Annotated in this window: 103 protein-coding genes (2 of these 103 cut by a window edge); 50 read left to right on the top strand and 53 right to left on the bottom strand. The window is 61.9% G+C overall.

Features of this window, described 5'->3' with window-relative positions:
• Together AC0JZ4_RS14800 and coaD are read right to left on the bottom strand one after the other, a co-directional pair.
• Positions 1–533, bottom strand: the 5' portion of a protein-coding gene (locus AC0JZ4_RS14800; RefSeq protein WP_471887120.1) for a peptidylprolyl isomerase. The gene continues 34 nt to the left of window position 1, outside the view; only the first 533 of its 567 coding nucleotides appear in the window; its start codon is at positions 531–533; the stop codon falls past the left edge of the window.
• A 45-nt stretch (positions 534–578) separates the two neighbouring features.
• Positions 579–1073, bottom strand: a complete 495-nt coding sequence (gene coaD / locus AC0JZ4_RS14805) for a pantetheine-phosphate adenylyltransferase (RefSeq protein WP_471887121.1) — start codon at positions 1071–1073, stop codon at positions 579–581.
• Positions 1074–1463: 390 nt separating this feature from the next.
• On the opposite strand from coaD, the gene AC0JZ4_RS14810 reads away from it, so the two are divergent.
• Positions 1464–1643, top strand: a complete 180-nt coding sequence (locus AC0JZ4_RS14810; protein WP_471887122.1) for a hypothetical protein — start codon at positions 1464–1466, stop codon at positions 1641–1643.
• Between the two features lie 303 nt (positions 1644–1946).
• Here the strand turns inward: AC0JZ4_RS14810 and gyrA are convergent, their stop codons facing one another.
• Entirely contained in the window at positions 1947–4766 is a 2820-nt protein-coding gene (gene gyrA / locus AC0JZ4_RS14815; RefSeq protein WP_471887123.1) for a DNA gyrase subunit A, read from the bottom strand.
• Positions 4767–5120: 354 nt separating this feature from the next.
• On the opposite strand from gyrA, the gene AC0JZ4_RS14820 reads away from it, so the two are divergent.
• Together AC0JZ4_RS14820 and AC0JZ4_RS14825 are read left to right on the top strand one after the other, a co-directional pair.
• Positions 5121–5750: a MarC family protein gene (locus AC0JZ4_RS14820; protein WP_471887124.1), complete on the top strand. Its 630-nt coding sequence runs from the start codon at positions 5121–5123 to the stop codon at positions 5748–5750.
• Between the two features lie 51 nt (positions 5751–5801).
• Positions 5802–6947, top strand: coding sequence for an HPP family protein (locus AC0JZ4_RS14825; protein ID WP_471887125.1), 1146 nt, complete (start codon positions 5802–5804; stop codon positions 6945–6947).
• A gap of 69 nt (positions 6948–7016) precedes the next feature.
• Here AC0JZ4_RS14825 and AC0JZ4_RS14830 read toward each other — a convergent pair whose 3' ends face one another.
• On the bottom strand, positions 7017–7586 hold the full coding sequence (locus AC0JZ4_RS14830; protein ID WP_471887126.1) for a single-stranded DNA-binding protein: 570 nt from the start codon (positions 7584–7586) through the stop codon (positions 7017–7019).
• A gap of 275 nt (positions 7587–7861) precedes the next feature.
• Between AC0JZ4_RS14830 and uvrA the strand changes: the two genes are divergently transcribed.
• Entirely contained in the window at positions 7862–10783 is a 2922-nt protein-coding gene (gene uvrA, locus AC0JZ4_RS14835; protein WP_471887127.1) for an excinuclease ABC subunit UvrA, read from the top strand.
• 30 nt (positions 10784–10813) lie between these two features.
• Positions 10814–11629: a DUF72 domain-containing protein gene (locus AC0JZ4_RS14840; RefSeq protein WP_471887128.1), complete on the top strand. Its 816-nt coding sequence runs from the start codon at positions 10814–10816 to the stop codon at positions 11627–11629.
• 96 nt (positions 11630–11725) lie between these two features.
• On the opposite strand, the gene AC0JZ4_RS14845 is transcribed toward AC0JZ4_RS14840, so the two are convergent.
• Positions 11726–13231, bottom strand: coding sequence for an NAD(P)H-hydrate dehydratase (locus AC0JZ4_RS14845; RefSeq protein ID WP_471887129.1), 1506 nt, complete (start codon positions 13229–13231; stop codon positions 11726–11728).
• A gap of 347 nt (positions 13232–13578) precedes the next feature.
• Between AC0JZ4_RS14845 and AC0JZ4_RS14850 the strand changes: the two genes are divergently transcribed.
• The 4 genes from AC0JZ4_RS14850 (at position 13579) to hspQ (ending at position 16828) form a co-directional block, all read left to right on the top strand.
• Complete coding sequence (locus tag AC0JZ4_RS14850; protein ID WP_007753933.1) at positions 13579–13917, top strand: P-II family nitrogen regulator; 339 nt, start codon at positions 13579–13581, stop codon at positions 13915–13917.
• 49 nt (positions 13918–13966) lie between these two features.
• On the top strand, positions 13967–15376 hold the full coding sequence (gene glnA / locus AC0JZ4_RS14855; protein ID WP_471887130.1) for a type I glutamate--ammonia ligase: 1410 nt from the start codon (positions 13967–13969) through the stop codon (positions 15374–15376).
• Between the two features lie 120 nt (positions 15377–15496).
• Entirely contained in the window at positions 15497–16450 is a 954-nt protein-coding gene (locus AC0JZ4_RS14860) for a DMT family transporter (protein WP_471887131.1), read from the top strand.
• A gap of 48 nt (positions 16451–16498) precedes the next feature.
• The gene (gene hspQ, locus AC0JZ4_RS14865; protein ID WP_471887132.1) at positions 16499–16828 is read left to right on the top strand and encodes a heat shock protein HspQ; all 330 of its coding nucleotides are present in this window, start codon (positions 16499–16501) and stop codon (positions 16826–16828) included.
• A 55-nt stretch (positions 16829–16883) separates the two neighbouring features.
• Here hspQ and AC0JZ4_RS14870 read toward each other — a convergent pair whose 3' ends face one another.
• The 5 genes from AC0JZ4_RS14870 to cckA all read right to left on the bottom strand — a co-directional run bounded on the left by AC0JZ4_RS14870 (position 16884) and on the right by cckA (position 25449).
• Positions 16884–17708 carry an inositol monophosphatase family protein gene (locus tag AC0JZ4_RS14870; RefSeq protein WP_471887133.1) on the bottom strand — a complete coding sequence of 275 codons (825 nt, stop codon included), beginning with the start codon at positions 17706–17708 and terminating at the stop codon, positions 16884–16886.
• Positions 17709–17733: 25 nt separating this feature from the next.
• Positions 17734–18600, bottom strand: a complete 867-nt coding sequence (gene ttcA, locus AC0JZ4_RS14875) for a tRNA 2-thiocytidine(32) synthetase TtcA (protein ID WP_471887134.1) — start codon at positions 18598–18600, stop codon at positions 17734–17736.
• A gap of 53 nt (positions 18601–18653) precedes the next feature.
• The gene (alaS, locus tag AC0JZ4_RS14880; protein WP_471887135.1) at positions 18654–21308 is read right to left on the bottom strand and encodes an alanine--tRNA ligase; all 2655 of its coding nucleotides are present in this window, start codon (positions 21306–21308) and stop codon (positions 18654–18656) included.
• Positions 21309–21514: 206 nt separating this feature from the next.
• Positions 21515–22600, bottom strand: coding sequence for a recombinase RecA (gene recA / locus AC0JZ4_RS14885; RefSeq protein ID WP_471887136.1), 1086 nt, complete (start codon positions 22598–22600; stop codon positions 21515–21517).
• Positions 22601–22836: 236 nt separating this feature from the next.
• The gene (gene cckA / locus AC0JZ4_RS14890; protein WP_471887896.1) at positions 22837–25449 is read right to left on the bottom strand and encodes a cell cycle histidine kinase CckA; all 2613 of its coding nucleotides are present in this window, start codon (positions 25447–25449) and stop codon (positions 22837–22839) included.
• Positions 25450–25705: 256 nt separating this feature from the next.
• Here cckA and AC0JZ4_RS14895 point away from each other — a divergent pair, with 256 nt between their 5' ends.
• Positions 25706–26812: a flagellar biosynthetic protein FliO gene (locus tag AC0JZ4_RS14895; RefSeq protein ID WP_471887137.1), complete on the top strand. Its 1107-nt coding sequence runs from the start codon at positions 25706–25708 to the stop codon at positions 26810–26812.
• Positions 26813–26897: 85 nt separating this feature from the next.
• Here the strand turns inward: AC0JZ4_RS14895 and dksA are convergent, their stop codons facing one another.
• On the bottom strand, positions 26898–27317 hold the full coding sequence (gene dksA, locus AC0JZ4_RS14900) for an RNA polymerase-binding protein DksA (protein ID WP_112508098.1): 420 nt from the start codon (positions 27315–27317) through the stop codon (positions 26898–26900).
• Positions 27318–27572: 255 nt separating this feature from the next.
• Between dksA and AC0JZ4_RS14905 the strand changes: the two genes are divergently transcribed.
• The 4 genes from AC0JZ4_RS14905 (at position 27573) to AC0JZ4_RS14920 (ending at position 31370) form a co-directional block, all read left to right on the top strand.
• Positions 27573–28061: a SixA phosphatase family protein gene (locus AC0JZ4_RS14905; protein ID WP_471887138.1), complete on the top strand. Its 489-nt coding sequence runs from the start codon at positions 27573–27575 to the stop codon at positions 28059–28061.
• An 80-nt stretch (positions 28062–28141) separates the two neighbouring features.
• Positions 28142–29614: a YcjX family GTP-binding protein gene (locus tag AC0JZ4_RS14910; protein WP_471887139.1), complete on the top strand. Its 1473-nt coding sequence runs from the start codon at positions 28142–28144 to the stop codon at positions 29612–29614.
• Entirely contained in the window at positions 29611–30687 is a 1077-nt protein-coding gene (locus AC0JZ4_RS14915) for a YcjF family protein (RefSeq protein WP_471887140.1), read from the top strand. Before AC0JZ4_RS14910 ends, AC0JZ4_RS14915 begins: the two co-directional genes overlap by 4 nt.
• Positions 30688–30812: 125 nt before the next feature.
• Positions 30813–31370, top strand: a complete 558-nt coding sequence (locus tag AC0JZ4_RS14920; protein ID WP_471887141.1) for a hypothetical protein — start codon at positions 30813–30815, stop codon at positions 31368–31370.
• A gap of 15 nt (positions 31371–31385) precedes the next feature.
• On the opposite strand, the gene folK is transcribed toward AC0JZ4_RS14920, so the two are convergent.
• From folK to folP, 3 genes are read right to left on the bottom strand one after another with little or no spacing between them, the layout of a single operon-like run.
• Positions 31386–31940, bottom strand: a complete 555-nt coding sequence (gene folK, locus AC0JZ4_RS14925) for a 2-amino-4-hydroxy-6-hydroxymethyldihydropteridine diphosphokinase (RefSeq protein ID WP_471887142.1) — start codon at positions 31938–31940, stop codon at positions 31386–31388.
• A complete protein-coding gene (gene folB, locus AC0JZ4_RS14930; protein ID WP_471887897.1) occupies positions 31909–32274 on the bottom strand; it encodes a dihydroneopterin aldolase in 366 nt (121 codons plus the stop codon). Before folB ends, folK begins: the two co-directional genes overlap by 32 nt.
• Entirely contained in the window at positions 32274–33146 is an 873-nt protein-coding gene (folP, locus tag AC0JZ4_RS14935; RefSeq protein WP_471887143.1) for a dihydropteroate synthase, read from the bottom strand. The genes folB and folP overlap by 1 nt, the downstream gene beginning before the upstream one ends.
• A 115-nt stretch (positions 33147–33261) precedes the next feature.
• On the opposite strand from folP, the gene AC0JZ4_RS14940 reads away from it, so the two are divergent.
• Complete coding sequence (locus AC0JZ4_RS14940) at positions 33262–33879, top strand: DUF922 domain-containing Zn-dependent protease (RefSeq protein WP_471887144.1); 618 nt, start codon at positions 33262–33264, stop codon at positions 33877–33879.
• Between the two features lie 339 nt (positions 33880–34218).
• On the opposite strand, the gene AC0JZ4_RS14945 is transcribed toward AC0JZ4_RS14940, so the two are convergent.
• Both AC0JZ4_RS14945 and AC0JZ4_RS14950 read right to left on the bottom strand, forming a co-directional pair.
• The gene (locus AC0JZ4_RS14945) at positions 34219–34539 is read right to left on the bottom strand and encodes a 2Fe-2S iron-sulfur cluster-binding protein (protein ID WP_471887145.1); all 321 of its coding nucleotides are present in this window, start codon (positions 34537–34539) and stop codon (positions 34219–34221) included.
• A gap of 139 nt (positions 34540–34678) precedes the next feature.
• Positions 34679–35047, bottom strand: coding sequence for an Hpt domain-containing protein (locus AC0JZ4_RS14950; protein WP_471887146.1), 369 nt, complete (start codon positions 35045–35047; stop codon positions 34679–34681).
• 463 nt (positions 35048–35510) lie between these two features.
• Here AC0JZ4_RS14950 and AC0JZ4_RS14955 point away from each other — a divergent pair, with 463 nt between their 5' ends.
• Both AC0JZ4_RS14955 and AC0JZ4_RS14960 read left to right on the top strand, forming a co-directional pair.
• Positions 35511–41774 (top strand): apolipoprotein A-IV repeat region-like domain-containing protein, encoded by a 6264-nt coding sequence (locus AC0JZ4_RS14955; protein WP_471887147.1) that lies wholly within the window; start codon positions 35511–35513, stop codon positions 41772–41774.
• A gap of 204 nt (positions 41775–41978) precedes the next feature.
• The gene (locus AC0JZ4_RS14960) at positions 41979–42272 is read left to right on the top strand and encodes a hypothetical protein (RefSeq protein WP_471887148.1); all 294 of its coding nucleotides are present in this window, start codon (positions 41979–41981) and stop codon (positions 42270–42272) included.
• Positions 42273–42329: 57 nt separating this feature from the next.
• Here AC0JZ4_RS14960 and AC0JZ4_RS14965 read toward each other — a convergent pair whose 3' ends face one another.
• From AC0JZ4_RS14965 to AC0JZ4_RS14980, 4 genes are read right to left on the bottom strand one after another with little or no spacing between them, the layout of a single operon-like run.
• Positions 42330–42944: an ABC-type transport auxiliary lipoprotein family protein gene (locus AC0JZ4_RS14965; RefSeq protein ID WP_471887149.1), complete on the bottom strand. Its 615-nt coding sequence runs from the start codon at positions 42942–42944 to the stop codon at positions 42330–42332.
• A gap of 24 nt (positions 42945–42968) precedes the next feature.
• Complete coding sequence (locus tag AC0JZ4_RS14970) at positions 42969–44339, bottom strand: MlaD family protein (RefSeq protein WP_471887150.1); 1371 nt, start codon at positions 44337–44339, stop codon at positions 42969–42971.
• 8 nt (positions 44340–44347) lie between these two features.
• Positions 44348–45181 carry an ABC transporter ATP-binding protein gene (locus AC0JZ4_RS14975; RefSeq protein ID WP_471887151.1) on the bottom strand — a complete coding sequence of 278 codons (834 nt, stop codon included), beginning with the start codon at positions 45179–45181 and terminating at the stop codon, positions 44348–44350.
• Positions 45182–45194: 13 nt separating this feature from the next.
• Complete coding sequence (locus AC0JZ4_RS14980; RefSeq protein WP_471887152.1) at positions 45195–46337, bottom strand: ABC transporter permease; 1143 nt, start codon at positions 46335–46337, stop codon at positions 45195–45197.
• A 113-nt stretch (positions 46338–46450) separates the two neighbouring features.
• Between AC0JZ4_RS14980 and dgcA the strand changes: the two genes are divergently transcribed.
• Positions 46451–47434: an N-acetyl-D-Glu racemase DgcA gene (dgcA, locus tag AC0JZ4_RS14985; protein WP_471887153.1), complete on the top strand. Its 984-nt coding sequence runs from the start codon at positions 46451–46453 to the stop codon at positions 47432–47434.
• A gap of 20 nt (positions 47435–47454) precedes the next feature.
• Here the strand turns inward: dgcA and AC0JZ4_RS14990 are convergent, their stop codons facing one another.
• The gene (locus tag AC0JZ4_RS14990; RefSeq protein WP_471887154.1) at positions 47455–48270 is read right to left on the bottom strand and encodes a UDP-2,3-diacylglucosamine diphosphatase; all 816 of its coding nucleotides are present in this window, start codon (positions 48268–48270) and stop codon (positions 47455–47457) included.
• A gap of 213 nt (positions 48271–48483) precedes the next feature.
• Here AC0JZ4_RS14990 and AC0JZ4_RS14995 point away from each other — a divergent pair, with 213 nt between their 5' ends.
• On the top strand, positions 48484–50811 hold the full coding sequence (locus tag AC0JZ4_RS14995; protein WP_471887155.1) for an NADP-dependent malic enzyme: 2328 nt from the start codon (positions 48484–48486) through the stop codon (positions 50809–50811).
• 105 nt (positions 50812–50916) lie between these two features.
• Complete coding sequence (locus AC0JZ4_RS15000) at positions 50917–51642, top strand: hypothetical protein (RefSeq protein ID WP_471887156.1); 726 nt, start codon at positions 50917–50919, stop codon at positions 51640–51642.
• On the opposite strand, the gene bluB is transcribed toward AC0JZ4_RS15000, so the two are convergent.
• The 3 genes from bluB to AC0JZ4_RS15015 are packed head-to-tail and all read right to left on the bottom strand — an operon-like array spanning position 51643 to position 54877.
• Positions 51643–52335, bottom strand: coding sequence for a 5,6-dimethylbenzimidazole synthase (bluB, locus tag AC0JZ4_RS15005; protein WP_471887157.1), 693 nt, complete (start codon positions 52333–52335; stop codon positions 51643–51645).
• 23 nt (positions 52336–52358) lie between these two features.
• Positions 52359–53186 (bottom strand): TolB family protein, encoded by an 828-nt coding sequence (locus AC0JZ4_RS15010; RefSeq protein WP_471887898.1) that lies wholly within the window; start codon positions 53184–53186, stop codon positions 52359–52361.
• Positions 53187–53203: 17 nt separating this feature from the next.
• Complete coding sequence (locus AC0JZ4_RS15015) at positions 53204–54877, bottom strand: NAD+ synthase (protein ID WP_471887158.1); 1674 nt, start codon at positions 54875–54877, stop codon at positions 53204–53206.
• 202 nt (positions 54878–55079) lie between these two features.
• On the opposite strand from AC0JZ4_RS15015, the gene AC0JZ4_RS15020 reads away from it, so the two are divergent.
• Positions 55080–55499, top strand: a complete 420-nt coding sequence (locus AC0JZ4_RS15020) for a TadE/TadG family type IV pilus assembly protein (protein ID WP_471887159.1) — start codon at positions 55080–55082, stop codon at positions 55497–55499.
• Positions 55500–57221: a pilus assembly protein TadG-related protein gene (locus tag AC0JZ4_RS15025; protein WP_471887160.1), complete on the top strand. Its 1722-nt coding sequence runs from the start codon at positions 55500–55502 to the stop codon at positions 57219–57221.
• 81 nt (positions 57222–57302) lie between these two features.
• On the opposite strand, the gene AC0JZ4_RS15030 is transcribed toward AC0JZ4_RS15025, so the two are convergent.
• Entirely contained in the window at positions 57303–58676 is a 1374-nt protein-coding gene (locus AC0JZ4_RS15030) for a class II 3-deoxy-7-phosphoheptulonate synthase (protein ID WP_471887161.1), read from the bottom strand.
• A 257-nt stretch (positions 58677–58933) separates the two neighbouring features.
• Here AC0JZ4_RS15030 and AC0JZ4_RS15035 point away from each other — a divergent pair, with 257 nt between their 5' ends.
• Complete coding sequence (locus tag AC0JZ4_RS15035; RefSeq protein ID WP_471887162.1) at positions 58934–60295, top strand: TadE/TadG family type IV pilus assembly protein; 1362 nt, start codon at positions 58934–58936, stop codon at positions 60293–60295.
• 21 nt (positions 60296–60316) lie between these two features.
• Here AC0JZ4_RS15035 and gor read toward each other — a convergent pair whose 3' ends face one another.
• The 3 genes from gor to rpiA all read right to left on the bottom strand — a co-directional run bounded on the left by gor (position 60317) and on the right by rpiA (position 63085).
• On the bottom strand, positions 60317–61705 hold the full coding sequence (gene gor, locus AC0JZ4_RS15040; RefSeq protein ID WP_471887163.1) for a glutathione-disulfide reductase: 1389 nt from the start codon (positions 61703–61705) through the stop codon (positions 60317–60319).
• Positions 61706–61810: 105 nt separating this feature from the next.
• Entirely contained in the window at positions 61811–62371 is a 561-nt protein-coding gene (locus AC0JZ4_RS15045) for a DUF2059 domain-containing protein (protein ID WP_471887164.1), read from the bottom strand.
• An 18-nt stretch (positions 62372–62389) separates the two neighbouring features.
• Positions 62390–63085 carry a ribose-5-phosphate isomerase RpiA gene (gene rpiA, locus AC0JZ4_RS15050; protein ID WP_471887165.1) on the bottom strand — a complete coding sequence of 232 codons (696 nt, stop codon included), beginning with the start codon at positions 63083–63085 and terminating at the stop codon, positions 62390–62392.
• Between the two features lie 196 nt (positions 63086–63281).
• Between rpiA and AC0JZ4_RS15055 the strand changes: the two genes are divergently transcribed.
• Complete coding sequence (locus AC0JZ4_RS15055) at positions 63282–63968, top strand: HAD family hydrolase (protein WP_471887166.1); 687 nt, start codon at positions 63282–63284, stop codon at positions 63966–63968.
• 106 nt (positions 63969–64074) lie between these two features.
• On the opposite strand, the gene AC0JZ4_RS15060 is transcribed toward AC0JZ4_RS15055, so the two are convergent.
• A complete protein-coding gene (locus AC0JZ4_RS15060; RefSeq protein WP_471887167.1) occupies positions 64075–66270 on the bottom strand; it encodes a L,D-transpeptidase family protein in 2196 nt (731 codons plus the stop codon).
• A 346-nt stretch (positions 66271–66616) separates the two neighbouring features.
• Between AC0JZ4_RS15060 and fumC the strand changes: the two genes are divergently transcribed.
• Both fumC and AC0JZ4_RS15070 read left to right on the top strand, forming a co-directional pair.
• Positions 66617–68008 carry a class II fumarate hydratase gene (fumC, locus tag AC0JZ4_RS15065; RefSeq protein WP_471887168.1) on the top strand — a complete coding sequence of 464 codons (1392 nt, stop codon included), beginning with the start codon at positions 66617–66619 and terminating at the stop codon, positions 68006–68008.
• A 282-nt stretch (positions 68009–68290) separates the two neighbouring features.
• Positions 68291–69361 (top strand): GGDEF domain-containing protein, encoded by a 1071-nt coding sequence (locus AC0JZ4_RS15070; RefSeq protein WP_471887169.1) that lies wholly within the window; start codon positions 68291–68293, stop codon positions 69359–69361.
• 37 nt (positions 69362–69398) lie between these two features.
• Here AC0JZ4_RS15070 and AC0JZ4_RS15075 read toward each other — a convergent pair whose 3' ends face one another.
• The 3 genes from AC0JZ4_RS15075 to AC0JZ4_RS15085 are packed head-to-tail and all read right to left on the bottom strand — an operon-like array spanning position 69399 to position 72256.
• Positions 69399–70019, bottom strand: coding sequence for a pyridoxamine 5'-phosphate oxidase family protein (locus AC0JZ4_RS15075; RefSeq protein ID WP_471887170.1), 621 nt, complete (start codon positions 70017–70019; stop codon positions 69399–69401).
• Positions 70016–71839, bottom strand: coding sequence for a monovalent cation:proton antiporter-2 (CPA2) family protein (locus AC0JZ4_RS15080; RefSeq protein WP_471887171.1), 1824 nt, complete (start codon positions 71837–71839; stop codon positions 70016–70018). Before AC0JZ4_RS15080 ends, AC0JZ4_RS15075 begins: the two co-directional genes overlap by 4 nt.
• A 30-nt stretch (positions 71840–71869) precedes the next feature.
• Positions 71870–72256 (bottom strand): gamma-butyrobetaine hydroxylase family protein, encoded by a 387-nt coding sequence (locus AC0JZ4_RS15085; RefSeq protein WP_471887172.1) that lies wholly within the window; start codon positions 72254–72256, stop codon positions 71870–71872.
• A 212-nt stretch (positions 72257–72468) separates the two neighbouring features.
• On the opposite strand from AC0JZ4_RS15085, the gene moaA reads away from it, so the two are divergent.
• Complete coding sequence (gene moaA / locus AC0JZ4_RS15090) at positions 72469–73458, top strand: GTP 3',8-cyclase MoaA (RefSeq protein WP_471887899.1); 990 nt, start codon at positions 72469–72471, stop codon at positions 73456–73458.
• Positions 73459–73501: 43 nt separating this feature from the next.
• Here moaA and AC0JZ4_RS15095 read toward each other — a convergent pair whose 3' ends face one another.
• Both AC0JZ4_RS15095 and AC0JZ4_RS15100 read right to left on the bottom strand, forming a co-directional pair.
• Positions 73502–73843, bottom strand: a complete 342-nt coding sequence (locus AC0JZ4_RS15095; protein ID WP_471887173.1) for an NINE protein — start codon at positions 73841–73843, stop codon at positions 73502–73504.
• 157 nt (positions 73844–74000) lie between these two features.
• On the bottom strand, positions 74001–76553 hold the full coding sequence (locus AC0JZ4_RS15100) for a methyl-accepting chemotaxis protein (RefSeq protein ID WP_471887174.1): 2553 nt from the start codon (positions 76551–76553) through the stop codon (positions 74001–74003).
• 241 nt (positions 76554–76794) lie between these two features.
• Between AC0JZ4_RS15100 and AC0JZ4_RS15105 the strand changes: the two genes are divergently transcribed.
• The 3 genes from AC0JZ4_RS15105 (at position 76795) to mobB (ending at position 78972) form a co-directional block, all read left to right on the top strand.
• On the top strand, positions 76795–77703 hold the full coding sequence (locus tag AC0JZ4_RS15105; protein WP_471887175.1) for a DMT family transporter: 909 nt from the start codon (positions 76795–76797) through the stop codon (positions 77701–77703).
• A 115-nt stretch (positions 77704–77818) separates the two neighbouring features.
• Positions 77819–78442, top strand: coding sequence for a molybdenum cofactor guanylyltransferase MobA (mobA, locus tag AC0JZ4_RS15110; RefSeq protein WP_471887176.1), 624 nt, complete (start codon positions 77819–77821; stop codon positions 78440–78442).
• Positions 78443–78444: 2 nt separating this feature from the next.
• Positions 78445–78972, top strand: coding sequence for a molybdopterin-guanine dinucleotide biosynthesis protein B (gene mobB / locus AC0JZ4_RS15115; protein ID WP_471887900.1), 528 nt, complete (start codon positions 78445–78447; stop codon positions 78970–78972).
• A gap of 81 nt (positions 78973–79053) precedes the next feature.
• On the opposite strand, the gene AC0JZ4_RS15120 is transcribed toward mobB, so the two are convergent.
• On the bottom strand, positions 79054–81255 hold the full coding sequence (locus AC0JZ4_RS15120; protein ID WP_471887177.1) for an OmpA family protein: 2202 nt from the start codon (positions 81253–81255) through the stop codon (positions 79054–79056).
• Positions 81256–81585: 330 nt separating this feature from the next.
• On the opposite strand from AC0JZ4_RS15120, the gene AC0JZ4_RS15125 reads away from it, so the two are divergent.
• From AC0JZ4_RS15125 to AC0JZ4_RS15150, 6 genes are all read left to right on the top strand, one after another.
• Positions 81586–82368, top strand: coding sequence for a transporter substrate-binding domain-containing protein (locus AC0JZ4_RS15125; RefSeq protein ID WP_471887178.1), 783 nt, complete (start codon positions 81586–81588; stop codon positions 82366–82368).
• A 157-nt stretch (positions 82369–82525) separates the two neighbouring features.
• Positions 82526–83308, top strand: coding sequence for an ABC transporter permease (locus AC0JZ4_RS15130; RefSeq protein WP_471887179.1), 783 nt, complete (start codon positions 82526–82528; stop codon positions 83306–83308).
• On the top strand, positions 83305–84135 hold the full coding sequence (locus AC0JZ4_RS15135) for an ABC transporter permease (RefSeq protein ID WP_471887180.1): 831 nt from the start codon (positions 83305–83307) through the stop codon (positions 84133–84135). The genes AC0JZ4_RS15130 and AC0JZ4_RS15135 overlap by 4 nt, the downstream gene beginning before the upstream one ends.
• Before the next feature lie 62 nt (positions 84136–84197).
• Entirely contained in the window at positions 84198–85007 is an 810-nt protein-coding gene (locus AC0JZ4_RS15140) for a methyltransferase domain-containing protein (protein ID WP_471887181.1), read from the top strand.
• A 201-nt stretch (positions 85008–85208) separates the two neighbouring features.
• On the top strand, positions 85209–85772 hold the full coding sequence (locus AC0JZ4_RS15145; RefSeq protein ID WP_471887182.1) for a DinB family protein: 564 nt from the start codon (positions 85209–85211) through the stop codon (positions 85770–85772).
• A gap of 3 nt (positions 85773–85775) precedes the next feature.
• Positions 85776–86189 carry a CopD family protein gene (locus AC0JZ4_RS15150; protein ID WP_471887183.1) on the top strand — a complete coding sequence of 138 codons (414 nt, stop codon included), beginning with the start codon at positions 85776–85778 and terminating at the stop codon, positions 86187–86189.
• Positions 86190–86198: 9 nt separating this feature from the next.
• Here AC0JZ4_RS15150 and AC0JZ4_RS15155 read toward each other — a convergent pair whose 3' ends face one another.
• The 5 genes from AC0JZ4_RS15155 to AC0JZ4_RS15175 all read right to left on the bottom strand — a co-directional run bounded on the left by AC0JZ4_RS15155 (position 86199) and on the right by AC0JZ4_RS15175 (position 91545).
• Positions 86199–87416, bottom strand: coding sequence for an MFS transporter (locus AC0JZ4_RS15155; protein WP_471887184.1), 1218 nt, complete (start codon positions 87414–87416; stop codon positions 86199–86201).
• A 119-nt stretch (positions 87417–87535) separates the two neighbouring features.
• A complete protein-coding gene (locus tag AC0JZ4_RS15160) occupies positions 87536–88375 on the bottom strand; it encodes an ATP-binding cassette domain-containing protein (RefSeq protein WP_471887185.1) in 840 nt (279 codons plus the stop codon).
• Between the two features lie 11 nt (positions 88376–88386).
• A complete protein-coding gene (locus AC0JZ4_RS15165; protein ID WP_471887186.1) occupies positions 88387–89325 on the bottom strand; it encodes an ABC transporter permease subunit in 939 nt (312 codons plus the stop codon).
• A 23-nt stretch (positions 89326–89348) separates the two neighbouring features.
• Entirely contained in the window at positions 89349–90524 is a 1176-nt protein-coding gene (gene ssuD / locus AC0JZ4_RS15170) for an FMNH2-dependent alkanesulfonate monooxygenase (RefSeq protein WP_471887187.1), read from the bottom strand.
• Between the two features lie 52 nt (positions 90525–90576).
• Entirely contained in the window at positions 90577–91545 is a 969-nt protein-coding gene (locus AC0JZ4_RS15175) for an aliphatic sulfonate ABC transporter substrate-binding protein (protein WP_471887188.1), read from the bottom strand.
• A gap of 259 nt (positions 91546–91804) precedes the next feature.
• Here AC0JZ4_RS15175 and AC0JZ4_RS15180 point away from each other — a divergent pair, with 259 nt between their 5' ends.
• Positions 91805–92692 (top strand): NAD(P)-dependent oxidoreductase, encoded by an 888-nt coding sequence (locus tag AC0JZ4_RS15180; RefSeq protein ID WP_471887901.1) that lies wholly within the window; start codon positions 91805–91807, stop codon positions 92690–92692.
• A gap of 85 nt (positions 92693–92777) precedes the next feature.
• Here AC0JZ4_RS15180 and AC0JZ4_RS15185 read toward each other — a convergent pair whose 3' ends face one another.
• Genes AC0JZ4_RS15185 through AC0JZ4_RS15195 form a run of 3 tightly spaced genes read right to left on the bottom strand, consistent with a single transcriptional unit; the run spans position 92778 to position 94525 of the window.
• Complete coding sequence (locus tag AC0JZ4_RS15185; RefSeq protein WP_471887189.1) at positions 92778–93266, bottom strand: Lrp/AsnC family transcriptional regulator; 489 nt, start codon at positions 93264–93266, stop codon at positions 92778–92780.
• A 51-nt stretch (positions 93267–93317) separates the two neighbouring features.
• Entirely contained in the window at positions 93318–93965 is a 648-nt protein-coding gene (locus tag AC0JZ4_RS15190) for a uracil-DNA glycosylase family protein (RefSeq protein WP_471887190.1), read from the bottom strand.
• A complete protein-coding gene (locus AC0JZ4_RS15195; RefSeq protein ID WP_471887191.1) occupies positions 93962–94525 on the bottom strand; it encodes a thermonuclease family protein in 564 nt (187 codons plus the stop codon). The genes AC0JZ4_RS15190 and AC0JZ4_RS15195 overlap by 4 nt, the downstream gene beginning before the upstream one ends.
• Before the next feature lie 121 nt (positions 94526–94646).
• Here AC0JZ4_RS15195 and AC0JZ4_RS15200 point away from each other — a divergent pair, with 121 nt between their 5' ends.
• The 3 genes from AC0JZ4_RS15200 to AC0JZ4_RS15210 are packed head-to-tail and all read left to right on the top strand — an operon-like array spanning position 94647 to position 96725.
• Entirely contained in the window at positions 94647–96182 is a 1536-nt protein-coding gene (locus tag AC0JZ4_RS15200) for a sensor histidine kinase (protein WP_471887192.1), read from the top strand.
• Between the two features lie 52 nt (positions 96183–96234).
• On the top strand, positions 96235–96573 hold the full coding sequence (locus AC0JZ4_RS15205; RefSeq protein ID WP_471887193.1) for a hypothetical protein: 339 nt from the start codon (positions 96235–96237) through the stop codon (positions 96571–96573).
• Positions 96570–96725: a type II toxin-antitoxin system RelE/ParE family toxin gene (locus AC0JZ4_RS15210; protein ID WP_471887194.1), complete on the top strand. Its 156-nt coding sequence runs from the start codon at positions 96570–96572 to the stop codon at positions 96723–96725. Before AC0JZ4_RS15205 ends, AC0JZ4_RS15210 begins: the two co-directional genes overlap by 4 nt.
• Positions 96726–97081: 356 nt before the next feature.
• Here AC0JZ4_RS15210 and AC0JZ4_RS15215 read toward each other — a convergent pair whose 3' ends face one another.
• Together AC0JZ4_RS15215 and cobT are read right to left on the bottom strand one after the other, a co-directional pair.
• On the bottom strand, positions 97082–97498 hold the full coding sequence (locus tag AC0JZ4_RS15215; protein ID WP_471887902.1) for a diacylglycerol kinase: 417 nt from the start codon (positions 97496–97498) through the stop codon (positions 97082–97084).
• Complete coding sequence (gene cobT, locus AC0JZ4_RS15220; protein WP_471887195.1) at positions 97495–98514, bottom strand: nicotinate-nucleotide--dimethylbenzimidazole phosphoribosyltransferase; 1020 nt, start codon at positions 98512–98514, stop codon at positions 97495–97497. The genes AC0JZ4_RS15215 and cobT overlap by 4 nt, the downstream gene beginning before the upstream one ends.
• Before the next feature lie 82 nt (positions 98515–98596).
• Between cobT and cobS the strand changes: the two genes are divergently transcribed.
• The 3 genes from cobS to AC0JZ4_RS15235 are packed head-to-tail and all read left to right on the top strand — an operon-like array spanning position 98597 to position 100342.
• Positions 98597–99388 carry an adenosylcobinamide-GDP ribazoletransferase gene (gene cobS / locus AC0JZ4_RS15225; RefSeq protein ID WP_471887196.1) on the top strand — a complete coding sequence of 264 codons (792 nt, stop codon included), beginning with the start codon at positions 98597–98599 and terminating at the stop codon, positions 99386–99388.
• Positions 99389–99407: 19 nt separating this feature from the next.
• Entirely contained in the window at positions 99408–99644 is a 237-nt protein-coding gene (locus tag AC0JZ4_RS15230; protein WP_471887197.1) for a DUF1289 domain-containing protein, read from the top strand.
• Positions 99641–100342, top strand: a complete 702-nt coding sequence (locus AC0JZ4_RS15235) for a TIGR02281 family clan AA aspartic protease (protein ID WP_471887198.1) — start codon at positions 99641–99643, stop codon at positions 100340–100342. Before AC0JZ4_RS15230 ends, AC0JZ4_RS15235 begins: the two co-directional genes overlap by 4 nt.
• Positions 100343–100363: 21 nt before the next feature.
• Here AC0JZ4_RS15235 and AC0JZ4_RS15240 read toward each other — a convergent pair whose 3' ends face one another.
• Entirely contained in the window at positions 100364–100990 is a 627-nt protein-coding gene (locus AC0JZ4_RS15240) for a TetR/AcrR family transcriptional regulator (protein WP_471887199.1), read from the bottom strand.
• Between the two features lie 88 nt (positions 100991–101078).
• Between AC0JZ4_RS15240 and AC0JZ4_RS15245 the strand changes: the two genes are divergently transcribed.
• Positions 101079–101852 carry an SDR family oxidoreductase gene (locus AC0JZ4_RS15245; protein ID WP_471887200.1) on the top strand — a complete coding sequence of 258 codons (774 nt, stop codon included), beginning with the start codon at positions 101079–101081 and terminating at the stop codon, positions 101850–101852.
• Positions 101853–102321: 469 nt separating this feature from the next.
• The gene (locus AC0JZ4_RS15250) at positions 102322–104070 is read left to right on the top strand and encodes a peptidoglycan D,D-transpeptidase FtsI family protein (RefSeq protein ID WP_471887201.1); all 1749 of its coding nucleotides are present in this window, start codon (positions 102322–102324) and stop codon (positions 104068–104070) included.
• Here AC0JZ4_RS15250 and AC0JZ4_RS15255 read toward each other — a convergent pair.
• Entirely contained in the window at positions 104064–104681 is a 618-nt protein-coding gene (locus AC0JZ4_RS15255; protein ID WP_471887202.1) for a TetR-like C-terminal domain-containing protein, read from the bottom strand. The genes AC0JZ4_RS15250 and AC0JZ4_RS15255 overlap by 7 nt on opposite strands.
• A 467-nt stretch (positions 104682–105148) precedes the next feature.
• On the opposite strand from AC0JZ4_RS15255, the gene AC0JZ4_RS15260 reads away from it, so the two are divergent.
• Positions 105149–105553 carry a hypothetical protein gene (locus tag AC0JZ4_RS15260; protein WP_471887203.1) on the top strand — a complete coding sequence of 135 codons (405 nt, stop codon included), beginning with the start codon at positions 105149–105151 and terminating at the stop codon, positions 105551–105553.
• Positions 105554–105758: 205 nt separating this feature from the next.
• On the opposite strand, the gene AC0JZ4_RS15265 is transcribed toward AC0JZ4_RS15260, so the two are convergent.
• On the bottom strand, positions 105759–106736 hold the full coding sequence (locus tag AC0JZ4_RS15265; protein WP_471887204.1) for an AraC family transcriptional regulator: 978 nt from the start codon (positions 106734–106736) through the stop codon (positions 105759–105761).
• Between the two features lie 82 nt (positions 106737–106818).
• On the opposite strand from AC0JZ4_RS15265, the gene AC0JZ4_RS15270 reads away from it, so the two are divergent.
• Positions 106819–108036, top strand: coding sequence for an MFS transporter (locus AC0JZ4_RS15270; protein ID WP_471887205.1), 1218 nt, complete (start codon positions 106819–106821; stop codon positions 108034–108036).
• Positions 108037–108119: 83 nt separating this feature from the next.
• On the opposite strand, the gene AC0JZ4_RS15275 is transcribed toward AC0JZ4_RS15270, so the two are convergent.
• The 4 genes from AC0JZ4_RS15275 to AC0JZ4_RS15290 form a co-directional block, all read right to left on the bottom strand.
• Positions 108120–109313 (bottom strand): hypothetical protein, encoded by a 1194-nt coding sequence (locus AC0JZ4_RS15275; protein WP_471887206.1) that lies wholly within the window; start codon positions 109311–109313, stop codon positions 108120–108122.
• Between the two features lie 199 nt (positions 109314–109512).
• Positions 109513–110274, bottom strand: a complete 762-nt coding sequence (locus AC0JZ4_RS15280; RefSeq protein ID WP_471887207.1) for an ABC transporter permease — start codon at positions 110272–110274, stop codon at positions 109513–109515.
• A complete protein-coding gene (locus AC0JZ4_RS15285) occupies positions 110271–111197 on the bottom strand; it encodes an ABC transporter ATP-binding protein (RefSeq protein ID WP_471887208.1) in 927 nt (308 codons plus the stop codon). The genes AC0JZ4_RS15280 and AC0JZ4_RS15285 overlap by 4 nt, the downstream gene beginning before the upstream one ends.
• 213 nt (positions 111198–111410) lie before the next feature.
• Positions 111411–112232 (bottom strand): sulfite exporter TauE/SafE family protein, encoded by an 822-nt coding sequence (locus AC0JZ4_RS15290; protein WP_471887209.1) that lies wholly within the window; start codon positions 112230–112232, stop codon positions 111411–111413.
• Between the two features lie 275 nt (positions 112233–112507).
• On the opposite strand from AC0JZ4_RS15290, the gene AC0JZ4_RS15295 reads away from it, so the two are divergent.
• Positions 112508–112759: a hypothetical protein gene (locus AC0JZ4_RS15295; protein WP_471887210.1), complete on the top strand. Its 252-nt coding sequence runs from the start codon at positions 112508–112510 to the stop codon at positions 112757–112759.
• Here the strand turns inward: AC0JZ4_RS15295 and AC0JZ4_RS15300 are convergent.
• On the bottom strand, positions 112747–114018 hold the full coding sequence (locus tag AC0JZ4_RS15300; RefSeq protein ID WP_471887211.1) for an extensin-like domain-containing protein: 1272 nt from the start codon (positions 114016–114018) through the stop codon (positions 112747–112749). The genes AC0JZ4_RS15295 and AC0JZ4_RS15300 overlap by 13 nt on opposite strands.
• 233 nt (positions 114019–114251) lie before the next feature.
• Here AC0JZ4_RS15300 and AC0JZ4_RS15305 point away from each other — a divergent pair, with 233 nt between their 5' ends.
• Together AC0JZ4_RS15305 and AC0JZ4_RS15310 are read left to right on the top strand one after the other, a co-directional pair.
• Positions 114252–114638, top strand: a complete 387-nt coding sequence (locus AC0JZ4_RS15305) for an acyl-CoA thioesterase (RefSeq protein WP_471887212.1) — start codon at positions 114252–114254, stop codon at positions 114636–114638.
• Positions 114639–114903: 265 nt separating this feature from the next.
• Positions 114904–115343, top strand: the start of a protein-coding gene (locus AC0JZ4_RS15310) for a putative bifunctional diguanylate cyclase/phosphodiesterase (RefSeq protein WP_471887213.1). It continues 1546 nt past the right edge of the window; 440 of the gene's 1986 nt are visible here — the first part of the coding sequence; its start codon is at positions 114904–114906; its stop codon lies off the right edge, out of view.

Raw genomic sequence — 115343 nt, forward strand, 5'->3', positions numbered from 1 at the left:
TCGGGATTGCTGACTTCGCCATTGCCGCCTTCGCCGCGCTTGATCTTGTCGACGAATTCCATGCCGGACTGGACCTGGCCGACGACCGTGTACTGGCCGTTGAGGAAGGCACCTTCGTCGAACATGATGAAGAACTGTGAATTGGCCGAGTTCGGGCTCTGCGAGCGTGCCATGCCGACGGTGCCGCGCTTGAACGGTACCTTGGAGAATTCGGCCGGGATATCCGGCAGGTCGGAACCGCCCATGCCGGCATTGCGTGGATTGAAGCTTGCGCCGCCTTCCTTGCCGAACTGCACGTCGCCAGTCTGGGCCATGAAGCCTTCGATGACCCGGTGGAAGACGACGTTGTCATAGGCGCCCTTACCCGCCAGCGCCTCGATCTGTGCGACGTGCTTCGGCGCGACCTCAGGAGCGAGCTTGATGACGACCGGGCCGTCCTTCAGCTGAATGGTCATCAGGTCGTCTGCATTGGCCGTACCGAGCGTCGAGGCAAACGCGACGAGACCGGCAAAACCGAGGTGAAGCAATTTCATTTTAGTCTCCGTTTTTCGAAGAAATCGGCTGGGTTTTCGAAGAGATCAGCTGGCGAATCTGGTTTTCAGGGCAGCAAGAACGGGTGCCGGCACGAATGCGCTGACATCGCCGCCCATGGATGCGATCTGGCGAACCAATGTGGCGGTAATGGGCCGCGAGGCGGTTGCTGCCGGCAGGAATACCGTTTGCACGTCCGGCGCCATCTGCCGGTTCATGCCGGCCATCTGCATTTCATAGTCGAGATCCGAACCATCGCGCAGGCCGCGGATCAGGAGTTTCGCGCCATTGGCGCGGGCCGCATCCACCACCAGTCGGTCGAAGGACACGACCTCGATATTCTTCGCCTTTGCCGGCAACGCCTGTTCCAGCGATGCGCGGATCAGATAGGCCCGTTCATCAAATGAAAATATCGGCGCCTTGCCCGGATGAACCCCGATCGCCACGATTACCCTGTCGGCCACGTCGAGCGCCTGAACGAGCACGTCGAGATGTCCGTTGGTCATCGGATCGAAGGAACCGGGATAAAAAGCAGTCGTCATACGTTAGCCGGCCGGTTGAAATTCTTGCGCCTTTTGTCACGTCGGGCCGCCATCTGCAAGGGTTTGCGGCCTGAATGGAAGATGAACGCCGCATTCAAGGTCGTTTCAGCCGCGGTTTGATTAATTGCGAGCGTCGAAGGGGCCAAGGTCCCGCTCATGGAGAAATGAAATGCTGGTTTTGCTGGTGGTGGCTGCCGTTCTTGCATCGTTGATGCTCGAAGCCCTGCTCGTCGCCACAGACCGGATCGATCCCTAAAGGGTCGAGAAACCTGAACGCCAGATGAACAGACCCTTCAGGGACGCTTCAGAGCCGTTCAGTTAAATTTCTCTCAACATACGGTGAACCTGTGGCGTCATAAGGCGCTCGGGCCAACAAAAAGGAAAGCGAACATGTTCTCCAAGAAGAACCCGGCAATGCTCGACAAGGTTACGATGATCAATCTCGTCTGGACGTCGATGATCGCTGTGATGCTGACGGCAACCGTCACGCTTTACCAGGATCGCGCCAACACCAATGAAGCCGGCTTCCAGCAGGTTACCGGTCGCTACAGCGACGTTTCCTACTACTAAGGCTTGAGAAAAGGCGCCCGAAGGGTCCCTTGCGTCGCCTGCCCTCACCGCTCTCCCAAGGTGGATCGAGTGTGGCTTGAGTGGCATGGGATGAGTTCGGGGCTGGTTTGGCGGCATCTTTTGCCGACGCTTTCCAGGCAAAGAGATCGCCAAGTGGCCTTCAGAGCGACAGGTGTCAGAAATTTCAAAAGCCGGAGAACTAAAGTTTTCCGGCTTTTTTCGTGCCCTGAAACCGAATGGGTCTAAGCGAAAAAGAAAACGGCGCCAGAGGCGCCGTTTTCGTTCTTGTTTATTTTTTACAGCTTATTCCGCTTCGGGAGCGTCCGGTGTCTGGTCGAGATCACCGGCCTCGACGGCCGCATCCTCGCCCTCGACACCGTTTTCCTCGTCGCCTTCCGGCTCGCTGATACGCTCGACGGATACGACCTTTTCACCCTTGGCGGTGGAGAAGATCGTCACGCCCTTGGTTGCGCGGCTGGCGATGCGGATGCCGCCGACCGGTACGCGGATCAACACGCCACCATCCGAAACGAGCATGATCTGGTCGGCTTCGTCGATCGGGAAGGCGGCAACCTGCTCGCCGATTTCCGCCGTCTTCGACGTGTCGGTGGCGCGGATACCCTTGCCACCACGACCGGACGTGCGGAAATCGTAGGATGACGAGCGCTTGCCAAAGCCCTTTTCCGACACGGTCAGAACGAACTGCTCGCGCGACTTGAGGTATTCGTAGCGGTCGTCGGAAAGCTGTCCCTCTTCGGTGACTTCTTCGCCGACCAGTGCGATATCCTCTTCATCGACGCCCGCAGCGCGACGCTCGGTGGCCGAGCGCTTCAGGTAAGCGGCGCGTTCCCACGGCTCGGCATCGACATGGTTGACGATCGTCATCGAGATGATGCGGTCGCCATCGGCCAGGTTGATGCCGCGCACGCCGATCGAGTTGCGGCCAGCAAACACGCGAACCTCGTCGACCGGGAAGCGGATCGCCTGGCCGAGTGCCGTCGTCAGAAGCACGTCGTCGCCCGGAATGCCGAGATCGTGGTTCGGCGCCGTGCAGGTTTCGACGGAGAGGATTTCGTCGCCCTCTTCCTCGAGCTTCATGGCGATCTTGCCGTTGCGGTTGACCTGAACGAAGTCCGACAGCTTGTTGCGACGAACCGTGCCGCGGGTCGTGGCGAACATGACGTCGAGGTTTTCCCAGGAGGCTTCATCCTCGGGCAGCGGCATGATCGTGGTGATGCGCTCGCCGGCTTCCAGCGGCAGCATGTTGATCAGCGCCTTGCCGCGAGACTGCGGCGTACCGATCGGCAGGCGCCAGACCTTTTCCTTGTAGACGATGCCACGCGAGGAGAAGAACAGCACCGGCGTGTGGGTATTGACCACGAACAGGCGGGAGACGAAATCCTCGTCACGCGTCGCCATGCCCGAACGGCCCTTGCCGCCGCGACGCTGCGCCCGGTAGGTATTGAGCGGAACGCGCTTGATGTAGCCGAGATGCGAAACGGTGACGACCATGTCTTCACGGGCGATGAGGTCTTCATCGTCCATGTCGAGGCCGGCATCCATGATCTGGGTGCGGCGCGGCGTGCCGAATTCGTCGCGAACGGCGGCAAGCTCTTCCTTGACCAGCGTCTGGATGCGGACACGCGACGACAGGATGTCGAGGTAATCCGAAATCTCGGCGCCGATCTTGTTCAGTTCGTCGGCGATTTCATCGCGGCCGAGAGCCGTCAGGCGGGCGAGACGCAGTTCGAGGATGGCGCGGGCCTGTTCCTCGGAGAGGTTGTAGGTCGCGTCGTCGTTGATCCTGTGGCGCGGGTCGTCGATCAGGCGGATCAGGCCTTCGACGTCATGCGCCGGCCAGCGGCGGGTCATAAGCTGTTCGCGGGCGGTCGCCGGATCGGGCGCACGACGGATAAGCTGGATGACCTCGTCGATGTTGGCGACGGCAATCGCGAGACCGACCAACACGTGGGCGCGCTCGCGCGCCTTGCGCAGCAGGTATTTCGTGCGGCGGCTGACGACGTCTTCGCGGAACGAGCAGAAGGCGCGCAGCATGTCGAGCAGCGTCAGCTGTTCCGGCTTGCCGCCATTGAGCGCCACCATGTTGCAGCCGAAGGAGGTCTGCAGCGGCGTGTAGCGGTAAAGCTGGTTGAGGATGACATCGGCATTGGCATCGCGCTTCAGCTCGATGACGACGCGGTAGCCCTGACGGTCGCTCTCGTCGCGCAGGTCGGAAATGCCCTCGATGCGCTTTTCCTTGACCAGTTCGGCCATCTTTTCGATCATCGTCGCCTTGTTCACCTGATAGGGAACTTCGGTGATGATGATCTGCTCGCGGTCACCACGCATCGGTTCAACGGTGGCGACGCCACGCATCATCACCGAACCGCGACCGGTCTCGTAGGCCGAACGGATGCCGTGCTTGCCAAGGATCATGGCGCCGGTCGGAAAATCCGGGCCGGGTATGATCTCCATCATCTCCGGCAGGTCGATCGCCGGATTTTCGATCACCGCGATACAGCCGTTGATCACTTCGATGAGGTTGTGTGGCGGAATGTTGGTGGCCATGCCGACGGCGATGCCGCCCGCACCATTGACCAGCAGGTTCGGGAACTTTGCCGGAACGACGACGGGTTCCGACATCGTGCCGTCGTAGTTGTCACGGAAGTCGACGGTTTCTTTGTCGAGGTCGTCGAGAAGCGAATGTGCAACCTTCTCGAGACGGCACTCGGTATAGCGCTGTGCTGCCGGCGGATCCCCGTCGATCGAGCCGAAGTTACCCTGACCGTCGATCAGCGGCATGCGCAGCGACCAGTCCTGTGCCATGCGGGCCAGCGCGTCATAGATCGCCGAGTCGCCGTGCGGATGGTATTTACCCATCACGTCACCGGTAACGCGGGCGCTCTTGACGTATTTCTTGTTCCAGTCGAGGCCCAGCTCGTTCATCCCGTAAAGAATGCGGCGATGAACCGGCTTCAGTCCGTCACGGACATCAGGAAGAGCGCGGCTGACGATGACGCTCATGGCGTAATCGAGATAGGACCGCTGCATCTCCTCCATAATGGAAATGGGTTCGATGCCTGGTGGCAGCTTTCCGCCGCCGGGTGTGCTTTGCTCAGTCAAAACGGATCACGATCTCTATTCGGAATCAGGTGTGTTTTTATATCGGAAAGCGATCGGGAGCGCCAATTTCCCAGCCTTTTCCGCTCGAGTTTTGAACAGGTTTTGCGACGGAAGGAAGGCGATCGCACCCGCCTGGAGCGACAGATGACGCTCCGATGTCACTTGGGCATAGGATATGCCGTCTGCCCGCGCAACCCCCGCCTTTTCGCCCTGCCCCGCGGCGCCCCTTGCAGCCATGGCCGGGACCTTCTACACGGGCGTGCAATCATGGCGATACGAACTGCCTCCAAGACACGCTGAAGACAACCTCCAGACACGACATCCCGACACGGCAGACGACAAGAAGGACAGGATATGGCCACCGCTGACGCACTTATCAACGCGATGACCACCATGCTGGTAACGCTCGACCCGCCTGGGCTTGCGCCGGTCTTTCTCGGCCTCACAGTCGGCATGACTGCGGCCCAGCGCCGCCAGGTGGCGCTGCGTGGCTCGATCATCGCCTTCGGCATTCTGACCGTTTTCGCCCTGTTCGGCGCCGGCGTGCTCGGGCTGCTCGGCATTTCCATGGGCGCTTTCCGTATCGCCGGTGGCCTGTTGCTGTTCTGGATCGCTTTCGAAATGGTGTTCGAGCGGCGTCAGGAGCGCAAGGAAAAGACCTCTCAGGCCGCAATCACCATTGATCACCTGCGTGATCTCGCCGTCTTCCCGCTCGCCATTCCGCTGATCGCCGGTCCCGGCGCCATCTCGGCAACCGTGCTTCTCGCCGGCAGCTTCACTTCGGCGCTGGATCGCGTGTTGCTGATCGCAATCCTCGCCCTGATGATGGTGATCCTCTACGTGACGCTGCTGCTTGCCGAAAAGCTCGACCGATTCCTCGGTGTCACTGGTAGGGCTATCCTGACGCGGCTGCTCGGCGTATTGCTTGCCGCGCTTTCCGTCCAGTTCGTCGTCGATGGGGTCCGGGCGGCCTTCGGCTTCTAGGGGCAAAACCGGCGAGTTCGTTGGAGCCAGTGTTTCGGGAGGGAAACCAGAGTGCAATCGTTCATGCGGCGGATCATGCCGGATATGCGTTCAGTCAGCGCACGCGAAAAATTGCGCGCCGCTTTGGGTGCATGCCTCGGCATCCTCGTTACCGGCGTCATCGGACGTGCTGTCATCGGGTTCGATCCGGCCCTGCCGGCGCTTGTTGCGCCGATGGGTGCTTCTGCCGTTCTCCTCTTCGCCGTGCCCGCCAGCCCATTGGCACAGCCGTGGTCCATTCTCGGTGGAAATGGCGTGGCGGCGCTTGTCGGGGTCAGTGCCGCACTTCTCGTGCCCGACCCGTTCGTCGCCGCCGCTATTGCAATCGGCATCGCCATTGCAGCCATGATGGCCATGCGCTGCCTGCACCCGCCAAGCGGCGCGATCGCGCTGACGGCGGTTCTGGGCGGGCCGGCCATCGAAAAGCTCGGCTATGGCTTCGTGCTCTGGCCGGTGCTCGGCAATTCGCTGGCGCTGCTTCTGCTGGCGGTCGTCTTCAACAATCTGACCGGCCGCCTCTATCCGCACCGTGCCCAGCCTGTATCCGTCCACGGGACCACCGATCCCGCGCCGTTGCAGCGCATCGGCTTCCGCCCCGACGATCTGGATCAGGTGCTGAAAGAATATGACCAGGTTCTCGATATCGATCGCGACGATCTCGAACACATCCTGCGCCTCACCGAACTCCGCTCTTATAGAAATCGCGCAAACGGTCTGACCTGCGGCGACATCATGAGCCGCGATGTGGTGGCGGTTTCTCCGGATGCGTCTCTTGTTCGCGCCTACGACATCATGCGCAGCCGCCACCTGAAAGCGCTTCCGGTGACCAACGATGTTGCCGAAGTCATCGGCATCGTCACGCAATCGGATCTTCTCGAAAAATCGGACTGGACAGATGGGCGGCCGGTGATCGGCCTCCGTCATCGCCTGCGCCGCGTCGTACAGGGAGCAACGGCACCCAATGCCGTCGTCAGGGACATCATGACGGTGCCGGTGACGACAATCGATCCCGCAGCCACATTGGCCGATGCCATACTGTTGTTTGCCGGAGAGGGGCTGCACTATCTCCCTGTCATTTCGGAAAACGGCAAGATGGTCGGCCTGCTTGCGCAGTCCGACGTTCTGGTCGCCACGCTAGAAGCCACGACCAAGGCGTAGAGCCCGGTCAAATCGCGGACATGAAAAAGGCGCCTCTCGGGCGCCTTTCGTCAAGTGGAACGGTCTCGATCAGAACGGGATGTCGTCGTCGAGGTCGCGGGAGAAATTGCCGCCGGAAGTCTGTCCGCCGCGACCAGCCTGCCCGCCGCTCGGATTGCCGCCCTGCCCACCGGAGCGCGGACGGTCGTAATCGTTGCCGCCGCCATAGCCGCCGCCAAAATCGTCGCCACCGCCGCCGCCGAAGTCACTCGAACCACCGCGGCCGCCACGATCGCCGCCGCCTTCGCCGCGACCATCCAGCATGGTCAGCGTCGAATTGAAGCCTTGCAGCACGATTTCCGTCGAGTAGCGATCATTGCCGGTCTGGTCCTGCCACTTGCGGGTCTGCAGCGCGCCTTCGATATAGAGCTTGGCGCCCTTCTTCACATACTGTTCGACGACCTTGCAGAGACCTTCGTTGAAGACGACCACCGTGTGCCATTCCGTCTTTTCGCGGCGCTCGCCGGAATTGCGATCCCGCCAGGTTTCCGACGTGGCGATCCGCAGGTTGGCGATCGGGCGGCCATCCTGGGTCCGACGGATTTCGGGATCTGCTCCCACGTTGCCGATCAGGATGACCTTGTTGACGCTTCCTGCCATAATCTTCTCACCTTACTCTGCCGCCACCGCGGCCAAAAAACCGATGCGCGCACCATAGACCATAGGTCGGCGGGGACGCGACCTCCCGTTTTCCCGCATCCACAGTTTCTGGCGCCTGAATTTTGTTCTTTATTTGTTCTAATTTATTCCTATACTCCTGTCAACGGATCAGGAACCTCGTTCTATCGTGGCAGTTTCGCCTCGACAGGCGCGGATCAATGACTACATAAGGGCCTTCAAATCCTCCCCATATGGGCCTCCCAAAAGGCATGACGATGAGCGAACTCAAGACCATTTCCATACGTGGTGCGCGCGAGCACAACCTGAAGGGCATCGATCTCGACCTGCCCCGCAATTCGCTGATCGTGATGACCGGCCTGTCCGGCTCGGGCAAGTCGTCGCTCGCCTTCGACACGATTTATGCGGAAGGCCAGCGCCGTTATGTGGAAAGCCTGTCGGCCTATGCCCGTCAGTTCCTCGAAATGATGCAGAAGCCGGATGTCGACCAGATCGAGGGCCTGTCGCCGGCAATCTCGATCGAGCAGAAGACGACCTCGCGCAACCCGCGCTCGACGGTCGGCACGGTCACCGAGATCTACGACTACATGCGCCTTCTCTTCGCGCGCGTCGGCGTCCCCTATTCGCCGGCGACCGGCCTGCCGATCGAAAGCCAGACCGTCAGCCAGATGGTCGACCGGGTGCTTGCCTTCGAGGAAGGCACGCGTCTCTATATCCTTGCGCCGCTGATCCGCGGCCGCAAGGGCGAGTATAAAAAGGAACTCGCCGACCTGATGAAGAAGGGCTTTCAGCGCGTCAAGGTCGACGGCCAATTCTACGAGATCGCCGATGTCCCGGCGCTCGACAAGAAATACAAGCACGACATCGATGTCGTGGTCGACCGTCTCGTCGTGCGTTCCGATATCGGCGCGCGCCTGGCGGACAGCCTCGAAACCTCGTTGAAACTGGCCGACGGTCTCGCCGTCGCCGAATTCGCCGACAAGCCGCTGCCGCCCACCGAGACGGCCGCCGGTGGCGCAGCCAACAAGTCGCTCAACGAGACCCACGAGCGCGTGCTCTTCTCCGAGAAATTTGCCTGCCCGGTTTCCGGTTTTACCATCTCCGAAATTGAGCCACGGCTGTTTTCCTTCAACAATCCGTTCGGCGCCTGCCCGACCTGCGATGGCCTCGGTTCGCAGCAGAAGGTCGACGAGAACCTGATCGTGCCGGAACCCGCCCGCACCCTGCGCGACGGCGCGATCGCCCCGTGGGCGAAATCCTCGTCGCCCTATTACAACCAGACGCTCGAAGGCCTTGGAAAAGTGTTCGGCTTCAAGCTGTCCGATCGCTGGGACGCGCTTCCGAGGAGCGCACAGACCGCGATCCTTCAGGGCACGCAGGAAAAGATCGAGTTCCATTACGCCGACGGTGCCCGCTCCTACAAGACGACGAAGGATTTCGAGGGCATCGTGCCGAACCTCGAACGCCGCTGGAAGGAAACCGACAGCGCCTGGGCGCGCGAGGAAATCGAGCGCTACATGTCGGCCGCCCCCTGCCCGGCCTGCGCCGGTTACCGCCTCAAGCCGGAAGCCTTGGCGGTGAAGATCAACAAGCTGCATATCGGCGAGACGACGGAAATGTCGATCAAGGTGGCGCGCGACTGGTTCTCGGCCCTTCCCGAGCACCTCAATTCCAAGCAGAACGAGATTGCCGTCCGTATCCTCAAGGAAATTCGCGAACGCCTGCAGTTCCTCAATGATGTCGGCCTCGATTACCTCAGCCTGTCGCGCAATTCCGGCACGCTGTCGGGTGGTGAAAGCCAGCGTATCCGGCTTGCTTCGCAGATCGGATCGGGCCTGACCGGCGTTCTTTACGTGCTCGACGAACCGTCCATCGGCCTGCACCAGCGCGACAATGCCCGCCTGCTGGAAACGCTGAAACACCTGCGCGACATCGGCAATACCGTGATCGTCGTCGAACATGACGAGGACGCCATTCTGACCGCCGACTACGTGGTCGATATTGGCCCCGCGGCAGGCATCCATGGCGGCACCGTTGTCGCCGAGGGAACGCCGAACCAGGTCATGGCGAACCCCAAGTCACTGACCGGTAAATACCTGTCCGGCGAACTCGGCGTGGCCGTGCCGGCCGAACGTCGCAAGCCGAAAAAGGGCAAGGAACTCAAGGTTTTTGGCGCCCGCGGCAACAACCTCAAGAACGTCACGGCAGCGGTGCCGCTCGGCGTGTTCACCGCGGTGACCGGCGTGTCGGGCGGCGGCAAGTCCACCTTTCTCATCGAGACGCTCTACAAATCCGCCGCCCGTCGCGTGATGGGTGCGCGCGAGATCCCGGCCGAGCACGACCGCATCGACGGTTTCGAGCATATCGACAAGGTCATAGACATCGACCAGTCGCCGATCGGCCGTACCCCGCGTTCCAACCCGGCGACTTATACAGGCGCGTTCACGCCGATCCGCGACTGGTTCGCCGGCCTGCCGGACGCGAAGGCGCGCGGTTATGCACCGGGACGCTTCTCCTTTAACGTCAAGGGCGGCCGTTGCGAGGCCTGCCAGGGCGATGGCGTCATCAAGATCGAGATGCACTTCCTGCCGGATGTCTATGTCACCTGCGACGTTTGCCACGGCAAGCGCTACAATCGCGAGACGCTGGACGTGCATTTCAAGGGCAAGTCGATCGCCGACGTGCTCGACATGACCGTCGAGGAAGGTGTCGAGTTCTTCTCCGCGGTTCCGGCCGTGCGCGACAAGCTGCAGGCGCTGTTCGATGTCGGCCTCGGCTATATCAAGGTCGGCCAGCAGGCCAACACCCTGTCCGGCGGCGAGGCGCAACGCGTAAAGCTCGCCAAGGAACTGTCGAAGCGTTCGACCGGTCGCACGCTCTACATCCTCGACGAACCGACCACCGGTCTTCATTTCCACGACGTGGCGAAACTTCTGGAAATGCTGCACGAACTGGTCAACCAGGGCAATTCGGTCGTCGTCATCGAGCATAACCTCGAAGTCATCAAGACGGCAGACTGGGTGATCGACATCGGCCCCGAAGGCGGTACCGGCGGCGGCGAGATCGTGGCATCCGGCACGCCGGAGGCGATCGTCAAGGAAGCGCGTTCCTATACCGGCCAGTTCCTCAAGGAACTGCTCGAGCGACGCCCGGCAAAGAAGGTTCAGGCGGCGGAGTGATCCGCTGCTGCCAGATCGTGGGAGGATGATGTGACTATGGCAGGAACGATACGAACCGGCATAGGAGGCTGGACCTTCGATCCGTGGGAAGGCACGTTTTATCCGGAGAAGCTGGCGAAGAAGCGCCAGCTGGAATATGCGGCCGGCAAGCTTTCCGTCATCGAGGTCAACGGCACCTATTACGGCTCGCAGAAGCCTGAGACGTTTGCCAAATGGGCATCCGAGGTTCCCGATGGCTTCATCTTCTCGCTGAAGGCCAGCCGCTTCACCACCAACCGCAAGGTTCTGGCCGAGGCGGAGGAATCGATTGGAAAATTTCTCAACCAGGGAATTGCCGAACTCGGCGACCATCTCGGGCCGCTTCTGTGGCAGTTCGCGCCGACCAAGAAATTCGAACCCGACGATTTCGAGGCATTTCTGAAGCTCCTTCCGGAGACGCTGCAAGGACTGCCGCTGCGCCATGTGGTGGAGGTGCGGCATGACAGTTTCAAGGTCCCGGAATTTGTCGCCCTCCTGGAGACATACAAGGTCGCGCCCGTCTGCGCCGAGCATTTCGACTATCCGATGATTGCCGACGTGACGGCCGATTTCGTTTATGCCCGCCTGCAAAAGGGGTCGGACGAGATCGCCACATGCTATCCCGACGCGGATATGCAAGCCTGGGCCGGACGGCTGGAGACCTGGTCGCAAGGTGGCGTTCCAACCGACCTGCCGCTTGTCGACGGCAACCGGAAAGTCGCGCAAACGCCACGCGATGTGTTTGCCTTCTTCATTCACGAGGGCAAGGTCAACGCCCCACAGGGCGCGATGGCATTGCAGGCGCTTGTCGACAAAGGCCGGGCCTAGGGAATTACGGCAGAGCCGCGCGTCGGTTTCTCGCTCGCAACTGCGTTGCAACAACAACCTGGTGCGGATCTGCGTTTAAGGGGCCTTAAATACGCTCTACGGGGCAATCCGTAACAGCGCATTGCCGGCGTGCCAGGCAAGATCCTCTGCCGTCATGGCGGGACCGGCGATATTCGCAGCTTCGCCATGCATGTAGACACCCGCTGCCGCGGCCTCGAAAATCGGCATGCCCTGAGCCAGAAGGGCGCCGATCATGCCGGCCAGAACGTCGCCGGAGCCGGCCGTCGCAAGCCATGGCGGGCCGTTGCTGTTGATCGCGGCTCGACCATCCGGCGACGCAATCACCGTATCCGCGCCCTTGTAAACAATGACCGCATGCGCTCGCTTTGCCGCTTCGCGTGCCTTTTCGACCTTGCTCATCCGCTCGTCGGCGGCAAGGTCTGGAAACAGCCTGCCGAACTCCCCTTCATGCGGCGTCAGAACCAGCCGAGGCGCACCGCCGGCAAACATCTCAAAGAGCGCCGGCGGGTTATCCTTGAATGCGGTGATACCGTCGGCATCCAGAACGAGTGGATGGTCGCGCAGATGCGAGACGAAGTCTCGCGTTCTCTCGCCGAGGCCAAAGCCGGGGCCGAATACGAAGGCCGACAGCTTGGCCACTTCCAGCCAGGCGCGCAATTCGTCGCCCTGGTCCACCTGCCGCAGCATCACGGCCGTCAGCTGCGCGGCATTCTCTGCCATCGCATCTGCCGGCGATGCCACGGTGACAAGCCCCGCCCCGGCCTTCAGCCCGGCAGCCGCGGCAAGGCGCGCAGCGCCCGTTCTGCCAGCACCGCCGGAAAAGACGGCAAGATGGCCGCGTCGGTATTTATGCGAGGCAGCGCCGATCATCGGCAGCACACCAGACCAGAGCGCCGGCCCGTTCTCGACGATTTTCCCTGCGACCGAATCGATCACCCTGCGCGGTATGCCGATGTCGTGAACCTCTATGTCACCGCAAAGCGACCGTCCCGGCAAAAGCAGGTGGCCGGGCTTGCGGGCCATGAACGTCACCGTGCATGTCGCCGCAAATGCCGCTCCAAGCGCATGGCCGCTCAGTCCGCTGGCACCGGAGGGGAGATCCACGGCAAGTACCGGAACCTGCGATGCTGCGACCTGCGCGATCAGCTCGGCCACCACAGACGGAACGGGCCTTGATAGCCCGGAGCCGAAGATCGCATCGATCACCACGTCGCCGGTAGACGGCCGGTAATCCTGCAATGGAAAAGCATCCCCGCTCCAGAGCTGCGCCGCCCGCCTTGCGTCTCCCTTCAGGGCGGAAACATCACTCAGGGTATGGAGCCGTACCTGCGCACCGCTTTGGCGCAGCTTTTCCGCCGCGATGTATCCGTCCCCGCCATTGTTGCCTGGCCCGCAGAGAACCACAAATCGCTGTGCCTGCGGAAACCGCGCCAAGGCGGTCGCCGCAACCGCGTGGCCAGCCCGCAGCATGAGGTCGAAGCTCGGGATGCCCGATTGCGCTGCGATGGCGTCGGCACGCGACATTTCATCGGGCGTCAGCAGTGTTTGAGACGGAGATGAGGAAGCTGATGTGTAAATCATATTGCCCAGTTGAACTGAGCCTCTTGGCAAAGGCAATAGGCAAAGCTGACGCTCAAATGTGGGCAAATTCGATGCACTTGCTTAATTTTAACTCATTCACGCACGCCTGAAGACGAAAGACGATTTATATAAATTTGTCATCAATCAGGGAATTTAGCCCAATTTTGGTGTCTGCTTTCCGAAGGTAGCCTTGAAATGAAGCGCTGAGCCGCGAAAACGGGCAGGAACTGGTGCAAAAGGCGAATATCCCTTTGAAACTCTAACATTAGTTTGGCACGATATCTGCATTGGCATGCCCGAGCGGGTTACATACCCGTACACGGGGAGAAGCGGAGAGAAAGTTTCTCATGAAGAAGATCGAAGCGATCATTAAGCCTTTCAAGCTCGACGAAGTGAAGGAAGCCCTTCAGGAAGTCGGCCTGCAGGGTATTACGGTAACCGAAGCCAAAGGTTTCGGGCGCCAGAAGGGCCACACCGAGCTTTATCGTGGCGCGGAATACGTCGTCGACTTTCTGCCCAAGGTAAAGGTCGAAGTCGTGCTGGCAGACGAGAATGCCGATGCCGTCATCGAAGCGATCCGCAACGCGGCGCAGACTGGACGTATCGGCGACGGCAAGATATTCGTGTCTAACGTCGAGGAGGTCATCCGTATTCGCACAGGCGAGACGGGTGTAGACGCGATTTAAGCCGGCTCGGCGAACCGTTCACATCGTTACAGAAATTGAGGAACCCGTAATGACGAGCGCAAGCGAAATCATGAAACAGATCAAGGAAAACGACGTAAAGTTCGTTGACCTTCGCTTCACCGACCCGCGCGGTAAGCTGCAGCATGTGACGATGGATATTTCCGCCGTCGATGAGGACATGTTCGCCGATGGCGTGATGTTCGACGGTTCCTCGATTGCCGGCTGGAAGGCGATCAACGAGTCCGACATGGTGCTGATGCCGGACCCGGCGACCGTGCACATGGACCCGTTCTTCGCACAATCGACCATGGTCATCTTCTGCGACATTCTCGATCCCGTTTCCGGTGAAGCCTATAACCGCGATCCGCGCGGTACGGCCAAGAAGGCCGAAGCCTACCTCAAGGCGTCCGGCGTGGGCGATACGGTCTATGTCGGCCCCGAGCCGGAATTCTTCGTCTTCGACGACGTCAAGTACAAGGCCGACCCCTACAATACCGGTTTCAAGCTCGACAGTTCCGAACTGCCGTCCAACGACGATACCGACTATGAGACCGGCAACCTCGGTCACCGTCCGCGCATCAAAGGCGGCTATTTCCCGGTTCCTCCGGTCGACAGCCTGCAGGACATGCGCTCCGAAATGTTGACGGTGCTGACCGAAATGGGCGTCGTCGTCGAGAAGCATCACCATGAGGTCGCATCCGCTCAGCACGAGCTCGGCGTCAAGTTCGACACGCTGGTGCGCAACGCCGACAAGATGCAGATCTACAAATATGTCGTGCATCAGGTTGCCAATGCCTACGGCAAGACCGCGACCTTCATGCCGAAGCCGGTCTATGGCGACAACGGCTCGGGCATGCATGTGCACCAGTCGATCTGGAAGGATGGCAAGCCCACTTTCGCCGGCGACGAATATGCCGGCCTGTCGGAATCGTGCCTCTATTACATCGGCGGCATCATCAAGCATGCCAAGGCGATCAACGCCTTCACCAACCCGACGACGAACTCCTACAAGCGTCTCGTTCCGGGCTACGAAGCGCCGGTCCTGCTCGCCTATTCGGCCCGCAACCGCTCGGCGTCCTGCCGCATTCCCTTCGGCTCCAATCCGAAGGCAAAGCGTGTCGAAGTCCGCTTCCCCGACCCGGCGCAGAACCCCTATCTGGGCTTTGCCGCGATGCTGATGGCCGGTCTCGACGGCATCAAGAACAAGATCCATCCGGGCAAAGCCATGGACAAGGATCTCTACGACCTGCCGCCTAAGGAACTGAAAAAGATCCCGACCGTCTGCGGCTCACTGCGCGAAGCGCTGGAAAGCCTCGACAAGGACCGCAAGTTCCTCACCGCAGGCGGCGTGTTCGACGACGACCAGATCGATGCCTATATCGAGCTGAAAATGACCGAAGTGATGCGCTACGAAATGACGCCTCACCCGGTCGAGTTCGATATGTATTACTCGGCTTGATCGAGCCCAAAGATCTAATGTGTTGCGTTAGGTAACACCTGGAAACGGCGGGCCTCCCGCCGTTTTTCTGTTTTCAGCGATGCCCGGCAAAGGTGCATCCGTTTTTCATAGTGACATGTCATGGCAAGTTCCCCAAAGCCCCGGCCCGTCGACTGGCTGATTTTCTCGCTGGTACCGATCTTCTTTTCCTCCAACATGATTTTCGGCCGCGGCATTACCGGCGATGTCGCACCCTACACGACGGCTTTCCTGCGCTGGGGCGGTTCTACCCTCATCATGCTGCCGTTCATCTATGGGGACCGGACCCGCAGTCTTTCCTTCATCCGCAGCCATTTCTGGCTGTGGCTCTTGCTTGGCGGTCTCGGCATGGGTGTCTGCGGTGGACTGGTCTACTGGGCCCTCACCCATACGACCGCGGCCAACGGCACGCTGATCTACACCACTTCACCGCTCTTCATCATTCTGTTCCAGTGGCTATTCTCCGGGCGCCAAATCGGCTGGCGCGAACTCGCAGGAATGACCGTCGCTTTTGCCGGCGTCATGGCCATCGTTTTGCGTGGTGATCCGGCCGCATTGCTCCATCTCGATTTCAACCTCGGCGATCTCGGCATTCTCGTTGCTGCGATCGCCTTCGCCATCTACTCGATCCTTCTCAAGGACGAGGCATTGCGGCAGCTGCGCCCACTGGCGCTGTTCGGCGTCATCGCGCTTTCCGGTGCTCTGGTATTGCTTCCGCCGAGCCTTCTAGAGATCGTCAATGGCGGTGCATTGCCCGATAGCGCTGCCGACTGGTGGAAGATTGCCGGCATGGTGATCTTTGCATCGCTTGCCGCCTTTTTCTGCTTTCAGCATGTGGTACGCACCTTCGGCCCCGCGACCGCCGGCATCACGCTCTATCTGATGCCCCCGGTCTCGATCGTCATGGCCGTGATTTTTCTCGGCGAAGCGTTCGAGCCCTATCATGCGCTCGGCATTATCCTCGTTCTCGGCGGCGTGGTTCTTGCTTCACTCAAAAGCGCCAAGCCGCCGGAAACCGCGGCGGTTGCATTTGACCGAAGCAATGGCACATCTTGATGTTTGCGGAATTCATTCCCACATGATGTTGCGAAAGGACATCGCACCATGAAACAGAAAAATGCAAAATTCACGATCGGTGAAGTCGTCCGTCACAAGGTATTCCCGTTCCGTGGCGTCATATTCGACGTCGACCCGGAATTTGCCAATACCGATGAATGGTGGAACTCGATCCCGTCCGAAATCCGGCCCGCCAAGGACCAGCCCTTCTATCATCTTCTCGCCGAGAATGATGAGACCGAATATGTCGCCTATGTCTCCGAGCAAAACCTCGAGCATGACGAAAGCGAGCAGCCGCTGCGCAATCCGCAGGTCTACCAGATCTTCGAACCGCTCGATGGCGGGCAGTTGAAGCCGAAGGCGATGCTGGCGCATTGAGCGCCCGGACCACACCGAACAAATGAGAAAAGCCCGGGAAATCCGGGCTTTATCTTTATCTATCGAGGATTTCGCGCTGGAGTGTTTTCCAGCTTTCTTCGTCCACTGCGGCCAGAAGCCCGCCGTCGACATGGCTCGGCAGGTAGGGCGATCCGTCGAAGCGCCGCACATGGGCGCCAGCCTCGGTGGCGATCAACGTCCCCGCCAGGTGATCCCAGGGCATCAACTTGTTGTAAAGCGCGAACTGAACATGTCCGCCGATGAAAGCGCGGTATTCATGCGCGGCACATCGGTAGCTCGCAAAGGACCGAACCTTACCGAGATTGGCGAGAATGTGTTGCCTTTCCTCACCGAAGAAATAGCCGGTTGAGGCCATGCCCACCATCTGCTCGAGCGGCAGCGCCGGCGCCACCGACATCCTGATCGCCTCGCCATCAGGCCGTTTCAGATAGGAGCCGGCCCCCTTTTCGGCCATCACCCAATCATCGCCCATCGGATCATAGATCAGGCCAGCGACGGTCTCGCCCTTCCAGATCACCGATGCCATGACGCCGAAGGCCGGAATTCCCGAAGCGAAGTTGAATGTGCCATCGACGGGGTCGACGACGATCGCGAAATCCGCCTCGGCAAGCTTGGGCAGAAGTGTCGGGTCGGCCGCCACGGATTCCTCGCCGACGAACAGGGCGTCGGGAGCGATCGTCGAGATTTCCCGGCGGATCAGCCGCTCGGCAGCCTCATCCGCCTCCGTCACGAGGTCGGACGCCTCGCTCTTCGAACGCACATCGCCTTCACCAAGCCTGCGAAAGCGCGGCAGGATTTCGGTCTTGGCGGCTCGCCGCAGAATGTCGGCAAGTGCCTGCGTGTCTAAAGGCAAGGTCATCGGGGATCCAATCTGAATGTTGAGATCAGTCGGCGGGCTTGGCCATCAGGCCGGAAAATTCGAAAAGCTTGGGGTCGAGAAGATGTGACGGGTTCACATGCGCCAATGCGCGCAGCATGGTGTCCTTGCGGCCAGGCATGCGTGTTTCGATATCCGTCAACATCTGCTTCATCGCATTGCGCTGCAGGCCGTCCTGGGAGCCGCACAGGTCGCAGGGAATGATCGGAAATTCCATGGCCGCGGCAAATTTGGCCAGATCGTCCTCGGCGCAATAGGCAAGCGGGCGCAGCACCATCAGGTCGCCTTCGTCGTTCAGAAGCTTTGCCGGCATCCCGGCCAACCGGCCGCCGTGGAAGAAATTCATGAAGAAGGTTTCGAGAATGTCTTCGCGGTGATGGCCGAGCACCAGCGCCTGACAGCCCTCCTCCCGCGCGATGCGGTAGAGATTGCCACGCCGCAGGCGCGAACAGAGCGAGCAATAGGTGCCGCCGGCCGGCACCTTTTCCTTCACGATCGAATATGTGTCGCGATACTCGATCCGGTGTTTAACCCCGATCGATGCCAGATAGTCCGGCAGGATGTGTTTCGGAAAGTTCGGCTGCCCTTGGTCGAGATTGCAGGCGATCAACTCGACCGGCAGCAGGCCCCGCCATTGCAGGTCGAGCAACACCGCGAGCAGCGAATAGCTGTCCTTGCCGCCCGACAGGCCTACGAGCCAGCGCTCCTGCCCCTTGAGCATGCCGAAATCTTCGAATGCCTGCCGCACCTGACGAAGCAGACGCTTGCGCAACTTGTTGAAGGAAACGGAACTCGGCGCATCGCGAAACAATGCCGGCGCAAGACCACCGACGGCCTCGTCCATCTCGTCTTCGATTACGGTATTCAGTCCCATCTTTAATCCTCACACGAAACGGGCGGCCGAAGCCGCCCGATCAATCCCTTGCCTCAGGCGCCAAGCGCTGCGGAGACCGCCTCGATCGCCTCATCCGCCTTGGCGCCGTCCGGACCACCGGCCTGCGCCATGTCCGGGCGACCGCCGCCGCCCTTGCCACCAAGCGCGGCAGAGGCGATGCGAACGAGATCGACGGCGCTGAAGCGCCCGACGAGATCCTCCGTGACGGCGACAACGGCGCTTGCCTTGCCGTCTTCCGACACGCCGACCAGCGTCACGACGCCGGAACCGACCGAAGCCTTGGCTTCATCCGCCAGGCCTTTCAGATCCTTGGCATCGATACCCGCCAGCGCGCGCCCCATGAACTTGACGCCCGCGACTTCGCGGATATCGGAGGCCGTACCGCCCTGACCACCGCCCATGGCAAGACGGCGCTTGGCATCCGCCAGTTCCTTTTCCAGCTTGCGACGCTCGTCGAGCAGGGCTTCGACGCGGGACACGACGTCGGCCGGCTGCACTTTCAGCGCACCGGCAAGCGTCTTCACGCGCTCATCCTGTTCGGATAGATACGCGCGGGCAGCATCTCCGGTGACGGCTTCGACGCGACGGACGCCGGCGCCGACAGCGCTTTCGCCGAGTACGCGGACGAGGCCGATATCGCCGGTCGCGTTCACATGCGTGCCGCCGCACAGTTCAATCGAGTAGGGCTTGCCGACCTTGTCGCCATCGACGGCGGTGCCCATGGACACCACGCGCACCTCATCGCCGTACTTTTCGCCGAACAGCGCCATCGCACCTTCGGCGATCGCGTCGTCGACGCTCATCAGGCGGGTCGTGACGCGAGCGTTCTGGAGAATGATGGCGTTGGCCATGTCCTCGACCTGCTGCAATTCTTCGGCCGACATCGGCTTCGGATGCGAAACGTCGAAGCGCAGACGTTCCGGTGCAACGAGCGATCCCTTCTGGGCGACGTGAGTGCCGAGCACTTCGCGCATCGCCTCATGCAGAAGGTGGGTCGCGGAGTGGTTGGAGCGCAGCTGCGAGCGGCGCGCGTGATCGACCGTCAGGATGACCGCATCGCCAACCTTGAGGCCGCCTTCGGTGACCTTGGCAACGTGAACGAAAAGGCCTTCGCCCTTCTTCTGCGTGTCGGAGACATTGACCTTGGCATGATCGGTGGAGATCACGCCGGTATCGCCCATCTGGCCACCCGATTCACCGTAGAACGGCGTCTGGCTGACGACGACCTGAACCTCGTCGCCGGCAGCTGCGGCATCGATTGCCTTGCCATCGCGAACGATCGCCTGGACCACGCCTTCGGCCTGCTCGGTGTCGTAGCCGAGGAATTCGGTCGCGCCGAACTTTTCCTTCAGTTCGAACCAGACGGTTTCCGTCGCCTTGTCGCCGGAGCCTGCCCAGTGCGAGCGGGCTTCCGCCTTCTGGCGTTCCATCGCATCGGTGAAGCCGGCAATGTCGACGCCGATTTCACGGGCACGCAGGGCATCCTGCGTCAGGTCGAGAGGGAAGCCATAGGTGTCGTAAAGCTTGAAAGCGGTCTCGCCGTCGAGCATGTCACCCTTGTCGAGATCGGTCGTCGCGTCGGAGAGAAGCGAAAGGCCACGTTCCAGCGTCTTGCGGAAACGGGTTTCTTCCAGCTTGAGGGTCTCGGAGGTGAGCGCCTCGGCACGGACGAGTTCAGGATAGGCGCGGCCCATTTCCTGCACCAGCGTCGGCAGCAGCTTGTACATCACCGGTTCTTTTGCACCCAGCAACTGGGCGTGGCGCATGGCGCGGCGCATGATGCGGCGCAACACGTAGCCACGGCCCTCATTCGACGGCAGAACGCCATCGGCAATCAGGAAGGCGGACGAGCGCAGATGGTCGGCGATGACGCGGTGGCTTGCGCTGCCCTCGGCCTTCACACCCATGACGTCCTCGATCGTGCCGATCAGCGTGCGGAACAGGTCGGTATCGAACACGCTCTGCTTGCCCTGGAGCACGCAGGCCATGCGCTCAAGCCCCATGCCGGTGTCGATGGACGGGCGCGGCAGGAGTGAACGCTCGCCCGGCGCGGTCTGTTCGAACTGCATGAAGACGAGGTTCCAGAATTCGAGGAAACGGTCGCCATCCTCTTCCGCCGAACCGGGAGGGCCACCCCAGACATTTTCGCCCTGGTCGATGAAGATTTCCGAGCAGGGGCCGCAAGGACCAGTATCGCCCATCTGCCAGAAATTGTCAGAGGTCGGGATGCGGATGATCTTGTCGTCGGAGAAACCGGCGATCTTCTTCCACAGCGTCGCAGCCTCTTCATCCTCGGAATAGACGGTCACGAGAAGCCGGTTTTTCGGCAGGTCGAAACCTTCCGTCACGAGCTTCCAGGCAAGCTCGATCGCATTCTCCTTGAAATAATCGCCGAAGGAGAAGTTGCCGAGCATCTCGAAGAAGGTCAGGTGGCGTGCGGTGTAGCCGACATTGTCGAGGTCGTTATGCTTGCCGCCGGCGCGCACGCATTTCTGCGAGGTCGTCGCCGTCGAATAAGGGCGCTTTTCCAGGCCGGTAAAGACGTTCTTGAACTGAACCATGCCGGCATTGGTGAACATCAGCGTCGGGTCGTTGCGCGGAACCAGCGGACTGGAGTCCAGGACCGTGTGGCCATTCTTCTTGAAATAGTCGAGGAAGGTCGACCGGATGTCATTCACGCCGCTCATGCTACGCCCTTTTCAACCGCAGATGCGGTAATCCCATTTGAAGTCCAGAGGCTTGTATCGCCGACATCCAAAACTGTCCAGCCGAACAGAAAACCGGCCGCACATCTTTCGATGGCGACCGGCCAGAGCAAGCGGTCAAGAAGCCCTTACAGGCCTTCCGAGTGCGGCGGAACCGCTTCGCCTCCGATTGAAAAACCGTCGAGCGACTATGCGTCGTCGTCGCCACCCTCGCCTGCATCCGGTCCGCCGTTCTGCAGGAACTTGTCGGCGATCAGGCCGGCATTCTGGCGCAGCGACGTTTCGATCTCGCGCGCCACTTCCGGATTGTCCTTCAGGAACGTCTTGGCGTTCTCGCGCCCCTGGCCGAGGCGCTGGCTGTTGTAGGAGAACCAGGCGCCGGATTTTTCCACGATTCCCGCCTTGACGCCGAGATCGACGAGTTCGCCGGTCTTGGATACGCCTTCGCCATACATGATGTCGAATTCGACCTGCTTGAAGGGAGGCGCCATCTTGTTCTTGACGACCTTGACGCGGGTCTGGTTGCCGACAACTTCCTCGCGCTCCTTGACCTGGCCGATGCGACGGATGTCGAGACGGACAGAGGCATAGAATTTCAGCGCGTTGCCGCCCGTCGTCGTTTCCGGCGAACCGAACATGACGCCGATCTTCATGCGGATCTGGTTGATGAAGATCACCATCGTTTTCGATTTGGAGATCGATGCGGTCAATTTGCGCAGCGCCTGGCTCATCAGGCGGGCCTGAAGACCCGGCAGGCTGTCGCCCATCTCGCCTTCGATTTCGGCACGCGGCGTCAGGGCTGCAACCGAGTCGACGACGAGAACGTCGACGGCGCCGGAGCGAACCAGCGTATCGGTGATTTCGAGCGCCTGTTCGCCGGTATCCGGCTGCGAGATCAGAAGGTTCTGCAGATCGACGCCAAGCTTGCGGGCATAGACCGGATCGAGCGCGTGTTCGGCGTCGACGAAGGCGCAGATGCCGCCCTTCTTCTGGGCTTCCGCAATCGTCTGCAGCGCCAGCGTCGTCTTGCCCGAGCTTTCCGGACCATAGATCTCGATGATGCGGCCCTTGGGCAGGCCGCCGATGCCGAGCGCGATATCGAGGCTGAGAGAGCCGGTCGATACCGTCTCGATCTCAACGATATTCTCGTTCGAACCAAGCTTCATGATCGATCCTTTGCCGAAGGATCTTTCAATCTGCGACAGTGCCGCTTCCAGGGCCTTACTCTTGTCCACGCCTTTTTCCTCTACGAGCCGCAATGTGTTCTGTGCCATGAGTTCCCACCTTTAGGTTATTGCCGCCGCGCAAGCAATGAAGCAGCCGATGGGAGTTTTGTACTCATTTTGTTCCTGTTTTGCAAGAGCCATTCAAGCCCTTGCAGCGAAACCGTTATTTCGCCTTCGTTCCACTCTTGTTCACGGCGGCAAGGAGCTGTGGAAACAGCGTTTCAAATCAGCCTCTTGGCCGCCTCGCAGATGCCTGCGCGAGATGTGTCGCGGCAAATGACGCGCTATTCCGAATCGAGCATTTCCCGGACGGCAACCGCAAGCTGCTTTAGCGAAAACGGCTTGGGCAGGAAGCCGAACTTGGCGTCGGCCGGCAGATTGCGGGCAAAGGCATCCTCCGCATAGCCGGAGACGAAGATGAATTTCAGGTCCGGATAGGTTTTGCGCAATTCCGTCAACAGTGTCGGGCCGTCCATTTCAGGCATGACGACGTCGGAGACGACGATATCCACCTTGCCGTCCAACTCGTCCATGATGTCGAGCGCTTCCGTGCCGGAGCCGGCCTCATGCACCGTATAGCCGCGCGTCTCAAGCATCCGCTTGCCGCCGCGACGCACCGCCTCCTCGTCCTCGACGAGCAGGACTACGGCCGATTTTCCGGTGAGATCGACGGGTTCGGCAGACGCTGTTGCCGCAAGCGCCTGGACCTTCTGGGCCGCAACTGCGGCATCCGCCAGCGCGGGCGTTGCGCTGACCGGCACGACTTCCGGCACGTGACGTGGCAGGAAGATGCGGAAGCTGGTGCCCTTGCCGAGGTCAGATTCGGGATAGAGGTAGCCGCCGGACTGCTTGACGATACCGTAGACCATCGACAGGCCGAGGCCGGTTCCCTTGCCCACTTCCTTGGTGGTGAAGAAGGGCTCGAAGATCTTGTCCATGATTTCCGGCGGAATACCGGTTCCGTTGTCGGAGACCTCGATCATCACAAGGTCTTCGCTCGGCAGATCGGCCTGATGGAACGAGCCGACGTCGTCGGCCGTCACATTGCGCGTCTTGATCAGGATCGTGCCGCCGCCCGGCATGGCATCGCGGGCGTTGACGCAGAGGTTGATCAGCACCTGTTCGAACTGCGAAAGATCGGTGCGCACTGGCCACAGGTCACGGCCGTAATCGACCTCCAGCTTGACATTGGTGCCGGAGATCAGCCGGTCGACCAGCATGCGAAGGTCGCCAACCACGTCGGTGAGGTTCAGCACCGCCGGCCGCATCGTCTGCTTGCGCGAGAAGGCAAGCAGCTGGCGCACCAGAACCGCGGCGCGGTTGGCATTGCGCTTGATCTCCATCAGATCGGCGAAGCTCGCATCCGATGGGCGTGCCTGCAACAGAAGATGGTCGGAGGACAACAGGATGGCGGTCAGCACGTTGTTGAAGTCGTGTGCGATACCGCCGGCCAGCGTGCCCACGGCATTCAGCTTCTGGGTCTGCGCCATCTGGGTTTCCAGCGCCTTCTGCTCGGTCGTCTCGACCGCATAGACGATCGCCGCCTCTTCCGGCGCCTCGTCGCTCTCGTCGATCACCGCATGCACATAGAAGCGGACATAGCGGTTTTCGTCGCCAGGATAGCGGCTCTCGATCGGGGTGATGTCCCCCTGGCGATCCTTGGCGGCGGCAAGCGCTTCCATCAGCAGGCTGCGGGCGCTGTCGTGAACGATCCGTTCCAGCTCTGCGGCACCGGTATCGACATCGTCGCGCGAGACGATGCCGGCGAACAGGCGCAGGAAGGGCGCATTGATGCGCAGGATGCGGCCATTGCCGTCGACCGAGGCGATCGCCATCGGCGTATTGTTGAAGAAACGGGTAAAGCGCATGGCCGAGGCCGACTGGTCGCCCTCGCCGCCCTTTGCGGCGCGCATCAGCACCACCGTGCGGCTGTCGCCGGGGGCGCCGTCACGCATGGCGCTGGCGCTGTGCACCAGCCGTGCCGGCAGGCTCTGGCCGTTGGCGCGGCGCAGATCTAGATCGAGCGTCTCGGTGCGCTTGTTGCCCGGGGCGGCTTGCACCGACTGGATCAGCGCCATGCCCTCGCCGGCGACAAGATCGGAAATCGTCATCGATTGCGGCGTGAATTTGGTGAGATCAAGTCCCAGCCATTCGGCAAGCGTCGCATTCAGATAGAAGATCTCGCCCTTACGGCCGGCGGAGAAGAAACCGACCGGCGCGTGATCGAGATAATCGATGGCATTCTGCAATTCGCGGAAGAAACGCTCCTGGTCGTCGCGTTCGGACGTGATGTCGGTTATTTCCCAGATATCCAGCGCCTTGGGGCCGGTCGCACCCATGATGCGGGCCTTCAGCCGGTACCAATGGGCGTCCGCGCCATTGCCGGTCGAGCGGCCAAGCGGCTGCAGCAGCCGGAATTCCTCATGCCCCTCGCGCCCGTCCCGTAGTGCTGATGTCAGGCGGTAGAGCGCCTCGGTCGATTCCCGCGTCTTGGAAAGCAGTGCTTCAAGCGACTGGACGTTATGCGCGCTCGTCGCCCCGGTCATCCGGCCATAGGCGGCATTGGCATAGATGACGCGACCCTTGGCGTCCGTGACGACGATGCCGTCGGGATGACCGGCAAGAAAACTGCGGGCCAGTTCGTCCGAGCGCGATTGCGGCATGACCTCAATCAGGCCGATCAGTGACGAAACGATGAAGAATATGCCGACCATGGCAAGAATGCCGAGAAGGCCAAGCACGAGTTCATTGTCCAGCGCCTGCTGGAACACGACGAAAGCCACCGCCACGCCGATCAGCACCAGTGCCAGAAGAATGATCCTTACGACCGTGCCGCTCCGCGCGCCCTGATTGACCAGGGGGGCTTCGTCGTTGCCGGCCTTCGGCGAACTCGTCATCAGTACCTCACGTTCCGCGGCGGGTGTGCCGTAGGGAGCGAATACGCGCATGCGCCGCCCGCGATTCTCTACTTAGCAATTTGAAGATGAAGCAAAAAGCTCCGCAACACCACAAAAGACGGGACAGGCCGGCAAGACGCCCTATCTCACTTCGCCTGGCGATAGATTTAGCCGGTGACGACAGTTCAATGGTCTTGCTTCGCCGGATAAAAAATCGTCTGTTCAAAAGCATATTTCGCATGAGGAGTTACAAAACATGGTCCCGGATTTGATGGGCGAATATGGCCCCAAAATCGTGGTGGCGGTCGTCGGTGTCGGCCTGGCGCTCCTCTGCCTGGTGGGAATTCTGTGGATAGTGCGTGGTCGCGCAGGCCCCTCGCCCTTCGTGCGCGGCGGTCGCAACCGCAATCCGCGCCTGCAGGTGCTCGATGCCGCTGCGGTCGATACCCGCCGCCGCCTCGTCCTCGTGCGCCGTGACGATGTGGAACACCTGCTGATGATCGGCGGACCGACCGATATCGTTGTGGAGAGCCGTATCCTGACGAGCGAGCGGCGCGACGACGCCTCCGCCCCTGAGCATGGGCCTGTCGCAACTCCCGCTGCCGTGCCTTCGCCGGCAGCAGTCCCGGCCGCAACGGTATCCGCCCCGAAGTCGGCTGCGCCTCCAGCCACTCCCGCGCCGCGTCCGCAGCCGGCGCCCGCATCACCCGCGGCAGCGCCCACGCCGTCGCCAGCATCTCTTGCAGCACGCGAACCTGAAAGGGAAATGCCGCTGCGAGAACTTCGCTCGCCGGCAGCCTCGCCCATTCCCGCTGCGGCTCCGGTCTTCAGGCCCCAGCCAACCGCGGCCGCCGCGCCGGTCGCCAACACCGCGTCCGCACGGCTTGATCCGCCGATCGCCGCGACGGCATCGGCCGTGTCCGCCGCTGCATTCCGACCGGAACTCGACGATGCTGCGGTCCTGCTCGACAGCGCCCGTGACCGGGTATTCGCCGATCATGGTCCAGCAGTCAGCAGTCCGCCGACAACGATCCAGCAGGCGACGATCCAGCCGCCGACGATGGCGCCTTCCGCCGTCGCGCCTCCGCAGTCACCCGCTCCCCTGATCGATAGGCCGACCGCGCTCGGCAGCGAGTTCGAGCGCATCCTCGAAGAGGAAATGGCCACCAACATGGCTGCGCGCGAAGCGGCCATCCCGGCCCGCTCCGGTGGCACGGTCGCCCCTTCCTCGCCTGTTCCGGCAAGCGCCATCACACTTGGTCCGGCGGTTCCTGTTCGAGGCGGAATCTCAAAGGAAGACCCTGCGCTGCAGAACGAAGTGGCTCGCATCTTCGGAGAAATGTCGGCCAGCCGCGACAAGTAAGGCGTGCGGCTGATATCCGATAGCTGCAAAAGAAAAAGGCACGTCTCGCGACGTGCCTTTTTAAATTTGTTGCTTATCGCGAAGATTATTCGTCGCGATAAACCTTTTCCCGCCGCTCGTGGCGCTCCTGCGCCTCGATCGACAGCGTTGCGATCGGGCGTGCATCGAGCCGTTTCAGGCCGATCGGTTCCCCGGTTTCCTCGCAATAGCCATAGGTTCCATCATCGATACGCTGCATGGCGGCGTCGATCTTGGAAATCAGTTTTCGTTGACGATCCCGAGCTCGCAGTTCAATCGCCCTGTCGGTTTCCGAAGAAGCGCGGTCGGCGAGGTCCGGGTGGTTTGCACTTTCCTCAGCAAGGTGGCCGAGCGTTTCACGCGCTTCCCTGAGGATATCATTTTTCCATGCAATCAGCTTGGCCCTGAAGTAAGCCTTCTGATTTGCATTCATGAACTCGTCGTTTTCCGAGAGCACATAGTTACTAAGATCGATCTTCTCACTCAACGCGATTCTCCTGAAGAACATCTCTGGCGCCCCTATACTCCATTAACCAGTCCTCGTTCAAGCCTTACGCCCACATTTGCAGCAGTTTTAAAAATGTCACAAAAATCGGCTAAGTGATTAATTTTTATGCTTTTCCCGTAATCGCCTGAGTAGGCAGGCCAAAAACACCTCAACTTCAGGCTTTCCAATCCGGTTGACCGGTCGAGGGCGGCAGCGCTAGGTTTTTTACTCGGCGTTTCACTTGGCGGTACAAAGATGATCGAGCCTGAACCATACCGTATTTATTTGATGCGCCATGCGCAGGCGGCGCCCGCTGCGCCCGGCGGCCGCGATTTCGATCGTGTTCTCGACGATACCGGTTACGCTCAGGCGGAGCTTGTCGCAGATCGGGCGGCGGATCTGCGCTACATTCCCGACTGTATCATCTCATCCACGGCGAAACGCTGTCGCCAGACTGCGGAGATCGTCCGCCGCACCATTCGGGAAACGCTCGATGTGCAGTTCATCGACGAGATCTACAGCGGCACGCTTGAAACCTATGCGATGCTGATCGCTGGTCAGCGCCCTGCCCGTGCCGTCATGCTGATCGGCCACAACCCGGTCATCGATCACCTTCTCGAAGGCCTTGTCGGGCTGGATCAGCGCCGGGCCGCCATGCCGGGCGGCTATCCGACGGCCGCCATGGCGGTTCTCGACCATTCGGGCAACGACGGCTGGCGGCTGACGGACCTGCTCAAGCCCTGACCTGAATGCGCCTGCTGATCGATCATTGCGGGGCCGCCGCGAGCGCCTATATAGGGTGAAACATCAATTGGGATCAGACCTTGGCGCCCTCGCTGACCAGTTTTACCGACGACGCTCTCATCGCATTCGACAATCTCGCCGACCGCGCCGCAGGCCTGGTTCATCCGACCATCCGCCTCGGGGTCACCGGCCTGTCGCGCGCCGGCAAGACCGTGCTGATATCCTCGATCGTTCACAACCTGCTCAATGGCGGCCGCCTGTCGCTGTTCGAGGCGCAGCGTTCCGGGCGGATATCGTCGATCAGGCTGGAGGAGCAGCCCGACGATGCCGTACCCCGCTTTCAATACGAGGATCACATCCAGGCGCTGGTCCGTGACCGGATCTGGCCGGATTCCACCCGCGCCGTGTCGGAACTGCGGCTGACGATCGAATACCAGAGTGCCAGTGGCTGGAACCGCCTGTTTTCGCCCGGCAAGCTTTCCCTCGATATCGTCGATTATCCCGGCGAATGGCTTCTCGACCTGCCGCTGCTGACGCAGGACTATCGCCAGTTCAGCCGCGCCACGGCAGAGCTTGCCGCGACCGGCATCCGCCGCGAACTGGCGACGGACTGGATCGAACTTTGCTCCGGCCTAGACATGGACGCTCCCGCCGACGAAATGACGGCACGCAGACTGTTCGAGACCTTCTCGGCCTATCTGAAGGCCTGCAAATCGGATGAGCGGTCGCTTTCGACCCTGCCGCCCGGACGTTTCCTCATGCCCGGCGACCTAGAAGGATCGCCGGCACTCACCTTCGCGCCGCTGCCGGACCTGCCCGAGACGCCGCCGGCGCCGAAGGGCTCGCTGCGGGCGATGATGGAGCGGCGCTTCGAGGCCTACAAGAGCGTTGTCGTCAAACCCTTCTTCCGCCACCACTTCGCCCGGCTTGATCGCCAGATCGTGCTGGTCGACGCGCTGCAGGCGATCAATCGCGGGCCCGAGGCCTTGCAGGATCTCGAACGGGCGCTCGGCGACGTCCTCGGATGCTTCCGGCCCGGTCACAACAGCCTATTCTCCGCGCTTGTCGGCCGCCGGATCGACAAGGTCCTGATCGTAGCAACCAAGGCCGACCACCTGCATCACGAGAGCCATGACCGGCTCGAACGCCTGACCGGCCGGCTGGTCGACCGCGCCATCCAGCGCATCGGGCTCTCCGGCGCCGGTTTCGAGGTGATGGCGATCGCCTCCGTCCGCGCGACACGGGAAGCACGGGTGAAGGAGGACGGCCACATGCTGCCCGTCATCGTCGGCACCCCGATGGAGGGTGAGACGATCAACGGCGAGCGTTTCGACGGGATCAAGACGACGGCTATTTTTCCGGGCGACCTGCCCGAGGACGCTGCCCACATGTTCCGCACGCTCGATACGGATACGCCTGAACTTCCTGACATCAATTTCGTCCGCTTCCGGCCGCCGACATTGGAAAGCAGTCCGCGCGAGACACGCCTCGCCGTCCCGCATATCCGGCTCGACCGCGCCCTGCAGTTCCTGCTTGGAGACCGCCTCGCATGAGACCGACCATCACCAGCGGATCGAAAAGCCGCCGTCCGTCTTCCTTCGCCATAGACGACGACACCAACCCGAAAGGGCCGCCCATCGCGGCGCCGCGCAGCCCGAGGAGCTTCGACCAGCCGGCGGCCGTCATCGCCGACGAGGTCGACCCGTTCGATGCCGCCGAAGAACTGGATGCAACTCCCCTGCCGGTCGCGACACCCCGCCGGCGCCGAAGCTTCTCTTTCGCCGGTCTCGCTGCCGCGGCGCTCGGCACATTCCTGTCGCTCGCCTTTGGCCTCTGGGCAGACGAGGTCATTCGCAATCTCTTCGCCCGCGCCGACTGGCTGGGCTATGCGGCGCTGACCGCGCTGGGGATCGCGGCCATAGGCCTGGCGGTCGTCATCGGCCGCGAGATTTTGGGGATCGCCAAGCTCGCAGCAGTTCAGAGCCTCAAGACGGAGGCGGAAACGGCTGCGGCCTCGGTCCAGGCGGATCCGGCCCGCAAGGTGGTCGACAAGCTCGCCTCCCTTCTCAGTCACCGGGCAGAGACGGCCAGAGGGCGCAAGGCACTCGAAGCGACGCGCGATGAAATCATCGACGGCCCTCACCTCATCGATCTCGCCGAGCGCGAATTGCTGACCCCACTCGACCGCAAGGCCCGCGGGCTTATCCTCAATGCTTCGAAACGGGTTGCCGTCGTCACCGCGATCAGCCCGCGGGCGGTGGTCGATCTTGCCTATGTGCTGTTTGAGGTGACGCGTCTTGTCCGCGCCATGGCCGAGCTTTATGGGGCGCGGCCGGGCAAGCTTGGCCTTCTACGGCTGATCCGTGATGTCATCGCTCACCTTGCGGTGACCGGTTCGATCGCGGTCGGCGATGGCCTGGCACAACAGGTTCTTGGCCACGGCGTCGCCTCGCGATTGTCGCGCAGGCTGGGAGAAGGCGTGATCAACGGCCTGCTGACTGCACGAATCGGCATTGCCGCGATGGACCTGTGCCGGCCTTTGCCGTTTCGCGCACTTCCGCGTCCCGGTATCGGCGATTTCCTCTCGGATATTACCACCGCCGGCCGTACGGATGACAAGGAATAGCCGTCTCGCCACGGCTGCGAAAAGGCTAAAATACACCAACCATTAATCATTCCGATTTAGATTTGCCCCACTAACGATTGTCGTCTCCCACGGAAAAATCCCAAGGGACCAAGGGGAAAATGTCCATGTATTCGCGCTTCTTTTCGCTTTTCGGCGGGCTCGCCGCTTTGACGCTGGCCACTGCCGGAACGGCCCTCGCCCCTCAGGCGGAAGCGGCCCCGCGCGACAAGCAGTTCTTCCAGTCCGTCGCCGGTGTCTGGAAGGGTCCGGGCGAGATCGTCGCCGGGAAATACAAGGGCACCAAGTTCAGCTGCAACATCACCGGCACATCGTCGCCGGATGGTGACACAGGCATGAAACTCGACGGCACCTGCCGCGTCGGCGTCTTCCAGCAGCCGATGTCGGCGGTCATCACCGAAAACGGCCGAGGCTACACCGGCAAGTTCCTCGACGGCGCCGAAGGCAAGGGCCTCGACATCGTCTCCGGTTCCGTCAATGGCGACAAGGTCGTCATGGGCATCAACCGCGCCAAGCTGAATGGTGCGATGGTTGCCAGCCTGCGGGGCGAAAACAAGATGAACATCACCATCTCTGTGAAGGTCGACGAGCAGATGGTCCCGGTCATCGGCCTGTCGCTCGATCGGGATCTCGATTCAATCGCGGTCGGTTCGATCAAGGAGTAATTCGGCGAGGAATGATCAGGAGGCGGCAATTCCCTGCCGCCACCACAGCCCGTCCGGCCGCTCGATCCTGATGCCCGTCGAATTCAGGCTTCCCGCCCAGCTTTCCGTCTTGCGGCCATTGATCATCAGCTGCGGCACCAGATCGGCAAGCGGCAGCATTACAAAGGCTCTGTCGGTCATGCGCGGGTGCGGCAGTTCCAGTTCCCGTGTCTTCTGGTGACGCTCGCCATAGGTGAGCAAATCGATATCGAGCGTTCTAGGCCCCCACCGCTCGTCACGCACTCGCTTCATTTCGCTTTCCAGAGCGAGGCAGAGATGCAGCAGTTCCTCCGGCTCCAGCTCGGTCTCGACCAGCGCGCAGCAATTGTAGAAATCCGCCTGATCCGTCTTGCCCCATGGCGGGGTCAGGTAGAGCCGGGACACGAGCGAGACGCGGCAATCCCTGCGTTCGTCGATTGTCCGCAGCGCATGCGCCATCGCGGCCGGCGGATCGCCGATATTGCCGCCGAGGCCAAGGGCGGCCGTTTCCCATATATGATCAGACCCGGTGTTCAACGCGCACCTCCACATAGTCCAGTACGCCGGCGATCGGCGCGCTCGGCTTGCGGATCGCCACCTCGACACGACGTATCCGCGGCGACCAATCGGCTAGCCCGATGGCCACGTCATGGGCGAGCGTCTCGATCAGGTTGCGCCTTGTGCCGGCAACGATCTTCTCGACGATCGCGAATGCCTCGCCGTAGTGAACGGTGTCCTCGACCGCATCGGAGGTCAGCGCATGTCCTGCCTCGACATCCATGACGACATCGACAAAGAACCGCTGCCCGAGCGCCACCTCGGCCTCGAAAACACCGTGGCGGGCAAAGAAGGCGCAGTTCTTCAGGGTGATCTGACAGGTCGCCATCATGACTTGTCCTCCGCGTTGATTGGTCTTGCACCCGCAAGGACGGCATCCGCCATCCGCAGGGCATCGAGGTTGCCGCCGACATTGTGCACGCGAAAGATCGCCGCGCCGGCCATACGCAGCATGGCCGTCGTCGCCGCCGTGCCAAAATCCCGCTCCGAAGGAGTATCCCGACCGGTGACCGCGCCGACGAACCGTTTGCGCGAGGTCCCGGCCAGCAACGGATAACCAAGCCCGTGCAGATCGCCAAACCGCAGCATCAACTCCACATCCTGCTTGCGTTCATGCACGAAACCGAATCCCGGATCGAGCACGATTGCGTCATCGGCAACGCCAGCCGCAGCCGCCATCTTCAGCGAGCGACCGAAGAAAGCCAGCTCGTCGTCAATGATGTCGTCCCTCAGGTCGTCCCGATCGCGCGATGTGTACATGATGCACACGCCGGCGCCTGTTTCAGCCACGACATCCGCCATGTTAGGGTCATGCTGCAGACCGTAGACGTCGTTGACGATGTGCGCGCCGGCTGCAATCGCAAGCCTTGCCGTCTCGGCCCGGTAGGTATCGATCGAAATCAGCGCATCGCTTTCGCTGGCAAGCCTTTCGATCACCGGAAGCACCCTGTCCTGCTCTTGCGCAGGACTGACGGAAGCCGCGCCCGGCCGGGTCGATTCGCCGCCGATATCGACAATCACGGCCCCTTCCTTCAGGCAGGAGGCCGCGTGCATGAACGCCTTTTCCGTATCTGCATGCCTGCCGCCATCGGAGAAGCTGTCCGGCGTCACATTGACGATCGCCATGATGTGGCCGGTCTCGCCAAGCGCCAGGCTGCGGTCGTGAGCCAGCGTCCAGATTCTGTTGCGAAAGGATGTCACGACTGATGCATCTTTCTGAAAGTAACGCAAAATTTCATGCCTTCGTGTTGCGCTCAAGCTGGCTATGCCCCAAGCTTGATCCAACATCAACGTATCAGGCTAGAGAATGTTTTCGATGCGCAGGGTCCACCGTATTTTCGGTGCCGCTTTTCTTTTCTGCGTGATCGAGGCACCGGCATTGGCCGAGCCGCTCATCACCAAGAGCTATTCATATTTCCGCATCGGCGGGCGCACGGCGGAAGAACTCGACCGTGAGCTGGAACGCCGTGGCCCGTTGACGAAAACCACCGGCAGCCGCCATCCGGGCGCGACCGAAATCAAGTTCGGCGGTGAGGTCACCTATATCGAACGGGACGGCCGCTGCGCCGTCGGCGGCGCCAAGGTGACGCTTGACACCAGAATAATCCTGCCGCGCTGGAGCAATGGCGCACGCGCGCAGAAGGATCTCCGCTTCATCTGGGCCACGCTTTCCTCCGACATCAAGCGCCACGAGGAACGTCACGCCGAGATCGCCCGCAACCATGCCCGCCAGCTGGAACGCGAACTTCTTGCCCTGCCCTCGCGCCGCACCTGCGACGATGTGGAAAAACTGGTCAGCGAGACGACCCAGACCGTGCTTGCCGAGCACGATCGCCAGCAGATGCGCTTCGACCGCGTCGAATCCCGCAATTTCGATGCGCGCATGACGCGCTTGTTGAAATATCGCATGGGCCAGGACCAGGCTCAGGATTGATGCTGCGCCGCGCCGCGAATCTTGCCTAAAGCTGACGTCCAGCCCGGTCTATCACGGGTAATTTATCGCGCTGGCGGACACGGCGAATGCGCGATACTAAATTAGACACTGCTTGTTCGCATTGTCATTCAATCGATGCCGGACAGGCAGGCAACCGGCGATCAGCTTCGCTGCATGAGGCAGCGAACCGGCTGCACCCCAAGTTTCCGTTTGCGTTTTCGACCTGGTTCTCCTGGCGCGTTCCCATGCCGCGGGTGGTCCTCCCTCGCCCGCCGGCAAGCGCCCACCTTGCCTCGCGGGCAATCGTGCCGCGAGGCTCTTTTTTTGGGGCGGAGCGATTTACGCCTGGCGTTCGGGAATGTTGACGACGAGGCCGTCGAAATCGGCCTTCATCTTGATCTGACAGGAAAGACGCGACGTCGGGCGAACCTCGAAGGCGAAGTCCAGCATGTCTTCCTCCATGGCGGCCGGCGGACCGACCTTTTCGGTCCAGCCCTCGTCGACATAGACATGACAGGTGGCACAGGCACAGGCGCCGCCGCATTCCGCATCTATGCCAGGCACCGAGTTGCGAACGGCATTCTCCATCACTGTCGAGCCATTGTCGGCGTCGATTTCGAAGCGAGTTCCGTCGAAGGCTACGATGGTCAGTTTCGTCATGGTGGGAAGATCCGGCTCGTGGGAGGAAAAGGCCCGTTCCAGGGCCAATGGGGTAAACCCCGTCTCTGCCACCAAAGCATCGGTCCAGTCAATCGCGCGCGCGACGCCGGCTTTGTCACCGGCGTCGGCATGAAAAATGTCAGCGGCAGAGGCCGGTAATGAAGTTCTCGGCCTCGACGACTGAGGCATGCAGTTGCGCAAGTGCCGCGGCGTCCTGCGCATCGGCCTCGACCCGCTCACCGGCCGTCGCAACGCGGAATGCGCCGATTGCCTTTGCTGCGCCCTGGAGGCGATGCGCGAGCGCTTTGACGTCGGCATCCCCGCTTGCCATCTGCTGCATGAGGCCGCGTGCCTGGCGTGCGAACATCTGGAGGATTTCGGCTTCGAGCGCCTTGTCGCCCATCGTCTGGCGCGCAAGATGGACGAGATCGATCGGACGTTCCTTGGACGGACGAAGGGCCTGCTGGTTGTCGGGGCCTTCAAACGCTACACGGACTGCCATTGCCATCAGCTTGTTTCCTTGGCTAGAAATGGTTTCAACTCCGGATTGTCTGCCGGAGCCATGGCTATCCCGTTAAATTTCGGCACAATCGCGGCGCAAATCGTCACGAATGGTTAATTTGCATTAAAGTGCCGGGATCGCAGGGCTTTCGCCTGATCGCATGGTTTAAATCCTGTTAACAATCGTAATCGAGCGGTCTCGTCCTGAAGCGTTTTGTTTGTGCCAAATCCGCGGATGTGCCACTACAATACGCTTTGATCGGCACTCGTCTGTGGACGACGGCCGAAACCTGACGACCGGTAAGCTTTCATTATCATCCATTTGAAAGAACGGTTGTCAAAATGGAGCATGGTGGGTGTCTGCAGCCTTCAGGGGCGCAATCATCCGCAGGAGTATCCCGCTCATCCGATCTGCAGGCGGCAGCACGTGGAGCAGGGTGCCGGGCGAGTATGTAACGAGGCGTAACCGCATGGCGAAGAAGACCGGCAATGAATCGATCGACCAGACCGCTTTCCAGGCACTGGAAGACGCGCTGAAGATCGATTTCAACGAAGAAGAGCCACGCGCGAAACCCGCTGCCTCGGAGGCCCGAGTGTCCGATACGCCACGTCCCCGCCCTGCCCAGCCGCAAGCCGCAACTCCGCGCCGAGATCGCGCGCCGGAGCCTCAGCGCACGGCCGATCCGGCCCCGCGCCAGCCCAGCTTCGAGCCAGCCAACGATTCCGGTCGCCGCAACACCTCTTCCCTTCTGCGCTCGCTCGATGGCGGTTCCATGCGCGGCGCGATCCGCAATGCGTCGATCGCCTCGGTCCTGTGGGCCGTCGCCGGCGTCGGCCTCGGACAACTCATCTATGGCGATCAGCTGTGGCAGGTCTCGTCCGTCGCGGGCGTCCTTGCCGCGCCGGGCCTCGTCGCGCTTGCCGTCGGCATTCTCGTGCCGATCCTCATTTTCTTTGCCTTCTCCATCATGATGGCCCGCGCGCAGGACCTGCGCAACGCCGCCCGTTCGATGGCGGAGGTCGCGCTGCGCCTGTCCGAGCCGGAAACCATCGCATCCGAACGCATCATGAGCGTCGGCCAGGCCGTTCGCCGCGAAGTGTCGGCGATGAACGAAGGCATCGAACGCACCATCGCCCGCGCCACCGAACTCGAGACACTTGTCCATTCCGAGGTCAATGCGCTGGAGCGCAGCTATACCGACAACGAATTGCGCGTGCGCGGCCTCGTTCATGAGCTGGGTGCCGAGCGCGAGGCAATCGTCAACCATGCGGAGCGCATCCGTTCGTCCATGGTCGGCGCACATGACCAGCTGAAGGAAGAGCTGGCGCTCGCGACCGAAGAAATCTCGATCCGCCTTGCCACCTCCGGCGAGGCTTTCGCGTCGATGATCGACACCCGCGCCGCAGCCCTGCTCGAAAAGTCGGATGCCGCCGGTGAAGCGCTCGCCTCCCTGCTCGCCGCCAAGACAGAAGGGCTGATCGATACGCTGACGACGTCCAGCATTGCGCTTGCCACCGAATTCGACATCCGCCTGGAATCGCTCGGCTCGACCATGTCGGAGCACGGCAATGCAATCCTGTCCGAATTCGAGACACGCGCCTCCAGCCTCGACGCCAATACCGAAAAGCTGAACGCGGCGCTTGCCGACCGCACCCGCCAGCTCAACGACACCCTGCTTGCCCGCACCCGCGAAATCACCGAGGGCCTGTCGAACAGCGAGCGGACGATGACCGGCTCGCTCGACGGCGTCCTCGCCGCCCTCAACCGTTCGCTCGACGACAAGAGCGCGTCCTTCCGCCAGAGCCTGCAGTCGGCCGCCGACGATGCGGTCATGGATCTCGACCTGCGCTCCGGCTTCTTCGAAGAGCGCATGCAGACGACGATCGGCCAGCTCAGCACTTCGTTCGACACCGGCCTGTCGCAGTTCACCACGGCCTTCGACCAGCGCGCCGGCAGCCTCGACAGCAAGCTGATGGACAGCCTTGCCCGCATCAATGAGACCGTCGCCGGCGGTTCCGAAGCTATCGAGGGCATCCTGTCGACCAGCATCGAGCGCATCGGCAATGCGATGACCGACCAGCAGTTCGCCATCGCGACGACGCTCGGAACCGGCCAGGAAGTACTCGACGGCATGCTGGAAAGCCGCTCGAAGGAGTTTTCCGACGCGCTTGCAGCCCGCTCTAGCGAGATCAGCGGTGCCTTCGGCGATGCCCACAACAAGATCGACATGGTCATGGCGGCGCGCAGCGGTGAAATTTCCGCCAGCCTCGCCGACAGCCAGAAGCGTTTCGAAGACAGCATTTCGGATCGCACCTCGGCCATCATCACCTCGGTCACCGAAAGCCATGCGCGTTTCGCCGGCGCAGTCGACGAAAAGGCCGGTGCCTTGCAGTCGCTGATGTCCGAGACCCCGGATCGCCTCGCCTCCATCCTCGACCAGAAGAGCGACGAGATTTCCCGCGCGCTCTCCGATAGCGAAATTCGCCTCACCGGCGAAATGGATCGCCGCGCCAGCGCCCTCGATACGACGCTTGCCGCCAACCGCGACCGCCTGTCGGAGATCCTCGACGACAAGTCGATGGAAATCTCCACATCGCTCGCGCTGCACGAGGATCGCCTTACGGGTGAACTGGAGCGGCGCACGACGACGCTCGATACGACGCTTTCCGCAAGCCGTGATCGCTTGTCGGAAATCCTCGAAGACAAGTCGATGGAGATCTCCACGTCGCTCGCTCTGCATGAGGATCGCCTCACGGGAGAGCTGGACCGTCGCACGACGACGCTCGATACGACGCTTTCCGCCAATCGCGACCGCCTGTCGGAAATCCTCGACGACAAGTCGATGGAAATCTCCACCTCGCTTGCGCTGCACGAGGATCGCCTGACGACCTCGCTTGCCGAGCACACCAACACGCTCGTCAGCACCGTATCGGATGCCGACGCGCAGCTGGAGCAGGCCTTCACCAAGCGCGCCGACGCCATCCGCGAAGCCTTTGCCGACAACCAGCTCAACCTCGATATTTCGCTCGAAACCCGCACGTCCGAACTGGCAGACTTGCTTCAGAACAGCAGCGAGCGCCTGGAGCAGACTGTCGGCGGCGCTGCCGGCCGCATTGAAACTGCCTTGACCGAGGGCAACCAGCAGTTCGCCTCGGCGATGGGTGAAGGCGTGGAGCGCATCGAAGGATCGCTCGGCACCGCTCACGACCGGTTCTCTACGTCGATCGGCTCTGCACATGACCAGTTCGCCGCCACCGTGGGCGACGGCCATCAGCGTATCGCCGACACGCTGGGCACGGCCCATCGCCAGATCTCCGAGACGCTGTCCGAAAACGGCGCCCTGCTTGACGATACGGTCGGCTCGGCGCATCTGCGCATGGCTGACGTCCTTGGCCAGGCCAATCGCGAAATGTCGGAACAGCTCGACGCGGGCTACGACCGCCTGCGTACGACGCTTGACGACCGTACCGGCATGATCTCCTCGACGCTTGCCGAGGCGCAGAACCAGCTCGGCGACCTGCTTGCCGACCAGGCGACCTCGATCGGCACGACGATTGCTACCAGCGCCGGCATGCTCGAAATGTCGCTTGAAAGCCAGCAGGAATCCCTGCGCGCCACGATCGATGGTGCCGGCGAAATGCTGGAGGGTCGCCTGCGTGACAATGTCGGCACACTTGCCGGCCAGATCAGCGACGCCGCCCGCGAGATCTCGCAGTCCACAGACTCCTTCACTTCGCGCGTCGAACAGACGGTCGGCGGCGTATCTTCCGCGCTCGACGATGCCGGAAACCGTATCGAAGTCACCTTCGGCGGACTGGAAGACCGCATCCGTAACGAGATCGGCAATGTCAGCACCCTCGTCGACAATGCCGGCACGAACCTCGCCGACACGCTCGGCGCCCGTACCGCCGATCTGGAGCGTATCTCCAACGACGCAGCCGAACGCATTTCGGATGCCGTCAGCAGCAGCAGCATCGGTATCGAGCTGGCCTCTGCAGAGGCTGCCGAGCGCATCGCCCGCACGATCGACGAACGCTCCGACGCGCTGGAACGGACCAGCACCAGCGCCGCCGCGCGTATCAGTGAAACTTTGGACGGGCGCACCGCCCATATCGAAGAACGCTTCGGCACCATGGACCGCGCCCTGTCGCTCGGCCTCGAGAACGTCGCCAAGACGATCGAAGGCAAGGCAGTCGGCTTCGCCTCCTCGCTGCGAGACGCTGTCGCCACGGCCGGCCAGGGCATGAACGACGAAGCCAACCGCTCGGCCGAAACGCTGACGCGCGCCGGCACGGAGTTCACCCAGGAGCTGACCAGCCGCAACGACGAGTTTGCCCGCGCCATCGAAAATCGATCGACCGAGATCGTCGGCCGTATTTCGGAAACGCAGAACCGCCTCGCCGGCCAGGCCGCGACCGTCGCCCAGGCATTCTCCGACGCCGGCAGCGCCATCGTGAACAAGGTCGCCGAGGCCGACAAGCTGGTCAAACAGCAGGTCGAGGCGATCTCGACCGCGCTCGGTGATGCCGAGAAGGCGCTCGACAACCGCGGCCAGTCGATCCGCTCGACCCTGTCGGAAACTGCAAACGAGCTCGACGTCGCTCTCAATGCCGTCGACCGTGCGCTCGCCGCCCGTGGCGAGGCCATCCGTGCGTCTATCGACGGTCGCTCGCGTGACCTCAACTCGATGCTGTCCAGCCGTTCGGAAGAACTTTCGCGTCTCCTCGACGAGAAGGCGAAGCCGATGATCGACGCCTATACGGAAACCGGCCGCATGGCCGCCGCCCGCATGGAATCGGCCGCCCAGCAGGGTGCCGAGCGTCTGGCCGCAGCGGCGCAGGAAACCAGCGCCCGCATCCGCGAGGAAAATGCCGCTCTCGTCGATGCGATCGCGGCCCGCACCAACGATGCGCTTGCCGCCCTTACGCAGCGCACCGAGAATGCAAGCCTGATGATGCGTGGCGCCGAACAGAGCCTGATCGGCAATGTCGACGGCATCATCGAGCGCCTGTCTTCCAGCAACCTCAACATAGCCTCGCTCGTCGAACAGGCCGCAAACCAGCTCGCCTCGACCGACCAGAAACTCGATGAGACAGCGGCCCGCTTTGCCCATTCGGCTGGTTCGGCGGCGGATCTCGTCTCCGGCTCCACCCGTCTTCTGGAAAACAATATCGATCGCCTGGTCAATATTTCCGGCCAGACGCTCAGCCAGGTTGGTGGCATCGTCGGTCGTTTCGACGACCATTCCAAGGTTCTGGCTCAGGCCTCCGAGCTTCTCGCAGCCGCTCAGTCCAACCTCGCCAGCACGCTCGACGAGCGCCAGGAGGCGCTTCGCGGCCTGTCCGTCGGTCTGGTCAAGCGCTCCGACGAAATCGAGGCGACGCTCAAAAACCTCACGGCACTGGTCGATGGCGCCTTCGAGCGTGCCGAGGAACGCACCGCCAGCGTCGGCGACAAGCTGCGTGACGGCCTGCATGCCTCGTTCGCCGATATCGGCCGCCGTCTCGGCGAAACCCAGCAGCGCGCCGAGCAGACCGCCCAGGTCATGCGCGCCGCCATGCTCGATGCCGGTGGCGAAGCCAACCGTGCGATCGAAGAGACGCTTTCCGAGGCGGGAAAACGCGCCAACGCACTTGCAGCACAGATGCGCAGCAACATTTCCGGCTCGCTGTCCGATGTCGAACGCCTGATGGGCGAAGCCTCGCAGCGTTCCGATACGGCCGCCCAGCATCTGCGCGAAACGCTGCGTCAGTCGGTGGAAGAAGCCGTCGGCCGCTTCTCCGGCGCAACCGACGAAATCCGTCGTTCGGCGCAGGATATCCGTCAGGAACTGGATGCCACCCGCACCGAACTGAAGCGTGGCGCCTTCGACCTGCCGGAAGAAGCCAAGGAAAGCGCCGCCGCCATGCGTCGCGCCGTCAGCGAACAGATCAAGGCGCTGCAGGAAATCTCGCAGCTCGTCGGCCGCTCGTCGCAGCAGCTGGAAGTGGCAGAACCTGCCCCTGCCCGCGTCGCCGCGCCGCAACCGGCTCCCGTCCGTCCGCAGCAGATTGCCCAGCAGACCAGACCTGCGGCCGCTCCGATCACAGCTCCTGTTCAGGCTCCCGCTGTACCGCGCACCGACGCTTATGCAGGCGGCCTGCGTGGCAGCCTACCGCTCGATCGCGCGCCGTCGGCACCGATCACCACGCAGGCGCCGACTGTTGCCCGCCCGGCGCAGCCGGCATCCCCTGTCGGTCAGGCGGGTCAGGGCGGCTGGATCAGCGATCTTCTGAGGGGCGCCTCGCGCGATGAAAGTGCCGCACCGGCGCAGGCCCGCGCCGCAGCCCGTCCGGCTGAGGCCGCTCAGGCGCCGCGCTCGATCAATGGCGACAACCGCAATCCGCGCCACATGGTGGAATCGCTGAACTCGCTGTCCGTGGATATCGCCCGCGCCATCGATCACGATGCCTCGGTCGAGCTGTGGCGCCGCTACCAGCGCGGCGAGCGCGACGTGTTTACGCGTCGCCTCTACACGCTGAAGGGCCAGCAGACCTTCGACGACATCAAGAGCAAGTATGACCGCGAGCCGGAATTCCGAACCGCCGTCGACCGCTACATCTCGGATTTCGAGAAGCTGCTCGCCGACGTTGCCCGCACCGATCGTGACCGCACCGTCACCCAGAGCTACCTGACCTCGGATACCGGCAAGGTCTACACGATGCTCGCCCACGCCGCCGGTCGCTTCGGCTGAGCTGAAAAGTGCTTTGTGAATTGAAGAAAGCCGCCTCTCGGGGCGGCTTTCTCGTTTTGGGCGCAGGCGGCAGAAGTGGCACGCTTGCCTGAAAGTGAAGCGAGACGACATGCCTCCTCTTTCTTCCGGACGCTGTTGAACCACATAGCTGCTAAGGCTACTGCATCATCTTCCGAAACCAATTCGGACAACAGGAAATACGTCATGAAGACCATCATCGCTCTCTCCGCCGCGGCGCTCATGCTGGCCGCCTGCAGCGCCACACCAGATCCGGAGCTGCGCGGCTTCGATTACGGCCCCGGCATCGAGCCGATACGCGGCAGTCTCACCTATGGCGATAGGGCGTCGATGCGCTCGCAGCTGCCGCCGGGGCAGCGCTTCACGCATGAATTCTTCGGCAAGTTCGGAGATAGGATCACCGAGCGTTACCGCGTCATGGATGATGGAAGGCTTGAACTTTATAGCCGCCGCGTTCAGCCGATCAGCATACCGCGCTGAAGCGGCTTTTGGGCAGGCCAAGGTTTGCCGCGCAAGACCTGCGCGGCAAACGGTCGATCACATGGAGCGCAACGACCAGTCGACGATATCCGCGCCGACCTTGGCAAAGGCGCGATCGAGTGCTTCGATGAAGTTCCGGTTGTCGGCGCCGGAGACCGGCGACGTCGCCTTGAATACCGACTGTGCCCGAACCGAACCGTTGCGGTCGTTGAGGATCTTTGCCGAGATTTCAACAGTCGCCACGCGGCTGCCGCCGGTCGTCACCTCGAAGGCACGGATATCGGTCACGACCTGATAGTCGATCGCCAGGCCCTGCCCCGGCTTGCCGACGCCGCCGAGCCGGCCGGAATTTTCAAACCCTTCGACGAGCTTCGACTGGACGAGACGCGGCAGCGTATCGCCCCAGCGCGAATTGGCGAGATACTGCACTTCCGACGCCGAAACGCGCACCACGACCTGCTCGCTGTCCAGCATCTTCACCGCGGTCGGTTGCGGCACGAGGATCTGGCGATTGCGCGCCGAAGGACCGTCGCCAGACGGCGTCAACGACAGGTCGAACGTGTCGTTGTTGGCCTTGGTGCCGCAGCCGCTGACAAGCGCCGCAATGACCGGCAAAACCAGTGCCATTGCGCGGCCATTGGCGGGCAGTCGGCGAACATTGGATACACTCATAAATCTCTACCCCTGCCTTGAGCCTTAGCGACGCGTCCGGCCGTCATATTCCTTGACGGTGTCACCGCCAAAGATGAGCCGCTGCGGATTCTCGTCGAAATTGGTGATGGTCTGGTTCAGCGAATTGACCGTGCGACGCGTATCGTCGACCAGCGTCTGGATATCCCTCAACCCGCTGGCAGAGAAACGCTGCAGGTTGTCGGCGATCGGCCCGACGCGTGCATTGATGTTGTCGGCGACCGTGCGGAAGGACTGCAGCGTCTGGCGCGCCTCGGCGAACAGGCCCTGCGACTCGTCGCTGGAAACGAGACCGTCGACCTTTTCGAGAATGCCGTTGACCTGCGTCGATGCGTTGTTGAGCTTGGTCGCCAGTTCGGTGAAGTCGGTGATCGCGCGGTTGATGTCTTCCGAGCGGTGGGCGACGTCGTCGACCACGCCGCGCGCCGAGGACAACGTCTGGCGCGCGTCCTCGGAGGCTGCCGTGATATTCTGGATCGCCGTGCCGACCTGGGCCGGATCGACCGCTGCCATCAGCGCATCGGCGCGGCGCAGCACGCCCTGGGCATCCGTGCCGACCTGGGCGAAGCTCTCGGCCGCGGTGCGCACGGTCGCGACCAGCGGACCGAAATTCTCCGAGGCGTCGGCGACATTGCGCGACACGCGCTCGGCATTGGTGACGACCTGGTTGACCCGTTCGGCATCGATGGCGCGAACAAGCTGGTCGGCGGCCTCAAGCGTCGAATTCAGCGTGCCCGAGACACGATCGACGGTCGCAGACAGGCTCGAAAGGCTGTTGAGGAATTCGTCGATACTGTCGGAATTGTTGGAGAGCGCGCCGGTGAATGTCTCGACATTGCGGATCGTCTGGGTCAGCGGCCCGCGCGCATCGCCGACGAATCCCTGAATGTCACCAATCGCCTGGTCGGCGCGTTCGAGGATCTTGTCGGCCGTCGCAAGCAGGTTGGTCACGCTCGACTGGTCGGCGATCAACACAGCCGGACGACCGGCCTCCATCGCCTTTTGCAGGATGTTTTCCTCGCCCTTGGCACCGCCTGAAAGCTCGATATAGGCGGCACCCGTCAGCCCCTGCACTTCCAGAACCGCCTTGGTCGTCTGATAAACCGGCGCGTCGGCGCGAACCTCGGTAAAAGCGATCGAGTAGCGCGGATCGTCCGGATCGATGGTCAGTCCACGAACCGAGCCGACGGCGATACCGTTGAAGCGCACCGGGGAGCCGACGGACAGGCCGTTTGCGGAGCCCGGAATGCGAATCGCAAGCTCGGCGGTCGGGCCGCCGCGACCCGACTGCGCCATCCAGTAGACGAAGCCGAAGGCGGCCGCCATGACGAGCAGCGTGAAGAAACCGACAATGGCGTAATTTGCTTTGGTTTCCATGGGTTACTTCACTTTCTCACGTCTGCCGGCTGCTGGTTTTCATTGGTCACGACGGAGCGCGCGCGCTTTCCGCGGAAATAGGATTGAACCCACGGATCATCGAAGGCGAACATATCCTCAAGCGTACCCTCCACCAATACCCGTTTCTGCCCGAGAACGGCAATCCGGTCACAGACCGAAAACAGGCTGTCGAGGTCGTGGGTGACCATGTAGACGGTCAGTCCCAGCGTATCGCGGAGCTTGGCGATCAGCGCATCGAAATCCGCAGCGCCGATCGGATCGAGGCCGGATGTCGGCTCGTCGAGGAAAACGAGATCGGGGTCGAGCGCCAACGCACGCGCCAGGGCCGCGCGCTTGATCATGCCGCCCGACAGTTCCGACGGGTATTTGTCCGCAGCGTCTGCCGGCAGGCCGACCATTTCGAGCTTCACATAGGCAAGCTCGTCCATCAGCGACTGCGGCAGGTCGAGATATTCCCGCATCGGCAGCTGGATGTTTTCCTTCACCGTCAGCGCCGAAAACAGCGCACCGTGCTGGAATAGCACGCCGAGCCGCGTGTCGAGCGCGATGCGCTCCTCGTCGGTTGCCGTCTCGTAGTTGGAACCGAGAATTTCGATCGAGCCGGAGCGGTGCGGCAGAAGGCGCAGCACCGTGCGCATCAGCACCGATTTGCCGGTGCCCGATGCGCCGACGAATCCGAGGATCTCGCCGCGGTAAATATCCAGGTTGAGATTGTCGAGCACCAGCTTTTCGCCGAAGCCGACGGTCAGGTCGCGCACGGAGAGAACGACCTTGCGATCGTCCTTCTGTGCCTCCCGTTCCATTGTCTGCCGATCGTCCATCAAGCTTGCCCCATCAGAAATCGATTGCGGAGTAGAAGATGGCGAAAAGCGCATCGATGAGAATGACCGCAAAGATGGCTTTCACCACCGAGGCCGTCACATGCTGGCCAAGCGACTCGGCACTGCCGCCGACCTTCATGCCTTCGACGGCGGCGACGATCCCGATTGCCAGCGCCATGAATGGTGCCTTGATCATGCCGGACGCAATCGACGTGTGGTCGATCGCCTCATGCAGGCGTGACAGATAGGTGTCGAAGGTAATGCCCGAATAGAGCAGCGCCACCACGGCCGCGCCGTAGAGAGCGGCAAAATTGGCAACGATCGTCAGAAGCGGCAACGCAATCGAGAGCGCTACCAACCGCGGGAAAATCAGTACCCCAACCGGATTGAGACCGATGACCGTCAGCGCATCGATCTCCTCGCGCATCTTCATCGAGCCGATCTCGGCGGTGATCGCGCTTCCGGAGCGGCCGGCGATCATGATGGCGGTCAGAAGCACGCCGATCTCGCGCAACTGCAGGATGCCGACGAGGTCGACGACGAAGATTTCGGCGCCGAAATAGCGTAGCTGGAACGCTCCCTGCTGGGCGATGATCGCACCGATCAGGAAGGACATCAGCACGATGATCGGCACGGCGCGAACGCCCATGCGGTCGATATGCGTGACGACGGATGCAGGCGATACGCCCGTGCCGCGGCCGAATTTGAGCTGTGCGCCGCGCACGGCGGAGCCCAGAATATGCATCGCCGCGTAGAAGTCGCGGCCGATCTCGACCGCAAGCCTGCCGGGCGGCGTGAATATCTTCTCGAACAGGCTGCGCTTGTCTGCGGCGTTCTTTTCAGGCGCCGGCGTCTTTTCCGGCAGGGCCGCAATCAGTTCCTCGATCGCGCCATTGCCGCCGGAAAGCGATGCCTGGCCTCCGTCACCCGTCTTCGACGTCATCAATCGGCGAATCAGCCAGGCGCCCGCGGTATCGATGCTGGTGATTCCCGAAAGCTCGATTTCGACCGCCCCCGCACTGCCGGATTTCTCCAGGCGCTCGAGGTCCTTGAGCACGGTCGCAATCGAATGATTGCGCCAATCCCCCGTTAAAACATACCGATTTCCGCCGCTTGGCAGGTCTTCTGCGTCGATCTTGGCCAGGCTGGGACTCACGGGGCGCGGGTGCTCACTTTAAAAGGTCTGTACCGGCAATGCATTGATCGCGCACCGGGAAACCGCAATATAGCGGCATCGCCCGCTTTTGCCACATTAGGACATTTAAAACCATGTCGCGTCACCTTGAAGCAACAATCGAGGCCTTTCCTATCGCCGGCAGCTTCACGATCTCGCGCGGCTCGAAGACGGCGGCGGAGGTGATCGTCTGCACAATTTCAACCAACGGCCGGAAGGGCCGAGGCGAATGCGTGCCCTATCGCCGCTACGGCGAGACGGTCGAGGGTGTTTTCGCTGACATTCTGTCGACAAGGCAGGCGATAGAGGCCGGAATGACACGGGCGGAATTGCAGCACGCAATGAAGCCGGGTGCTGCCCGCAATGCCGTCGATTGTGCATTCTGGGATCTCGATGCCAAGACGCGCGGATCGAGCGTCGCCACCATTCTCGATATCGTCGCCAAGGAGCCGATCGTCACCGCGTTCACTTTATCGCTATCCGATGCGGCAAGCATGGCAAAGGACGCGCAAAAGAATCGCGATCGACCGCTCCTCAAGATCAAACTCGGCACGGAAGACGACGAGGAGCGTATGCGCGCGGTGCGCAGCGCCGCACCCGATTCGCGCATCATCATCGACGCCAACGAAGGCTGGACGGAAGAAAATCTCCGCCACCACCTGTCCGTTGCCCGTGAACTCGGCATCGCGATGATCGAGCAGCCACTGCCGGCGGGCAAGGATGAAATCCTGTCGCGGATCGAGCGCCCGGTGGCCGTCTGCGCCGACGAGAGCGTTCACTCGACCGCCGATCTTGCCGCACTGCGCAATCGTTATGACGCGGTCAACATCAAGCTCGACAAGACCGGCGGCCTGACCGAGGCGATGGTGATGAAACAGGAGGCCCAGCGACTGGGCTTTCAGGTCATGGTCGGCTGCATGGTCGGCACCTCGCTCGCCATGGCACCGGCGGTGCTCTTGGCGCAGGACGCCGACTATGCCGATCTGGACGGGCCGCTGCTGCTCGCCAAGGACAGGGAGGGCGGCCTGCGCTACGACGGGTCGCTCGTCTACCCACCCTCACCCGGCCTCTGGGGCTGAGCGGGCGCGACCCTTCCCATTCAGGCCGCCTGCATATCCTTGATCTTCGACGGTGCCGGAAGCGCGTGAAGCTCAGCGGTTGCGGCGATATTGCGCCAGGTGATCAGCTCCAGCGTTCCGTCGAAATGCTCGACGATTGCCGTGCAGCTTTCCACCCAGTCTCCGGTATTGACGTAGTGAATGCCGTCGATGTCTTCCATCACCGCATGATGGATATGGCCGCAGATGACGCCGTCGACCTTGTGGCGGCGCGCTTCCTCGGCCACCACCTTCTGGAATTCGCCGATGAAATTGACCGCATGCTTGACCTGCAGCTTGGCCCAGGCCGAAAACGACCAGTAGGGCATGCCAAGCTTGCGACGCACCGCGGCCAGCACGACGTTGATGGCGATCGCCGCGTCATAGGCCCAGTCGCCGAGATAGGCGAGAAGACGGGCGTTGCGGACGACGACGTCGAACTCGTCGCCATGCAGGATCAGATATTTCTTGCCGTCGGCCATCTCGTAGGTGGCGCGGTCGGCCACTTCGATGCCGCCGAAATGGGTGCCGGGGAAATCGCGCAGGAACTCGTCGTGATTGCCGGGGATATAAACGATGCGGCTGCCCTTGCGCGCCTTGCGCAGCAGTTTCTGCACCACGTCGTTGCAGCCCTGCGGCCAGAACCAGGAGCGCTTCAGACGCCATCCGTCGACGATGTCACCGACCAGGAACACGGTGTCGGCTTCATGATGCTTCAGGAAATCCAGAAGCAGATCCGTGCGTGCGGCTTTTGAGCCCAGATGCACGTCGGAGATGAACAGAGTGCGGAATTTGCGTGCTTCAACTGTCTCTGCCACGGAAGCCGTCCTTTCATAGTCTGCCCCGCGCCTTCCAAAACCAGACTCGTGTATCAGGATGATGACACGCAGCCGGTTTGAGCCGTCTGCGCATTGCGCTTCGATTTCCGCTGCGGGACGAAAATAGCTGCTGTTCCAGCGGCACGATTGTTGTAAGGAGAAGGCCCATATTCGCCGGGTGACCGGCAGAAAATGAGCAAGGCAGGAGACATTATGGACGCGAAAGAAAATCCGAAATCGGCCCTCCCGAGCAGCGCCGACCTCGACGAACAGGCACTGTTCTTCCACCGGTATCCGCGTCCCGGCAAGCTGGAAATCCAGGCCACCAAGCCGCTCGGCAATCAGCGCGATCTCGCGCTCGCTTATTCTCCGGGCGTTGCCGCTCCCTGTCTTGCGATCCGCGACAACCCGGAAATGGCGGCCGAATACACGGCCCGCGCCAATCTCGTCGCGGTCATTTCCAACGGCACCGCTGTTCTCGGCCTCGGCAATATCGGACCGCTCGCCTCCAAGCCGGTGATGGAAGGCAAGGCGGTCCTTTTCAAGAAATTCGCCGGCATCGACGTTTTCGACATCGAGATCGACGCCAACAGCATCGGCGAGATGGTTTCCACCGTATCGGCGCTGGAACCGACCTTCGGCGGCATCAACCTGGAAGACATCAAGGCGCCCGAATGCTTTGAAGTCGAGCGCCAGCTGCGCGAGAAGATGAACATCCCGGTCTTCCACGACGACCAGCACGGCACCGCGATCATCGTTGCCGCCGCGATCCTGAACGGCCTGGAACTGGCCGGCAAGTCGATCACCGACGTCAAGATCGTTACCTCGGGCGCCGGTGCAGCCGCACTGGCCTGCCTCAATCTTCTGGTTTCGCTCGGCGCGAAGAAGGAAAATATCTGGGTCCACGATATCGAAGGTCTGGTCTACGAGGGCCGCACCGAACTGATGGACGAATGGAAATCGGTGTTCTCGCAGAACAGCGACAAGCGCGTTCTGGCCGAGAGCATCGATGATGCCGACGTCTTCCTCGGCCTCTCTGCCGCGGGCGTGCTGAAGCCCGAACTTCTGGCCCGCATGGCACCGAAGCCGCTGATCATGGCGCTTGCCAACCCGACGCCGGAAATCATGCCGGAACTGGCCCGTCAGGCACGCCCGGACGCGATGATCTGCACCGGCCGCTCGGATTTCGCCAACCAGGTCAACAACGTCCTTTGCTTCCCCTACATCTTCCGTGGCGCGCTGGATTGCGGCGCGAGCACGATCAACGAAGAGATGAAGATGGCGGCGGTCAAGGCGATCGCAGCACTCGCCCGAGAGGAAGTTTCCGACGTCGCGGCCAAGGCCTATAGCGGCGAAACCCCGGTCTTCGGCCCGGATTACCTCATCCCTTCGCCGTTCGACCCGCGCCTCATCCTGCGCATTGCTCCGGCCGTCGCCCGTGCTGCCGCCGAAACCGGCGTTGCTGCCCGTCCGATCCAGGATTTCGAAGCCTATCTCGACCAGTTGAACCGCTTTGTCTGGCGCTCCGGCTTCGTCATGAAGCCGATCTTCACCGCCGCAAAGGTGGCCGAGAAGAAGCGCGTCATCTTTGCCGAAGGCGAAGACGAGCGCGTGTTGCGCGCCGCCCAGGTGCTCCTTGAAGAAGAGATTGCCAAGCCGATCCTCATCGGCCGTCCCTCCGTCATCGAAGCGCGCCTGAAGCGCTTCGGCATCCGCATTCGCCCGAATGTCGATTTCGCCGTCGTCAACCCGGAAGACGATCCGCGATACCGCGACTATGTCGAGGATTATTTCGCGCTGGTCGGCCGCGAGGGCGTCAATCCGGAAGCGGCGCGCACTATCATCCGCACCAACAACACCGTCATCGGTGCGCTGTCGGTCAAGCGCGATGAAGCAGACGCGCTGATCTGCGGTCTCGAGGGACGCTATGACCGCCACCTGCGCGATGTTCGCCAGATCATCGGCAAACGCGACGGCGCATCGACCTTCGCCGGCCTCAGCCTGCTGATTTCGCAGCGTGGCGCGATCTTCTTCACCGACACGTTCGTCAACTACAATCCGACGGCCGAAGAGATCGCCGAGATCACCATTCTCGCCGCCCGCGAAGTACGCCGCTTCGGCATCGAGCCGAAGGCGGCGCTGATGTGCCATTCCAATTTCGGCTCCCGCGATTCCGAAAGCGCCCGCAAGATGCGCGCAGCACTTGCCATCATCCGCGACCAAGCGCCGGAACTGCAGGTCGATGGCGAGATGCAGGGCGGATCGGCCCTCAATGAAGCACTGCGCAAGCGCGCCATGCCCGACAGCCCGTTGCAGGGCGAAGCCAATCTGCTGATCTTTCCCAACCTCGATGCGGCCAACATTTCGCTCGGCGTCGTGCGCATGATGACGGAATCCCTGCATGTCGGGCCGATCCTGCTCGGCACGGCCAAGCCCGCCCATGTCCTGTCATCGACCGTCACCTCGCGCGGCGTCGTCAACATGGCGGCACTCGCCGTCGTCGAGGCCTCGCAGCCGGATGCGGTGCTGCAGGCACGGTAAAGACGCCTCCAGTCCCATCTGCGGCAAGCTTCCGGCATGGCGCAGATGGCAACCGACCTGACGAAACAATGCGACGGGTGTGAGATGGGCTTTAGGGCTTCGCGCATGCTGACATCGCTGGCAATCGCTTTTCTGGCGCTCCCTCATGCAGGGATTGCCAGAGATGCCATGCTCTGCGCCGACCTCTACCGCCGTCTCAACAATGCACCACAGATCATCGGCGGCAATCCGGCGTTCCGCCAGAACGATGCCCGCCAGCTCAGCCAGTTGAACGCCGACATCCGCCAGCTGCGCATCGCGATGCGCGGCCAAGGATGCGGGTCCGGCAGCATCGTGTCACTTGGCGGTGGCAACGGTGACGGCTCCTGTACCGGCATGCAGGATGCGCTGGCGCAGATGGAGGCGGAACGCGACCGCATGAGCGAGGCCCGCAACGGCGCCCGCTCGCTGCTCCAGCCGTCCGAGGAACGCGTGGCACTTCTGTCGGCAATCCGGCAAAGCGGCTGCACGCCGACGGATCTCGATGCGCAGGACGACCTCGACGAGCATGAGCGGGTTCGCATCCGAGGACTGGCCCTGCCGCTACCGGAAGATGCGACGGATACTGCGGCCTCCGCCCGCTCGCCGGAAAATCCCGTCAGCGAGGGCGCAAGCATCACCCGCTTCGGCAGCGCAACGCCCGCACAGGCCAAGCCTGAACCGATCGAGTTCCCGCCCGATCGCCCCTATGATCCCGACAGGAAGGTTCGCACCGTCGGTCCTCAATTTTTCCCATCGGAAGACATCGATCTCGCCAACCCGAAGGTCAGCGGCCCGCAACCGCTGCAATGATCAACGACGTCCCCAGCCGTCGTTGAAGATCAGATCCTCCAGCGGCAATCGCTGGCGCCACCCCTTCAGGGCCAGTTCCGGCTCGCTATAAAGTTCGTCGACATACCCCAGACACAGCCAGGCGACGATCTCGACGCTCTCGGGTATGCCCAGAATGTCGCGCACATCCGCATCGTGAAAAATGCTGACCCAGCCGACGCCGATCCCTTCGGCGCGTGCGGCAAGCCATAGGTTCTGGATGGCGCAGACCGTAGAATAGCTGTCCATCCGCCGGTTGTGCGTGCGTCCCAGAACCACCGGCCCCGCCCGATCGGGATCGCAGGTGACGCAGATCGACAAAGGCGCCTTGCGGATGCCTTCAAGCTTGAGGCTCGCATAGAGAGCCTGCTTCTCTTCCGGAAACATCGAAACGGCTTCCGCATTGGCTCTGGAGAACGCTTCCCAGGCGGCGTGACGCAGCGCCGCGTCACGCACGAGGGTGAAATTCCACGGCTGCATGAAGCCGACCGACGGCGCCGCGTGGGCGGCACCCAGCAGCCTTTGCAGCACATCCTCGGGGATCGGGTGGGAAAGGAACTGGTCGCGCACGTCGCGTCGCGTCTCGATCGCGCGATAGACGGCATCGCGCTCGCCCTGCGAAAATGCCTCGGCGGATACCAGCCCGCTTGCGGACCTTTTGTCGTCGTTGTTCATCACATGCTCTTAAAAGCAGCCGTTCAGGCCGGAAAATAGCGGACATAGGCGAACCGATCGCCGTCCGCTGCCCAGTTGGGCGAGTTCATCGTGCCCTGCCCGCCGAACAGATCGAACAGCGTCTCGACATTGCCGCCATCCATATCCATCAGCCGCACGCGAACATCAAGGTCGCGCGGGTGGTCTAAGACATCGCCGTCATAGGAGATGAAAACCACCTTGTCACCCTTGGGTGACGGGTGTGGAAACCAGTCGCCATAAAGGCTGTCGGTCATCCGCTCGGCCGCCCCGCCCATGGCTGGAACGCGCCAGATCTGCATGCGTCCGCTGCGGCTGGAGTTGAAGTAGATCCACTGCCCGTCCGGCGAATAATCCGGCCCGTCATTGCGGCCCTCGCCAAAGGTCAGCCGCGTCTCGTCAAGCCCATCGATCCCGATCGTATAGATATCGAAGACCTGATCCCGGATGCCGCAATAGGTGAAGCTCTTTCCGTCCGGCGACCAGCCATGCCAATAGGAGGGCAGGTTCTGCGTCACCAGCCGAGGCTTGCCGCCTTCTACCGGCAGGACATAGATCGCCGACTTGCCGAACTCCACCTTGTCCGACACGGCGATCAGGGACCCGTCCGGCGAAATGCCGTGGTCATTGTTGCAGCGCGTAGCAAAGCCCGTATCGACCCGCTGCGTCGGCGCATCACCGTCCGGGGACAGCCTGTAGACCAGGCCATCGGCGTTGAGCATCAGGTAGCGTCCATCGGGCGACCAGTTCGGCGCTTCGAACAGAGCGTCCGTCTGCCATACGACGCGGTTTTCGCGCGTCCGGATATCGAAGATCTCGATCGAGCTGCGCAGCGGCATTCCTGCCTCCCTCAGCGATCCCTGAACCGGTTGGTGATCGGGTAGCGGCGGTCGCGACCAAAATTCTTCTTGGTGATCTTGACGCCCGGCGCCGACTGGCGGCGCTTGTATTCGGCGAGATAAAGCAGGTGCTCGATGCGGTGCACGGTCACTGCGTCATGGCCGCGCGCAACAATCTCCTCCGTGCCCATCTCCAGCTCGACGAGGCATTCGAGGATATCGTCGAGCACCGGATATGGCGGCAGCGAATCCTGGTCCGTCTGGTCGGGACGCAGTTCGGCGGACGGTGCCTTGGAGATGATGTTGACCGGGATCACCTCCCCCGCAGGCCCGAGCGCGCCCGCCGGGACATGCGCATTACGCCACTCTGCCAGCGCATAGACCTGCATCTTGTAGAGGTCCTTGATCGGGTTGAAACCGCCGTTCATGTCGCCATAGAGCGTTGCATAGCCGACAGACATTTCCGACTTGTTGCCGGTCGTCACCACCATCGAGCCGAACTTGTTGGAGATCGCCATCAGGATCGTGCCGCGCGTACGGCTCTGCAGGTTCTCTTCGGTAATGCCTTCTTCGGTTCCCTCGAACATCTCCGAGAGCGACGCGAGAAATCCCTCGACCGGATCGGCAATCGGCACGATGTCATAGCGGCAACCGAGCGCCCTGGCGCAGTCGGCAGCATCCTGAAAAGAGGCTTCCGACGTGTAGCGATAGGGCAGCATGACGGTGCGCACCCTCTCATCGCCGAGCGCATCCACGGCGATCGCCGCGCAGACGGCCGAATCGATGCCGCCGGAAAGGCCGAGAACGACCGACTTGAAGCCGTTCTTGTTGACGTAATCGCGAAAGCCCAACATGCAGGCGAGGTAGTCGGCCGCCTCCTTTTCGGGGATCTGCGCCATCGGCCCAGGCAGGCAGCGCCAGCCATCCGCCTCGCGTCGCCAGTCGGTGACGACGATGGCCGGCTCGAATTGCGGCAGCTGGAAGGCGATCGTCTTGTCGGCATTGAAGGCAAAGCTCGCGCCGTCGAAAACGAGTTCGTCCTGGCCGCCGAGCTGGTTGGCGAAGGCAAGCGGCAGTCCCGTCTCGATCACCTGACGAAGCGCCACCTGATAGCGGATATCGAGCTTGCCGCGATAATAGGGCGATCCGTTCGGTACGAGCAGGATCTCCGCGCCACTTTCCGCCAGCGCCTCGCAGACGCCCAGATCGTTCCAGATCTCCTCGCAAATCGGGATGCCGATGCGCACGCCGCGGAAATTGTAGGGACCGGAGATCGAGCCTTCCGTAAACACGCGCTTTTCGTCGAACTCGCCGTAGTTGGGCAAGTCGACCTTGTCGCGAATGGCGATGATGCGGCCCGCATCGAGAAGCGCCACGGAATTGTGCCGACCGGCCTCGCCCTGTCGCGGAAAGCCGATGATCACGCCGGGACCGCCATCGGCGGTGTCCGCCGCCAACTCCTCGACCGCCTTGAGGCAGGCCTTGAGGAATGCCGGTTTCAACACGAGGTCTTCCGGCGGATAGCCCGAAAGAAACAGCTCGGTCAGCATCAGCAGATCAGCCCCTTCGCGGGCCGCTTCGTTGCGTGCCGCGCGCGCCATGGCAAGGTTGCCGGCGACGTCACCGACAGTCGGGTTCAGCTGGGCTATGGCGATGCGCAAGGCACTGAGATCATTCTGGGTCATGTCGCAGATTTAAAGCGAGCCGGCCCGCGCTGCAACGGTCACAGATGCAAATTTCACCCGCACGTCATCGGTCGCCCGCCGCCCGCAACTCTACTGCGCTCGTAGTGCAGTTTCATCCATATATATTCGTAATATCTATTTTAGAGAGTCCTTAATAGATGGCGCGCATGATCCGGCAAAAGAAAATGCCCTGGAGGAATCCATGTCCATCCGTCGCTATCTTGCCAATACATCCGGAGCGGCCGCGGTAGAGTTCGCGATTGTCGCGCCGCTCTTCTTCATGACCCTGCTCAGCATGATCGCTTACGGAATATACTTCTCCGCCGCGAGTTCCGTCCAGCAGATTGCGGCCGATGCGGCAAGGACGGCCGTTGCCGGCATGAACGAGACGGAACGACAGAGCCTCGTCACCGACTTCGTCAACAAGTCGACCATGGAGCATGCCCTGCTCGACAAGTCCCGACTGACCTTGCAAGTGCAGTCCGACCCGAGCAACCCCAACCAGTTCACCGTCGCCTTGAGCTATGATGCGAGCAACCTGCCGATCTTCAACCTCTTCAGCTACGCCATGCCGAGCAGCCAGATCCGCCGCTTCTCGACCGTGCGCGTGGGAGGCATCTGAATGTCGGCGCGCCACTGGTTCTCCGAAAAGTCCGGCAATGTCGCGATCACCGCAGCGATCTGCCTACCGCTCATCATCAGCACGCTTGCGCTCGGCGTCGACTACGGCTCGCTGACGCTGCAGCAGCGCCAGTTGCAGACGACAGCCGACCTCTCGGCCATCTCGGCTGCCGCCACGCCGAGCAATCCGGAAGCCGGCGTGCTCGACTTCATGAACCTCAACGGCAAGAACATCGCCGTCCTGAAGAACGGCCAGCTTCTCAACAAGGGCCAGCCGGTCACCTTCGATGCAGCGACCGTCTTCGACCGGTTCGAGGCCTATGCCGTCGTCACCAACGGCAACTACAAGTCCGACAGCACCATCCCAGTCGCCTCTCGCTTCCAGGGCGGCGTGGCGCCCTATGATGCGGTGCGGGTGACGCTTTACCAGCGCGGTGGGCTCTATTTCGGAGCCAGCATCACCAAACCGCCGACGCTGAATGCCAGCGGCACGGCGGCGATCGACCGGATGGCATCCTTCTCCGTCGGCTCACGCCTCGCCAGTCTCAACAACGGCATCCTGAATGCGCTGCTCAGCCAGTTGCTCGGCACCAATATCTCACTGTCGGTGATGGACTACCAGTCGCTGCTCAATGCCAATGTCGATCTGCTGAAAGTACTGGAAAAGCTGTCGATCAAGCTCAACCTGACGGCCGGCACCTATAGTGACCTGCTGGACACCAACATCACCTATGGCGCACTGCTGAATGCGATCGGCCAGACCACAGGCGTGACGCCCGCCGTGCAATCCATCGTCAAGGGCCTGGAAAAGACGCTCGAAAAAAGCAAGGTCACCGTCAAGCTCAGCAACGTACTCGACATCGGCCCGCTCGGCTCACGGCTGATAGGCCAAAGCAACGGCCTCGCCGTGCAGACCGACATTCTCGGCCTGATCAACGCGGTCGCCACCACCGCCAACGGCAAGAACCAGATCGACCTGGATCTCGGTGCGACGATACCCGGCCTTGCGTCCATCACCGCGTCACTGGCGATCGGCGAACCGCCGGTCGGCGCGAAGGCGATGGGTATCGGCAAGACAGGCGCGATCGTGCGCACCGCCCAGACCCGCGTGGCATTGACCGCCACGGTCGACGGCATCACCGGCCTGCTCGGGATCAAGGTCAAGGTTCCGCTCTATCTGGAGATCGCCCATGCCGAGGCCCGCATGGCCTCGATCACCTGCACGACGGGCTCTTCAGGTGCGACGGTCGGCGTCGAGGCAGCCCCCGGCGTACTCGAGCTGTCGCTCGGCGATGTCGACAAGTCGGCTTTCGCCAACTTCGGCAAAGACCCGCGCGTGACGAAGACCAAAATGGTGGCGACGCCTGCCCTCAATCTGACGGCGCTTGCCTATACCAATGCCACGAACATGAACCTGAGCCAGGTCAGTTTCTCACCTTCGGACATCCAGACGCAGAAGGTGAAGCAGGTATCCACCCGCAACACGGTCGAAACGCTGATGGATTCGCTGATCCGCGACCTGACGCTGGAAGTCGAGCTTCTCGGCATTCGGGTCGCCATCCCGCAGGCGCTGCTCGGCGGACTGGCCGACACGCTGCGCCTCGTTACCGCTCCGCTCGATAACGTACTTTACGCCCTGCTCTCCACACTCGGGGTGAAGATCGGCGAAGCCGATATCCGCGTCGGCGGCGCCACCTGCCACAATTCGGTTCTCGTCCAGTAATTGTTCAGCGCATGGACGGGAAACGACAAGGCCGGCGAAATCGCCGGCCTTGTTTGTTCTTGCTCTGCGGTGTCCCGGCCCTTAGCCGTTGACGACCATCCGCTTTTCATCGCGGCCGCTCTTCATGCGCTCGGCCAGGAGGAAGGCCAGTTCCAGTGCCTGGTCGGCATTGAGGCGCGGGTCGCAATGTGTATGGTAGCGATCCTGCAGGTCGGCACCGGTGACGGCGCGCGCACCACCGGTGCACTCGGTCACATCCTTGCCGGTCATCTCGACATGGATGCCGCCCGGATGCGTGCCTTCGGCGCGATGGATCTGGAAGAAGCTTTCGACTTCCGACAGGATCCGCTCGAACGGGCGGGTCTTGTAGTTGTTGAGCGTGATCGTGTTGCCATGCATCGGATCGCAGGACCAAACCACCTTCTTGCCTTCCCGCTCGACCGCGCGGACCAGCTTGGGCAGGTTTTCAGCAACCTTGTCATGACCGAAACGGCAGATTAGCGTCAGACGGCCGGCTTCGTTTGCCGGGTTCAACGCGTCGATCAGCTCGATCAGGTTGTCGGGTGTCAGCGACGGGCCGCACTTCAGGCCGATCGGGTTCTTGATGCCGCGGAAATATTCCACATGCGCATGGTCAAGCTGGCGGGTGCGGTCGCCGATCCACAGCATGTGGCCGGAGGTCGCGTACCAGTCGCCCGAAGTGGAATCGACGCGCGTGAACGCTTCCTCATAGCCCAGAAGCAGCGCCTCGTGGCTGGTGAAGAAATCGGTCTCGCGCAGGCTCGGCTGGTTGTCGGCCGAGATGCCGATCGCGCGCATGAAGTCCATCGTCTCGCTGATGCGATCCGCCAGCTTCTTGTAGCGCTCGCCCTGCGGGCTATCCTTGACGAAGCCGAGCATCCACTTGTGGACGTTTTCGAGGTTGGCATAGCCACCCATCGCGAACGCGCGCAAGAGGTTCAGCGTTGCTGCCGACTGACGGTAGGCGTCGAGCTGGCGCTCCGGTGCGGGAATACGGCTTTCCGGCGTGAAGTCGATGCCGTTGATGATGTCACCGCGGTAGGACGGCAGCTCGATATCGCCCTGCTTCTCGAAATTCGAGGAGCGCGGCTTGGCGAACTGGCCGGCAATACGACCGACCTTAACGACGGGCAACTGCGCGCCATAGGTCAGAACGACGGCCATCTGCAGGAACGAGCGGAAGAAGTCGCGGATATTGTCCGCGCCATGTTCAGCAAAGCTTTCCGCGCAATCGCCACCCTGCAGCAGGAAGGCATCGCCTTCCGCAACCTTCGCAAGCTGCGACTTCAGACGGCGAGCCTCGCCGGCGAAGACGAGCGGCGGAAAGGTCGCCAACTGGGCTTCTGTCGCCGCCAGAGCGGCCTGATCGGGATATGCCGGAACCTGCTGGATCGGCTTGTTGCGCCAGCTGTTCGGGGTCCAATTCTGTGCCATTTGTCTCACCTGTGCATCCGGACCACCGAGCCCGGACGTTTCCTCTTCGAAATAGGGGCGGCTTATACCCCCTAACATTGCCTTTGACCAGCCGCCTTGAGGCCCCTTCCGTCGTGAACGGTGCGTTGCCGATTGGCGCACTTTAATATCGGTCATTAACCAGGAAATGAGCTGCCTCGAACCGCGTTAAAATGCGATTCACAATCATATATTATTATAGGCCACATCTGAAACATTGACGGCTTTGGGGGGCTGCAATGCGTGGGTTCGGGGATTTCTTGCGCCACGATGGCGGCAATTTCGGGATATTGACTGCTCTGATTATGGTGCCACTGGTAGGGGTGGCCGGGCTTGCTATCGACTTCGGTCGCGCGCTCGATCTTCGCGCGCAGCTGGCAGCCGCCGCCGATGCCGCGGCAGTTGGCGCGATCGCGGAAAAATCGGCAGCGGTTGCGCAGGCCATGGCGGCGCCGGGAAACGCAACAGTGGCGCTTGATACGAGCGAGGCGCGCAAGCTGTTCTTCGGTCAGCTATCGACCAACATCATCGACATTCCCGTCGACGTCGACATCCAGCTCGTCAAGTCGGACAATGTCATAACCTCATGGGTCAGTTACAGCGGCACACTTCCGACGACCTTCATGCAGGTTCTCGGCAAGAAAGACATTACAGTTTCCAACACCGCAACGGCGACCTACCAGACACCGTCCTTCATGGATTTTTACATGCTGCTCGACAACACCCCTTCCATGGGCGTCGCCGCAACCATGGATGCGATCGACGACATGAAGCATGCGACGCGTTACGGCTATCAGAAACCCGGCAACGAAAAGGGTAAAGATGCCAATTGCGCCTTCGCGTGCCATATCGTCTCCGAAAGCGGCGTCGAAGACCGTTACAGCTATTATCGACTGGCGCAATCGGAAGGCATTCCCATCCGCATCGACGTGGTGGCGGCAGCCGTCAAGTCGCTGATGGCGACGGCGAAAACGACCCAGACCATGTCCGGCCAGTTCCGGATGGCCGCATATACATTCGGCGAGAAGGCGCAGGACGCCAAACTCTTTAAGGTCGCGGAACTGAACGAAAGCCTGACCACGGTCGGCAATGCCACCGACAAGATCAAGCTGATGAGCATTCCCTATCAGAACTACAACAACGACCAGCAAACGAGCTTCGATGACGCCCTCAAGGGGGTAAAAGACGAAATCCTGACGAAGACCAGCACGTTCGGTGTTCCAGGCTATGGCACGAGCCGCACCGACCGACAGAAGATCGTTTTCATGGTCGCCGATGGCGTAGGAGACAGCTACAAGCCAAACAAGTGCACACGGCAGACAAGCGGCGGGCGCTGCATCGAGCCTATCGACCCGCGCGCATGCCAGGCGCTCAAGGACAGCAACATACGGGTCGCGGTTCTCTACACAACCTATCTGCCTTTGAAAGACAATGATTTCTGGAAATCCTGGGTCAAACCCTTCGATGGCAATATCGACGACAAGATGCGCGAATGCGCCAGTCCCGGCTATTTCTTCGAGGTGACATTGGAACAAGGCATCGAGGACGCGATGAAGACCCTGTTCCGCAAGATCGTCGCCATGCCGCGGATCACCAGCTGATCCGCGGCACTTGGGCGTTCTTCAGACGCGCTCGCCGTTCTTCACCCGGTAGGACGGGCTATACATGGTCACCAGCTCTTCCGCGGCGGAAGGATGCAGCGCCATGGTGCGGTCGAAGTCGTCCTTCGTCGCGCCGGCCTTGAGGCAGATGCCGATGATCTGCGCCATCTCGCCGGCCTCGTGGCCGAGGATATGGGCACCGACGACCTTGCGGCTTGCGGCATCGACGATCAGCTTCATGATCATCCGCTCGGCGCGGCCCGATAGCGTCGCCTTCATCGGCCGGAACTCGGCACGATAGACTTCCAGCTCTTCGTAACGCTTGGCGGCGTCTTCTTCCGACAGGCCGACCGTGCCGATTTCCGGCTGCGAGAAGACGGCGGTCGGGATGAGGTCGTAATCCGGCGAAGTCGGCTTGTCGCGATACACTGTGTCGATGAAGCACATGGCCTCGTGGATCGCCACCGGCGTCAGCTGCACCCGGTCGGTGACATCGCCCAGCGCGTAGATGTTCTCGACATTGGTGCGGGAGAACTTGTCTACGATGATGGCGCCGCGCTCGTCCATCTTCACGCCTGCGGCCTCGAGGCCGAGACCCTTCGTGTAGGGATCGCGACCAAGCGCCAGCATGACGGTGTCGACGTTGAACTTCTCGCCACCTTTGGTGCGTGCGGTCAAGCCGCCTTCCGGCGCCTTGGCAACGTCTTCGATGACGTCGGTGAGAATGATCCGGATGCCCTTGTCGACCATTGCCTTATGCAGGCCCTGACGCATGTCGTGGTCGAAACGCGACAGGATTTCCCTGCCGCGATAGATCAGCGTCGTCTCGACGCCGAGGCCGTGGAAGATGTTGGCGAATTCGACCGCAATATAACCGCCGCCGGCGATCAGGATCGACTTCGGCAGCGTTTCCAGATGGAAGGCCTCGTTGGAGGTGATGCACAACTCGTGGCCGGGCAGCGAGGCATGCGGGTTGGCGACGCCGCCGGTGGCAATCACGATGCGCTCGGCCGTGACGGTTTGGCCGGTCTTGGTCAGGCGAACGGTATGGGCATCGACGAGTTCGGCGCGGCTGTCGAAGACGTCCGCCTTGTTGTTTTCCAGGCCGCGACGGTAGATGGCTTCGAGACGCTCGATCTCCTTGTCCTTGGCGGCGATCAGCTTCTTCCAGTCGAACGTGCTTTCGCCGACCGTCCAACCGAAGCCGGCCGCATCTTCGAAATGCTCGTGAAACTGCGACGCGTAGACGAACAGTTTCTTCGGAACGCAACCGCGAATGACGCAGGTCCCGCCAAAACGATATTCTTCCGCAATGCCGACCTTCTTGCCGAGACTGGCTGCGACACGGCCGGCGCGCACGCCACCTGAGCCTCCACCGATTACAAACAGGTCATAGTCATAGGCGGCCATCGTCATCTCCTTCGGCATGCGGAACGGATGCCGCATATAGGCATATTGCAGCGCAATAAAAAGCCCGGATCTCTCCGGGCTTTCGATAATCTGTGTGGGCTAAGCTTACTGTGCCGGAGCGGCCGGCGCGGGTGCCGGATCGGCAGCCGGCATCTCGCCCGGATTGGCATCGATGACGGTGCGCAGCTTGGCCGTCGACTGGGCAGACAGGTCGCGGGACACGCCGTTGCTCCAGATTTCGGCAGCACGGCCGAGTTCGCGGGCGACGAGCGGCGTGCTCGTCATCAGCTTCTTGCCGGCTTCGGTGTTGAAGAAGGTGGCAATCGCCTTCAGCTCGTCAGCCGAGAAGCTCTTGGCATAAATGGTCGCCGCTTCGCGCTCGAGATCGGCACGACGCGGTGCCAGCGCCAGTGCCTCTTCATCGACAGCCGCCGAGATCTGGTCCTGGAAGTTCGGCGAGGACTGGATGAACTGCGCCTTCAGACGCTCGGCCAGTGCCGGAAGAATGTTGTCGTAGCGATCGGTGACGCTGAGCGCGCTGATCGCCTCGCGTGCGGCGGCAAGATGCGCCTCAGGAATGTCCTGCGCCTGCGCCTGCATGGCCACCGAACCCGACAGAAGAACGGATAGCGCGATGGCACGGCCGAAAACCGCGGATTTGATCATGAGTAAGTGCTCCTACTTCTATTTCGCCTGAAGCGTCCGCGCTCCTGCCGGTCCGGCAATGATCGCAAGCGACGCCATATGAATGAAAAGTCCGTGTTCGACCACGCCTGGGATGGCATGCAGTTCTCTCGAAAGTGCCTCTGCATCAGGAATACGGCCAAAAGATGCGTCGAGAATATAGTGTCCACCGTCCGTGGTGAACAGATCATCGCCCGATTTGCGCAGCGCAAGACCACCCGAAAGCCCGAGCCTCGACGCAGCCTTTTCGACCGCGACGCGGGTGGCGACCTCGCCGAAGGGATTGATCTCGATCGGCAGCGGAAATGCGCCGAGCATATCGACGACCTTGCTTTCGTCGGCAATGACGATCATGCGCGACGAAGCGGCCGCGACGATCTTTTCGCGCAGAAGCGCGCCGCCGCCGCCCTTGACGAGCGTGAGGTCGGCATCGAGTTCATCGGCGCCGTCGATCGTCAGGTCGAGTTCGGGCAGTTCATCGAGGGACTTCAGCGTGATGCCGAGTTCGAGGCAGAGCCGCGCCGTGCGCTCGGATGTCGGAACGCCCTCGACACGCAGGCCGCCATGCACCTTCTCGGCCAGAAGCCGGACGAATTCCTCCGCCGTCGACCCGGTACCGATGCCGAGCCTCATGCCGTCCTCGACATAAGTCAGCGCGTCCGCCGCAGCCTTGATCTTCATTTCCCTGGCGTCCATGCGCCGCATGCTCCCCGCTGTTCTAGCCGATCCGCTGTTTACACGCCTCATCCGGGGAGCGGAAGACCCCCGCTCCTGTTTCTCACTGGATCAGGAATGTCTCACACACTCCACCACAGCCGCCGCCAAGCCTTTCCAAGCTGCTCGAGGCATGCTTAACCGGAACCCGTCATGTGAGCAGCAGTGAGGTATGTTCGTGAATTCTCCCCTCGTCATCTTCGATCTCGACGGAACCCTGATCGACACCGGCCCCGACCTGATCGACAGCCTGAACCACACGATCGCGGCCGCCGGCCTCGACCCCGTCAGCTTCGACGACCTGACCCATCTCGTCGGCCAAGGCGCGCGGGTGATGATCAAGCGGGCCTTCGACCTGCGTGGCAGACCACTCGACGAGTCAGAACTGGAACCGCTGCTGCAGCGCTTCCTCGCCCATTACAAAAGCCACATGCCCGGAGACAGCAAAACCTATCCCGGCATCATCGAGGCGCTGGACCGGCTGGAACAGGCCGGAATGCGGCTTGCCGTCTGCACCAACAAGCTGGAGGAACTGGCGCTACCGCTTCTCGACACGCTCGGGCTGGCACCGCGCTTCGTCGCGATCACCGGCGGTGACACGTTTGCCGTGCGCAAGCCCGATGCCGGGCATATCCTCGGCACGATCGAAAAAGCCGGCGGTGACGCAGGCCGGACGATCATGATCGGCGACAGCGTCAATGATATCCGCGCCGCCCAGAATGCCGGCATCCCGTCGATCGCCGTCACCTTCGGTTATTCCGACGTACCAGTCGAAAGCCTGGCCCCCACTCGCGTCATCAGCCATTACGACGCGCTGACGGTCGAGATGGTGGAGACGATCCTCGCAGAGACAGCCACGGCCTGACGGTACGGCACCTGGGCCTGAACAGCCTGGACGACAAAAGACGGCCCGAGAGCCGCCTTTTTCAATTCCTGCACGTCGACTTGTTCAAATGTCGCCGGTCCGGCGATCAGATGCGCGCCTTTGTCGTTGCATCGAACGCCTTTTCGACGGCCGTATCACGGTCATAGACGTCGTCGAAATATTCGACCGCACCGTCCTTGTTGGGCCAGGCGGTGAAATAGGAAACATAGACCGGAATATCGGCCGTCACCTTGGCGGCGACATTCTTGCCGGCGGCGATACGCGCATCGACATCGGCTTCCGTCGTGCCGAGAACGGCGGCCGCCATCTTGCGCGGCTCGGCCAGACGTACGCAACCGTGGCTCAGCGCCCGCATGTCCCGCTGGAAGAAGCTCTTCGACGGCGTGTCATGCATGTAGATCGCATGCGCGTTCGGGAAAAGGATCTTCAGATCGCCGAGCGCATTGTCGCTGGACGGCGGCTGGCGCACAGAAATACTCTGGGTCGAACCGTACCAGTTGACGCTGGAAGACGGCACGGCGCGGCCATTGACGGCCACTTCATAGCCCATCCGGTCGAGATAGCTCGGGTCCTGACGCAGATGCGGCAGCATTTCATTGACGATGATCGACTGCGGAACGCCCCAGTAGGGGTTGAACTCGACCGTCTGGATTTTGTCGTTGAAGAAGAAGGTCTGGTGCGCCTTGGAGCCGACGACCGTGCGCATAGAGAACTGCTCGACGCCCTGTTCGTGGTAGTAGACTCGGAAGGCCGGCTGATTGATGAAGACGTAGCGCTGGCCGAGTTCGTCAGGCAGCCAGCGCGCCTGCTCCATGGCGACCACGACCTTCTCGATCTTGTCCTGAACCGTGTGGCCCGTCATCTTGCGCAGCGTCGCAGCACCGATCACGCCGTCGGCCTTCAGCCCCGCTTCGCTCTGGAACGACTTCACCAGTTCTACAAGCTCCGGCGTGTATTCAGGCGTCTGCTGGTAGCCGGCAAGGGTCGCGGCATGCTCGGCCTTTAGCGTCTCGGAGCCGCGTTTGCCGATCAACGCGACGACATTCGGCAGATCCGGGCTGCTGTTGCCGGGCTTCAGCAGCAGCTTTTCCGGCAGCACGATCGTGTCGCCTGCATCCGCTGCCTCAACCTTCAGCTTGGCAAGCTCTGCCTTGAGGGCAAGGAAATTCGAGCCTTTCGGCGCCATGCCTTCCAGATGGGCGGCAGCGTCCGGCGCCGAGGCCATAGCGGCAAGCACCGGTGCCAGCGCAACGGTATGGCGCTTGAGGTCGTGGAAGCCGGAAATCCGGTTCGGGTCGATACGGCCGCGCACCATGTCCTGCGCGAACAGAAGCGCCTTTGCCGACAGCGCCAGTTCGAACTGCATCATTTCGCGCTGGTGCTCGACGGAAACGGGCGCAACGGTGACAGGCTGTGCAGCCGCAGGCTCGGCGACGGTGGCCGCACTTGTGGGTTCTGCCTCAGGCGCCTCGGCCACGGCCGGCGATACCGGGGCTTGCGCCTCCGTTGCAACACCGGTCGCAGGGGCGGCATCAGCCGGGACTACCGGTTCGGCAGCGGATGCGGCGGTTTCAGCCGAACCGACCGCGGTCGGCGCAGGCTCGGCAGCAACGGCGCCCTCTGCCGGCATTGCAGAGGATGCGACAGAAGCAGCATCGGCGGCGGCATCGATATTTGGCGTCGCGGCCGGTGTGGCAGGCTGGACGCTCGCGGTCGTCAGCGCCGGCACATCGACGGCATAGTCGGCCGGATCGAGGCCGAATTCGCCTGCCCGCTGCAACAGCGCCATCACGGCGCGCGCCTTGTCGTTGACATCGTCCTGCGACACCCAGAGCGGCTGCGCCGCAGTGGCGTAATACGCTTCCAGCGCGGAGGCGATATCCGAGGGCGCGGACAGCTTGGCCTCGGCAAGGGTTGCATAGGCGCCCGCCGCTGTGGCTGCGGCAAATGCGCCGGTTTTCACAAGGCGCTGGCCGTCGGTCTTGTAGGTATAGTAGCGGGGACCGGAAACCTTTGGCAGCGGCTCGGGGTCGGCCAGAGCCCGTTCGCTCGGCGCCGCCTCCTGACCGCGCTGTCCTGCCTGCGCACTACCGTCGCGCTTGCCGGGCCCGCCGCGCAGGATATCCATCAGCGTGATGGCGTGCGCCGGCGCGGTCGCACCGGCAAAAACGGAAATGCCCGACACCAGCGCGACGGCCAAGGATGTCTTCTTGTAGATATGCTGCAATGTAGTCCCCGTGACCTTCGTTCGCGTCGCGCGCAAACTCTTCTTCAGTGTCACGCCATCTATCCGATCGCGTGAAGGATGGAAAGAAATTCGCCGTTCACATCTCCATTTCGGCAAGAAGACAGACGTGATCCGACGCAGGATGCAAAGGTTAAGAATTCCTTGGTTAATTTTTCATTGATGCGCATTCATTTCCCACATCGAACTACAATCTTGCCACGCCAAAAATCAGGTCCGCGTGTCATAAACGCCACGCCAATACGAGGGCGAAATACGCCGATCGCGACTTGCAGACACAGGCTATTCGTATAGTAATGCGCCCGCCGGAGCAGTCATGCGCCTCTCGCGCTTTCATGGACTTACGCACCGGCGGGAGCATCAGGGAGAAAAGGCAGCGAAGATGGCATCCACCCGTACAGAAACCGACACATTCGGCCCGATCGACGTCGCGAGCGACCGTTACTGGGGCGCGCAGGCGCAGCGCTCACTGGGCAATTTCAAGATCGGTTGGGAAAAGCAGCCTCTCGCAGTCGTGCGCGCGCTTGGCATCGTCAAGCAGGCCGCCGCCCGTGCCAACATGGAGCTTTCCGGCCTCGACGCCGCCATCGGCAAGGCCGTCATCGACGCAGCCCAGGAAGTCATCGACGGCAAGCTCAACGAGCACTTTCCGCTCGTCGTCTGGCAGACCGGTTCCGGCACCCAGTCCAACATGAACGCCAACGAGGTGATCTCCAACCGGGCGATCGAAATGCTCGGCGGCGAAATGGGCTCCAAGAAGCCGGTTCACCCGAACGACCACGTCAACATGAGCCAGTCGTCGAACGACACCTATCCGACGGCCATGCACATCGCCTGCGTCGAGCAGATCCACCACCACCTCCTGCCGTCTCTCAAGCACCTGCATCAGGCGCTCGAAGCGAAGGTGAAGGCATTCAGCCACATCATCAAGATCGGCCGCACGCACACGCAGGATGCAACCCCGCTGACACTCGGCCAGGAGTTCTCCGGCTATGCGGCACAGGTCGCCTCGGCGATTGCCAATATCGAACTGACGCTCCCTGCCCTGTCCAAGCTTGCCCAGGGCGGCACGGCGGTCGGCACGGGACTGAACGCCCCGATCGGCTTTGCCGAAAAGGTCGCCGACGAAATCTCCAGGATCACCGGCCTGCCCTTCGTCACCGCGCCGAACAAGTTCGAGGCGCTGGCGTCGCACGATTCAATGGTCTTTTCGCACGGTGCGATCAACGCCGCCGCCGCTGCACTGTTCAAGATCGCCAACGACATCCGCTTCCTCGGCTCCGGCCCGCGCGCTGGCCTCGGAGAACTGTCGCTGCCGGAAAACGAGCCGGGCTCGTCGATCATGCCGGGCAAGGTCAACCCGACCCAGTCGGAAGCCCTCACCCAGGTCTGCGCCCACATCTTCGGCAACCATGCAGCCCTCACATTTGCCGGCAGCCAGGGGCATTTCGAACTCAACGTCTACAATCCGATGATGGCCTACAACTTCCTGCAGTCGGTGCAGTTGCTCGGCGATGCCGCCGTCTCCTTCACCGACAATTGCGTTGTCGGCATCGAGGCCCGTGAAGACAACATCCGCAAGGGTGTCGAAAACTCGCTGATGCTGGTCACCGCGCTCAACTCCAGGCTCGGCTACGACGCCTGCGCCAAGATCGCAAAGACCGCCCACAAGAACGGCACGACACTGCGCGAAGAGACCGTCGGCGGCGGCTACCTGACGAACGAGGAGTTCGACCAGTACGTTCGCCCGGAAAACATGATCGGCCCAAAGTAATACAAAATCACATTTCCGATAACTGTGCCGGCGTTACTGTGCCGGCACAGCAATAAATATAATATATTTTCAAGAACCCAGGATCGCCACCTGCCATCCGACTACCATAGCGCCCTGGGGAGTTGCCGTAAAACACTGATTTACATAAATTAAATTCCAAAGTAAGCATCCTCGCCCTATCCGAACGAGGAGCGCAACCGATGCACACTTTAATGCTTTGCCAATACTTTTAACTTAGAGATTTACCAAACTTTATGCAGCAGGAACAAATGGGGGTCGTCGATGACGACGATATCTGCACCTAAAGTGCAATCGGCCGATCTGATGGGGCAGATCATCTATGCGGTGAAGTCCATGGGGCTTTCACCCATTCCGCGTAATTATCAGCTGTTCTACGAAGCCTATATCGGCTCCAATCCGGACCTCACCCGCGACCTTGCGGCGCTTGGAAGCCGCGCGACGCAAGAAGATCTCGACAAGATCGCCGAGCAGTATCTCGGCGCATCGCACTCAGCCGTGATCGAAAAGGCCAACGACAAGATTCTCGGCGAAGTCGACGCGCTCTTGAAACTCCTGCGACAGGAGCAGAACTCGCTCGAAAGCTATGGCCGTCTGCTCAGCGAAACGGCGGCACGGATCAATTCGAAGAACACCTTCTCCTCGGAAATCCTGCGTAGCGCCATCAGCCTGTTGCATCAGGCGACCGACGACAAGATGGCTCACGGCGAAAAGACCGTCGACGACATGGTGCAGCGCTCCAACGAGATGGATCAGGTCCGCCGCGAACTCGACGAGTACAAGCGGATCGCCAACACCGACTCGCTCACCCGGCTCTCCAACCGTCGCGCCTTCGACGAACGCCTGGCACTTGCCTATGACAATCCGACGGCCCTGCCGCTCACCGGCCTGATCCTTGCCGACATCGATAATTTCAAGAAGATCAACGACAATTTCGGCCATCCGGTCGGCGACAAGATCCTTGCGACCGTCGCCTCCGTCATCCGCGCCAATGTCCGAAAGGATGTCTTCGTCGCCCGCACCGGCGGCGAGGAATTCGCCATCCTCGTCGAAGGCAACACGCCGGACGAAGTGATGATCATCTGCGAGCGGGTGCGCCGTGCGCTCGAAACGCGCAATTTCCGCAATTCGCGTTCAGGCGTGAATTACGGGCCGGTGACGATCTCGCTCGGCTATTCGATGGCCGCGCAGGCAACCGATCCGAGCGAATTCTATGCACAGTCGGATGCCGCTCTTTACCACGCCAAGAACGGCGGGCGTAATCGCTCCATGTACTTCGAGGAAAGCATGAAGAGCCACTACATCAACAAGAACTGGCTGATCTACAAGAAATAGCGGTTTAACGCTCCGGCTTTCTGGCCGGAGCCGCCTTTCACCACATGGTCTTCGCCGCACGTTGCGGCCATTCGCGGTCATAGGTCTCGTGATCGAAGTCCGCCTTTGCCGCCTTGAGAAGTTCTCCCGGCGTCGGCAGCCCCTTCGGATCGACGAAACGCTGCGGGTTCCACAATTGCGACCGCATCAGGGCGCGCGCGCACTGGAAATAGACCTCGCCGATCGTGATCAGCGCCACGGTGCGCGGATGCCGGCCATCCATCTCGAAACTTTCGAGCAATGCCGGATCGACAGAAACCACTGCCGTTCCATTGACCCGCATCACCGTATTCGAACCGGGGATCAGGAACATCAGCGCCACCCGTGGATCACGGACGATATTGATCAGCGAATCGACCCTGTTGTTGCCGCGCCAGTCGGGCAGCGCCAGTGTCCGCTCGTCCTCCACCCTTACGACCCCGCCGAGATCGCCGCGCGGCGAACAGTCGAGCCCTTCCGGCCCGACGGTTGCCAGCGCCACGAACGGCGCGGTCTCGATCATCTGCCGGTATTCCGCCGTCAGGCAGGAGGTGACCTTGGCGACGGCAGCTTCCGCCACGCCGTCATAGATCGCCTTCAGTTGCTCGACGGAGGTGATGATGTCCGGCGTCGCGTTCATGTGGCGGCGCCTTCCGCCGCCGCCTGTGCCGCCTCGCGGCGCTCGCGCTCGCGGCCCGTTCTTGCGGCGATGACATCGGCCGGCTGCGCATTGCCCTTGATCAGTGAGCGACCGGCATAGATGCCGCCGACCTGTTCCATGGCAAAGCGTTCGCGATCGACCTCGCGGAATTCCTCGATCATCTGCGCTGCCAGTTCCTCGTCTTCGCCCAGAACCTGCAGGACTTCGCTGCCGAAGTTCAGTGCTGATTCGTAGGTTTCTCGGATCTGATAGTCGACGCCGGCCTTAAGGAGGTCGATTGCATGACCTCGGTCATATGCGCGCGCCAGAACCGGGATCATCGGGTATTCTTCCTTGACGATCTCGGCGATCTTGATAGCCGCTTCCTTGTCGTCGACACAGATCAGGATCGCCTTGGCGGTTGCCGCTCCTGCTGCATGCAGAATCTCGGGCCGCGACCCGTCGCCGTAAAACACCTTGAAGCCGAAATCGCCGATGTCGCGGATGAATTCCGCATCCCGGTCGATAATCGACAAGGTATAGCCGCGCGCGAGCATCGGCTGGCTGACAATCTGGCCGAACCGGCCGAAGCCGATCATCAGCACCGTGTTCTCGATGTTTTCCGGCTGGTTGAGGCCGCTCGTATCGACCTGAGGCTTTGGCGCGATACGGACATAGAAGGCGACGATCAGCGGTGTCACGGCCATCGACAGCACGATGGTCGCCGTCAGAACCGCATTGGTATCGGCATCGAAAATGCCTTCTGCGGCGGCGGCGGCATACAGCACGAAGGCGAATTCGCCGCCTTGCGCCATCAGGATCGCCCGTCCGACGCTCTCAGGATGTGGCGCACCCAGAAGTCGCGCCACGCCATAGATCACCAGTGCCTTGACGATCATGTAGGCAACGACAGCCAGCAGAACGTGCTGCCAGTTGGCGGCAATCACCGCGAGGTCGACCGCCATGCCGACGCCGAGGAAGAAGAGGCCGAGAAGAATGCCGCGGAACGGTTCGATATCGGCTTCCAGCTGATGGCGGAAGGACGATTCGGACAACAGAACGCCGGCGAGAAACGCCCCCATCGCCATCGACAGGCCGGCAAGATCCATCAGCAGCGCCGAGCCGAGCACGACGAGCAGGGCGGCTGCCGTCATCACCTCGCGGGCACCGGAGCTGGCAAGCAGCCGGAAAAACGGATTGAGCAGATAGCGACCGGCGACGCCGAGCGCCAGAAGCGCCGCAATGCCGATCCCGACAGATTGCAGCCGCTCGTAAACGGTCACTTCGCCGCCGCCGGCGGCGAGCAATGCGACGATCGCCAGAAGCGGCACGATGGCAAGATCCTCGAACAACAGGATCGAAACGATATGCTGGCCCTTCGGCGTGTGCAGGTGATTGCGCTCCTGCAGCATCTGCATGACGATCGCCGTCGAAGTGAGGACGAAGCCGGTTCCGGCGACGAAGGCGACGGGCGCAGACTGCCCGAAGGCGAGGCCGATCGCCATCAGCGCCACGATACTGGCGCAGACCTGCAAGGCGCCTAGGCCGAAAATATCCTTGCGCATGTTCCACAGCCTCGACGGCTGCATCTCCAGACCGATGATGAACAGGAACATCACCACGCCCAGTTCCGCGATATGCAGGATCGCCTGCGGATCGGAAACCAGTTTCAGCCCGAACGGCCCGATCACCAGGCCGGCGGCCAGATAGCCGAGCACCGAGCCCAGCCCGATCCGCTTGAACAGCGGCGCGGCGATGACGCCTGCACCCAGAAGCGCCACGACCTGGATCAGTTCACTCGCATTTGTTTCCGCTGCCACCCGTCTGTTCCCCTTTTCAAGCCTTGTTGGTTATCGCGCCCGTATCACAGTTTCGCGACTGAGACCCTTGGCCTCCAATTCACGTTCGTATTCCCGAAACAGGCCGCCGCCGTCCGTACCCAGTTCATGCAGGTAACGCCAGGTAAAGATGCCGCTATCGTGACCATCGTCGAAGGCGAGGCGGACGGCATAATTTCCCGCGGGCACGATGTTGCGGATCGTCACCATTCGCTTGCCCGGCACGGTCACCTTCTGCCCCGGTCCATGACCCTGAACCTCGGCGGAAGGCGACAGGACCCGCAGCATCTCGGCGGCAAGGTCGAAATGCCCACCATCGTCGAATGTCACTGCCAGGGTCCGCTTGTCCTGCGACAGGCGCAACTCCGTCGGCCACGGATCGTTTACTGGGCTGGTCATATCTGCTCTTCCAATTTCATCGGCTCAGGATTATGGATTTCGTCAACTTGTCGCAAGTCTTTCGGCCGCGGCGCAAACACCCGAGACTGCCTTTGCCGGACCGCGACGCTTGACGTTGGTCAATGCCGTCACCAGATTCCGGTCAGCAGGAGTAAGATGACGTGAATTACCCAGTGAGCAAGCCCCTCGTCGCCGATCCGGCCGTTGCGCCGATGATCGACCCGTTCGGCCGCGCCGTCAGCTATCTGCGTGTCTCCGTCACCGACCGCTGCGACTTCCGCTGCACCTATTGCATGGCGGAAAACATGACCTTCCTGCCGAAGAAGGACCTGTTGACGCTCGAAGAGCTGAACCTGCTCTGTTCGGCCTTCATCGCCAAGGGCGTACGAAAGCTGAGACTGACCGGCGGCGAACCGCTGGTGCGCAAAAACATCATGTTTCTCATCGAGGAACTCGGCCGTCACGTCAAGGCCGGCCGCCTCGACGAACTGACGCTGACCACCAACGGCTCGCAGCTCGCCCGCTACGCGCAGGACCTGTTCGACAACGGTGTGCGCCGTATCAACGTATCGCTCGACACGCTCGATCCCGCCAAGTTCAAGACGATCACCCGCTGGGGCGACATTGCCAAAGTGATGGAAGGCATCGAGGCGGCGCAGAAGGCGGGGATCAGGATCAAGCTCAATGCCGTGGCGCTGAAGGGGTTCAACGATCTGGAAATCCCCGAAATGATCCGCTTCGCCCACGCGCGCGGCATGGACCTGACGCTGATCGAGACGATGCCGATGGGCGAGATCGACGAGGATCGCACAGATCAGTATCTGCCTTTGAGCCAAGTCCGCGCCTCACTGATGGACCAGTTCACGCTTAATGACATTCCCTATATGACAGGCGGGCCTGCCCGCTATGTCGAGGTCAAGGAAACCGGCGGCCGGCTCGGCTTCATCACGCCGATGACGCATAACTTCTGCGAAAGCTGCAACCGGGTGCGCCTCACCTGCACCGGCACGCTCTACATGTGCCTCGGGCAGAACGACGCCGCCGACCTGCGCGCAGCGTTGCGCGCATCAGACAGCGACGAACATCTGTCGAACGCCATCGACGAGGCGATCACCCGCAAGCCCAAGGGGCACGATTTCATCATCGACCGCACCCACAACCGCCCCGCCGTCGCCCGCCACATGAGCGTCACCGGCGGGTGACGCTCATTCGTCCCTGACAGCAGCGGGCAAAGCGGTGCTGATGTTAAGCCGCCCGGTTGCCGCCGTTGGTCAGCGCCTGCATGGTCAAGCGTTGGCGCACATCTTCTTTCTGCTTCGCGACCATGCCAGGGATCAGAAACGCATCGACAAGCGCCCAGAGACCGACAGCGATCAGCAGAATAGCGCCGACACCGATGACCGATGTCAGCAAACCCAGTACCAAAAGCACGAGCATGACCACTCCCGAGCCCGTCCGCCCGAGATAGAAACGATGGCCGCCCAACCCGCCCAAGAATAACCAAAGCAGATAGGCTGCACCTATCGATTTGGCCTCATTGGTTACCCTTTGCTCAATAAGCATCTGCTCCTGCACTGAAAGTGCCATAGCGTCCCCCGACTTTATAATTTCATTATACTTCAAACACCGCATGATTTGCCGAGTTCGAATCGCGCGTCAAGAATATGATCGCGTCGGAACAGCGATCTATTGGTACAGCCGCGAAACAGCAGTTCCGTGGCTGTACAACAATCAAGGTTGGATATCAGGCAGCGTCGCTTCGGCGATAGGGAGCGCTGTAGGACACCTCTTCGTAAGCACTTTCCGATCCGGTCTGGAACCGCCCGATCTTGTGGGTCAGGTCCTCGACGCGGCGGCGCAAGCCGTGGATTTCGGCGTTGTTTTCCTCCACCATCGCGGCGTTCTGCTGGGTGATCAATTCGACCTCCTGCACCGCCTGGGTGACTTCGGTAATACCCGTCGACTGTTCGGTTGCCGCAGAGGAAATCTGCGCCACGAGTTTGCGCACATCGCTCACATGCCCGATGATCTTCGACAAAGCGTCGCCGGTCTGCTCGACGAGCTGCACGCCGCTCTCGACCTGGGTCGAGCTTGCCGAAATCAGCTGCTTGATCTCGCGTGCGGCGCCGGCACAGCGCTGGGCGAGTTCACGGACTTCCTGCGCAACGACGGCGAAGCCGCGGCCGGCTTCACCGGCGCGAGCCGCCTCGACGCCGGCATTCAGCGCCAGAAGATTTGTCTGGAAGGCGATCTCGTCGATCACGCCGATGATCTGGCTGATCTTGTCCGACGAGCGGCTGATCTCTCCCATGGCGTTGACGGCGCGTGCGACCACCTCGCCGGACCGCACGGCGAACTCCTCCGTCTCATTGACCGACTGCGAGGTTTGCTTGGCGTTTGCGGCGGTGCTGCGTACGACGTCGTTGAGATGACGCAGTGCCCTGGAGCTTTCTTCCAGCGCTGCGGCCTGCTGCTCGGTGCGGCGTGCCAGATCGTCGGCCGAGGACGAGAGGTTGGCGGTACCGCCATCGATCTCCTGTGCGGCGAACCGCACTTCCGAAAGCGTCGCACGCAGCGCCTCAACAGCCTGGTTATAGGTCCGCGCCATGGTGACGAAGTCTTCCGGCAGGTTCTCGTCCATGCCGGTCGCAAGATCGCCCTCGGCGAGATTGCCGAGCACGTCGGAGAGTGCCGTCAGCGCATGTTCCTGCTCGGCCGCTATACGGGCACGCTCGCTTGCGCGCCGCTCGGCCTCTGCCGTCGACAATTGACGGGCAGCTGCAGCCTCCTGTTCGAGGCGGATATTCTCCTTGGCGGCATCGCGGAAGACGGTAACCGAACGCACCATGTCACCGATCTCGTCGCCGCGCTCGCGGCCCTCGATCGACACTTCCAGATCGCCGTCGGCCAGACGCTTCATCACCTCGGTGACGCGGCGCAACGGACCACGCAGCGTTTCCACCAGCATCAGGCCGCCGGCAATCGCCAGAACCGTACCGATGACCATGGCCGCCACCGAAAGCGTTGCCGAACGCTCGCTATCCTCCTTGCCGACTTCCTGTGCCTGGGCAACGAAATCCTTCAGCCCGGCCATGCCGCCGGTCACCGAGGCCCCCGCATCCAAACGCTTCTGCTGCCAGTCGGCGGCAATCGCGATCAGCTTTCCGGATGCGCTCTCGAGCATCGACAGATGCGTGGCGACCTTGCCGGCAAACTCGGCCATCGTCACATTGGTGCGCGCCAGTTCCGAGACGCGGGCGCTGACGTTACGAAAGCCTGCGATGCTTTCAATTAGAGCTGTCCGTGAATCTTCGGAAACGGTGCTGCGCACCCGCTCTACGAGCAGCTGCAACTCGCCGATGCGGCGCAGCAGGTCCTCGGTCTGGGCCAGAAGTTCGCGCTGGGCGGTGACATCGCCTTCCAGCCCGACGAACCGCTCAGCGGCCGTGACGGCCTTCTTCGTCGTCAGAGCGTCGAGTTCGCCCTGAATACGCATGAAGGCACTGGCGCCGATACGGGCCGCGCGGGCCTTGTCGGCAACCGGCGCGCCACCGGATAGCGCAGCGTTGAGATCGGACGCGGCCTGACGTGCCGGATCGAATGCCTTGGCGGCCCTTTCAGGCACCAGTCCGTTGATCTTGGAAAACTCTTCGTCGAGGGCGCCGAGATAGAGTTTGGCAGTATTGATGGCGGCATCGTCGCTTTCCGCGCGGCGCATGGCATCGCGCAGGTTGGCGATACGGCCGGCGATGGCGTTGTAGGCGAAGGATTCGAGCAGCATCCCCTTGGCAAAGTTCTCCTTGCCCTCGGTCTGCTTGCGCAATGTGCCCACCTGCTTCTCGACGCCGCTGCCAAGCGCTGCGATCTCCGTCATGCCGGCATCGAGCGAAACTTCGGTCGCGTCCCGTTCCGTCTTGACCGCCCAGAGCGTGTCGGCATGGGCACGCATCGCCGAAGCAAGTCCGGTCACCGGCTGGAGACGGGCGCGGTCGTCATCCGAGACCAGCAGCCCTTCCAGTGTCACGACACCTCTCTCCTGCGCATCGACAGCGGCACGCAGGTCGGCAAGCGTTGCATCGCTCGGCATGGCCGAAAACTCCTGCAGGCTGGTCTGCAGGTTTTCGAAGTCGCCGATGTTCTCGATCGTCGCTCGGGTCACGGTCATATGGCCGTTAAGCGTACTTGCCGTATAATAGCCGGCCAGTCCCACGCCGGCGATCAGCAATACGAGCGGAATGACGAAAAGCAGGACCTTGGTGACGATCCTGCGGCCCTGAAGAAGGCGATCCACGAACATTTTTTCCCCATCATTGGCCATGCCGCAGCCGCGACCCCATGCGCGGGCAACAAAGCGATTCCAGCCTCATGCGGGAAGATTTTCGCCACCTTCGCCACAATCGGTTGAGTAACCGTTAATTGCGTGTGCGGCGCAATTACCCGCAGGCCATGCCCTGCAGGCAGATCGGACAGGCAACCGACAACTGGCGGCAATCCACGCATTGGCTTAGGAAGAATGTCGTCGGGATGAGGGAATCAGCATGGCATTGTCGGAAAACACGCGCGGCGCGCTCTTCATGGCTACCGCCATGGCAACGTTTGCCTGCAACGATGCGATGGTGAAGACCCTGACGCAGGATCTCGGGATCGCCCAGATCATGGCGGTGCGCGGAATCATCACCACCGCACTGGTCTTTGCCCTGACGCTGTATCTCAGGCAGCGCATCTCGCTTCGCACCCTCACCCACCCGCTCGTGCTTCTGCGCACCGCCTTCGAACTCGGCGCAACGCTGACATTCTTCAATGCGCTCGCCCGGATCGATTTCGCCGCGGCCTCGTCGATCATGCAGTCGCTGCCGCTGGCAGTGACGCTCGGCGCGGCGCTGCTGTTCAAGGAGCCGGTCGGCTGGCGGCGCTGGAGCGCCATCATCGTCGGCTTCTGCGGCGTGCTCCTGATCATCCGCCCAGGCCCGGAGGGCTTTTCCTCCGACGCCCTGTTTCCGCTCGCAGCCGTCTGTTTCACCGCTTGCCGCGATCTGACGACGCGACGCATGGCCAAGGATATCCCGACACTGCACGTCACCTTCTTCACCTCGCTCGTCACCATGGTCGTCGGCTTCGCGCTGGTTCTGCCCTTCGGTGGCTGGCGGCCGATATCGGACACCAGCTGGCTGCTTCTGGCGCTGACCGCCATTACCGTCTTCTGCGGCTACCAGACGGTGATCATGGCGATGCGCGCCGGCGAGATTTCGTTCATCGCTCCCTTCCGCTACACCAGCCTCATCTGGGCGCTCCTGATCGGCGTGGTGATCTTTTCCGAGCGTCCCGGCACATCCGTGCTTCTGGGCGCTGCCATCGTCATCTGTTCCGGGCTTTATACCTTCTACCGTGAAAGCCGCCGCGCCATCGACACCGCCAAGAAGGCCGCCATTCCGCCTGCGGGCGGCTGAGACGTGCGGCGGTTGGAGCATCGGCGGCATTTCCTGCCCTGCGACATCTTGTGGCAGCCGGCAAGCTCGGCTAACAGCCGTCGGCAGCAACGAAACCCAGCCGAAGGAGAACGGTATGGCCAGTCTTTCGCGCCCGCCCGGCTTCATTCTGGCCGGCGGAAAATCAAGCCGCATGGGAGCCAACAAGGCGCTCCTGCCGCTTGGCCGCGATACCGTGCTCGGCCATGTCGTCCGCCGTGTGACACCGCAGGTCTCCACCTTGGCCATCAACGCCACGGCATCGTTCGAGGAGTTCGCGCTTCCGGTCATCTCGGATGATCCGGGAGGCCAGCTCGGCCCGCTTGCGGGCATTCTCACAGGCATGCGCCATCACGCGCAAGCCGGTGCCGGCACCACCCATTTTCTCACCACCCCTTGCGACAGCCCGTTCCTGCCGCTCGACCTGACGCAGCGTCTCGCCGCAACATATCCCGACGCGCAGACGATCGTCATCGCCTCTTCGCTCGGTCGCCATCATCCGGTCTTTGCGCTCTGGCCCATTGCCCTGTCGGCGTCCCTGCAACGCTGGCTCGTCGAAGAGGACAACCGCCGCATCATGGCGTTCATAGATCATCACCGGTCGGTGACGGTCGATTTCCCGGTCATCGAGACGGATCACGGCACGCTCGACCCATTCCTCAATCTCAACACGCAGGAAGACCTGGCGCGTGCCGCAGGCTTCGCCGAGGTACTTGCATGACGATGACGACAAAGGTGAAGGCTACCCCGGCATTCGGCGTATCCGGCTGGAAAAACTCCGGCAAGACCGGCCTCACCAGCCGCCTCGTCAGCGAACTGACAGGCCGCGGCTATCGCATATCGACCGTCAAGCATGCTCATCATGATTTCGACATCGACCGCGAAGGCGCCGATTCCTTCCGTCACCGCGAAGCGGGCGCCGAGGAAGTGACGATCGTGTCGGGCACCCGCTTTGCCATCATGCACGAGCTGCGTGGTGCGCCGGAGCCGACGCTTACAGAAATCCTTGCCCGTATCGCCCCTTGCGATCTCGTCCTCGTCGAAGGCTACAAGCGCGAGGCCATCCCGAAAATCGAGGCCCGCCGGACGGAATCGAAAAGCCGCGAGCCACTGGCTCCGAACGACCCGCATATCGTCGCCATCGCGGCCGACCATCCGGTCCAGGACGCTACCCTGCCCGTCTTCGACCTCGACGACACTGTCGCGATCGCCGATTTCATCATCGAAAAGATCGGCCTGCCAAAGCGTTGACTTCGATACCGCAGGCACTGCGGCAATCATGAAAAAGCCGCCAGCATCGCTGCCGACGGCTATTGTTTCAAGTCATGACACCTACTGGTTCGACGCGACCGGCTTTACCAGCGGCGTGATGCGGCGGATCGTGACGCGGCGGTTCTCCTGGTTTGCAGCATCCGTATTCACCTTCAGATACTGCTCGCCATAGCCTTGTGTCGTGAGGTTTTCCGGCGGAATGCCGAACGCCTCCGACAGCACGACCGCAACGGATTCCGCCCGCTCGTCGGAAAGAATCAGATTGCTATCGTCCGATCCGACAGCATCCGTATGGCCTTCGATCAGGAAGGTTTCCGACGGGTCCTTTTCGAGCACCTGATTGATCGCATCCGCCACCTTGCGCAGCGAACGCGCCTGGTTCATCGGCACTTCGGCACTGCCCGTGGCAAAGGTGATCGTATCGAGGTCGATGCGCGGAACCTTGTCGCGGATACGCGCGGAGTAACGAACCTCGTCCAGCGAATAGGGTCTTTCGACCCGCTCCACCGGCGGCTGCTCCAGGAATTCGTAATAGTCGCGGTCCGGCTCGCTCGACGTATCGATGATGTAATCGTCGACCGGCACGGTTAGGCGCATCGGCGGCAGATCATCGCCCGGATCGCGCCAGGTGTAATCACGGCGATCCTCCAGCAGTTCCGGGGCGTAATAGAGCACGTATTCCTCGCCGCCTCGCACGATGCGCGAGCGCTGCACCACCTCGCCGTAACGGTTGCGGATCGTCACCACCCGCGTGCCGTCGCTGCGTTCCACCACCTCACGATAACGGCCGTCGCCGAGACGCTCGTATTCCGGTCCGCGTCCGTCCTCGTAGAAACGGCGGCTGTCGTTGTGGCGAACATAGTTCTGGTTGTCGATCGAGATGATCACCCGACCACTGTCACGGTCGCGGCCACGCGCGCCGTCACGGTCACGCCCCTGGTTTCGACCTTGGTCGCGATCTCTTCCTGCAACCGGCCCCTGAATATCCCAGCCGCGCGGCCGCTCGAATTCGGGCCGCTCGTTCATCCGTTCGCCGCGTTCCTCGACCAGTTCGCGACGGTCACGACGCCATTGTTCGCGCTGTTCGTTGCTGATGCGCTCGTTGGCCTGCGCATCAGCATCGTTGCGCGGCGGCGGTGCCGCCGGCTCCTGCGCCTGCTGGCGGGCAGGATCACGCGGGCGTTCGCCGCGCGGACGCTCACCGTCGCGGGCGGGACGGTCCGGGCGCTGTTCCTTGGCGCTGTCGAGCACCGCTGCACCGTTTTCGACCGGCAGCATCGGCTGCTCGGCGCTCTGTTCCACAGGGCGCGGTTCGGTACGCTCGCCGCCACTGGTGGCGCGCTGTTCCGACGGTTGCCCGTCACGCGGCGGCCTGCCGGGCGACTGACCATCCTGAGCCTCTTGGCGAGGAGGCCGCGGCGTAGTTTCGCTCTCACCGGCCTGCTGCTCGCGCTGGCGCGGACGTTCGCCGGCCGGCTGCTCGGCGCTGCGCGGCGTCGGCTCGGGACGTGCAGCGGGATCTTCGGCCTGCTGCGCGGGCTTGCTCTCAGCCGGCTGCTCGGCATTCTGCTGCTCGCGACGCGGCCTTTCGCGCTGCGGTTCCTCGGCCGGACGTTCAGCCTGCGACGGACGCTCCGCCTGCGGCTGTTCGGCGGCACGCTGTTCGCGAGGCTTGGGCTCTTCCGCCTGTTGCACGGGCGCCGGCTGCTCGGCTGCTGGCTCCCGGGTCTGCCGCTGCTGCTGTTCGGGCGCCTGTTCCGGAGCCTGCTCAGCGTTTTCGCGGCGCTGTTCACGACGAGGGCGCTCGGGTGCCTGCTCCTCGGCCTGTTGCGCGCGCTGGCGTGTCGGCTCACCGCCCTCACCCTGCTCGGCCTGACGTTCCCGCTGGCGTGGACGTTCCGCCTCCGGTTCTTCGGCGCGCTGCTCTCGGCGGGGCCGTTCCTGCTGCTGCTCTTCCGCCTGGCGTTCGCGGCGCTGCGGCCGTTCGCCGCCCTCGCCGTTATCGTCCTGCGCCCGCTGCTCGCGGCGGGACGGACGTTCGCCCTGAGGTTCCTCGGCATTTTCGCGGCTCTGGCGACGCTTGATGATTTCCTCGCCCTCTTCGGCGGCCGGCTGTTCCTGAACCTGTACAAGGTTCGAAGCCGCGACCGGCGGGTTCACGGTGCTCAAGCCAATGGGCCCTGCATGCACCGGTTGGATGATCAGCGGCAGGGACAGGACCGGCACCGCCACGCTGGCGAACAGTCTCGATTTGATCGGCATTTGGAATTCCTTCTCTTCGGTTCGTCCCTAGATGCGCATCGCCGCCTCTGCGGGCGGTCTTTAGCGGCCCTTCAACTTTTCCGCCTCGATTTGGTTCCCATTGAGGCGGGCAGCAAAGGTCCGCATCATCCGGTTCGCAGTCTGAACCGGTTTTGAACGGGACGTTCATACTGCGCGGCGGCCGTCCATTTGTCCCTGTGGTTGCGCTGCAAAATGCCGTTGCAATTTTTCCGGCGTCGGTATCTATAAAAAGCCAAGGGGCCAACGAGCCCTTCCCCGGTCGTGATAGAACAGGAACACGCCGCCGGGCTGCCAACAGAGAGGACCATCATGATCAATTCCACCCGTCTGCTCGCCGCGGCGTCGCTCGCAGCACTTTCGCTTTTCGCTGGCGCCGCATCCGCCCAGGAAAAGCTGGTGATCGGCACCGAAGGCGCATATCCGCCCTTCAACGTTCTGGAATCGAACGGTGAACTGACCGGCTTCGACGTCGACATCGCCAAGGCGCTCTGCACCGAGATGAAGACCGAATGCACCTTCGTCACCAATGACTGGGACGGCATCATCCCGGCGCTGCAGTCGAAGAAATTCGACGCCATCATCGCCTCCATGTCGATCACGCCGGAGCGCCAGCAGCAGGTCACTTTCTCCAAGAAGTACTACAACACGCCGCCGGCAATCGCCGTACCGAAGGATTCGCCGCTGACGGAAGCCACCGCTGCATCGCTTGCCGGCAAGGCCATCGGCGCGCAGGGCTCCACCAGCCATGCCAACTATGTCGAAAAGCACTTTGCCGATTCCGACGCGAAGCTCTACCCGACGGCTGACGAGTACAAGCTCGATCTCACCAACGGCCGCGTCGACGGCGTCGTCGATGACATCGTCGTTCTGACCGAGTGGGTGAAGTCGGATGCCGGCTCCTGCTGCAAGATCCTGACGCCGCTGCCGGTCGACCCGGAAATCAACGGCGAAGGCGCAGGCATCGCGGTCCGAAAGGACGAGCAGGCGCTCGCCGACAAGTTCACCACCGCGATCGCCGCGATCCGCGCCAATGGCGAATACAAGAAGATCCAGGACAAGTATTTCGACTTCGACGTCTACGGCGGCGAATAATCGGACCAGTTCTCGTTAGAAAAAACGGCGGAAGGCTTGTTCTTCCGCCGTTTTCATTTTTGTGAACCTCTTGTCCTCAGCAAATTTTCCCTTTTAACTGGCAATCGAAAGCGGCACGGAATAAGCCGCGGGGGACTATGAACTGGAACATGATCCTATGAGCGGCTGGCTTTCCGCCCTCTTTGCCACACTCGACCCGTTCTGCGGACCCGTCGGGATTTTCACATTGCTCGGCGGCGACGGCCTTATCTCCTGCGGCGATACCGGCTGGGGCGACGAGATCGCCTTCGGCGTCAAGGTGACGATCACCCTGGCGCTGGCGACCCTGCCCATCGGCCTCGTCCTCGGCTTCCTCATCGCGCTCGCGGCGCAATCGGAAGAAAAGACACTGCGGCTTGCCGCCGGCATCTATACGACGATCTTCCGCGGCCTGCCGGAACTGCTGACGCTGTTCATCGTCTATTACGGCGCGCAGATGCTGATCCAGTCGGTCGCAGCCACGCTCGGCTATGAGGGACGGATCGAGATCAACGCCTTTCTGGCCGGTCTCATAGCCCTCGCCGTGGTGTTTTCCTCCTACTCCTCGGAAGTGCTTCTCTCCGCCTTTCGCGCCATCCCGCGCGGCCAGTACGAGGCGGGCGATGCGCTCGGCCTTCGTCGTGGCAGGACGATGTTGCTGATCGTCCTGCCACAGCTCGTGCGCATCGCGCTGCCGGGGCTGACCAACCTCTGGCTGATCCTGCTGAAGGACACGTCCTACGTCTCCGTCATCGGGCTTGCCGACATCGTCCGCCAGACCGGGATTGCCGCACGCGTCAGCAAGGAAGCCTTCTTCTTCTATTTCATCGCCTGCCTTCTCTACCTCGTGCTCGCCATGATCTCCTCCTTCGGCCTTGGCTTCGTCGAGCGCTGGGCCAAGCGTTCGGAGGTCAGCCGATGAGCATTTCGCACGAACTCATTGCGCCGCGTCCTGCACCCGCCGTCCTCAACCGCCCGATGACGGCTTCGAAAGTGCTCGGTATCGGCGTTCTTGCCGTCTGGGTGATCCTCGCCATTGTGCTTGTCACCATGGTCATCGAGGGCTGGGACCCGGCCAAGTTCGAACGCTACGGGCCGCGCTATCTGAACGGCCTGTGGACGACGATCTCGATCGTCGGCATCTCGATTGCGCTTGGCGCCATCCTCTCCCTGCCTATCGCATTCGCGCGCATGTCGAAGAACCGCGTGCTCAACACGATCGCCTATGCCTATGTCTACATTTTCCGCTCCACCCCGCTGCTCGCTCAGCTTTTCCTCATCTATTACGGCCTCGGCAGCTTTCGCCCGCAACTGGAAGCAGTCGGCCTGTGGTGGTTCTTTCGCGAGGCCTGGTATTGCGGCCTGTTCTCGCTGACCATCAACACCGCCGCCTATCAGGCGGAAATCCTGCGCGGCGCGATCCAGAGCGTCGCGCGCGGTCAACATGAGGGTGCAGCGGCACTCGGCCTTTCCAAGCGCGTGACCTTCTGGAAGATCATCCTGCCGCAGGCGCTGATCGTCGCACTGCGCCCCTATGGCAACGAGATCATCCTGATGATCAAGGGCTCGGCGGTCGTCGCCATCGTCACGGTCTACGACCTGATGGGCGAGACCCGTTACGCGTTTTCGCGCACCTTCGATTACCAGACATATCTCTGGGCGGCGATCTTCTACCTCACCATGGTCGAGGCGCTGCGCCACCTCTGGGCCTTCATCGAGCGTCGCCTGACCCGCCACCTCGTCCGCTAGCCGATCATTGCCAAACGGCGCGATCGCGCTTAAAGCGCACGCGACAACAAGGAATTGCGGCTATGGCGAAGATCGACGAAGAAGCATTGGCGGAAGCCTATAACCGGGCACTGGCACACGAAAAGGCCGGCGAAATCGATGCGGCTGTCGAAGCCTATCGGCAGGTGCTCGACATCGACCCCGAGGATCACGGCGGCGCTGCCGTTCGCATCGCCTCGATGGGCCGTGGCGACGCGCCTCCGAAGGCGCCCGACGCCTATGTCGAGACCCTGTTCGACCAGCACGCCGAAGGTTTCGAGGATATCCTCGTCGAGCAGCTCGGCTACGCCGTGCCGGTCATGGTGCGCCAGCGCCTGCAGGAGCTTAAACTCGGCCCCTTCAAGCGGATGCTCGATCTCGGCTGCGGCACAGGTCTTACCGGCGGCACGCTGCGCGACATGGTGGGCGACATTACCGGTATCGACATTTCCGAGAACATGGTCGAGATCGCCCATGAGAAGGATCTCTACGAGACGCTCTATGTCGCCGAAGTCGAGGATTTTCTCGAAGACAACGACGATGACGCCTTCGACCTGATCACCGCGACCGACGTGCTGCCCTATCTCGGCGCGCTCGAACCGCTGTTCTTCGGCGCGGCCGAAAACATGGTTGCCGGCGGCCTCTTCATCTTCTCCTCGGAAACCCTGCCGGAAGGCGACGCGCGCAGCTATATCGTCGGCCCCCACCAGCGCTTCCTGCATTCGCCCGCCTATATCCGCACAAGACTTTCCGATACCGGCTTCGAGATCGTCGAGATGACCGATATCAACGTGCGCATGCAGGACGGCAACCCGAGCCCCGGCCATCTAGTCATTGCCAAGTTGAAGGGCTAGTTTCTCGACAGGCGACGCGGTGATGGGGAATATTCTTCCCCTCACCCGCATACCGGCATCTTCTTCCCAAAACGGAGAGAAGGAGCTGTGATGCAGCCTCTCCGTCTCCGGCAGATGCAAAGCGGGGCATGTCGCCTCGCCCCGTTTGAGGTCAGAGGGTTGGGGTGAGGAACAGGCCCTCGGACCAGGGAGAAGGCGTCAATGACACCGCAACGCTACATTCTCGCCCAAGCCTATAACAACGGCTGGTCCAACCATCGTCTTCTCAGCGCCTGTTCCCTGCTTTCCGGCCAGGAACTCGCCGCCGCAAGAACGAGTTTCTTCCCCTCCATCATCCACACGCTGAACCACATCCTCACCGTCGACTGGCTCTATATCGGTGCGCTCGAAGGACACTGTCCCGGCGCGTCCGCCTTCGAGCCTGAAGTTCCGTTTCCGGCTTTCGTCGATCTCGCGCGCGAACAGCGTGCGGCCGACAAACGGCTGATCGACCACTGTCGCGGGCTGACGGCCGATGGCTTGTCGGCAACGGTCCGCATCCCGCGCGAGACCCATGTGCAGATCGAGCCTGCCGAGCGCGCGCTCCTCCACCTCTTCCAGCACCAGATCCACCATCGCGGTCAGGTGCATGCGATGCTTTCGGGCACATCGGTCAAACCGCCACAGCTCGACGAATTCTTTCCCGGCGACCCATCCGAGCAAGCGCTGCGCCAGCGTGATTTTAGAGAACTCGGCTATACCGAATCCATGATCTGGAGTGATTGATCCATGCTGTATTTTATCATCAAGGCCCTGCACCTTCTGTCCGATTTCCTGCTGATCGGCGGCATGCTGATCAATGCCTTCGTCATCTCCATGGTACCGGCGCCGATCCGCATCGGCGTGATCGAAGCGCTGCGCAAATACGATCGCACCGTCACCACGGCGGCCCTTGCGGGCGTCTGGATCTTCGGCCTCTGGCTCGCCTTCGCCTATACCGGCTTTTCGGGCAATGGCTGGCTGCATGCCAAGATTACCCTCGTCGTTGTCCTGTCGGCGCTGCACGGCATGCAGCAGGCCGCGATGCGCAAGATGGCCGCCGACCCGAAGCTCGACCCCAACGCCTTCGTGCGCATCGGCATGCCGGTCGTCCTCGTCTGTCTCGTGCTGATCGTCGCACTTGCGGTGATCAAACCGTTCTGATCGGCATGTCTAACGCAGCCGCAGCTTGAAGATCGCGTAGATCAACAGGGAAAGGAAGCCCGCCGCAGCGAGCAGGAAAGGCGCCCTCAGCGCCATATCCCTGCCCGCTTCGGTTTCGAGCACCGCGACCACCAGGCCACCGGCCATCGCCCCAAGCGGCATCGCACCCCAGCCGAAACACCGGTAGATGCTGTTGACCCGGCCCAGAAGTTCGCCCGGCACGCGCCGTTGTCGCCACGAGACGGTGATGACGTTCCAGAGCATCGATCCCGACATGAAGACGAAGATGGCAGCCGCGACAACGATCGTGTTCGAACTCGAACCGATCACCGCATAGCTGCATGCCCAGATAGTCAGCGCCAGATAGAGACTGGCCTGTCCCCCCAGGCGCCTTGCCACCGCCGGTGCGCACAGGCTGCCCACGACCGCGCCAAGCGCCCCGATCGAAAGCAGCAATCCATGCTCGACGGCGGTGAGACCAAGGATTTCCTGTGCATAGAGAACGGTGACCGTCACCGCCATCAAATCGAGAAAATTCACGCAGCCCAGCACGATGGCAAGACGCAGCAGTGCCGTGTCGCGCCGCATGAAGCCGAGGCCTTCGACCAATGCGGTCCAGAAGCGCGCCGATATCCGCATCTGCGGCGGCAACGTCATCATCCACACCATGCCTGCGGCAAGGATCAGCGCCACCGCATCGATACCGAAGGGCACGGCAATCCCCGCGCCGATCAAGAGCCCCGCGAGCGGCGGGCCGACGAACTGCCCGGTGATCTGCTCGGCGCTCCACATCTGTCCGTTCGCCGTTTCCAGATCGGCAGGATGAACGATGGATGGCAGGATCGTCTGCGCCGCATTATCCCGCATCACTTCCGCTGATCCCAGCAGAAAGGCGAGCGCTGCCAAGACCCATTCCGCCCCGGCGAATGGTCCACTCAAAGCCAACAACATGATGGCGAAGATGAGTGCGGCGCGCAGAAGATCTGTCCGAGCGATCAGCTTTCGACGATCGGCCCGGTCGATGATAACGCCGGCCGGGATGGAAAACAGCAACCAAGGCAGTCGCGAGGCCGCCGTGACGGCCGCGATCAGCAGCGGATCGCGCGTTAGAAGCGTAGCCAGCCATGGCAGAGCAAGAATGACCAGCCCGTCGCCGAGATTGGTCAATGTGCCGGCTGCGAACAGCAACCGGTAGTTCCTGTTTCGCATCAGCAACCGTGCCGCCATTCTCGCCATTCCCCTGTTGTCAGACAAGAGAATGCGGAACGGGGCGAACGCTCGTCAATCACAGATTGCAATGCGGAAGGTTTTTCTTTGTCGCTCCCGCATCGACGGGCGCAGGCCCGTCACCCGCGTCCAAGGATCCGGTCCAGCAATTTCCCCTCCAGCTCCGCCAGAACCGGGTCGCCGTGCCGTCTCGTACCCGTCTGAGGGATCTCCAGGTCGAGGCTGATGCGGCCTTCGTCGAGCACGATCACCCGGTCGGCCAGATGCACGGCCTCCGACACGTCGTGGGTGACGAGAACCGCGGTGAAGCCGAGTTCGCGCCAGACGTCCGTGACCAGATCCTGCATGCCGATCCGCGTCAGGGCATCGAGCGCCCCGAGCGGCTCGTCGAGCGCCAGAAGCCCGGGACGGCTGACGAGCGCCCGTGCCAGCGCCACGCGCTGCCTTTGACCGCCCGACAGTTTCGAAGGCCATTCGCCCGCCTTTTCGGCAAGCTGCACGGCCGACAGCGCCCGTTCGGCCTCCTTGCGTCCGTAGGCCTTGGCCACCCCGTCGCCCAGTCCGACCGCCACATTGTCGGCCACCGAGAACCACGGCAGAAGCCGCGGCTCCTGGAAGACGATGCGAGCGTTCGGATCGACGGCATCGCCCTGCGCCCCATGAAAGGAAATCTCTCCCGAGGTCGGCTCATCCAGCCCGACAAGCAAGCGCAACAGCGTGCTCTTGCCGCAACCGCTCTTGCCGACAATCGCGACGAATTGCCCGGCCGGCACATCGAGATCGATCGACTTCAGCACGACGTTGTCGCCGAAGCGCTTTTCGACGCCGCGCAGCTTGAGCCCGGCGGGCTGAGGCGGTGCTTCACTGCGCGGCGGCTCGTCCGGGGCCTCTGGAAAGCGCAGGTCGAGTTCGCTGTCGGAGACGAAGGCGAGCGGCGATTGAAAGGGTCCGATCGGCATATCCTGTCTCCTCAACCTTGATAGACGGCGTTCCAGGCGAGCGCCCGGCGTTCCAGCATACGTGCAACGACATCGGCAAGCTTGCCGAGAACCGCATAGATGACGAGCGCCAGCACCACGACATCGGTCATCATGAATTCACGGGCGGTATTGGCCATGTAGCCGATGCCGGAATTGGCGGCGATCGATTCCGACACGATCAGCGTCAGCCACATGATGCCGAGCGCATAGCGAAGCCCGACGAAAATCGATGGAAGCGCACCGGGCAGGATTACCTTGCGGAACAGCGACCAACTGCTCATCCCATAGATCCGTCCCATCTCGATCAGGTCGCGATCGACATTCCTCACCCCATGATAGGTGTTGAGATAGATCGGGAAGAGAACGCCGAGCGAGGTGAGGAACAGTTTTGCCTCCTCGCCGATTCCGAACCACAGGATGACAAGCGGTATCATCGCCAGGTGCGGAATGGTGCGCAGCATCTGCAAGGTCGTGTCGGTCAGTTGCTCCGACAGTTTCGACACGCCGTTGGCGATGCCGAGCAAAAAGCCGATCGATCCGCCGATCAGAAGCCCGCTAAGCGCCCGTGCGCCGCTGACGCCGATGTCCCGCGCCAGCTCGCCGGAGAGTAGCCTCTCCCAGAAGGCGGCGACCACCGCCACCGGCGATGGCATGATACGGTCGGCAATGATCCCCGCCAGAGATCCTGCCTGCCAGAGCAGCACCAGTGTCACCGGCAGGAGATAAGGCAGCCAGACGGCTCGGCCGACGCGGCCCGCCGCCGCTCCGCTCGCTGCCCTGCCTGTTGCGGCACGCGGGGATAAAGGTCCCCGCGCACCGCTCTCCGCCGCAGCCCTGGGAGGGGATGGCTTGCCCGCAGCCGCCTGCGGGTTTTCGTCTCGAATGCGCCGAAGGCCGCGGCCCTCGGAAAACGTATCGACTGTCGTCATCGCTTGCCCCTTGGCGCGAGTTGTCAGGATGCCGCAACGGCGCGGATGGTCGCGTGGCCGCCACCGCCGAAAAGCGGCTTGTCGGAGGCGAACTCGTTGCCGAAGCCTGCCCGCTGTTCCTCGCGCGTCAGCCCCAGTTCCGGGAACAGCAGCTCCGCGACCCGGTAAGCCTCCTCAAGATGCGGATAACCCGATCCGATCACCGTCTCGATGCCGAGGTCCTGGTATTCTCTGAGACGCGCCGCCACCGTCTTCGGCGAGCCGACCAGTGCCGTGCCGGCGCCCGAGCGCACCAGCCCGATCCCGGCCCAAAGATTGGGCGAGACTTCAAGGCTGTCGCGCCGGCCGTTATGCAATGCCGCCATGCGCCGCTGGCCGACCGAGTCGGAATCCTTGGCGAAATGCGCCTGTGCCTTGGCGATCGTCTCGTCCGAAAGTTTGGAGATCAGCCGGTCTGCCGCTTCCCACGCTTCCTCGTCCGTCTCGCGCACGATGAAATGCAGGCGGATACCGAAGGACACGTCCCTGCCCCGCTTTTCGGCCGCGGCGCGCACGGCCTTGATCTTTTCCTCGACCTGCTCCGGTGGCTCCCCCCAGGTGAGGTACTTGTCGCCGCGCCCGGCAAAGAAATCGATGCCGGCATCCGACGAGCCGCCGAAATAAAGCGGCGGGCGCGGTTGCTGGATGGTCGGGAATCCGAGCTTGGCCCCCTTCGCCTTGATGTGCTTGCCGTCGAGATCCGCATGGCCGGTGGTCACCAGATCCTCGAAAACCTGGAAAAATTCCTCGGCATGAGCATAGCGCTCGTCATGCTCGAGAAAGATCCCGTCACCCGCCAGTTCCGATGGATTGCCACCGACGACGATGTTGAGCAGCAGCCTGCCATTCGTCACCCGGTCGAGCGCCGCCGCCAGCCGTGCGTAATAGGCCGGAGCCGCCGTTCCGGGACGGATCGCCACGAGGAATTTCAGCTTCTCCGTGAACGGCGCCAGCGATGCGGCCGTCACGAAGGATTCCTCGCAGGAAACGCCGGTCGGCAGAAGCACGCCGGAAAACCCGAGCCGGTCGACGGTCTGCGCCAGCTCGCGCAGGTAGCGGTTTTCCGGCGGCCGGTTCAGCTCGCTGCCGCCGAGATAGCTGCCGTCACCGCCGGTCGGGATGAACCAGAGAAAATCGATCGGTTTCTTTTGATCGGTCATGATGAAAATCCTTTGTTCCGCACCGCGCGTGTCAGGGCAATTCGCCGCCAGCTCAGCTCGCCTTCGGCCGCCAGACGATCTCGCTGATGTCGAGCTTGCGCGGGATGATCTTGAGATCGAAGAACTCGTCGGCCAGTGCCTGCTGGTACTGCACGGCGGCATCCGGCACGGTCGACACGGCACCGAGATCGGCCCCGCGGCGCGACAGAACCACGTTCGTCACCTTTTCCGGAACGCCTGTAATCGACGCGATCGCCTTCACCGTTTCGTCGAAATTCGACTGCGCCGCACCACCCACCTTCTTCAACTCGTCGATCACCTCGACGATCAGCTCGCCATTTTCGGCGGCGAAATCGCCATTGCCGAGGAAGTAACTCCAGGAGTCGACGATGCCTTCCGCCGTCGTCAGCACCCGCGTATTCGCATCTGCCTCGGCGATTGCCGTATACGGGTCCCAGATCGACCAGGCATCGATGGAGCCGTTCTTGAATGCGGCGGCCGCATCCGGCGGCGCGAGGTCGAGCTGGGTGACGTCTGCCGGCGAAAGCCCACCCTTGCGCAGAACCTTGACGGCCACGTTATGGGCGCTCGAACCGCGCTTGAAGGCAAGCCGCTTTCCCTTCAGGTCCTCGATCGACTGGATGGGGCTATCCTTGTGCACCAGGACGGCCGATCCCTGGGAACTGCCGCGATAGGTGCCGACATAGAGAAGATTGCCGCGTGCGGCCTGGGCAAACAGCGGCGGTACATCGCCGGTCGGGCCGAAGTCGAGCGCGCCGGCGCCAAGCGCCTCGAGAAGCGGCGGACCCGAGGTGAATTCCGACCAGGTCACCGTGATGCCGCGATCGGCAAACCTCTTCTCCAGAGCCCCCTGGCTTTTCGCCAGCGCCAGCACGCCGTTCTTCTGCCAGCCGATGCGCAGCTCCTTGGCCGCTGCCCGCGCCTTGCCGGCGATCGGCAGGGTGCCTATCGCAGCTGCCGCACCGATGAGACCAAGTGTCTGTCTGCGTGAAATTGCCATGGGAGTGTCCCTTTCCCTTCTCCGTCACCAGCCATGCTCGCCATGGCCGGCATCCCTTCGATAAGGAAATGCTCCCATACTCTATCGAATTGGTCGACATTCCATTGTTTCAAAGAAACCCGGCAGAGTGAGATTTCATTTCTCTTTTTTGGCGGGATCGGAATGCAAAACTGCTAAACCTCAATTCCCTACCGCATCGCGAAAAATCATTTTCGCTTTGCGGCAACCCCTCTTTGTTCTAATCCTCAGGCAGCAAAGAATCTGGAGGTTCGGCATGGCGAAAGTGGCATTCATCGGTCTTGGCGTGATGGGGTTTCCCATGGCGGGGCACCTCAAGGAAAAAGGCGGCCACGACGTAACCGTCTATAACCGTACCGCCGCCAGGGCGGCAGAATGGGCAAAGAAGTTCGGCGGTTCGACCGGCGCCACCCCGGCCCAGGCCGCGAAAGATGCCGATTTCGTCTTCACCTGCGTCGGCAACGACGACGATCTCCGCTCGGTGACGGTGGGCGAGAACGGTGTCTTCTCGGGCATGAAGTCCGGCGCGATCCTGATCGACAACACGACCGCCAGCGCCGAAGTCGCCCGCGAACTGGACGCCGCGGCGAAGGAAAAGGGCTTGAGCTTCATCGACGCCCCCGTCTCGGGCGGCCAGGCAGGCGCCGAAGGCGGCGTACTGACCGTGATGTGCGGTGGCGATCAGGCAACCTTCGACAAGGCAAAACCCGTCATCGACGCCTTTGCCCGTATGGTCGGTCTGATGGGGCCGGTCGGCGCCGGCCAGCTGACCAAGATGATGAACCAGATCTGCATAGCAGGCATCGTTCAGGGCCTTTCGGAATCGATCCATTTCGGCAAGCAGTCCGGCCTGGACATCGAAAAGGTCATCGAGGTGATTTCCAAGGGCGCTGCGGGCTCATGGCAGATGGAAAACCGCCACAAGACCATGGAGCAGGGCAAGTATGATTTCGGCTTCGCCGTCGACTGGATGCGCAAGGACCTCGACATCGTCCTGACCGAAGCCCGCCGCAACGGCGCCAAACTGCCGCTGACGGCGCTGGTCGACCAGTTCTACGGCGATGTGCAGGCGATGGGCGGCAATCGTTGGGATACATCCTCGCTGCTCGCAAGGCTTGAGCGCAAATAGCATTGGAAACGCAGAAAGGGCCTCACCGGAGGCCCTTTCCTTTAATTCCTCGAGACCTTCTGATAGCCCGAAGTGGCCGTGCCGCTCAGTCCTCGCCGGACTTGTTGCTGTCGATCATCATGTAGTCGAGCGGCAGTTCGGTCGTGTACTTGATCTGCTCCATGGCGAAGACGGAGGATACGTCGCGGATCTCGATCTTCGCGATCAACCGCTTGTAGAAGGCGTCATAGGCGGCGATATCAGGCACGACGACGCGCAGCAGGTAATCGACGTCACCGCTCATGCGGTAGAACTCCACAACCTCCGGGAACTCGACGACGACTTCGGAAAAACGCTTCAGCCATTCGATCGAGTGGCTGGCGGTCCGGATCGAGACGAAGACGGTGACCTTGGTGTTGACCTTGCCCGGATCGAGCAGCGCCACACGACGGCGGATGACGCCATCCTCTTCCATCTTCTGGATACGGCGCCAGCACGGCGTCGTCGACAGACCGACCTTCTTGGCGAGATCCGCAACTGCGAGCGTGGAATCCTCCTGCAGAATACGCAGGATCTTGCGGTCAAGACGGTCCATTGAAAGTCCCCTTCGAAATGATTTTCCACTTATAGCGCTCTTTTGGCGCAGTTAACCGAAATTCTTTCCGCGCATCAAGCTATCCACAACCCGCCTCAGGACAGGTAGCACATCCTCGCCGAACCAAGGGTTGTTTTTCAGCCACGCCGTATTGCGCCAACTCGGATGCGGTAGCGGCAGGATGCGCGGCCCATCGTTGACGAGAAAATACTCCCGCCAGCTCCTCACCGTTTCCGTCATGCTCTTTTTTCGGCGCGCCCCCAGATGCCACGCCGCCGCATACTGGCCGATGACGATGATCGTATCGATCTGCGGCATCGCCGCCATCACCTCATTCCGCCACGCCGGCGCACATTCGCGCCGCGGCGGCAGATCGTTTCCCTTCGCGTCATAACCGGGAAAACAAAAGCCCATCGGCACGATCGCCAGACGGCCGGGATCATAGAATTCCTCGCGTGTCGCGCCCATCCAGTCGCGCAGGCGGTTGCCGGATGCGTCGTTGAAAGGAAGTCCGCTTTCATGCACCTTCAATCCCGGGGCCTGCCCCGCCAGAAGCAGCCGCGCGGTGGAAGACAGGACCGCCACCGGCCTCGGCTCATGCGGCAGTGGCCTTGCCTGTGTCGGATGATCGCGACAGATACGACAGCGGCCGATCGCAGCACTCAATGAACCGACATCGATGCCGCGATATTCGGTCAAGAGAACAGACCTTTCAGCCAGTCGAGCAACGAGCCACCCTCGCCGTCATCCCGCTCAGCTTCAAGCCCCTTTGACGCACGAAAGGCGCGCGGGCTCTCAAATTCTCCAGCCCAGACACCCGCCCGCTCCGCCTGTGCCGCGGCCTCCTCGCCGACATGTTCGCCCGCCGCAACCGCCATGCCCTTGCGAACCATGGTGGCGTTGATATCGACCGCACCGGACTGGCAGCGCACCAGCATCCGGCCATAGCGATCCCTGGAACTGCCGGCGCATTCAGCCTGCGCCGAATTCGCCATGGCGGCCAGCGCCTCGCGAGCGGCGTCGCCGCAGGCCCAGACAGCATCGCCCGCGCCGCAGCGCTGCTCCGCTTCCGGCGCATCGATACCGATCAGACGCAGTCGTTCCGCGCCGGCCGCAAGCGTGTCGCCATCGATGGCGAAGAATGGGCCGACAATGCGCGCGTCATCGTCTAGATCGATCTTTGCGATGATCATGGAGGCAAGGATCAGGAAGGCACCGAAGAACAGGCCGTCCTTCAGGATCTTGGTCAGTCGGGTCACAATGCGGCCTTAATCAACAACGGAAGCTTCAGGGAAATGGCAAACAAAACCTTTCCCGGCAGTATCTTCTTAAGGTTTGGAACATAAGCTCTCAATCATCGGAGACAGTAGTTCACAATCAATGCGTAGCGGCGTCAGCACCTCGACCGACAAGAACATCGTTGATCGATCCCGCGGCAACCGCAACAAGGCGGTGTCGAAGACCATCCGCGCGACACGCGAACGTCTCCAGCTCAGCAACAGCGGCAATCAGGCCTTCGACCGCGAAATGCTGTCGCTGCATGTGACCGCCGTCCTCCAATCCGCGTCGATCACGCCCTTCTTCGTCGCGCTCGTCACCGCCATCGGCATGTATATGTCGCCGAGCGCCGATCTCATCGGCTGGGCGCTGCTCATGCTGTCGCTGCATGCGATCAACCTGCTCCTCTCCCGCCGTTTCTCCCGCAAGGAGATCACCGCGGCGGAAACGGAAAAATGGCGCCGCCGCCTTCTTCTGTCGCAGGTTCTCGTCTGCGTCGGCTGGGCGGCATTCGCACTGCAATCCTGCGACGCCTGCGGCGGCGACGGTTTCTATTTCTACAAGGGCGCCGTGCTTCTCTTCGCCATCTCCATCACGGCGATGAGTTCCTTCATGCTGCGCCAGAGCATTCTGATCGGCTTTGTGCCGATGGTGGCAGCGCTGCTCGTCAACGCCGCTCTGTCGCGCCATCCGCTTGAAATCGGCATGACCGCGATCTGCGCCACCGCCGTCGTCTTCTTCCACTATATCGGCGATCGCCTCTACCGTTCCAACCTGACCCTGATAGCCTACCAGTCGGAAAAGGACGACCTGATCGCCGAGCTTGAAGTGGCGAAATCGATGTCGGACGAGGCGCGGCGCCGTGCCGAGGAAGCCAACCTCGCAAAATCCCGCTTCCTCGCCTCGATGTCGCACGAGTTGCGCACGCCGCTCAACGCCATTCTCGGCTTTTCCGAGGTGATGAGTTCGGAAGTGCTCGGCCCCCTGCCGAACCCGACCTACAAGGAATATGCCGGCGACATCCATCATTCGGGCGAGCACCTCCTCAACCTGATCAACGAGATCCTCGACCTCTCCCGTATCGAGGCGGGCCGTTATGACCTGAGCGAGGATTCGCTGTCGCTTCTGGAAGTCGCCGAGGATTGCATCGGCATGGTGCAGCTGCGCGCCCGCGCCAAGAACATCACCATCCGGCCACAGTTCGAGCCAGACATGCCGCATGTCTGGGCCGACGAGAAATCTATACGCCAGGTCATGCTCAACCTTCTGTCCAACGCCGTCAAATTCACCAACCAGGGCGGCGACGTCACCGTCAAGGTCGGGTGGACGGCCGGCGGCGGCCAGTATGTGGCCATAAAGGACAATGGCCCCGGCATCCCCGAAGAGGAGATCCCGATCGTGCTTTCCGCCTTCGGCCAGGGTTCGATCGCGATCAAGAGCGCCGAACAGGGCACCGGCCTCGGCCTGCCGATCGTCCAGGCGATCCTTGCCAAGCATGACGGCCAGTTCGTGCTGCGCTCCAAGCTGCGCGAAGGCACAGAAGCGATCGCCATCCTGCCGGCCACCCGCGTGATGCAGAGCCTGCCTGCCGTGGCCGACACCACCGCCATCGAAAAACGCCGCCGAAGCTTCGCCTGACACGCCTCAAAGTTCGCTTCCGAAAGCCTGCATTCGCGGGCATAATTGCGAAATGACCACACTTCTCGACATGGCCATAGATGCCTCGCGCGAACTGCAGGACGAACTCGCTCGCATCATGCTGACCTTCGTCAATGACGGACAGGAGGTGTATCAGCTGACGCCTGAGGAGGAGGCAGACCTCGACGAGGCGTTGCGAGAGGCCGAGCGCGGCGAAGTCGTGGAGGAGGAAGACGTACACGCCATGCTTGTTGAAGTTCCAGCAGTGACCGTTCGATTTGCCGCACGCTCGTCGCGTCAGATCGAGGAGGCAATGACGTATATCCGCCAGCACTCCCCAAAGCGCGCAGACAATGTGTCTCGACGATTACCGAAGCGATCGACCTGTTGACCGAGCAGCCGAGAGCTGGGCAACAGACATCGAAGTCGCAGGTCCGTCGCCTTGGGCTGCATCCATTTCCATATATACTTCTCTATCGTGTATTACGAAATGGCGATGTTACGGTTCTACAATTCGGACATGCCGCGCGCCAGCCGGAATAGCGGCAATAGAAAGCCACAATCAATCGTTTGCGGCATCGCGCCTGTTCCCATCATCGATCCCTGAGGCCATGGCACCGCCTCTCCTGCTCAGCGCACCCGATCCTGATCCTCTGCCCGGCCGCCCATGAGTTGGCATGGTCGGCCATGTGAAAGACGCGCTCGTTTACCGCTCCGTCCTCGACAATCCGGACGACCCAACAACTGTCACGCTCGAAAACTTCGACCTTGTTCTCAGACAACCTGATCGATTCCGCCCCGTTGAAAACATGACAAATGCTAATTTTCGAGATATTGGGCGTCCACCCCAAAACTTACGCCCTAGCTTCACACGGGCGTGAATGTGTGCTGCGCGTGGATCAGACAACGTCCGCCACGACAAGTGTCCGGAAAAGCACGAAGAGGACGAACAGCCCGTTGACGAAGAGAAGGCAGAAGACGGCGAAGGAGCCGAGGTCCTTCGCATGGCGCCCGACGGTGGAGATCTCCGGCGAGATCCGGTCGACCAGTTCCTCAATCGCCGTATTCAGCGCCTCGACGGCAAACAGGCTCAGCATCAGGATGACGAAGATCAGATAGTCGATAGCGGCGGCCCCGACCGCCGCAAACAGCACGACACCGAGGGCAAACGCGATCGCCTCGTGGCGAAACGCCTCCTCCCGCCACAGCCTCTGCAGCCCTTGCATGGAATATCGTGTCGCCGCGATGATGCGCCGGACGCCGCTCGCTCTCTCGATATTGCTGTCGAGCGGCGTCTTTTCCGTCAAAGCCCTCAGGCCTCCTTGTTGGTGACGCCCGCCTGGGCGAAGGTCGCCATGCCTGAATGGCAGGCGGCTGCAGACTTGACGATACCGGCCGCAAGTGCGGCCCCCGTACCTTCGCCAAGCCGCATGCCGAGCGCCAGAAGCGGCGTCTTGCCGAGCTTTTCGATCGACAACAAATGCCCCGGCTCGCCGGAGACATGGCCGATCAGGCAATGGTCGATAGCCGAAGGATTGATCGCCTTGAGGATCGCCGCCGCCGCCGTCACCACATAGCCGTCGAGCAGAACCGGGATCTTCTCCATACGTGCGGCAAGGATGGCACCGGCGATCGCTGCGATCTCGCGGCCGCCGAGGCGGCGCAGGATTTCCAGCGGATCGTTGAGGTGGTCCTTGTGCAGCTCCACCGCCTGTTTGACGATGGCGATCTTGCGGGCCATCAGCTCGCCATGCGAGCCGGTACCCGGCCCGACCCAGTCTTCTGCCTCGCCGCCATAGAGCGCCAGGTTGATCGCCGCCGCGATCGTCGTGTTGCCGATGCCCATTTCGCCGAGGCACAGAAGATCGGTGCCGCCGGCAATCGCCTCCATGCCGAAAGCCATGGTGGCGGCGCAGTCGCGCTCGGAAAGCGCCGCTTCGGTGGCGATGTCACCGGTCGGGTAATCGAGCGCCAGATCGAAGATCTTCAACCCCAGGTCGTGGGTCACGCAGATCTGGTTGATCGCCGCGCCACCTGCGGCGAAATTCTCCACCATCTGCTGGGTCACCGAGGAGGGATAGGGCGTGATGCCGTGCTTCGTCACGCCATGGTTTCCGGCAAAGATCGCCACGAGCGGGCGATTGACCGCCGGCGCCCTGCCCGTCCATGCGGCCAGCCAGTAGGCGATTTCCTCCAGCCGTCCGAGCGAACCGGGGGGCTTGGTCAGCTGCGCGTCGCGCTCGCGCGCATCCACCAGCGCCCGCGGGTCCGGCCCCGGCAGGTTGGCGATGAGGTTGCGGAAATCGTCGAAAGGCAGGCCGCTCAAACTCATGGATAGTCTCTCTGCTTCTGACCGGCCCACTTGTGTTTGCCGGCAAATCACGCTTGTTTGCGCACTTCTTAATCGCCTAGCCGTGGAGCGACAACTGCCAAACGCGACGGATTTCATTGCCGACCTCGCCCGCTCGGTCGCATTCCTGAGCCGCATCCCCGTGCCGGACCGGTTTTTCCTTGGCCAAACCGGCTCGTTCTCCCGCACCGTGCGCGCCTTTCCGCTCGCCGGAATGTTGATCGCGGTCGCCCCCGCGCTGGTTCTCTACGTTCTATCGCCGGTCGGTGACACGCTCGTGGCAGTGTTGATCGCGCTGACCGTCATGACGCTCCTGACCGGCGCACTGCACGAAGACGGGCTGGCCGATGCCGCCGATGGCCTCGGCGGCGGCCGCGACAGGGAACACGCTCTGATCATCATGAAGGATAGCCGCATCGGCGCCTACGGGGTCGTCGCGCTCATCCTCTCGTTTGCGCTGCGCGCCGCGGCCCTTTCGGCACTCGCCCGCGTCGACGCGAGCCTCGCCGCCGTCGCCTTCCTCGCAGCCGCCGCCGTGAGCCGCGCCGCGATGATCTGGCACTGGAGCGCCCTACCGTCGGCCCGCGAAACCGGTGTCGCGGCCTCCGTCGGCACCCCCGAGCCTGCCGCCCGCACCGTCGCGCTCGCCACCGGCGGTCTGATAGGCCTCGTCTTCATCGGCTCGCATCTCGGCATCGCGACCGGCCTCGTCGCCATCGCCATCGCGTCCTGTGCCGCCTTCGGCTTCACCCGCTTCGTTCGCGGCAAACTCGGCGGCCATACCGGCGATACGATCGGCGCCACCCAACAAATCTGCGAGATCGCGCTTCTCGCCGCCCTTGCGATCATCGCCTGAACCGCCGATATAATTGTCCATGATCTCGCCCTGCACTCTCGTCTGTTCGATCGACGCCAGGACCGGCTACTGCTTCGGCTGCGGCCGCACGCGCGACGAGATCGGCGGCTGGATCTCCTATTCCGACACGGAGCGCCAAACGATCATGGCCGCCCTGCCCGCCCGGCTCGAAACGGTCGAGAGAAAACCCCGCCGCGAAACGCGCCGGCGCCGGCTGGCCGCCGTTCAGGACAGTGAAGGAAGACAGGACCCATGAACGCCCTGAACGTGATCCTCCTCGTGCTCGGCGCAGGCCTGGCGCTGCTCGTCTTCAACCACGAGAGCGGTCAGACATTCGGCATCGCCAACGACGATTTCGGCCAGCTGATCTACATGATCCCGATTGCCGGCCTGCTTGCCGCCGGCCTGCTCGCCGGACGCCGCGGAAACATGGGCGAAGTGCTGCGCAACCTGGCGATCTGGCTCGTCATCATCATGGGCCTCGTCGCTGCCTATCTCTACCGCAACGATGCCGGCCAGTTCGCCGGCCGCATGGTCGCCGGCCTCGTTCCCGGCCGCGCCGTCGTCGTCAATGGGCCGGACGGCCAGGAAGTGATCCTCCAGAAGTCGCTCGGCGGCCATTTCCAGGCGGATGTTCTGGTCGATGGCAAAACCATACCGATGCTGGTCGATACGGGTGCCAGCAGCGTCGTCCTGTCCTTCGACGATGCTGCCGCCATCGGCATCGATACGAATACGCTTGCCTATACCGTCCGCGTCATGACCGCCAACGGCGCCGCCATGGCCGCCCCCGTCCGCCTCAACGAGATCGCCATCGGCCCGATCACCAGAACCGGTGTCCGCGCCATGGTGGCACAGGATGGAATGCTGAGCGAAAGCCTTCTCGGCATGAGTTTTCTATCGACGCTCAGTTCGCTGCAGATGCAGACGGACGAGCTAAGGCTCAGAGACTAGGCCTCGTCGGTCGCCGGCGTTCTACCCCTGACGGCCGTTCGTCTTGCCCGGCCATGCAGACAACGCCACATCCACCAGACGCTTCAGCCTCACGGTACAGGCGCCGTCGCAGGCCTGCGCCGACATGCCCTGCACGACCGCGCCATAGAAACGCGCCAGCGTGTCGGTATCGGTGCCCTCCGGAAGCTCCCCCTCGGTCGCCGCCCGGTCGAAGCGCGCCTTGAGGCACTGGACCGACGCCTCCCGGCGGGCAGCAGTCGTCTGCGCCACAGTCTCGTTTTCCTCCGCATGCTGCAGCACCGCCGTCGAGACGATGCAGCCGCGCGGGTTTTCGGGATTGGAGATGCCTTCCGCGACGTCATGGAGAAAGAAGGCAAGCGCGTCATAGGCCGGCATACCGCCGCCCATCGCGTCGTTGCGCCGCCGGCTCTCCCGTTCGATCGTCCGATCGAGCGCCTGACGGTAAAGCTCCTCCTTCGAACCGAAGGCCGCATAAAGCGACGGCGGCGTCACCCCCATTGCCTGCGTCAGGTCCGAAATCGAGGTTCCCTCATAGCCGCGCTCCCAAAACAGACGGGCTGCGATGTCCAGGCCGGATTCCCGATCCAGCACTCTCGGCCTCCCCCGTTTGCGAACTGGCTCAGACATTTTATATCGATCCCTACATTAATATTGACAAACACCGTCTGCAATTAATATATCGATCACTACGATAAATCGCAACGGAGTAAAAAACATGACCAAGAGACTGGCGAACAAGGCTGCCCTGATCACGGGCGGCTCCCGCGGCATCGGCAAGGCGATCGCACTCTCCTTCGCCCGCGAAGGCGCAGCCCTCGTTGGCGTTCACTACGGCAACAATGCCGAAGCGGCACAGCGCACGATCGACGAAATCGAGGCGCTCGGCGCAAAGGCGGTCGCGATCCATGCAGACCTCAAACAGGGCAAGCAGGCAGCCGACAGCATCTGGGAACAGTTCCAGACGGCCGCGACCAAGATCATCGGAGAACCGAATCTCGACATCCTCGTCAACAATGCCGGCATCGCCCACGCCCTGTCGCTCACCCAGACGACGGAAGACATCTATGACGACCTGATGGCGATCAACGTCAAGGCGCCCTTCTTCCTCATCCAGGCCGTCGCCGATCACATCCGCAACGACGGACGCATCATCAACATATCGACCGGCTTCACCCGTGTCGCCGCCCCCACCCATCCGGCCTATGCGTCGACCAAGGGCGCGATCGAAACCCTGACGCTGGCGCTTGCCCCGGAATTCGGTCCGCGCGGCATCACCGTCAACGCCGTCCTGCCCGGCGTCACGGCGACCGACATGAATGCCGAATGGCTGGCCGATCCTCAAGCACGGGCCGGCGCCGAAGCGATGTCCGCCTTCGGCCGCCTCGGCCACCCGGATGACATCGCCGACGTCGTCACCTTCCTCGCCTCGAACGAAGCCCGATGGACAACCGGCCAGCGCATCGACGCAACCGGCGGCGCTCGCCTCTAACGACAGCTTCGGCGATTGCCTAGGCGGCAATCGCCGAAGGTCCCGGGCTGATATGCGCCCGGACGAAAAAACACACCCGCCATTCACGGACACCGGCGCGAACAGGGTTGCCCTCCGGCATAGCACCAAGGCGATCCCGGCGCGATCGGCACCGAAACCGCTGCTTGCCTGAACGGTCTGCTTCAAGACCGCCGACAGAGCCCCGGACTGGGAATCGACACCTGCTTGAGTGAGGATGATCGCTCTCGGCGCGATGCGGACTTTTGCGCAATCGACACTCTCGATTTAAGCCTTGACCACATCCCGAGTCCAAGAGTATGCGGCGGCGAATTCAAATGCGATTTCTGTTGCGTTAACACTTTGCTAGGCCCTAATGCCACAAAAAGAGCATTAAGATTCGTTTTCGCAAGCCGCCAGTAAACGAGCCCCGTCGGGCTCGTGACCGCGGCTGCACTGAAGCCCGAGCCGCATGATCGCCTTTATCCTCGCCCGCAAACGCCGTGCTCATATCGGCTTCGCCAAAACTACCAACCGAAGTCTGCTTGGTACCGCGTTCTCGCGACAGAAGCAGGCTCGGCGCAGGCTCGTGATACTCATCGGAGGGTTTGCCCTCTTCTATCTGGTGATCGCGCTTCGGCTGTTTCAGTATGGTCTCGTGTCGCCGCTGACAACGGCATCGATTGGTCCGAGCGACCACTATGCGGCGTCGCGCCCCGATATCGTTGACCGCAACGGCGAGCTATTGGCAACGGACCTCAACATGGTCTCCCTGTATGCAGAGCCGCGACGCATTGTCGATGCCGATGAGGTCGTCGAAAAGCTGGCAACTGTGATGCCGGCAATCGATTGGTCCGACATTCATAGGAAACTGAAGTCGAGAACCGCATTTCAATGGCTGAAGCGGCAACTGACACCGCGACAGCAAGCAGACATCATGAAGCTGGGCATCCCAGGCATCGGTTTTCGCCCGGAAAAACGTCGCTTCTATCCCGGAGGACGGACAGCGGCTCACATCCTCGGGCATGTCAACGTCGATAACCAGGGGCTTGCAGGCCTAGAGCGATATATCGACCGCCAGGGGGTCGCCGATCTCCGCGCCTTGGGCATGACGGGTAGCGACTCATTGACTCCTGTGCAGCTCTCTATCGATCTGCGGGTACAAAGTATCGTCGACAGCATCGTCGCCGATGCGATGACGAATTACCAGGCCGAAGCAGCGGGTGCCGTGATCCTCGACGCCAATACCGGTGAGGTTGTCGCCATGGCGTCGGTGCCTGACTACGACCCCAATGAGCCGACCCGGCTGCTGCCGGACGGGAGCATCGACAAGGACTATGAGAAGGGCTGGTTCAATCGCATTACCAACGCCACCTTCGAAATGGGATCGACTTTCAAGAGCTTTACGCTGGCCATGGGCCTGGACATGAACAAGGTCAGCCTGAACTCGGTGATGGACGCTACCAAGCCCATACGGATGGGCGGCTTCACAATTCGGGATGATCACGCTCAAGGCCGTCGGCTCACAATTCCTGAGGTATTCCAATACTCCTCGAACATCGGCACGGCAGCGGTCGCATCCATGGTGGACATTCCGGATCATCAAGCTTTCTTGACGAAGCTGGGATTGCTGTCGAAGATGTCGACAGAACTGCCGGAGGTAGCGACGCCGACGCAACCCAAAACCTGGAGGAAGATCAACCAGGTCACAATCTCCTTTGGGCACGGCGTTGCAACGACGCCGCTTCAGACCGCAGTTGCCGGAGCCGCACTGATGAACGGCGGGAAGCTCATATCGCCGACGTTCCTGAAGCGGACAGTTGAGGAAGCGAACGCTGCCGCTGTGCAGGTCATCAAGCCCGAAACCAGTTCCAGCATGCGTTATCTGTTTCACTGGAATGGTGTGAAAGGGTCGGGTCGCAACGCACTCGTACCGGGCTTGAATGTCGGCGGCAAAACCGGGACAGCCGACAAGGTCATCAATGGCCGCTACGCCGCTCACCTGAACTTCAACGCATTCCTAGCGGGATTCCCGATCGACCAACCACGCTATGTGGTGCTGACAATTATCGACGCGCCTCTCACAGGACAGAATGGAGGCCGGACAGCTGCATTCACGGCAGCCCCTATGGCGAAAAAGATCATAGAAAGGACGGCCTCCCTGCTTGGCGTTCAACCCAAGTTTGGAGACGGAAATGCGCATTTGCTGATGAATTATTGAGGATCGTTTTCGTAGAGAACGTAATCGCGGATGGAGGGCTGGTTCTTGAACGAAAGTGTCACGCCTTTCGAGCTGAGGGCGTTGTCGATAAGTTCGAGTTGATAGCCTTTCGAGATCGTCTGCCCCGTGAAAAAGATACGGTAGACGATGGGTGCGAAGATCATGTCCATGAGACGATCCGGGTCCGGTACAGGTTCACCACGTCCCTCGCATCGGTCACACAGACATACGAGGTTTTGGAATGTGTAACCTGCGGCCGTTTGGGCGACCCTCACATTGGTGAAGCGCTCGCGCAGCAACGTGTGGCCTGGCCCGGATGAAATGTCGTCAACCAACTGTTCCAGCCAGATCTCCAGATCTCCCTGGAACGATCCCGTATTTTTTGGAATGCTGTCAGGCAAAAAACGTTCACTGGCCACGTCTTCCAACAGCTTCTGCAAGGTTTCCCATCGACGGTAGATTGTGGACGGTGGAACCTCGGCGCGAACGGCAATCATGGCGACTGACAATTCCCGGCCGGGTTCTTCCGCCATAAGTGTCTTGACGGCTTTGTGCACGGCGATCTGAATACGTTCGCTACGGCCGCCGGGACGAATCAGGGTTCGGGCCATGGATACTTCCTGTTGCTGTCAGGGTCTCCTATCACATGGGCTTTTGTAGCCAAACCCTCGATTAGATGTGAATGACCGCAATTGGCGCAAGGCCGCCGCGACTTTGACGGCTGGCGGCCCATTCCGATCCACGAAGCGTCAACTGCCGCCACCTCTACTTCCGGCCTGCCTATCCCGGCAGATTGAGAGATCGCATGTTGCACAAGACACCGGACGTGTGACTGTCATGTCCGCCGGCGCGCAAGGTCATCTTTCACCCTCAGGGCCGTCGGCGTTCCCATTCTCGCTTGCCGGAACATCCATATTCGCGTCACCACGAGTGGATAGCCTGCTTTCCTTGCCACAAATGCATTGAAGCTTTTTGCGGCCCGCCCTACACCCTCCTGCCGCACGTTATCGATGCTTGCGGTGGCCGCTCCTTGGTCCCAGCGGCATATGGCGGTTTGAGTGGACGCTTGAGAAAAGGAATGCAGATGTCGATCACCGTGGAGAAGACGATCCCCACCGCGCGTATGCGGCAGTTCCACCAGATGGTTGAGCGGTGGCTGGAAGAGGGTCCGATCAAACTTGCGACCAATGCCACGATAACGGCGATGGACAATGCCGAAATCCCGAAGGCTGAGCAGGCAGCGATCATCGAGGACAGGGATATCATCATGAAGCACAACATGCGCCTCGGCCTGATCAGCGAAATATTCGCACCGGCTATCGAAATGGCGGTGAAATCGTCTCGGTCCGGAACCGAAGCACAGGACGAGATCGCTCGGTTGATTGTTACCGCCGTCGGCATCCGTCAGGATGATGACAGTGAAGTGGTCACCTTCACGTTTGCTACTCAAAGTGAAGCGGATGCCTTTCGCGGCTCGATCTGAAAGGATCGAGATCGGCGGCTTCAGCCAGCGGAAAACCGCGGTGATGTTCGTGAAAAGCGTCAATCGCCCGATATCAGCCCTTCGGTAATTGCAGGCATCACGGTCACGGTGACCGTTTCCGATGGGCCTAAAGTGCCCTTTGGCAGCACGCCGCTTACTCTGAAGTCGGCGTTCGCCGCGAACCCGCGAGCGCAGATGCGGGAAATCATGCCACCTCGGCCAATTGGCCTGCCTCACCGCGACCACGAAAATAGCTCGGCGGATCGCCGATGATGCGCTTGAAGGCGCGGCTGAACGACGCCTCGGCGTCATAGCCGAGCTTTTCAGCAACCGTCGCCACCCGCATACCGTCCTTCAGCCATTGCCGCGCCTGGTGCATGCGCACCAGCGCCACATAACGCGCCGGCGTCTCGCCCACCACACGGGCAAATCGTTCGGCAAAGCCCGAGCGGGACGCGCCCATCAGCCTGGCCAACTCCGTCACCGTCCAGTCGCGATCCGGCTCCAGATGGATGGCCGCCAGAACCCGGCCGATCTCGGGATTGCGCACGGCAGCGATCCAGCCCGTCGTATCGCCGCAGCCATGCTCCACCCAGGTGCGGATGATCGTCGCCGTCAAGACATCCGCCAGTCGCGCCAGAATACCGCCGGCGCCCACCCGGTCCATGTCCACCTCGCGCGCCATTGCGTCGAGAAGATGCGGGATCGCCGGTTCGTTGCGGGCCAGATCGCTGGTCAGCATCGTGTCCGGCATCATCTGCAGAAGCGGATGCAGCCTGTCGACGTTGAAACGCATCGACGCCGTCAGGGCCACCGTGCCGCAGCGGGCATCGGCGCAATGCAGGTCGTAGACGCCCTGGCAGACTTCCTTCTTGCCGTAGCGGCCGAAGGGCAGCGGCTCGACGGTCTCGGCGCTGGCGATCACATGCGCATGCCCGCGCGGCAGGATCACGGCATCGCCGGCATTGAGCGTCAGCCACTCGCCCGACGGCGCCTTCAGCACCGCGGATCCCGACGAGATGAAATGAAACCGTGCCGCATCTTCGGCAGGAAACGCCGTCGCCCACGGTGCTGCCAGCCGGCACCGCCCGTATTCGACACCATCGAGCCGCAGGCCACGCAGCATTTCCGAAAGGGGGTCGGCGACGGATGCGATGTATGTTTTGGACGAATGATCAAGCATGACGGCGTTTTTAGCATTCAAACGCCAGCGCGTCACGCCTATTTCTGACAACAGTCAATTTCGACCGATTTCAGGAGTCCCCATGCACGGCAGCCCTTTACCATCCGACGACGAAACGCGTAGCGGACATGGTGTCGCACACGAGAAGGCCCGCTGGGGTGCAGTGGCATCGCTGACGCTCGGCGTCTTCGGTCTCGTCACCGCCGAATTCCTCCCCGTCAGCCTGCTCACGCCCATGTCCGCTGATCTCGGCGTCGGCACCGGCATCGCCGGCCAGACGATCACCACGACCGCCGTCATGGCCGCCATCGCCGCCCCCGGCGTGGTCATCGGCACCCGCAATATCGACCGCCGCTACACGGTGCTGGCGCTGACAGCACTTCTGGTCGTCTCCAGCCTGATCGCCGCCACAGCCGCCAATATATACATGGTGCTGTTTGCCCGCCTTCTGCTCGGCATCGGGCTTGGCGGCTTCTGGGCCATGTCGGCAGCGCTCGCCATGCGCCTCGTTCCGCCGGCGCGCATGCCGCGTGCCATGGCCATCATCATGGCCGGCGTCTCGCTCGCCACCGTCTGTGCCGCCCCGCTCGGCGCCTGGATCGGCGAAACGCTCGGCTGGCGGGCGGCCTTCCATCTGTCTGCCGCCGTCGGCGTCGTCGCGTTTGTGGCACAGGCAACCATGCTTCCTGCCCTGCGCCCCACCGGCCATGCAGGCCTCGGCACCCTGATCGCCGTCATGCGCCGCCCGGCGATCCGCACCGCGCTGTTCACCATCCTCCTCTTCGTCGCGGGTCATTTCGCCGGCTTCACCTATATCCGCCCGTTCCTCGAACAGGTGACCAATCTCGATGTCGAAACGATCTCGCTGATCCTGCTCGCCTATGGCGTCGCCGGCTTCTTCGGCAACATTCTCGGCGGCATGGTGTCGGAGCGCAGCCCACGCCTGTCCGTCACACTGTTTGCCACGCTGACGGCCGCTGCCGCCGTGGTGCTGGCGATCGGCGGTTCCTCGGTGGTCGTCGCGGCCAGCTCGATCGCCTTCTGGGGCCTCGCCTTCGGCGCCTTCCCGGTCAGCATCCAGAGCTTCGTCGTCGCCCACGCGCCGGATGAGGCCGAAAGCGCCGGTGCACTGGTCATCCCCGCCTTCCAGATCGCCATTTCCAGCGGCGCCATCTTCGGCGGCATCCTGATCGAGACGCAGGGACCGGTCGCCGTCATCGGCCTGCTCGCCATCGCCGCACTTCTGGGCGGTTCGGTCATGGCCGCCCGCGGCCAGCGCCGACAGGTTTCGCTCGGCTGAACGACCCTCCAAACAAAAACGCCCGCAGCGAAATCTCGCTGCGGGCGTTTGTCTATCCGGGCGCGAAAGCCGCCCCGCGACCATCAGAGAAGCCGCTCCAGCGCATCTTCCCCGGTCAAATCCACGTTCGCCCGCATGAACGTCGCAGCTGGCAGCGGCCCCGCCGTCACCAGACCGAAATCGAAATTCGTCCGGCGGTCCGAAGCCAGCACATATTGCCGGTGCACGCGCAGAAAATCCCGTTTGATCCGGCGATAACGATCCGGTTCCAGCATGTTGCGGATCCGCATGAAGATCAGCCCGGCCGGCGCCGCATCCCCGTGACCGGTCAGCCGCGTGACCGAGGTCTTGTAGAAGCTGACGATGTCGGTCAGGCACTGCACTTCGATGAACGTGACGCCATCGGCTTTCGCGATCGCGCCGACGCGAGCGCGCAACACCTTCGCCGAGCGCAGAAACGCACATTGCAGGATCGCCCCGCCGAGCGTCATGAAAACGATCCGCTTACCGGCAAACAGTGCCGGCTCGCGCTCCAGAAACAGGCCGACCGCCTGCACCGCCATGCTCGCGCCCATGCTGTGGGAGGTGACGAGATACTCGTCGGCCTCCTGGGAAAGCGCGACGCGCAGCTGCGCCGCGGCAGTCTCGATCCAGTCGTTGATGGCCGCATTATCGAGCCGCGAAACCGCGACCGCCATCTCCCAGTCGGAAAACAGATGCAGCGTGTGAAACCGCTCCGACCAGGGGATCAGCAGCTTGAGGAAGAAGACCAACCCCAGCGCGATACCGATCGGATACTGCCACGCGCCCAGCCCCAGCCAGTATGGATAGGTCGCGAGCGCCAGAAAGATCGCCAGTCCGACGATCATCAGCAGGAAGGGAAAGACGAAGAACAGCCCGAACCGCCAGGCATGGCGAAAATAGCCGAGAGCCCCACCTTCAAAAGCAACGGCCGCAGCACTTTTGAATCCGCGGGCAAGCCGGGTGACGAGCGGCCGGCCGGCCAGCTGCGCCACGATCGCGTCATGGTCGATGACGAAAACCCGGCTGGACACCCGCCATCCGTCGTTTACCGCCACCGCACCGACATCGAAATGCGGACAGCGCCCTTCGTCCATCAACGGTCCGACATCGGCCGACAGACCCCATAGCCTTGCCGTATTGCCCATGGCGCGCGCATAGCGCTCGCGGTGCCTTGCCGCATCCAGAGGCTCGAAGCCGGGAAAATGCACGACGACGCGCTTTGCAACGCGCGCGACTGACTTGTCTGTGTCCACACGGTCTACTTTCTAACACCGAGAGCAAGATCGCCCTCGCGAAATGCCGGAATGCAGCGCCCCTATCGCGCCATATCCGCTGGCCGCGCGGCATAAGCGCAAACCTGTGGCATGATCAAGGTGGTTCAGGCAGACCCGAGCGAATAAGTGGAAATCTCCGCGAAAAACCAGGCGCTCCGGCCACCGGCCTGTCGCACTGTCAGCTCCGCAGCCGATACCCCGTCCTGAACATCCACGCCAGAACCGACAGGCAGGCGGCGAGAAACACGCCGATCATCACTAGGCTGATCAAAGGATTGACGTCGGCGATCTCGTAAAAGCTCCAGCGGAAACCGCTGACGAGATAGAGGACCGGGTTCAGGTGGCTTACCGCCTGCCAGAACGGCGGCAGCATGTCGATCGAGTAGAAACTGCCGCCGAGGAAGGTCAAGGGCGGCACGATCAGCATCGGCACGACATTGAGCTGCTCGAAATTCTTCGCCCACACGCCGATGATGAAGCCGAACAGGCTGAAGGTGATGGCCGTCAGCACCAGAAACAGCACCATGACGAACGGATGCGCGATGCGGATATCGACGAAGAACGAGGCCGTGGCCAAAATGATCAGGCCGATGATCAGCCCCTTGCTGGCCGCCGCGCCGACATAGCCGATCAGGACTTCCGTCATCGCCACCGGTGCCGAAAGGATTTCGTAGATCGTGCCGGTAAATTTCGGAAAGTAGATGCCGATCGAACCGTTCGCCGTGCATTGCGTCAGAAGCGTCAACATGATCAGCCCCGGCGTGATGAAAGAACCATAGGGCACGCCTTCCACCGACTGGATGCGCGAACCGATCGCCGTGCCGAAGACGATTAAATAGAGCGAGGTGGTAATGACAGGCGAGATGACGCTCTGCAGCAGCGTGCGCCTCATGCGCGCCATTTCGAAGAAATAGATGGATTTGATCGCTTCGAAATTCATGCCTTTTCCTCCACCAGAGCGACGAAAATGTCCTCCAGCGAGCTTTGCCGCGTCGAGAGGTCCTTGAAATGGATATTGGCGGACGAAAGCGCCGCCAGCAGCGAGGCGATGCTGTCCTGGCTCTCCTCATGCCCGTAATCGTGCACAAGCCGCATCCCGTCGTCAGAAAGCGCCAGATTGAAGGCGCTGAGGCTTTCCGGCAGGCCGCCAAGCGGTTCCGACAGCTCCAGCGTCAGCTGTTTGCGGCCAAGCTTTTTCATCAGCGCCGCCTTGTCTTCGAGCAGCAGCAGCTTGCCGCCGTTGATCACACCGACGCGGTCGGCGATCTCTTCGGCTTCCTCGATATAGTGGGTAGTCAGAATGATCGTCACGCCGCGCTGCCGCAACGTTTTCACCACCTCCCACATGTCGCGTCTGAGGTTCACGTCGACGCCCGCCGTCGGCTCGTCGAGAAACAGGATGTCCGGCTCGTGGCTGAGCGCCTTGGCGATCAGCACGCGCCGCTTCATGCCGCCGGAAAGTTCGCGCAGCATGTTGTCCTTCTTCTTCCACAGCGACAGGTCGCGCAGGATCTTCTCGATCACCGCCGGATCGGCCTTCTTGCCGAACACGCCGCGCGAAAAGCTCACCGTGTTCCACACCGTCTCGAACTGGTCGGTCGTCAGCTCCTGCGGCACCAGCCCGATCATCGATCGGGTCTGGCGAAAATCCTTCACCACATTGTAGCCGCCGACTAGCACCTGCCCGCCGGTCGGGTTGACGATGCCGCAGATGATCGAGATCAGCGTGGTCTTGCCCGCGCCGTTGGGGCCGAGCAGCGCGAGGATCTCGCCGCGTTCGATGGCGAGATCGACACCCTTGAGGGCCTCGAACCCGTTGCCATAGGTCTTGGTCAAATTCTCGACGGAAATGATCGGGGGCATGTGGACTGCACTTCTGCTGGAAGATGTTTCGCAAGGAAGGCGCAATATAGGTTCGGTTTCGCGTCGTTCTATCCCACGATGGTAGAATATTGCGTTCCGATTTCCGGCCTAATCCGCCCTAAAGCCTTTCCCGGTTAAAATGAAATGCTCTGTTGGCTCGAACGGAGTCGGATGGTCCTCTGGCGGAGCGCTTCAATCTAACCAGGAAAGGCTCTAAAGGATCACGCTGGCGAAGAACTGCATCGATACGCAGATGAGGAACACCGCGAAGGCGAATTCCAGATGCTTCTTCGACAGCGCATGCGCCAGCCGTGCACCATAGGGCGCGGTGTAGAGCGTCACCGGGATCAGCAGCGCCACCGCGATCCAGTTGATGTAGCCGGTCGAAAACGGCGGCAGGCCGTCGGCACCCCAGCCGCCCCATACATAGCCGACAAGGCCCGGTATCGAGATCAGCACGCCGACGCCGGAAGACGTCGCCACCGCCTGATGGATGGTGCGCCCGTAAAGCGTCATGAACGTATTGTTCATGACACCGCCGCCGATACCCATCAATCCGGACAGGATGCCGATCCCCGTCCCCACCGCAAACCGCGCCGGGTTCTTCGGCAAGTCGGTCCCCAGCCGCCAGCTGTCCTTGGCAAGGATCATCCGCAGCGCCAGTGCCAGTGCGATACAGGCGAAGATAAGCCGAAGCTCGGTGCTGGAAGCCCAGGCGGCCACGATCGTCGCAATCAGCGTGCCGAGCGGCACGGCGACGATCCAGCCCTTCAGCAGCGCGACATCCACCGCGCCGCGCTGCCTGTGCGCCATGAACGAACGGATGGAGGTCGGCACGATGATGGCAAGCGAGGTGCCGAGCGCCAGATGCATGCGCACCGCATCGCCCACGCCAAGCAGCCCGAATACGTGGAAGAAGATCGGCACCAGAATGGCGCCGCCGCCGATGCCGAAAAGGCCTGCCAGAATGCCGGCCAAAACGCCGGCAGCAAGAAGCGCCACGATGAAGGGAATAAGATCGATCAGGCCCGGCATGTCACTCTCTGTGCGGCATCAGCCGAGGAAGGGAATCACCCGGAAAGCCGTGTTCGTTGTAGTTAGAACTGCATGGCAGCAACATGCGGGCGCGGCAAGCTCGGTCGACAACCGCCTCCCCGTTTCCGGCCTGTTAACGCTGATCAGACACCGGAATGAACCAAACCCCGCCGTTCGACGTAATGCAACCTGCAATGACTTGCAGTAAAAGCGGTGTCAGGATACCCGGAATCCGCATTCCTCTACATGATTGCCTTACTCGAAAGATTACAGCCATGCCGAATGCCGCGAAGAAATCCAGACCGGGTGATCAGGGTTCCATCCAGCAGACCCAGGTTGAACAGACATCGGCCGAACCCGATGCGGAAGAGGATTTCGATATGGATCAGCTGGAAGACATGGCGGCGTTGCTGATCGACGCGCTGACGATCCCCCTGCCCGCCGACGACATACCGGCGACCGATGACCACGAAGATCGGGCGACGGACGAAACGCCCCGCCCGCCTTCACCCCGTCAGCTGCAATAGCGCCGTCCGCCTTTGCGCGAGCGCAGGTCGAAGTGGAAGTGGTTCCAGTGCTCCGCATTGCTGCCGGGTCCGAGAACGGTGTTGAAATACTTGCAGCTGTCGCCGCGCACCGATTTCAAAAGACCGCCCTCGCGGAACGAGAACAGACCTTTCTTGCGCACGTCGATGTCGTGGCCGTTCTTCAGAACGATCGCGCCAATATCGATCGCGTTGCCGCGTGCATGTTCCGACATGGGATTGTTGCGCTGACGGCTGTTGTTCATCTTGCGGCAGGAATAGCCGCCCATCGGCTGGATCTCGCGAATGCCTGTGAGGTAGCGGGTGCGGGCGGAAATCGCCAGCTCATTCTTCACCCATTTGGCGAAGGCCAGCGTCACCTGGCAGTTCAACGTCACTGCCGGCTTGACGTTGATGCCGCCGGAAAGGCCGGAAAGCTTGACCGGATGGTCGATACCGCAGCTGGCGCCTTGCGAAATCCGCGGCAGATCCCTGAACTCTACACCGAGACGGCGCAACTCGCTACGGCAGGCGACCTCCGATTGCGGCATGACGCTGCGCTGCCATGCACCCTCGGGCATGCTCATCGGCGCATCGCTACGGCTCGGGCCACGGGTCGGATCATTCGGCCGCAGCATGGCGACTTCCTGAACCTCCGCCGGCGCGCGGCTGGGAGGCGTAACCGGCGAGCGATCGCTCCACGTCATTCCAGCGGCCTGCCGCTTCGGCGGCACGATCACGCGGTCGTCGGCAATCGGCTGGCGACGCGCACCGAGCGCAACCGGAGTGTCCGTCCCAATCCCGTCGACCACCGGCTGCTCGCCGACGCCTTCGGCAATATCGGTATCCTGTTCCTCGGCCAGCCCCACGACATCGCTCTCGTCCGGCGCAAAGCCGAACTCGCCATCCATGTTGACACCTTCGGTCGGGATCGTCGCCGGCACCCCATTCGGAGTGCGCAGATAGTTACCGCCGTCGCTGCCGCGATAACTGCCATCGGCAACGCCCGGCGCCGGCGGCACCAGATAGCCGCCATTCTGCATGGAAGATACGGGCGCCGATGCCGTGCGATAGGATTGATCCGGCATCGGCTGCGACACGGTGCCGACCGGTTCCGGCGGCAGCGAACGGGAAATCGAGCCGACCTGCGTGCCGCTGTCGATGGAAGCCGGCGGCACGAGCCCCTCTGCGGAACAGGCAACCAGCATTGTCGAGACCAACAGCGAGCCGATCACCCGCGTCGATAGGGAAGCATACGCCATACCAGTGGCCGCCTTTTCGATGCCGAAATGATACAGACATCAAGTTTAGGCAGGTTAGGTAAACGAAAGCTTGACGAGTCATGGCGGTTTCCGGGCCATTTCGGGTCACGGTTGCGGCAGAAGATGGCGTTCCGGCCTATGAAGCGCTACGCATGCACCGATTGGTGACGAAATCCGGCTATCGCCGACGTCTCCTTTTTTTCAACAGAGCAACCACAAAGGACAGTCCCCGTATGACCGAAGCCGCCAAGCCGACCGGCGAACTCACACTCAGAACGCTTGCTATGCCGAGCGACACCAATCCGGCCGGCGACATTTTCGGCGGCTGGGTCATGGCCCAAATGGACCTTGCAAGCGGCATTCGCGCCGCCGAGCGTGCGCGAGGACGCGTCGTTACCGCGGCGGTGAAGGAAATGGCATTCCAGCTGCCGATCAAGATCGGCGACACCGTCAATATCTACACCGAGATCACCCGCGTCGGCACCACCTCGATCACGCTGAACGTAGAAGCCTGGGCACAGCGCGCCCGCCACCGCGCGCTGGAAAAGGTCACAGAGGCCACCTTCATCATGGTCTCGCTCGACGAAGCCGGCCGCCCGAACCCGGTCCCGGCGGAATGACGACACTCTGTCGCTAGGGTTTCTCCAGCGAGAGCGGCCCCCGGTCCCACCTCAAGGCCGCAGAGATCAGAGAGCGTCGATCGCACATTTCGTGGCGTTCGTTCGAGCACGCCACGAAATCCCGCCCGCGATCGACTTGGCCGGGTCATCCATTGCTGCAGATGTAGGTTTTTCGTACAATCTCAATCGCCATCATTGCGGAAATACTTTATTATTAGTCGTTCCTTATGTTACTTGAGCAACTCGGCAAGTTGGCGACATGGGAATGCGGGAAAATTTGATAAGCGATGTGAAGGCACCCGAACTGGCGCTTGCGCTCAAACGCGCGCAGGCTGCGGCAACCCTTGAGCGATTGCCGACCACGCTCACCGTCAATGCCGCCGTCTCCTTCTCGGCGCTGCTGATGAGCGCCATCGAGCGCGGCATCACCGCTCCTGCGATCGGCTGGTTTGCCGCAACGATCGTCACCATCATCTGCCGTCTTGCCCTCGGAATCACGATCAGGCGCAGCGGCCTACAGGACCGCGACCCGGTCCGCTGTCTCCACCTGATGGTGACAGGCGCACTCGTCAGCGGCGTCGCCTGGGCCGCATTGCCCTTCGTCCTGCCGAATTTCGACGCGATCGGCGTCGATGGCGGGATCTACATCCTGATGTGCGGCATGGCGACCGGGGCGGTGCTTCTCGGCACCGGCCACGCGCTCAC

It is taken from the genome of [Rhizobium] kunmingense, from assembly GCF_977018605.1.

Bases quoted from the DNA above. Each gene is read 5' to 3' on its own strand.
- coaD (WP_471887121.1), bottom strand. From the start codon at position 1,073: ATGACGACTGCTTTTTATCCCGGTTCCTTCGATCCGATGACCAACGGA.
- AC0JZ4_RS14810 (WP_471887122.1), top strand. From the start codon at position 1,464: ATGTTCTCCAAGAAGAACCCGGCAATGCTCGACAAGGTTACGATGATC.
- AC0JZ4_RS14820 (WP_471887124.1), top strand. From the start codon at position 5,121: ATGGCCACCGCTGACGCACTTATCAACGCGATGACCACCATGCTGGTA.
- AC0JZ4_RS14830 (WP_471887126.1), bottom strand. From the start codon at position 7,586: ATGGCAGGAAGCGTCAACAAGGTCATCCTGATCGGCAACGTGGGAGCA.
- uvrA (WP_471887127.1), top strand. From the start codon at position 7,862: ATGAGCGAACTCAAGACCATTTCCATACGTGGTGCGCGCGAGCACAAC.
- AC0JZ4_RS14845 (WP_471887129.1), bottom strand. From the start codon at position 13,231: ATGATTTACACATCAGCTTCCTCATCTCCGTCTCAAACACTGCTGACG.
- AC0JZ4_RS14850 (WP_007753933.1), top strand. From the start codon at position 13,579: ATGAAGAAGATCGAAGCGATCATTAAGCCTTTCAAGCTCGACGAAGTG.
- glnA (WP_471887130.1), top strand. From the start codon at position 13,967: ATGACGAGCGCAAGCGAAATCATGAAACAGATCAAGGAAAACGACGTA.
- AC0JZ4_RS14860 (WP_471887131.1), top strand. From the start codon at position 15,497: ATGGCAAGTTCCCCAAAGCCCCGGCCCGTCGACTGGCTGATTTTCTCG.
- hspQ (WP_471887132.1), top strand. From the start codon at position 16,499: ATGAAACAGAAAAATGCAAAATTCACGATCGGTGAAGTCGTCCGTCAC.
- AC0JZ4_RS14870 (WP_471887133.1), bottom strand. From the start codon at position 17,708: ATGACCTTGCCTTTAGACACGCAGGCACTTGCCGACATTCTGCGGCGA.
- ttcA (WP_471887134.1), bottom strand. From the start codon at position 18,600: ATGGGACTGAATACCGTAATCGAAGACGAGATGGACGAGGCCGTCGGT.
- alaS (WP_471887135.1), bottom strand. From the start codon at position 21,308: ATGAGCGGCGTGAATGACATCCGGTCGACCTTCCTCGACTATTTCAAG.
- recA (WP_471887136.1), bottom strand. From the start codon at position 22,600: ATGGCACAGAACACATTGCGGCTCGTAGAGGAAAAAGGCGTGGACAAG.
- cckA (WP_471887896.1), bottom strand. From the start codon at position 25,449: ATGACGAGTTCGCCGAAGGCCGGCAACGACGAAGCCCCCCTGGTCAAT.
- AC0JZ4_RS14895 (WP_471887137.1), top strand. From the start codon at position 25,706: ATGGTCCCGGATTTGATGGGCGAATATGGCCCCAAAATCGTGGTGGCG.
- AC0JZ4_RS14905 (WP_471887138.1), top strand. From the start codon at position 27,573: ATGATCGAGCCTGAACCATACCGTATTTATTTGATGCGCCATGCGCAG.
- AC0JZ4_RS14915 (WP_471887140.1), top strand. From the start codon at position 29,611: ATGAGACCGACCATCACCAGCGGATCGAAAAGCCGCCGTCCGTCTTCC.
- AC0JZ4_RS14920 (WP_471887141.1), top strand. From the start codon at position 30,813: ATGTATTCGCGCTTCTTTTCGCTTTTCGGCGGGCTCGCCGCTTTGACG.
- folK (WP_471887142.1), bottom strand. From the start codon at position 31,940: ATGTGGAGGTGCGCGTTGAACACCGGGTCTGATCATATATGGGAAACG.
- folB (WP_471887897.1), bottom strand. From the start codon at position 32,274: ATGGCGACCTGTCAGATCACCCTGAAGAACTGCGCCTTCTTTGCCCGC.
- AC0JZ4_RS14940 (WP_471887144.1), top strand. From the start codon at position 33,262: ATGCGCAGGGTCCACCGTATTTTCGGTGCCGCTTTTCTTTTCTGCGTG.
- AC0JZ4_RS14945 (WP_471887145.1), bottom strand. From the start codon at position 34,539: ATGACGAAACTGACCATCGTAGCCTTCGACGGAACTCGCTTCGAAATC.
- AC0JZ4_RS14950 (WP_471887146.1), bottom strand. From the start codon at position 35,047: ATGGCAATGGCAGTCCGTGTAGCGTTTGAAGGCCCCGACAACCAGCAG.
- AC0JZ4_RS14955 (WP_471887147.1), top strand. From the start codon at position 35,511: ATGGCGAAGAAGACCGGCAATGAATCGATCGACCAGACCGCTTTCCAG.
- AC0JZ4_RS14960 (WP_471887148.1), top strand. From the start codon at position 41,979: ATGAAGACCATCATCGCTCTCTCCGCCGCGGCGCTCATGCTGGCCGCC.
- AC0JZ4_RS14965 (WP_471887149.1), bottom strand. From the start codon at position 42,944: ATGAGTGTATCCAATGTTCGCCGACTGCCCGCCAATGGCCGCGCAATG.
- AC0JZ4_RS14970 (WP_471887150.1), bottom strand. From the start codon at position 44,339: ATGGAAACCAAAGCAAATTACGCCATTGTCGGTTTCTTCACGCTGCTC.
- AC0JZ4_RS14975 (WP_471887151.1), bottom strand. From the start codon at position 45,181: ATGGACGATCGGCAGACAATGGAACGGGAGGCACAGAAGGACGATCGC.
- dgcA (WP_471887153.1), top strand. From the start codon at position 46,451: ATGTCGCGTCACCTTGAAGCAACAATCGAGGCCTTTCCTATCGCCGGC.
- AC0JZ4_RS14995 (WP_471887155.1), top strand. From the start codon at position 48,484: ATGGACGCGAAAGAAAATCCGAAATCGGCCCTCCCGAGCAGCGCCGAC.
- AC0JZ4_RS15000 (WP_471887156.1), top strand. From the start codon at position 50,917: ATGCTGACATCGCTGGCAATCGCTTTTCTGGCGCTCCCTCATGCAGGG.
- bluB (WP_471887157.1), bottom strand. From the start codon at position 52,335: ATGAACAACGACGACAAAAGGTCCGCAAGCGGGCTGGTATCCGCCGAG.
- AC0JZ4_RS15015 (WP_471887158.1), bottom strand. From the start codon at position 54,877: ATGACCCAGAATGATCTCAGTGCCTTGCGCATCGCCATAGCCCAGCTG.
- AC0JZ4_RS15020 (WP_471887159.1), top strand. From the start codon at position 55,080: ATGTCCATCCGTCGCTATCTTGCCAATACATCCGGAGCGGCCGCGGTA.
- AC0JZ4_RS15025 (WP_471887160.1), top strand. From the start codon at position 55,500: ATGTCGGCGCGCCACTGGTTCTCCGAAAAGTCCGGCAATGTCGCGATC.
- AC0JZ4_RS15030 (WP_471887161.1), bottom strand. From the start codon at position 58,676: ATGGCACAGAATTGGACCCCGAACAGCTGGCGCAACAAGCCGATCCAG.
- AC0JZ4_RS15035 (WP_471887162.1), top strand. From the start codon at position 58,934: ATGCGTGGGTTCGGGGATTTCTTGCGCCACGATGGCGGCAATTTCGGG.
- gor (WP_471887163.1), bottom strand. From the start codon at position 61,705: ATGGCCGCCTATGACTATGACCTGTTTGTAATCGGTGGAGGCTCAGGT.
- AC0JZ4_RS15045 (WP_471887164.1), bottom strand. From the start codon at position 62,371: ATGATCAAATCCGCGGTTTTCGGCCGTGCCATCGCGCTATCCGTTCTT.
- rpiA (WP_471887165.1), bottom strand. From the start codon at position 63,085: ATGGACGCCAGGGAAATGAAGATCAAGGCTGCGGCGGACGCGCTGACT.
- fumC (WP_471887168.1), top strand. From the start codon at position 66,617: ATGGCATCCACCCGTACAGAAACCGACACATTCGGCCCGATCGACGTC.
- AC0JZ4_RS15070 (WP_471887169.1), top strand. From the start codon at position 68,291: ATGACGACGATATCTGCACCTAAAGTGCAATCGGCCGATCTGATGGGG.
- AC0JZ4_RS15075 (WP_471887170.1), bottom strand. From the start codon at position 70,019: ATGAACGCGACGCCGGACATCATCACCTCCGTCGAGCAACTGAAGGCG.
- AC0JZ4_RS15085 (WP_471887172.1), bottom strand. From the start codon at position 72,256: ATGACCAGCCCAGTAAACGATCCGTGGCCGACGGAGTTGCGCCTGTCG.
- moaA (WP_471887899.1), top strand. From the start codon at position 72,469: ATGATCGACCCGTTCGGCCGCGCCGTCAGCTATCTGCGTGTCTCCGTC.
- AC0JZ4_RS15095 (WP_471887173.1), bottom strand. From the start codon at position 73,843: ATGGCACTTTCAGTGCAGGAGCAGATGCTTATTGAGCAAAGGGTAACC.
- AC0JZ4_RS15100 (WP_471887174.1), bottom strand. From the start codon at position 76,553: ATGTTCGTGGATCGCCTTCTTCAGGGCCGCAGGATCGTCACCAAGGTC.
- AC0JZ4_RS15105 (WP_471887175.1), top strand. From the start codon at position 76,795: ATGGCATTGTCGGAAAACACGCGCGGCGCGCTCTTCATGGCTACCGCC.
- mobA (WP_471887176.1), top strand. From the start codon at position 77,819: ATGGCCAGTCTTTCGCGCCCGCCCGGCTTCATTCTGGCCGGCGGAAAA.
- mobB (WP_471887900.1), top strand. From the start codon at position 78,445: ATGACGACAAAGGTGAAGGCTACCCCGGCATTCGGCGTATCCGGCTGG.
- AC0JZ4_RS15120 (WP_471887177.1), bottom strand. From the start codon at position 81,255: ATGCCGATCAAATCGAGACTGTTCGCCAGCGTGGCGGTGCCGGTCCTG.
- AC0JZ4_RS15125 (WP_471887178.1), top strand. From the start codon at position 81,586: ATGATCAATTCCACCCGTCTGCTCGCCGCGGCGTCGCTCGCAGCACTT.
- AC0JZ4_RS15130 (WP_471887179.1), top strand. From the start codon at position 82,526: ATGAGCGGCTGGCTTTCCGCCCTCTTTGCCACACTCGACCCGTTCTGC.
- AC0JZ4_RS15135 (WP_471887180.1), top strand. From the start codon at position 83,305: ATGAGCATTTCGCACGAACTCATTGCGCCGCGTCCTGCACCCGCCGTC.
- AC0JZ4_RS15140 (WP_471887181.1), top strand. From the start codon at position 84,198: ATGGCGAAGATCGACGAAGAAGCATTGGCGGAAGCCTATAACCGGGCA.
- AC0JZ4_RS15145 (WP_471887182.1), top strand. From the start codon at position 85,209: ATGACACCGCAACGCTACATTCTCGCCCAAGCCTATAACAACGGCTGG.
- AC0JZ4_RS15150 (WP_471887183.1), top strand. From the start codon at position 85,776: ATGCTGTATTTTATCATCAAGGCCCTGCACCTTCTGTCCGATTTCCTG.
- AC0JZ4_RS15155 (WP_471887184.1), bottom strand. From the start codon at position 87,416: ATGGCGGCACGGTTGCTGATGCGAAACAGGAACTACCGGTTGCTGTTC.
- AC0JZ4_RS15160 (WP_471887185.1), bottom strand. From the start codon at position 88,375: ATGCCGATCGGACCCTTTCAATCGCCGCTCGCCTTCGTCTCCGACAGC.
- AC0JZ4_RS15165 (WP_471887186.1), bottom strand. From the start codon at position 89,325: ATGACGACAGTCGATACGTTTTCCGAGGGCCGCGGCCTTCGGCGCATT.
- ssuD (WP_471887187.1), bottom strand. From the start codon at position 90,524: ATGACCGATCAAAAGAAACCGATCGATTTTCTCTGGTTCATCCCGACC.
- AC0JZ4_RS15175 (WP_471887188.1), bottom strand. From the start codon at position 91,545: ATGGCAATTTCACGCAGACAGACACTTGGTCTCATCGGTGCGGCAGCT.
- AC0JZ4_RS15185 (WP_471887189.1), bottom strand. From the start codon at position 93,266: ATGGACCGTCTTGACCGCAAGATCCTGCGTATTCTGCAGGAGGATTCC.
- AC0JZ4_RS15200 (WP_471887192.1), top strand. From the start codon at position 94,647: ATGCGTAGCGGCGTCAGCACCTCGACCGACAAGAACATCGTTGATCGA.
- AC0JZ4_RS15205 (WP_471887193.1), top strand. From the start codon at position 96,235: ATGACCACACTTCTCGACATGGCCATAGATGCCTCGCGCGAACTGCAG.
- cobT (WP_471887195.1), bottom strand. From the start codon at position 98,514: ATGAGTTTGAGCGGCCTGCCTTTCGACGATTTCCGCAACCTCATCGCC.
- AC0JZ4_RS15230 (WP_471887197.1), top strand. From the start codon at position 99,408: ATGATCTCGCCCTGCACTCTCGTCTGTTCGATCGACGCCAGGACCGGC.
- AC0JZ4_RS15235 (WP_471887198.1), top strand. From the start codon at position 99,641: ATGAACGCCCTGAACGTGATCCTCCTCGTGCTCGGCGCAGGCCTGGCG.
- AC0JZ4_RS15240 (WP_471887199.1), bottom strand. From the start codon at position 100,990: ATGTCTGAGCCAGTTCGCAAACGGGGGAGGCCGAGAGTGCTGGATCGG.
- AC0JZ4_RS15245 (WP_471887200.1), top strand. From the start codon at position 101,079: ATGACCAAGAGACTGGCGAACAAGGCTGCCCTGATCACGGGCGGCTCC.
- AC0JZ4_RS15250 (WP_471887201.1), top strand. From the start codon at position 102,322: ATGATCGCCTTTATCCTCGCCCGCAAACGCCGTGCTCATATCGGCTTC.
- AC0JZ4_RS15255 (WP_471887202.1), bottom strand. From the start codon at position 104,681: ATGGCCCGAACCCTGATTCGTCCCGGCGGCCGTAGCGAACGTATTCAG.
- AC0JZ4_RS15260 (WP_471887203.1), top strand. From the start codon at position 105,149: ATGCAGATGTCGATCACCGTGGAGAAGACGATCCCCACCGCGCGTATG.
- AC0JZ4_RS15265 (WP_471887204.1), bottom strand. From the start codon at position 106,736: ATGCTTGATCATTCGTCCAAAACATACATCGCATCCGTCGCCGACCCC.
- AC0JZ4_RS15270 (WP_471887205.1), top strand. From the start codon at position 106,819: ATGCACGGCAGCCCTTTACCATCCGACGACGAAACGCGTAGCGGACAT.
- AC0JZ4_RS15280 (WP_471887207.1), bottom strand. From the start codon at position 110,274: ATGAATTTCGAAGCGATCAAATCCATCTATTTCTTCGAAATGGCGCGC.
- AC0JZ4_RS15285 (WP_471887208.1), bottom strand. From the start codon at position 111,197: ATGCCCCCGATCATTTCCGTCGAGAATTTGACCAAGACCTATGGCAAC.
- AC0JZ4_RS15290 (WP_471887209.1), bottom strand. From the start codon at position 112,232: ATGCCGGGCCTGATCGATCTTATTCCCTTCATCGTGGCGCTTCTTGCT.
- AC0JZ4_RS15295 (WP_471887210.1), top strand. From the start codon at position 112,508: ATGCCGAATGCCGCGAAGAAATCCAGACCGGGTGATCAGGGTTCCATC.
- AC0JZ4_RS15300 (WP_471887211.1), bottom strand. From the start codon at position 114,018: ATGGCGTATGCTTCCCTATCGACGCGGGTGATCGGCTCGCTGTTGGTC.
- AC0JZ4_RS15305 (WP_471887212.1), top strand. From the start codon at position 114,252: ATGACCGAAGCCGCCAAGCCGACCGGCGAACTCACACTCAGAACGCTT.